Source organism: Pseudomonas sp. FW305-20 (assembly GCF_058788075.1).
Window position 1 is genome coordinate 113,293 of sequence record NZ_JBYTAJ010000002.1, and the last position, 115,343, is coordinate 228,635.

The window sequence follows — 115,343 nt, forward strand, 5'->3', positions numbered from 1 at the left end:
CCCGGGACACGCCGCAACATGACAGCCGCTTGCGCCTGCTGTCGCATCTGTTCGAGCACCAGATTCATCATCGCGGGCAGGTTCACGCCATGCTCAGCGGCACCTCGGTCAAACCACCGCAACTGGACGAGTTTTTCTGTGCCGGTGAGTCAGACTTGAGGGCTGAGGATTTTGCTGAACTGGGGTGGACCGAAGCGTTGATCTGGGGCGCTTGAGTGAAAAATTAGCGCAGGGTCGGGTTGTCGACACGGCGGTGCCCGCGATATTGTCGGTCGGCCTTTCAGTTCGAAATGCGCTGGGGCAACTTAATGTGTGAACGAGGGTGGAAATGGAATCCGCAGAAATTCTTGTGCTTCAGGCCAGTTACACCAATTCGGTGCATGCCGAGGCAATTGGGCTGGTGCTGAATGCTTACGCCGAAGACCCGATGGGGGGCGGCCACTCATTGCCCGCCGACTTGTTGAAGCAAATCCCGGCGGAACTGGCCAAACGTCCCCATGCGTTCAGTGTTCTGGCGTTTGTCGGTGGCGAGCCGGCCGGGTTGGTCAATTGCTTTGAAGGTTTCTCGACCTTCGCCTGTCGACCGCTGGTCAACGTGCACGATGTGGCGGTGGTGAAGAAGTTTCGCGGCTTGGGGTTAAGCCAGAAAATGCTGCAAAAGGTCGAAGACATCGCCCGCCAGCGCGGCTGCTGCAAAATCACGCTGGAAGTGCTGGAAGGTAATGCAGTCGCCCAGGCGTCCTATGGCAAGTTCGGTTTTGCCGCAGGCATGTTCGACCCAGCGCACGGCCGGATGCTGTTCTGGACCAAGGCGCTTTAAGGTAATACGAGCAATGAAAAAGGGCGTCCATCAGGACGCCCTTTGTCGTTACGGTTTGTAGTGCTCTGTCACTTGCGCGGTTTGATCATTCGGAACCCTGATTTCAGCGGTGCTGGCGTGACTTTGATTCGCCGTTTGGCTCAGACGCAGACTCTCAAAGTAATACCGCATGCGTTCAGCGCCACCTTCAGCGAATACAGCGGTTGAACTGATCAGCATCAGGCCGGCGAGGATCATGGTTGTACGTTTCATGGTATGCCCCACTACGAGTTGTCGGGTCCTTTCGTCCATGAAGCAATGTCGAAGGGACATTATCCGCCGATTCCGTCAAATGGGAATTGCCTGCGCTAGAGCTTCCAGTCCAGGCTCAGGGTCACCGTACGCGGGTCACCCCAAAACACACCGTTATAGAACCCGACGTTGTCGTAATACTTCTTGTCGAACAGGTTATCGACGTTCAGCGAGGCGGACAGGTGCTTGTCGAACTCATACCGCGACATCAGTTTGACCACGGTATAAGCCTCTTGGCGGATGTTGGTTTTTTCGGTGATCACCGCACCGTTGGCATCACGTCCCACTGGGCGACTGGCGGCGCGGAACACATCGCTTTGCCAATTCACCGCGCCACCGACGGTCAGTGCCTGCCAGTCGCCGGGCAAACGATAGGCCGTGGAGAGCCGGAACATGTTCAGCGGCTGGTTGGTATTGGCGCGTTTCTTTTCGCCATTGGCCGCGTGGGTGTAGGTGTAGCCGGCCGTCATGTTCCAACCGGCCATGACTTCGCCCGAGGCCTCGGCTTCGAAGCCCTGAACCTTGTTGCCTTTACCACCTGACTTGTAGAACTCGTCACCGGTCACCGGGTCCGGTGGCACCGAATCGTCGAGTTCGGCAACGTTGTCCTGTTTGCTCCAGAACAGCGCGGTCGCCAGGTTGAGGCGTTCTTCCAGCAGGCTGCCCTTGAGCCCCAGTTCATAGTTGCTGCCCACCACCGGCTCGAGGTATTTGCGGTTGCTGTCGCGGTTGTCTTGCGGCTTGAAAATGTCGGTGTAGCTGACGTACGCGGTGTATTCGGGGGTGAGGTCGTAGAGGAGCCCGGCGTAGGGCGTCCACATGTCGTTGTGTTCCTGGCTGCTGGCATCGACGCTGCTCAGTTGCAGGTTGTTGTCGTACTTGTTGGTCCTGGTCGACACCTTCCAGCTGCCATAACGACTGCCGAGTACGGCGTGCAGCTCATCCGTCAGACTCAGGCGAGTGGCCAGGTAACCGGCCTTCTGGCGGGTACTGTCTTTTGAACCTGAAAGGCTGGTGACCGTGTCGGGAAACTTGGCGATATCACCCATGTACTTCCAGTCGCGGATGCTTTCGTAATCCGCCGCCCTGGGGCCGTCCATCATGTAGGGCGAATCTTCCCGGCGCTCGGCCTCGCCGTAGCCGATCATCATTTCGTGTTCCCTTCCGTATAGCGAGTAAGGGCCGGCTATGTTGAAGTCATACGCCTTCATTTTTTGCGTACTGAGCATGTGGCTGACGTTAGCGCTCATGCCACTGCGATCAGCCTCAGGGAAACCCCCGCCGCCGTAGTAGATCTTGCCGTCGGTATCGCTCTCGCGATGGGTGTAGGCGGCCTTGGCGCGCCACCCGGCACCCAATTGGTGTTCCAGCGTGGCGAACGCGGTTTTGTCCTTGAGCGGCCAGGAACTCCACGAGGTGGCCATGTTGGTGGAGCGTCCGAGGTTGGCCTTGCCACCGTCAGCGTTCCAGTACGGCACCGTGCCCCAGGATGTGCCCTGGACGTGTTTGTTCTGATAGTCGTAACCCACGGCCAACACAGTGTCATCGGTCAAATCGGCTTCAAGAATCCCGTAGCCGACTTCACGTTGTTGCTGGTACTTGTCGCGGAACGAATCGCTGTCGCGATATGCCAGCACGCTGCGTCCGCGCAAGCGGCCGTCGAACGCCAGCGGGCCGCCGACATCCAGATAACTGTAGTAGTCGTCATAACTGCCACCGCTGACCCCGGTCTGGACTTGCCACTGCGACGTCGGCCGTTTACGCACCATGTTGATGGTGGCGGAAGGGTCGCCCGCGCCAGTGGTCAGGCCGGTGGCACCACGAACCACTTCGATGCGGTCGTAGATGATGGTGTCGGAATCGGACTTCATGAAGGTGAAGGTGTTCAGCATGCCGTCGATCTGGAAATTGCTGATCGAGTAACCCCGGGACGAATAGCTGACCCGGTCCGAATCGTTGTGCTGAACCACCACGCCGGTGGTCTGGCTCATGGCTTCGGACAGCGTGCCGAGTTTGAAGTCGTCCATTTGTTGGCGCGTGACCACGGACACCGATTGCGGCGTTTCCTTGATCGACAGGTTCAGGCGAGTGGCCGTGCTCATGGCGCCCGTGGTGTACGACTCGGTGTTTTCGGTGGTGCTGCCCAAGCCCTGGGCGGTGACATTGGTGGCGCCCAGTTCGAGGGTGCGGGCGGGTTCTTTATCTGGGCTGGTGTCAGCCAGCAAGTCGGGGCACAGGGCGACACTGCACAGGCCCAGGGTAAAGGTCATGGAACGGGTGATAGGCGCGAACATCGCGACCGACTCCTTGTCTTCGAGGGAAAATTTCCGTTTGTTCAAAGACGAAGGGGAGAGGCGGGATTTAGCTATAAACGAGAATAATTATTATCTTTGCAGCGTTTCGGGCAGCGCCGCCGCGCAAAGGCACAGGAAAAAGGGGCCGGAACCGGCCCCTGAAAGGATTACTTCTGAACGGCTGCCGTAGCGCCTGGCAGGGCCTTGGGTTTCATCAGGCTAAAGTCGATCAATGCCTTTTGCTCGCGCTCATAAGGATTGCCGATCATCAATGGCCGTGGCTTGAAACTGTCGCTGACCAGGCTTTTGCTGCGATCCAGTTCATCGAAGCTCAGACCCGCCAGATCAGCCCAAGTATGGATCAGGTGCGAGCTGCTGTAAGGCCGCCCCAGATCACCGGCAAAGCTCCAGTCGTGGTTTTCGCGCCATTTCGGCGAGGCCCAGGCCATGAACGGAATGGTGTACATCGGCGCCGTCGGTTTGCTTTCGTTGCGGCCAAGGGTGCTGTGACCAGGAGAATCGAAAACGTCTTCACCGTGGTCGGAAAGGTACAGCAGGAAGCCGTTCGGATCAGACTTGGCGTAGTCCTTGATCAGGCTCGAAACCACGAAGTCGTTGTACAGCACCGCGTTGTCATAGCTGTTGTACGTCGGCACCTGGTCGTCACGTACACCGTCGGGAACGCCTTTGCGGTCCTTGAACTTGTCGAAGGACGACGGATAGCGGTATTGATAGCTCATGTGCGTGCCGAGCAAATGCACGACGATCAGCTTGCGCGGCGCAGCGTCGGCCAAGGCCTTGTTGAACGGCTCGATCACATCGCCATCGTACTGGGCGGCATTCTGGTTACGGTTGTTGTTCAGGTACACCTGCTCGTCGGCCTGCTCGGAGAAGGTCGTGAGCATGGTGTTGCGCTTGGTCATGGTCTGCTGGTTGGTGATCCAGAAGGTCTTGTAGCCTGCCTGTTTCATCATGCTGACTAGCGACGGGGTCGACAGGTACAGGTCCGGGTTTTCTTCATCGGCGAAGGTCAGAACCTGCTGCAACGCCTCGATGGTGTAAGGGCGTGGGGTGATGACATTATCGAAGACCGCCAGTTGATCCTTGAGCTTGTCCAGCTCCGGGGTGGTTTCCCGAGGGTAGCCGTACAGGCTCATGCGCTGACGGTTGGTGGACTCACCGATCACCAGCACCAGGGTCGCCGGCTGACTGGCCGCCGAATCCTTGAGATTGTGCAGGGGAGGGATCTTGCTCGCGCTATGGAGCATGTCTTGCATACCCGCCAGGGTATCGAGGTAACGGTGATAAGCCACGGCCATCTGCCAAGGCACGGCGGGCTCGATACGGGTTTCAAACTTCTCGAAACCGCTGGCAAGGCTGCCGGTACGCGCGGTTTGCTTTATCAGCGGATAACCGACCACGGCCACCACAATCGCCGTTGCAGCCACCAGTGCCCGACCGCGGGGCATGTACACCGGGCGCAAGCGAGTCCAGAGGAAGTAAGCGAAAGCGGTGTGGGCGAGGAATGCCGCCACCATCCACCAGGCAAAATACTGAGTCATGTACTCGCCGGCTTCAGAGATGTTCGACTCGAACATGATGAAGATGACGCTTTGGGAAAACTCCTGCTGATAGATGAAGAAGTAACCCAGGCTGGCCATTGAACAGGCCCACAGCACCACACCGATGACTGCCGCCATGACACGTGTCTGTTTGGGGAACAGCAACATCGGCGCAAGCCAGAGGGCGCTCATCACAAAGGCCTGGCGGAACCCGCTGAAACCAGAGGTGCCTGTCAGTTGGATCAGCAGTTGGGTAATGCCGGAAAAATACCAGAAGAACAGGAACAGCCAGAGAAATCCTGTCCAGTCGAAACCATTCGCAGACGTATTGCTGCGTTTAAACAAAGCCATTCAGCGCTCCAGCCAGTCATCACTTTCATCGTCGGGACATCGACGTCACCGACGAACAGGCACCGCGCGGATACCGAGCGGCCATAATGAGCCGGAGTATCAACAAACGGATGTGAAAACTTCGTGATGTTGCCGGGTTTGGCAAAGAGGGAATGGCAGGTCGGAAACAGCAATGGGCTGCTTCCGAATCAAGCGAGGGGATCAGGCGTGAGGCACACGGTGAGTGACGGGCAAAGGCTGGGCCTGATTGCTTTGTGTCAACAAGCGCAATTGCGCGAGCTCCTGCTTCAATTGGTCGCGCTCGTCTTTCAACTGGCGCAATTCATCGCGACGAATCGTGACGTAAAGGGTTTGTGCTGGCCGTGCTGCTTGTACTGTGCCCATTGCTCACCTCGCAAATGGCTGTCTCAACTGTAAACCTGCCCCCGACATCGGGTGCTTATTTACTATCGGCGCCGATTTTGATTTCTTTTGCCCTTGAAGGGAACTTTTTTATTTTTCATGGTCGTTGTGTCTTCGGCTCGATTACCGACGTTATCAATCTGAATCGGGCACAATGCCCGGAAACTATGTGCCAGCGCTCTGGACTAACCCTCATTAGTCACGTTGGGCTATAACCTTTGACACACTTTATTTGTAGTAAGGAGCATCAGCACATGCAACTCGGGATTATTGGACTGGGCCGCATGGGCGGTAATATTGCGCGGCGCCTGATGCTCAACGGGCATACCACCGTTGTTTACGACCGCAATACCGCCTTTGTCGACACCCTGGCCGCAGAAGGCGCCGCTGGCGTCATCGACCTGCCAGCGTTGGTCGCTGGCCTGGCCAAGCCACGTGCGGTGTGGGTGATGCTGCCGGCCGGCGCACCGACCGAAGACACCATCGACACCCTGAGCACCCTGCTCGAAGCTGGCGATACCATCATCGACGGCGGCAACACCTTCTATAAGGACGACATCCGCCGGGCGAAAACCCTCTCGCAGAAAGGCCTGCACTACGTCGACGTCGGCACCTCCGGCGGCGTCTGGGGCCTTGAGCGTGGTTACTGCATGATGATCGGTGGCGAAGCCGAGGTGGTTAAGCGCCTTGATCCGCTGTTCGACAGCCTTGCACCGGGCCTGGGTGACATCCCTCGGACCAAGGACCGCAAGTCCGAAGACGACCGTGCCGAGCGCGGTTACATCCACGCAGGCCCGGCCGGATCTGGCCATTTCGTGAAAATGATCCACAACGGCATCGAATACGGAATGATGCAGGCCTTCGCCGAAGGCTTCGACATCCTCAAGACCAAAGCCAGCACCAACCTGCCGGAAGACCAGCGTTTCGACCTGAACGTAGGCGACATCGCCGAAGTCTGGCGTCGTGGCAGCGTTGTGTCGTCCTGGTTGCTCGACCTGACCGCCGACGCGCTGGCCAGCGACCCGAAACTCGACGGGTACTCAGGCTCGGTAGCTGACAGCGGTGAAGGTCGCTGGACCATCGAAGCCGCCATGGAGCAATCGGTGCCCGTACCGGTGCTGTCGAACTCGCTGTTCTCCCGCTATCGGTCGCGCGGGCAAGGCACCTTTGGCGACAAGATTCTCTCGGCCCAACGTTTCGGCTTCGGTGGCCACGTGGAGACTTCGAAAAAATGACCCGCTTGATCCGCAATAAATCCAAGGCAGAAGTCGCACCACCGACCACGCTGTTTCTGTTCGGTGCCCACGGTGACCTGGTCAAGCGTCTGCTGATGCCGGCGCTGTACAACCTGAGTCGTGACGGTCTGCTTGGGGATGGACTGCGGATCATCGGCGTCGACCACAACGCCATCACCGATGAAGCCTTTGCGAAAAAACTCGAAGACTTCATTCGGGCCGAAGTGGCTGCCAAGGTCGGCAAGGGCGAGCATGCCCTTGACCCGGCCTTGTGGGCCAAGTTGGCCAAAGGCATCAGCTACGTCCAGGGCGACTTCCTGGACGAGAGCACCTATCAAGCCCTGGCGGCGAAAATCGCCGACAGCGGCACCGGCAATGCCGTCTTCTACCTGGCCACTGCGCCACGTTTCTTCAGTGAGGTGGTGCGTCGTCTCGGCGCCTCCGGCTTGCTGCAAGAGTCGCCGGAAGCGTTCAGACGGGTCGTGATCGAAAAACCCTTCGGTTCCGATCTGCCAACGGCGGAAGCCTTGAACGCTTGTTTGCTCAAGGTAATGACGGAAAACCAGATCTACCGGATCGATCACTATCTGGGCAAGGAAACCGTGCAGAACATTCTGATCAGCCGGTTTTCCAACAGTCTGTTCGAAGCGTTCTGGAACAACCACTACATCGACCACGTACAAATCACCGCCGCCGAAACCGTCGGCGTGGAAACCCGTGGCAGTTTTTATGAGCACACCGGCGCCTTGCGGGACATGGTGCCCAATCACCTGTTCCAATTGCTGGCGATGGTCGCGATGGAGCCGCCGGCTGCCTTTGGCGCCGACGCAGTACGCGGCGAGAAGGCCAAGGTGGTCGGTGCGATTCGTCCTTGGTCGGTCGAGGAAGCGCTGGCCAATTCGGTACGCGGCCAATACACGCCCGGCGAAATCGACGGCAAGCCGTTGCCGGGGTATCGCCAGGAAAACAACGTGGCGCCCGACAGCAATACCGAAACTTACGTCGCGCTGAAAGTCATGATCGACAACTGGCGCTGGGTCGGCGTGCCGTTTTACCTGCGCACCGGCAAACGCATGAGCGTGCGCGATACCGAGATTGTCATCTGCTTCAAACCGGCGCCGTATGCGCAGTTCCGTGATACCGAGGTCGATGAACTGCAACCGACCTATCTGCGAATCCAGATTCAACCCAACGAAGGCATGTGGTTCGATCTGCTGGCCAAACGGCCCGGCCCGGCCTTGAAAATGGCCAATATCGAACTGGGCTTTGCCTACAAGGATTTCTTTGAAATGCAGCCGTCCACCGGCTATGAAACCCTGATCTACGATTGCCTGACCGGCGATCAGACGCTGTTCCAGCGCGCCGACAACATCGAGAATGGCTGGCGCGCCGTGCAGCCGTTCCTCGACGCCTGGCAGCAGGACGCGAGCGTGCAGAGCTATGCCGCTGGCGAAGACGGCCCGCAGGCTGCAGAAGATCTGCTGACTCGCGATGGTCGCGTCTGGCACGGCCTCGGATGAGTGATACAGCGCAACCCATTCGTTTTCTGCTCAGTGACATGGACGGCACCTTGTTGCTGCCCGATCACAGCCTCAGCCAACGCACGATTGAAGCCGTCCGTTCATTGCGCGAGGCGGGCGTGTTGTTCAGCCTCGCCACCGGCCGCCCACCCAAAGCCATGTTGCAGCAGATCGAAGCCCTGGGCGTCGACTTGCCAACGGCAGCCTTCAATGGCGGCACCATCGTCAATCCGGACGGCAGTTTGCTGGTCGCACATTTCTTGCCGGCGACGGTTGCGCTGACGGCATTAGCGCTGTTTGCCGACCGGCCGGACATCGAAATCTGGGTGTTCAGTGGTGGCGACTGGTTGCTCAAAGATCCGAACGGCCCAATGGTGCCTCGTGAACAGCACGGCCTGGGTTATCCGCCAGTGGTGGTCGAGAGTTTTGAACCGTACCTGGAACGTATCGACAAGATCGTCGCCACCAGCAACAACACGCAGTTGTTGATTGAACTGGAAGCGCTGCTGCTGCCCAAAGTGGAAGGCCAGGCACAGGTTTCCCGTTCACAGCCGATTTATCTGGACGTGACCGCCATGCAAGCCAACAAGGGTGCAGCGCTGGTGACACTGGCTGAATTTCTCGGTGTACCGCTGGAGCAGACCGCGGCGCTGGGCGATGGCGGCAATGACCCGGCGATGTTTCACCGCGCAGGCTTGTCGATCGCCATGGGGCAGTCGGAAGAGGCGGTGAAGCGCCAGGCCGACGTGGTGACGGGCGCCAATACCGAAGAGGGTGCGGCCCAGGCAATCGAGCGCTACATCCTCCCTCGATAACTCATGCAAAAAACCTGTGGGAGCGGGCTTGTGTGGCGAGGGGGCTTGCCCCGTTGGGCCGCGGAGCGGCCCCAAAAAATGGGACTGCTGCGCAGTCCAACGGGGGCAAGCCCCCTCGCCACATAAGCCCGCTCCCATATTTTTTGGTCGGTGTTACAACCAATAACTCACGGCATACCAGCCGAGAACACCCATCACCACGGTGTACGGCAACGCCATCCACACCATCCGTCCGTACGACAGGCGAATCAGCGGTGCGATCGCTGAAGTCAGCAGGAACAAAAACGCAGCCTGACCATTGGGTGTCGCCACGCTCGGCAGGTTGGTGCCGGTGTTGATCGCAATCGCCAGCGTCTCGAAATGCTCTCGGCTCATGTGGCCGGAGATGAAGGCCTGTTTGACTTCGGTGATGTAAATGGTCGCGACGAACACGTTATCGCTGATGGCCGACAGCAAGCCGTTGGCGATAAACAGCATGCCCGGTTGTTGATCCGCTGGCAGCGCCAGCACCCAATGGATCAACGGGGTGAACAGCTGCTGATCGTGAATCACCGCCACCACCGCGAAAAACACCACCAACAGCGCTGTAAACGGCATGGCGTCCTTGAACGCGTTGCCGATTCGGTGCTCGTCGGTGATGCCAGTGAATGCGGTGATCAGCACGATCACCATCAAGCCGATCAGGCCGACCTCGGCAATGTGGAGCGCCAGCCCGACAATCAGAATCAGCGCTGCCAATCCCTGCACGATGAGCGCTGCACGTTGGCGCGAGGTGCGTTCGGCATCGTCTTCTGCCGCGTAGTTGGCCAGAATCGCGCGCACGTTGTCCGGCAACAGCGTGCCGTAACCGAACCAGCGAAGTTTCTCCAGCAGGACGCAGGTCACCAGGCCCGCCACCAGGACCGGCAATGAAACCGGGGCGACTTTCAGAAAGAACTCAGAAAAGTGCCAGCCCATCTCGTGGCCGATCAGCAGGTTCTGCGGCTCACCTACCAATGTGCAAACACCGCCCAGTGCGGTACCCACGGCTCCATGCATCAGCAGGCTGCGCAGAAAGGCGCGGAATTGTTCGAGGTCGGCGTGATGGAGGGTGGGCAGGTGCTGGTCATCGCCAAACTCACTGTCCTGACGCGGATCGTTGCCTGAGGCGACGCGGTGATACACCGAGTAAAACCCGACGGCTGCACTGATGATCACGGCGGTCACGGTCAAGGCGTCAAGAAACGCCGACAGGAACGCCGAGAGGAAGCAGAACATCAATGCCAGCAGCGCCTTGGAGCGAACCCCGAGCAGCAGCCGTGAGAACAGAAACAGCAGCAGGTCTTTCATGAAGTAGATGCCGGCCACCATGAACATCAGCAGCAGGATCACCGGGAAGTTGTGCACCAGCTCGTCGTAGAGTGCCTGGGGCGTGGTCATCTTCAGCAGCAGTGCTTCGATCACCAGCAGGCCGCCGGGCATTAACGGATAACACTTGAGCGCCATCGCCAGGGTAAAGATGAACTCCAGCACCAGCAGCCAACCGGCCACTACCGGGCTGACGGTCCAAAACACCAATGCGTTGAGAATCAGGAAGCCGACAATGCTTGCCTTGTACCAACGGGGTGAATGCCCGAGAAAATTGTGCGCGAACGCCTGAGCCATTGAACCGGGCATCGGCTACTCCTTGTATTAAGAAGCGCGCAACTTGCCGTAAGAGCAAGGGAAGATCAAGTGCAAGAATATTGTGCGGGCCTATCCCAGATAGCGCGCGACAACCGCCCGATAATTGCCATCGAGTGAATAACCGCCTACGACAATGTTTCCATCGGCCTGCATGACCACTGAAGTCGCGGTATCCAGGCTGCGGCCAAGGCGGGTGCGAACCCAACCGGTGCCATTGCCGAAGCTGCGATCGAGATGCCCGTCGGGTAGATGTCGCGCCAGAATGAAATCCGCCTCGACGCCGCCGATCGTGGCTCCGACCGTCACCACGCTGCCGTCCGGCAGTGCCGTTGCGTCGGTCCACTGGCAGCCACTGTGGCCGATTTCCAGCAATTGGGCCTGGCCTCCATTGCAATGAATGTCCGGGCGCCCGTTGCTGTGTATTTTCAGTGCCAGGCAGTGCATCGGGTCGCGGCTGCTGCCAAAGCACTGCACATCACCGTTTTCGTGTTGGACGATCTGGCTGACCTGAGCGCTATAGCCACGTGCCTTGAAGGTCATGAAACCATCCACGGCGAAACAATCGTCGAGCCTGCCGTCGATGTGATAGCGGGCCAACAGACCTTCTTCAGGAAAGTTGATCGAGCCGCCCACCAGGATCCGGCCGTCTCGTTGCACTATCAGGCTGCTGAGCCAGGTGTTCATCAACAAGTGCCTGGCAATCACGAAGCCACGACCGTTGAAGGTGTTGTCCAGCGAGCCGTCGGTGTTGAGCCGTATCAGCATGCCGACATGATCGGACAGTTCGAAGTGATGATTGGCCAGCAGCAGGATCCGGCCATCCTTCTGCACGCAGACATCACAGGCTTCTGCGCCCGGTACGCCGGGGGGGAGCCAGGTGTCACGCACGCCTTGGGAAAGATCGCCCGGCAGACGCACGACGCAGCGGCCATTGTCGCCAAAACATTGTGCCGGCCGCCCATGCTGATCAAACAGGGCGAGGGCGGGCACTGTCCGGTGAGCATTTTCGTAATGCAGGCCGGCTACCAGTATGTGCCCATCGGCCAGTACCTGGACTTTGCCGGCCATGGCTTCAAAGCCGTGTTGAAATTGCCCGATGACGCTGCCTTGGTTGCCGAACGCCAGATCCGCCGAGCCGTCCTCGAGTAAGCGAGCCAGGCCGAAGCGGCTGCCGCCTGGCGTTCCGACCTTCGCTGCGACTAACAATCTGCCGCTTGAATCAATCGCAACTCCGTTGGCCATGCTTGAAAGGCTGCCAGCGAAATACACTTGGGTTTTGCCGGACGAGGCGAAGGCTGTATCAAGTTTGCCGGCGTCACTCAGGGTTGCCGGTAATGCAAACGCGGTCTGGATTGACATGCACGCAGCTCCTTGCGAGTCGTCCTGAACCGGGAGTTTGGGTGGCGACTGTATAAGGAAACATTCAATCCCTGAACGGCTGAATGCACAACTGTCATAACTAACAGGCGGAGGGTCGCTGTGTGCCAGAACAGTGTCTTTTCGACCCACTGAGAAGCCTGCCAAGTAGTTAGGCGTGTGCAGTTTCGAAAAGTAATCGGGGGAGGGCGCGGGCTACCCTTTGGTAACCCGCAAAAACGCTTAGTGTGGCATTGACCACGATTGGAGTTTGTAACCCTCCTCGCTCAATTCCGCACGTGCCGCTTCAAGCAGGCATTCAAGTTGCGCAGGATCGGTATAGGCGCTGCTTGGGATCTGCTTGCGGCCGATGCTGCGGGTATTGGTGCGGTCGATAACGGTCAGGCAGAGTTCGCCATTACCATCTTGTGGGGCCCAGGCCACGCACTGGAACGGTTGGAATGCGCGGTCGGCAATCAAAAGAGCTTCGTTGATGCGGAGCGGGGCGTTCATGGGGTTTTCTCTCTGTATGCCCAATCAAGTGATGTGCCGTCGGTTGGGCTTACCGTTCGGCTGGTTACTTGTACTGATGCCCGCAACCGGGGGGCGGGTCACATACAATTAAAAGAAATATCAACTTTCTTTGATGGGTTCAAGATTTGGACAGGCGTTGAAAGCTGAATGAAAGGAATGACTCGTTAGGTAACTAACCAAGTCGCTTCTTATAACTAATAACGCAACCGCTCTATAGTCAAACGATACAAGGTCACGTCAAATTATTGCTAACGTTACAGCCAGATCCGCCAAACGACTGTTTTTAATAATATTTCATAAATTTGGCGCCAAGGAACAGTCATGATCGAAGTGCCTGCCTTACGACGTCTGTTAGTAGTGGACCCTTGCGACGATTGTTATCGTCTGCTGCCGGGTTTGCGCTCTGTGGGTTGGGATGTTGACAGCTGTACCCTGGAAAATGTTGCCGATAAAACCTGTGATGTCGGCCTGTTGCGTTTGCAACCTTTTCACCTCGAACACCCGGAAGCCGTCAAAGAGCTGATCAGCCGTAGCGGTACCGAATGGATCGCCGTCCTCAACCAGGAAGTCCTGCGCTTGCAGAATGTCGGAGACTTTGTCTGCGAATGGTTCTTCGATTTCCATACCTTGCCATTCGATGTATCCCGGGTTCAGGTGACGCTGGGCCGGGCATTCGGGATGGCACGCCTGCGTGGGCAAGGCACGGTTCACATTGATTCGCCTGAACACGAACTGCTTGGCGACAGCAAACCCATTCGCGAACTGCGCAAGTTGCTGAGCAAGCTGGCGCCCACCGAGTCTCCGGTATTGATCCGAGGTGAAAGCGGTACCGGTAAAGAACTGGTCGCACGCACGCTCCATCGACAATCCCAACGTCACAGCAAACCCTTTGTCGCGATCAATTGCGGCGCAATTCCCGAACACTTGATCCAGTCCGAATTGTTTGGCCATGAGAAGGGGGCCTTTACGGGCGCCCATCAACGCAAGATCGGGCGGATCGAAGCGGCTAACGGCGGCACGCTGTTTCTCGACGAAATCGGTGATCTGCCCCTGGAACTGCAGGCGAACCTGTTGCGTTTCCTCCAGGAAAAGCACATCGAGCGGGTAGGCGGCAGTCAGCCGATACCCGTGGATGTACGGGTGTTGGCCGCGACCCATGTCGATCTTGAGGCTGCGATCGAGAAGAAGCTCTTTCGCGAAGATCTGTATTACCGCCTCAACGTGTTGCAGGTCGCGACCGCGCCCTTGCGTGAGCGCAATGGCGATCTGTCGATGCTGGCCAACCACTTTTCCCATTTCTACAGCCATGAAACCGGCCGCCGTCCGCGCAGCTTCAGTGAAGACGCGTTGATTGCCATGGGCAAGCATGACTGGCCGGGCAATGTGCGCGAGCTGGCCAACCGGGTACGTCGCGGGTTGGTACTGGCCGAAGGCCGGCAGATCGAAGCGCGAGACCTGGGCCTGATCAGCCAGCATGTCATTGCCGCGCCGATGGGCACGCTGGAAAATTACAAGCACCGGGCAGAGCGCCAGGCCCTGTGCGATGTGCTTAACCGCCATAGCGATAATCTGAGCATCGCCGCCAAGGTGCTGGGGATCTCCAGGCCTACCTTCTACCGGTTGTTGCACAAGCATCAGATACGTTGAGCGATTGCAGGATCAACAAAAAACCCGCTGAAAATGCGGGTTTTTTGTGGGTGCCGAATCAGAAGTAATACGGGAATTTCAGGCTGAAGGAAAAGTCTGGCGAGTCGTCGGTCAGGCCGATGGCCAGGTTGGGAACGATCGTGAGGTTATCGGTTGCTGCCAGCGTCATGCCGATGTTGAAGTTGGCCGAGTTGTAATCACTGTTGGTAATCGATTGCCAATCGCCACCGTCCGGCTTGATCTTGCTCTTGCGGGCGAACTGGTCGGTGAACGAGAACGACATGCTCATCTTCTCGTTCAAGGCGAAAGCGATGCCGGCGCCGACCTGCCAGGAATTGCCCAGTTTCACGTCACCGGGCACCTTGGCGTTGACCTGAGGGCTGATGTCGCTGAAAGAGTCTTCAATGTTGTAGGTGTAGGACAGGCTGCCGAACAGCACGGCTGGGTCGAAGGTCTTGACCAGCGAGATACCCGGGGTGATCGCCCAGACACCATTGCCGGTAGGCAGGTCTTCGGGTACTGCGAGGTTATCGTTGCCCGGGACCTCAACCAGTTTGATGCCGTAAGGGTCATCCCCGGTCGGCGCCTTGACGCGCAGTGTCATCACCGCGTCGGGCAGGTTGGCCGATTCATCCAGGAACTTGTAGGCAACGCCAACGTTCACATCGCCGATCGCCGGGTCGCGGGTAACCGTCGCGTCTGAAACCCCGTTGGCGGCGCCACCAGCGCCGCCGGAGGAATACGTGGTTTCGCGATAGACCACGGGGACGTTAATGTCGAACTGCCAGCGTTGTCCCGTGTTGTAGCGGGCGGTCAGGTCCAGGGTCCAGTTATCCGCCTTGATACGGTCGAGGTTGATGTTGCCGAGGAAGATCGAGTCCAGTGCCAGGAAGCCGTTGAGTACCAATGCACGGGTATCGTAGTGCGTGTAGGTCACGCCGGTTTCGAAACTGAATTTGCCGCCACCGAAGAAGCCGCTGGCTTCGTCGTACAGGTTGGAAACGCTTTGCGCAGGCTCCGAATCATCCTTGAGCGACTGGCCATATGAACTGCCTGTGGTTCCCGGCGCACCAGCGGCCAGCGTCTGGCCACCCTTTGGCGTTTCGGCGGGGGATTTGGTCAGGCGTTTGGGAGCAGGTGTTGCAGGTGTTTCTTCGACTTGGCGAACGCGTTGCTCGAGTACCATCAATGCGTTCTGCTGTGCTTCGTAACGCTGTTTCAACTCCATGAGTTCTTGTTTTAATAATTCGACCTGGGGGTCCGGTGCTGCGTATAGCAGTGTCGCCGGGGCCAGGCTACTCAAACAAACGATAGCTCTGAACGTAAACGATCGGTGCATGGGTTAGCCGTCCCTTCTGACTTCATCTGATGAGACTGAGCGTAGATCAGAATCCCTGGGTGCGAAGACCTTTGAGCTGGTCCAGATTGCCGTTCAGCGAGCCGGCTGTCGCCACGTTGTCACGCAGCACGACATTGAGGGACGTGAGGTTTCGGACCTGGTTATCAGCGCCGAGCAAAGTCGTGTTCTGCATCAGCCCACCCTGGCCCAGGCGTTGTACCGTATTGCCCTGGTTGTTGTTGGCCACGATGTTGAGTTGCATACCCGTACCGGTCGAAGAAACGCTCAGCGAGCCCGCGCCATTGGCGTCGGCCAGCGTCGAGCCTGCGGCCAATGCCTGTCCTTGCTGTTGCGTTGTGGGCGCCTGATTAGACCTTGTGACGTTGATATCAACGTTGTTGTAGGCAGTGTTGTGGTCGCCGGCAGCACGCACGACTTGAGTGACACCTTCAGTGGTATTGAGGCCGTCGCCGCCAGTGACGGTGCCGGTGCCTTGCGAGCTCGCTGAGCCATAACCTTTTTCATTGATTATCGACACATAGAACTGTGGCTTGATGGTCGATTGTTGAATTTGCATCGAGGACGTTGCCCCGATCACTTCACCGTTGGCATTTTGCCAAGTGCTGGTCATGACGATGCCGAAACTGATGATCCGCCCCGGCATGACATAGCGGCCGCGCAGGGATGCCAATTCGTGATCCTTGAGTTCAATGGGTTTGAACGTTTGTGCCTGGGTCGGCAGGCTGGCGGCCAGGCAAACCACGGCCAGCCAGATCGGAGTCTTCATTGGAATGCTCCCGGAAGCGTCGTGCTCCCTTGTTATTAGAAGAAGTCGCTTTGGATGAATCCGAAATCCATCAACTCTGCGTCTTGCACCGGGCTGAAGGTGTTGATGCGGTTCTTGGCGGTCAGTGGCAGGGGTGGGTCGAGCAACGCATTGGTTTTGTCGTAGCCCTGGCCGATGACGGCAAAGATGATGCCGTTCCAGCCTTTTACAAAGTCTTCGACTTTGTAACGTTTATGACCGAGTACCGGATCTCCGATGTATACCCAGCCGTTATGAACCCGTTGCATGACTACAAAATGTTTGTAGCCACGGATATCCATGAGTACCACGACCGGAATTTTGATTTCGCTCAACGTTTCCGTCGCTACCCGGTAACCACGGGCCCGCATGCCGAGACTTTCCACGTAACGCTTCATGTCGAGCATGGAGAAGCCCTGGACGCGGACAAGGTCTTGATCCGAGTGGGCCAGCATGCCTTCGATGATTTGTTCTTCGTCTACATCCAGCCAATAGGCCTGGCGCAATATCGTCGCCAGCGCCGCTGCGCCGCAACTGAAGTCGGTTTTCTGCTGTACCAGGTCGGAAAACTTGCGCTCACGAATGCTTTGGATCGGCTTATATACCAACCCGCCACCCGGCAGGACGGAAAGCGGCAGTTGTGCAGCCTCGATAACACTGGCCACGCAAAGCAGGAACGCCAAGGCGATAATGCGCATAGCGGGATGCCTTCTGGTGGTGTTGAAAAAGGCCCCCGTAAGGGGGCCTCCAGAGACAGCAATCAGAACGACTGGTTGGAAATGGCCAGCGAGTTGCTTTGTTGGTTGCCCACACCGGCAGCTACGTTGACGCCCAGGTTGCCACTGCCCCCATTCACCGAACCGCTCAGGGTTGCAGTGTTGGTCACAGGGTTGGCCCAGCCAGTTGGAGTCAGCACTTGATAGGAGTAGGTGTTGCTCAAATCATATGAGCTGCTTTCACTCCAGCTTCCCGCTTTGGCGTACTCAGATTCGGACGACTTGCTGCCCGATTTATCGTACGAGGACGCGGTCGATTTCTCGAACGAAGCATCGAACGCTTTCTCGAACGACGATTCGCGCGATTTGTCGTACGAGGATTCATGCGATTTGTCGTACGAGGAGTCACGGGAATGGTCGTACGAGGAGTCGCGTGAACGGTCGAACGAGGAATCGCGCGAACGGTCGTACGATCTGTCTACCGCTACATCAAGTGTTGCGTCAACCGATGCGCTAAGCGATGCCTCGGAACTGCTGCTGCGGGTGCGATCGCCAAAGCCATTATTGTAGGTAGTGGACCTGGAAGCCGCCGCCTCTGCGTCCAAAGTAGCGCCCAAGGAAGCGCTCAAGGATGCACTCGAAGAACCGCTAGCACTGCTGCTGTTGGAACCGCTAGCACTGCTGCTGCTGGATCCGCTCGCAGAACTGCTGTTGGAACCGCTTGCAGCGCTGCTGTTGGAACCACTTGCAGCGCTGGCGGATGAACCGCTTACATCAATGCTAAGCGAACCGCTGGCTTCGGAGCTTTTGGAACCGGCCGCAGCCCAGCTCGAAGAAGCGCTTTGACTGCCACTAGCCTCGAAGGACTTCTCGCGAGAGGCACTACCACTAGCGGTTTTGGTAACCGTAATGGTATCCACGCGGTAGGTCCGGTCAGCGGTGTTGTTCACTATCAGGCCAGGACCGTCTTGATTGGCGGAGGCGGTGGCTCTTGCGCTACCGAGTGGAGCATTGGTATTGGCAATTGCCATGGTGTTTTTCTGTTGGTTCAGATCGCCGCCAGCAATGTTGACACCCACGTTGCCGCTGCTGCCGTCGGCGGATCCACTCATCACGGCAGAGTTGGTTACGCCGAAGTTGTCGACGCGGTTACGGTTGCTGGTTTGCCTGACGTCAGCGGTGGCATTGGCAGTGCCGAACACGAAGCTGTTATCGATCGCGGCGTTGTCGGAGGCTGCGTTAGCGATCGCGGCGGCGTTGTCTTGCTGGTTGCCGGAACCTGCCGCCACGTTGACGCCGACGTTGCCGCTCGCGCCTGCGGCCGAACTACTCATCTCGGCTGAGTTTTCTACCCCTTCATTCCAGATGCGGTTGCCGGTACTGCTCTGTCTGTCATTAGCATTGGCAGTCGCGCTGATTGGGATCATTTTTGCAGGAGGGGTGTGATGGCCACCGTTGTGATGGTGACCACGCCGATCGTTTTGCCCAGCTTGTGCAGCAACAGCCAAGACCGCAGCGATTGCAAAAACCAGAGGTTTTATTGCCATCGAAGGTTTCATGGTGGTTCTCCGTACTTATTTTAGGTTAAGTGTTGTACCTACCTGTTTGGGTCAATCCATGACCCGTACGCTCAGGGTGTTGGCCGTTCGGTTTCCCACCCCTGCGCTCTGATTCAACTGGATCACCCCACGGCTACCGGTGAAGGCCTGATCGCTGGTAGCGACCTGGCGATAGCCTGGTGCAGAGTCAGTTGGATCGGAGTTGATGATCAGCGCCACGTTCTGTTGCCTGAGGACGCTGTCGTCGATGCTTTGCGGCTGTGTGCCGATGCTTATACGCAGGGCATTGGCCTGCTGGTTGCTGGCGCCCGCGCTCTGGTTGACGCCCAGAACGCCGTTGCCCTGGCTGAAGGAGTCGCCTTGAATGCTGGATCGCGCATCGATCCTGGGGTCGACCACCGTACGCAGCCGTTGGCGAATCTGCGTGGTCGCATTGGCTCCATGGCCAGCGGCGATGGCCCGGGCGTTAGCCTGTTGCTGTAGATCGCCGGCAGCCTGGTTGACCGCGAGGTTGCCCTGGTACTGCGTGCCCGAGCCGTCGATGTTGGCGTTATTGATGACGGGAGATTGGGCGAAGGTCGATGCACTGCAAAACATGGCGATAATCAGCAGCGTACGATTCATCTTAACGGTCTCCCGTTATGACTTTCAGAGCACCCAGGCCTTGCTGGACGCTTGAATTGACCATGTTGGCGATACCGTTTCCGGCATTTCCAGAGCGCCCGGCGGGGAGGTTGGAAAGCTGGGTCTGGTTGCTGATATTGCCGCCCAGGTTGTTGGTGTTTTGAGTGACCAGGCGGGAGATGCCTGCACCACTGGCAACACCGGCAAAGTCGCCATCGCTCAACTCGTTCGTTTGACTGATGATTTGTTTGGACGGGTTGGCGTTGGCGGTCGTGGGGCTAGGATCGGGAATTATCGGAGCACGCGTTGCCATGCGCGGTTGGACATCACGTTTGATAATAATGATGCCGTTGTCAGCTTGTACGGGCATGCAGACACTTGAGCCCAGTGCGCATCCGATCAGCAGGAGGCCATAAATGCTGTTATCAAATTTCCCCACGACGGCAATTCCTTCTGTAAGTGGAACGCTGGCCCTTATCAGCGTTGCGAGGGAGAGAGCAGAAGGTGTGCCGGTTTTGGTTTTTCTTTTGAAAACAGTTAGTTGGCTTTATTTGTTGATAGAGTCAAAAAAGTTTGTAACGCCGCCGAGACATCGCTACGTGAAAATGCCGTCCAGGCTGGCGGCATTTGCTCGCTAACGGCGCAGAAGGCAGGTTGTATCGGTGGCTTAACATGTTCTTGCGGGAATGCTTGAACCGCTTTAGTACGCGGGTTTGCTCGGGGGAGGGTGTTTCAGTAATGGACATTTGCGGCAGAGCGGTGGGGGGCGCTCAGGTGTTGAGCAAGTGCGTCACAGCCTCGAATGCTGCGTCCTTGCGTTGTTGCCAGTCACCTTGCAGCACCTGGAAAGGTTGATGGTGCAGGTCAAGCCATTGGCGGCTGGCCTGGAAAAATGCCAGACGTTCTGCCAGTTGCGGCTGGCAACGTTGTCCGTCGTCATGCCAGGCCACGGTTTCGGGACTCAACAGCAAATGCAGGTCATAGTGCCGTGCCAGCAAGGCTTGCTCGATCCACGTCGGGCAATCGCCAAACAAGGTCTGGCTCCAGAGGATGTTGCTCAGCAAGTGAGTGTCGAGAATCAGCAAATGCGGCAGCCCGGTGCGTGCCTCGTCTTCCCATTTCAGCTGTCCGCGAGCGATTTGCGCAATGTCGGCGAGGCAGGTGTCTCGTGGGTTTTGTTCGATGAACCAGCGTACATATTCGTCTACCAGAATCCCGCCGAAATGCTGTTGCAACTCGGCTGCCAGCCAACTCTTGCCGCTGGACTCGGGGCCTGTGAGTACCAGGACTTTCATGTGCGCAGCGCCAGATCGGCCCGCCATTCCCGCCAGCCTTGCACGGCAATCACGGCGAACAGCGCGTAGAGCCCGGCAGTCAGGTACAGGCCTTTGTAGATAAACAGCCCGACGAAAATTATGTCCAGGGTGAACCACAACGGCCAGCATTGAACGCGTTTTTGCGCCATCCATAACTGCGCCACCAGGCTGAAGCCAGTGAGTGCCGCATCGAGCCAGGGTTGTGCAGCATCGGTCCAGTTCGCCATTGCAGCGCCGAGCAACAGACTGCCGACCGCGCCAATGGCCAGACTGATAGCAACTGATTTACCGTCGAGCAGGCTGACCTGCCGACCATGTCGCGCGCCACCCGCATGTGTCCACTGCCACCAGCCATAGAGCTGCAATGCGGCATAGATCACTTGCAGGAGCATGTCCGAGTAGAGCTTTACCTCAAAAAAGATCCAGCTATAAAGCAGCACCATGACCAGACCGATCGGCCAGCACCAAGGGTTCTGTTTGACCGTTAACCAGACGGCAATGACACCGAGGGCAGCGGCAAACAGTTCAAGCCCGGACATGGAGGTTCCTTGGGGAAAGTCGAAGAGGGGGCGATTGTAACGGCAGGCGCGGCCAAGTAGAACCGGCATCCTCTGTAGCAGCTGACGAGCAGCGCGAGGCTGCGTTCGGCTGCGAAGCACTCGTGAAATCAGACACCGCGGTGCATCAGAAAAAACTCGCAGGCAGGATTGACGACTGCTCTGCAGCCGAACGCAGCCTCGCGCTGCTCGTCAGCTGCTACACCGCCGAACGCAGCCTCGCGCTGCTCGACAGCTGCTACACCGCCGAACGCAGGCTCGGCGTCGTTACACCCGGAACTGCTTGAGCAGCCCGTTCAATTGCTCACTCAATTCCTTCAGGTGGACGCTGGCCACGCTCGACTGTTCGGCGGCCAGCGCAGTGCTGTGGGACAAACCGGCGGCCTGGGTGACGTTCTGATTGATGTCCTCGACCACATGCGCCTGTTGCAAGGTCGCGCTGGCGATGGAGGCGTTCAACCCGTTGAGGTTGCGCAGCGCCTGGGCAATGGCATTCAGGCTGGCGCCGGCCAGGCCGGCCTGCTCGATGGTCAACTGCGATGCACGGCTGCTGTCGCCGATCACTTTGACCGCCGCTTCGGAGTGACTTTGCAGGCGTTCGATCATCGACTGGATCTCGGCCGTGGACTTTTGGGTACGCTGGGCCAGCAGTCGCACTTCATCGGCCACCACCGCAAAACCGCGACCTTGCTCGCCGGCGCGAGCAGCTTCGATGGCTGCGTTGAGGGCCAGCAGGTTGGTTTGCTCGGCGATGGAACGGATCACTTCGAGAACGCTGCCGATCTGCGTGCTTTCGGCGGCCAGGGTACGAATCACGTCCACTGCCTGATCGATGGTCGACGACAGCTTGTCGATCTGTTGCAGGCTGCCATCGATATTGACCTGGCCTTGCTGCGCCTGAGACTCGGCATCGCGCATTTCACTGGCGGCGTGCTCGGCGTTTTTCGCAACGTCGTGGACGCCATACGTCACTTCATTAATGGCTGTGGCCACCAGTTCCATTTGCTGGGATTGTTGTTGACTGCGTTGCTGGGCCTGGGCGGCGTCGTTGCCCAGTTCGCTGGAAGACTGGCCCAAGGCACTGGCGGACACTTGCAGTTCTTTGATCACCAGCCGCAGCTTGGCGGTGAAGGCGTTGAAGTGGCGTGCCAGTTGCGTGACTTCATCCTGGCCATGGGTGTCGAGGCTGCGGGTCAGGTCGCTTTCGCCGCTGGCGATGTTGGCCATGGCGTTCACGGTTTCCTGCAAGGGACGCACGATGCTGCGGGCGATCAGGATGACCAGCAGCGCCATGATCAGCGCAATCACCAGTCCCACGAATGTGGCTTTCCAGACCTGGCCATAGAACTCGGCCTGCATGTCATCGATATACACGCCGGAACCGATTATCCAACCCCAGGGCTCGAAGAGTTTGATGTAGGACGTTTTTTCTACCGGAGCGCTGGCGCCCGGTTTCGGCCAGCGATAGTCAACGGTACCGGCCCCCTTGGACTTGGCGACGGCGACCATTTCATTAAACAGGGCAAAACCGTCCGGGTCGCGGATCGCCGAGAGGTTCTGGCCGTCGAGTTTCGGGTTGGCCGGGTGCATGATCATCACCGGCGTCAGGTCATTGATCCAGAAGTAGTCATTCTGGTCATAACGCAGACCGCGAACGGCGCTCAGTGCCTGCTTCTGCGCAGCATCGCGAGTGAGGGTGCCGGCAGTTTCGAGGCCATGGTAATAAGTCAGAATGCCGCTGGCGGTTTGCACCACATGCTGGGTTTTCTGGGCCTTGGCCTGGTAAAGGTCATCGTGAATCTGCTTGAGCATCAAGACGCCCAACGTCATTAGCATCAGGACGGCCACGATCAAGATGAGCCACAAGCGTCGGCTGATCGACATACTGCGCAAGCTGTTCATAACGCTGTCACTCCGGTTTCTTTTTCTTGTAAAAAATGATCGCCAGCATCCAACCACACTTTGCCAATCGGTCATATCCGACCCAAGTCCAACAACGCGGCAGCGTTAATCAGACTTGTCTGATAGGATTTCGGCCCCGCGCGGAAAAACCTGAATCCAAGTCGATTTTTCACGGAATTTTTATGGTTTCGTCCGGATTCTATGCGTGCGGCGCAGCAGCGACGCTGACCGCAGTCAACGTTGTGAAAAAATATTAATGGGGCATGCCGTAGCGCATTGCTTCTTGGGGGATTGATGGATCTTTGGACTGCCTTTTCGGCGTTGATACTTGGGGTGGTAGAAGGGCTGACGGAGTTTTTACCGATTTCCAGTACCGGTCACCAAATCATCGTGGCGGACTTGCTCAATTTCGGTGGCGAACGGGCCATCGCTTTCAACATCATCATTCAGCTGGGGGCGATTCTGGCGGTGGTGTGGGAGTTCCGCCGCAAGATCTTCGATGTGGTCATCGGTTTGCCGACCCAGCCGAGCGCTCGACGCTTTACCGCGAACCTGTTGATTGCGTTCATGCCGGCCGTGGTACTTGGGGTGATTTTTTCCGATTTGATCCACGAGTACCTGTTCAACCCGATCACTGTCGCGACGGCGTTGGTTGTGGGCGGGATCGTCATGTTGTGGGCCGAAAAGCGTCAGCATGAAGTGCATGCCGAAACTGTTGACGACATCACTTGGAAAGATGCCCTGAAAGTCGGCTTCGCCCAGTGCCTGGCGATGATTCCCGGGACGTCACGCTCCGGCTCCACGATCATTGGTGGCTTGTTGTTCGGGCTGTCGCGCAAGACCGCTACCGAGTTCTCGTTCTTTCTGGCGATGCCGACCATGGTCGCTGCGGCGGTTTACTCGGGCTACAAGTATCGCGACCTGTTCGTTCCGTCTGATTTTCCGGTGTTCGCGATCGGTTTTGTCACGGCGTTCATCTTCGCGATGATTGCCGTCAGAGCCTTGCTGGTGTTCATCGGCAGTCACAGTTATGCGGCGTTCGCCTGGTATCGCATCGCGTTCGGCCTGGTCATCCTGGCCACCTGGCAGTTCGGCTGGGTCGACTGGACCGCGGTCAAGCCATGAATGATGGCAGCACGCGCAACAACCCCGGACGCAAGCCCTCAGGAGTGATTCGCAATCTCCAGCTGAAACTGTTGGTGTTTGCGGTCCTGTGCGCGTTGCCGCTGTTTGGCTCGATCTCGTTGTGGCTGCGTGGGGTTTCGGTGATTCCCCTGGTGGCTTACGGGGTCGTCAGCCTGCTGGCGTTCTTGCTGTACTGGAGCGACAAACGCAAGGCGCGCGCTGACCATTGGCGCACGCCGGAAAACGTGTTGCATGCGGTGGAATTTGCCGGAGGCTGGCCGGGCGCCTTACTGGCGCAGCAGCTGTTCCGTCACAAGACGCGCAAGCTCTCGTATCAGTTGGTGTTCTGGAGCATCGTGCTGATGCATCAGGTGTTCTGGATCGATCAATTGTTTCTGGGTGCAAATCTGCTGGCGCTGTTTTAAAGCAGCAGCCCGACCTGGGTGCGCTTGGGCAACTTGCTCACCACCAATTGATGGGAACGCTGCAACAAACCTTGCAGCTCTTCACGGCCCAGCGGGTAGGGCGTTTCCATGATGATCCACTGAGCCCGCGCCAGATACGGCGCCGGGCGAATTCCCGGGCGGTCGCAATGACCGAGAAACAAGTCCTTGTCGACCTTGAAGGCCAGGGATTCGCCCCGCAGATTCTGCAAGGCAAACATCTTGTTCCCAGCAATCGAAAACACCCTTACGCCACCCCACTTGTAGTCTTCCCGCGCACCCGGCAGCGCGAGACAGAATTGCGCGACATCTTCTTCGCTCATACGTCCAGCTTTCATATCAGTCGGTCCCCGCAGGCATTGAATGATTCGATCAAATGGTCGAGCCAGGCGCGTACGGCCGGCATCACTCCGCGCCGATGAGGGTAGACCGCTTGCAGCCAGCCGCCAGGCAACGACCAGTCGGGCAGCAACTGTACCAGCGAGCCGTCTTGCAGTTCCTGCTCGCAATACATCATCGGCAGCATGGTAAAGCCCTGGCCGGCGAGGGTGCAGGCCTTGCGCACGATAAAGTCATCGATGCCCAATCGCGCTTCGAGGGTGAGGTCGCAGCTTTTGCCCTGTTGGTCGAGCAGGCGGATATGCACCAGGCGATCAGCTTCCAGGGCACCGAGCACGGGCAGGTTTCTCAAGTCTTCGGGGTGATTGATTTCACGTCCTTGCAAAAAACCGGGGCTGGCAACCATCGCCATCTGCGCCTGACGCAAACGTCGGGTGACCAACAGCGGATCCTCATCGCCCAAATCACGCACCCGCAACGCCACATCGACGCCCTCGGTCACCAGGTCGACGCGGCGGTTGAGCAACATGACTTCAAGCTGAACCTGAGGATACTTCTCAAGGAAATCGCTGATCACTGTCGGCAGAATTTCGTGGGCCAACCCGACGGGGCAGGACACCCGCAACCGCCCGCGAGGTTCGCTGGACATACTGGCCACGGCTTCGTCGGCCATTTCGGCTTCCAGCAGCATTGCCTGACAGTGCCGCAAGTAACGTTCACCGACGGCGGTCAGCTTCAGTTGTCGGGTGGTGCGTTGCAGCAGGCGCGCGCCGAGGCGCTCTTCCAGCTCGGCGATGCGCCGCGACAATCGCGACTTGGGAATGCCGAGCAAACGCCCGGCCGCGGCGAAGCCTCCGGCTTCAACCACCTTGGCGAAGTAGTACAGATCATTGAGGTCTTGCATGGAGGGTGCTCGATTGTTCTATCAGTGGGACGAACTATCGCATTGTTGCAGTCTAATCAGCTATTGGTTTCGCCTGTAGGATTCTCCCCATCAGATCGCCACGTAGCGATCCTCACCTGGAGATCCCCCCATGAAACTGCTGCATATCGATTCGAGCATTCTTGGTGACAACTCGGCTTCCCGTCAGCTGAGTAGCGAAGTCGTTAAAGCCTGGCAAACCACCGAGCCGACGGCCGTGGTGACCTACCGCGACCTGGCCGCCGATGCCATCAGCCATTTCTCCGCCACGACCCTGGTCGCCGCCGGCACCACCGCTGAACTGCGCAATGCCGCCCAGCAGCACGAAGCCGAGTTGAGTGCCACCACCCTGGCCGAGTTCCTCGCCGCCGATGCCGTGGTGATTGCAGCTCCGATGTACAACTTCACCATCCCGACCCAACTCAAGGCCTGGATCGACCGCATCGCCGTCGCCGGTCAGACTTTCCGTTACACCGAAGCCGGTCCTGAGGGCCTGTGCGGTGGCAAGAAAGTCGTCATCGTATCGACTTCCGGCGGTCTGCATGCCGGTCAGGCGACTGGCGTGGCTCACGAAGAGTACTTGAAGGTGCTGTTCGGCTTCATCGGCATCACCGACCTCGAGTTCGTCCGTGCCCATGGCCTTGCCTACGGTGACGAAGTCCGCACCAAAGCCATGAGCGACGCGCACACGCAAATCAGCGAGCAGTTGTTCGCCGCCGCGTAAGGCCTTTGTAAAGAAAATCAAACAGCTCGAGCAGCACTCAAAAAACTCTGTATTCTGATCACGCAAGTGCCAGATACGGAGTTTTTTGTTTCTGGCTGTTTCTTGCTGTTGGAATTTCATTAAATAGTGGCCCGAGTCATGCAGTCGAGGGTTAACGTCCCCGGTCAGTAGCCAGGTGGAACCTTCCATGGTGCGTCTTTGTGCAACCTTGCTGATTTGCCTGCTCAGCAGCCTGAACTCGGTGCACGCCGCGCCTGCGCCGCATCCTCACTGGAGCGTCGGCTTCCATGAGATGAGTTTTCTTGACCCTCTGGATTTGCAGCCGATGCGCGCCATCGCCTTCTATCCTTCCAGCGACAAGGAGCACTCCAGCCTCCTCGAGGGCTACACGGTCGAAGCGGGCGAAGACACGCGAGTCGCTATCGGTCGTTTCCCGATGCTGATGCTGTCCCACGGCAACACCGGAACCCCGCTGGCCTTGCACGACCTCGCCACGTCGCTGGCACGCAAAGGGTTTGTGGTGGTGGCGGTGATCCATCCCGGTGACAACTCCAAGGACCACAGCCGCCTCGGTACGTTGAGTAACCTTTACGGTCGACCCATCCAGATTTCCGAAGCCATCACCGCGACGCTGGGCGACCGAATGCTTGCGCCCTTCGTCAATGCCGATCAGATCGGTGTAATCGGTTATTCGGCGGGCGGGGAGACGGCGCTGATTCTGTCCGGCGCGACACCCGACCTGGACCGTCTGCGCCGCTATTGTCAGGAGCGCCCGGACGACCGCGATGCCTGCAACACCCAAGGCGAATTGATTGCGGATCGTGATGACTTGCAACCGGTGGCAGACCCGCGGGTTCGCGCCTTGCTGCTCATGGCGCCGTTGAGCCTGAAGTTTGGCCGCCATACCCTGGCCGACGTACATGTGCCGGTGCTGCTCTACAGCGGCGACGGCGACAAACTGGTGGCGTTCGACAAGAATGCCGCCGCCCTGGCGCGCAAACTGCCGATTGCACCGGACTTCAAGTTGCTGGCGGGGGCAGGGCACTTTGTGTTCCTGGCGCCGTGCAACGAAGAGCAGATCATCGCCATGCCGGCGCTGTGTACCGATGCCGATGGCGTCGATCGCAAAGACATCCATCGCAACATGATTTCCGAAGCCGGGCGTTTTTTCTCACACGCACTGGCCAAGCCGACCCGCGCCGGAATGCAGACTGCCGATCAATAAGAAATCCTTGTAGGAGTGTCAGGCCATTGCGCGGCGTTTCAGTAACAACGTCAGTCCGAGACCAGTTACAGACAACAACGCCGCACTGAAGAAAATCCACGAATACCCCAGGTTCAACGCCACGGCGCCCATCAACGGCCCTGCAATCGCCAGCGCCAGGTCGAAAAACACCGCGTAAGCACTCAACCCCGCCCCGCGGCTGGAATTGGGCACTTGCTTGATCGCTTCGACCCCCAGCGCCGGATACACGAGCGACAGACCGAACCCGGTCAGGCCTGCGCCGATCAGCGCATAACCGGTCGAAGGCGCGAGCCACAGCAACACCAGGCCCACCGTTTCAATGCTCATGCAGGCAATGGCCGAGGTGAATCCACCAAAACGGCTGATGCTGGAGATGAACAACAGTCGCGCCAATATGAAACACACGCCGAACACCGTCAGGCAGTAAGCCGCGCCGGCCCAGCCACGGCTGACGTAATACAGGGTAATAAAAGTGGTTAACGTGCCGTAACCGATGGAGGCGAGGCTCAGGCTCGCGCCGAACGGCGCAATGCGCCCGAACACCGCCCAGAACGGCAGGCGCTCGCCGCGAATCACCGGCACCGAGGGTTTGTTTCGGATCAGCACCAACGCCGCGAGCGCCAGCACCGACAGCGCGATCCCAAGACTGGCGAATCCCAGTTCACCGACCATCACCACGCCCAGTGGCGCACCGATGGCAATGGCGCCGTAGGAGGCGATGCCGTTCCAGGAGATCGATCGCGCGGTATGTTCCGTGCCCACCTGACCCATGCACCAACTGATGGTGCCGACCCCGATCAGGCCCTGGGCAATCCCCAGCAACAAGCGGCCGGCGATCAGGATCAACAGGCTCAGTAACGGAAGACTTTGCAGCAGCGTTGAAATCAACGTCAGCACGCCGCTCAACACAATCCCCGATAACCCGTAAACAATCGCCCGCTTGGTGCCGATGCTGTCCGACAGACGCCCGGCCATCGGGCGGCTGAGCAGGGTGGCCAGGTATTGAGAGCCGATGGTCAGCCCCGCGATGATCGCGCTGAAACCCAACTGCTCGTGGACATACCCCGGCAACACCGCAATTGGCAGACCGATGCAGAGGAAGGCAATAAAGGTATAAAAGACGATGGAGACGATCTGCAGGGTGATCGCCAGGGAGCTTTGCGGTGGCAGCTGCTGCACAGACATGAGGGCTCGTTCGCGGGCGGCGGTAGGAGAACCGCATCATGGCGTGGGCGCAAAATAAAAGAAAGCAGGCTAACTACTTTCTCCTGAACTGATCGTTCCCACGCTCTGCGTGGGAATACAGCCCGGGACGCTCCGCGTCCTTTCTGGAGCCGAACGCGGAGCGTCCGTTGAGGCATTCCCACGCAGAGCGTGGGAACGATCAGACCCTGAAATGCAAAAAGCCCCGTCACCAGGACAGGGCTTTTCAGTTTCGGCAGCTTTTTAGAACACAACGCCCTGGCTACGCAGGTAGTCGTCATAGGTACCGCTGAAGTCGATCACGCCGCTAGGGCTGAGCTCGATAATGCGGGTGGCCAACGACGATACGAACTCACGGTCGTGGCTGACGAAGATCAGCGTGCCCGGGTAGTTCTCCAGCGCCAGGTTCAGCGCCTCGATGGATTCCATGTCCAAGTGGTTGGTCGGTTCGTCCATGATCAGCACGTTCGGCTTTTGCAGGATCAGCTTGCCGAACAGCATGCGACCTTGCTCACCACCGGAGATGACCTTGACCGACTTGAGGATCTCGTCGTTGGAGAACAGCATACGGCCGAGGGTACCGCGAACGATTTGCTCGCCGCCCTGGGTCCATTGGCCCATCCAGTCGAACAGGTTGCAGTCGTCTTCGAAGTCGTGCGCGTGGTCCTGGGCGTAGTAGCCCAGTTCCGCGGCGTCAGTCCATTTCACGGTGCCGGCATCCGGGGTCAGTTCGTTGACCAGGGTGCGCAGCAAGGTGGTTTTGCCGATGCCGTTCGGGCCGATGATCGCCACGCGCTCGCCGGCTTCAACCTGGAAGCTGAAGTCCTTGAACAGGGTCTTGCCGTCGAAGCCTTTGGCCATGCGCTCGACGATGACCGCCTGACGGTGCAGCTTCTTGGTTTGTTCGAAACGGATGAACGGGCTCACGCGGCTCGAAGGCTTGACCTCGGCCAGCTGGATCTTGTCGATCGCCTTGGCGCGGGACGTGGCCTGCTTGGCTTTCGAGGCGTTGGCCGAGAAGCGGCTGACGAACGATTGCAGTTCGGAGATCTGCGCTTTCTTCTTGGCGTTGTCCGACAGTAGTTGCTCGCGGGACTGGGTCGCCACGGTCATGTACTCGTCGTAGTTGCCCGGGAACAGGCGCAACTCGCCGTAATCCAGGTCAGCCATGTGCGTGCACACGCTGTTCAGGAAGTGACGGTCGTGAGAGATGATGATCATCAGGCTGGAGCGCTGGGTCAGGATGTTTTCCAGCCAGCGGATGGTGTTGATGTCCAGGTGGTTGGTCGGTTCGTCGAGCAACAACACTTCAGGATCGGAGAACAGCGCCTGGGCCAGCAATACGCGCAGTTTCCAGCCTGGGGAGACTTCGCTCATCGGGCCGAAGTGTTGCTCGATGCCGATACCCAGGCCCAGCAACAGTTCGCCAGCACGGGATTCGGCAGTGTAGCCGTCCATTTCGGCGAATTCGGTTTCCAGCTCGGCAACGGCCATGCCATCTTCTTCGGTCATTTCCGGCAGCGAGTAGATACGGTCGCGCTCGGCCTTGACCTTCCACAGCTCTTCGTGACCCATGATCACGGTATCGATCACGGTGAATTCTTCGTAGGCGAACTGGTCCTGGCGCAATTTACCCAGACGCACGTTCGGCTCGAGCATGACCTGGCCGCCGGACGGCTCAAGATCGTTGCCGAGGATTTTCATGAAAGTCGACTTGCCGCAACCGTTAGCGCCGATCAGGCCGTAGCGGTTGCCCGCGGCGAATTTGACCGAAACGTTTTCGAATAGCGGCTTGGCGCCGAACTGCATCGTGATGTTAGCTGTAGAGATCAAAGGTTTTTCCTGCGAAGCATTCAGAGTAGCTAGGGGTGCGGCAGTACCGATTCAGTACCCGTTTCCGGTTTTCGAACCACAGGAAATGCATCCCGGTCAGAAGCGGAAGGTCCATCTGGCAATAAGTGGACAGCAGCATATGGAGCGCTTGGCCCGAGTCGAAGTGCGCTGAGACGGGGTTCATTCCCGTCATCAACCAAGGGGGGCGCGTAATGTTTGGCGGCGATTGTACTGGTCTGGCTCTTTAAACGATAGGGCGTTAAGGCCGCACGGCCACTTTGGCAGCATCAGTGGACAGTTTTTCACATCTGAAGGTTAACTATTGGTTACAAACTGTGGCTAAAATGCCATCTATCACCTGCTGCCGACAGACGGTACAGGCTCAAGAACGGGCCATTCAGGACCGCTGTTGTTAATTCAGACGCTGCACAAGACCCTCGGGCCGATCGATCGGCAAGGGACGCAGTTTGTTCACTTCTGACGTGTGACGATTTTTGTGAAATTGATCATTGCCGCTATATATGTTGTATCCATCGCGTACGTCCACTTGCGCGGACGTGTGCGCCACAAGCTGGGGCGCCAACTGAGCGACCACTCGACGTTTCTGGCGCCGATCAACTGCTTCCTTTATATGTTCTCGAAAATCCCCAACAAGCCTTTTCTCAACCCGGCCGACTTTCCCGATCTCAGTCCGTTGCAGGACCATTGGGAAGAAATTCGCGCCGAGGGCCAGAACCTGCTCAGGGCCGGGGAGATCAAGCGCTCGAATCAATACGACGATGTCGGCTTCAACTCGTTCTTCAAGACGGGCTGGAAGCGTTTCTACCTGAAGTGGTACGGCGACAGCCATCCATCGGCGATGAAACTTTGCCCGCGCACAACCGAATTGGTGCAAAGCATCGGCTCGATCAAGGCTGCGATGTTCGCCGAGCTGCCGCCGGGCTCGAAGCTGGTGCGTCACCGCGATCCGTACGCCGGTTCCTACCGCTATCACCTGGGCCTGGAAACCCCGAACGATGCCGGTTGCTACATCAACGTCGATGGCGAGAACTACCACTGGCGCGACGGTGAGGCGGTCATGTTCGACGAGACCTTCATTCATTACGCCGAAAACACCACCGGGCAGAACCGCATCATTCTGTTCTGCGATGTTGAGCGGCCGTTGAAGTATCGCTGGGCGGCGGCGTTCAATGGCTGGTTCAGCCGTCATGTGATGTCGGCGGCGGGCGCGCCGAACGATGCGGGTGACAAGACCGGCGGTCTCAATCGCTTGTTCGCCAAGGTCTACAAGATTCGCCTGCGTGGCAAAGCGTTGAAGAAGCGTAACCGCAAGCTCTACTACCTCGAAAAGTGGGCGATTTTTGGCGGATTGCTGGCGATTTTTGTACTGATCTGAATGATCTGTTGCGGCGTATAACGCCATCGCGAGCAGGCTCGCTCCCACAGTTAATCGCGATCACCTGTGGGAGCGAGGCTGCTCGCGATGGGGCAGTAATATTCACCGCAAACTTTCAATCAGCCACGAGAAGTCTTCGTGGCTTTTTTGTTTACGGCGGGTTTCGCAGCGGGCTTCGTTTTGCCCGTGCTCTTACCGCCGAGGCTGCGTTTAAGCAATTCGGTCAGATCGATAACATCCGCCGTCTTACGCTCCTCTTCACCAGTTGCCGTTTCGACAGCTTCGATTTTTCCTTCGTTGGCCTTTTTCTCCACCAGCGCCATGATCTTGTCTTCAAAACTGTCGCGATAATCCTCGGGGCTCCAGTCTGCGCTCATGTCCTCAACCAGTCGTTTGGCCATCTCTAGCTCACCCTTGGCCAGTTGGGGCTTGGTGACTTCACTGCCCAACTCAAGCGTATCCAGGCTTCGCACTTCGGCAGGCCAGCGCAGCATCACCAATACCATCGCCGACTCCAGCGGCATCAAAGCCGCAAGGTGCTGGCGCGTGTGCAGCACAACATGAGCCAGGGCGACTTTATTGGTTTGGCTTAACGTTTCGCGCAACAGCGCATAGACCTTGCCACCGCGTTTGTCCGGCGCGAGGTAGTAGGGCGTATCAATGTTTTGCAGGGGGATCTGCTCGCTGTCGACAAAAGAAAAGATGTCGATGGTCTGCGTGGACAGCGGGTGCGCCGACTTGATTTCCTCTTCGCTGAGGACCACATACTGGCCCTTTTCATACTGCACACCTTTAACGATATGTTCCTTGGTCACTTCCTTGCCGGTGACCTTGTTGATGCGCTTGTAGCCCACCGGGTCCATGCTGCGGCTGTCGAGCCAGTCGAAATCGATCCCTTGCGAGGACGTCGCCGAGACCAGTGCCACAGGGATATGCACCAGACCGAAACTGATCGCGCCTTTCCAGATTGCCCGTGCCATGGTCGTCTTCTCGCGAGTGATGTTCAGGTGACCTGTGTCCTGGCGTAAAAGTTTCAGTGGCTTGCGGCCCGGTCCAGCGGGGGATGAACGGCGTCCTCAACTTCGTGTTACATCTTGCCCAGGAGGTTTTAGTTAACAAAACCGAACCCCGGGCGTAGCGTGATATCGAAGTTCCAATCCCCCTGATGTCGAGAGGCTCCCCCATGAACAGATTTGTGCTCGGCTGCACCGCGTTGGCCTTGAGTGGCGTGCTGAGCAATCTGGTCCAGGCTGACACCACATCGCCACCTTTTTCATTGCTGTTGGCCCAGAGCCCGACGGGCAACTCCAGCAATCCTTACAACAGCCCGATTCGCCGGGCCAATCCCAACAGCATGCAAGGCACGCAACCCGGCGCGCCGGTCATTCGTGGGCCAAACACAGTGCCCGTGCCGCGCCCTCCGACGCTGGACAATGGTGGCATCGGCAACCGCTATCCCCAGGATCGCTCGCCTCCCGCCACTCCACCGAAATTCATTCCCAATCCACCTCATCGAGACGCAAACACCAGCAACCGTTGAACGGCACGACAGCGTTCTTGCCAGCCATTCGAACGACAAAAGGAATCGTGCATGTTGCGTACAACCCTTCTGGCCACTCTGTGTGCCAGCGCACTGATCACCGTCACGGCGCCGGTTTTCGCGGCGCCGACCCAGAATTTCAAAAGCGAACAGGGCACCCTTGAGGTGACGACCATGACCAAGGGGCTTGAACATCCCTGGGCCTTGGCGTTTCTTCCGGATCGCCAAGGAATGCTGGTGACCGAACGGCCCGGTAATCTGCGGGTGGTCAGCGCCGATGGCAAACTGTCCGCTCCGCTCAGTGGCGTGCCAAAGGTTTGGGCCAAGGGGCAGGGCGGCTTGCTGGATGTAGCGTTGTCGCCCGACTTCAAGCAAGACCGCACGGTCTACTTGTCTTATGCAGAAGGTGGCGGTGAGGGCGACAGGGCCGGGACGGCGGTCGGGCGTGGGCGTCTCTCTGACGACCTCACCGCCATCAAGGATTTCAACGTGATCTTCCGCCAGGAACCCAAGCTTTCGGTCGGCAACCACTTTGGTTCGCGCCTGGTGTTTGACCGCGACGGCTATCTGTTCATCACCCTTGGCGAGAACAATGACCGTCCGACTGCTCAGGACCTCGACAAGCTGCAAGGCAAGGTCGTGCGGATCTACCCGGACGGCAAGGTGCCGGATGACAACCCTTTTGTCGGTCAGGCTGGCGTACGCCCGGAGATCTGGTCCTACGGCCAGCGCAATCCGCAAGGCGCGGCGCTCAACCCTTGGACCGGCACCCTCTGGGAAAACGAACACGGTCCCCAGGGAGGCGATGAAATCAACATCATCGAGCGTGGCAAGAATTACGGCTGGCCGATGGCAACCCATGGCATCAACTACTCCGGCCAACCGATTCCGGAAGCCACGGGCAAGACCGCCGAAGGCACCGTCGGCCCGCGCCACGTCTGGGAAAAGTCCCCCGGCCTCAGCGGTATGGCGTTCTATGACGCTGACCGTTTCAAAGCCTGGCAGCACAACGTGTTTATCGGCGCGCTGGTGAGCCAGGAGTTGATTCGCTTGCAGTTCGATGGCGACAAGGTCGTTCACGAAGAGCGATTGCTGGGCGAACTCAACAAGCGCATTCGCGATGTGCGGCAAGGCCCGGACGGGTATTTGTATGTGCTGACCGATGAGGACGACGGCGGCCTGTACAGGATCGGCCTGAAGTAACGCATCCCTGTAGCCGCTCATGATCGGGTGTACAGAACCACTGCCGCGCGCAACTTGCCTCGTCCGAAGCTGCTCATCTTGTCGAATTCGCCATGGCTGACCGGCAGATGCTGGCAGTCCATGGGTTGGCGATGCTGGCTGTGATCGACATCCGGGTCATGCAGGTAGACGAACTCTTCATCGCAATCGGTGACGATCACCCAATGCGGCGATTTGGAACGGGTCAGTCGATAGCTGCTGATCAGCACCAGCGGTTGTCCGCCACCGTCCAGTAACCGTGCAAGGTTCAGTGGTCCGCCGATCACTCGCTCCACATCAGTTTCCTGTAGCTGCGTGGTGAATTCCTCGTGTACCAACCGCATTACCTCTTTTTTATGCGCATCGCGTACGCCATCAAGAAACAGGGCCCCGGCCATGCTCAATTGCAAACGCACCCCAAAACCCCGTCGCCATGCCGCCAGCGCCAAGCCTTGAGGGCTGCAGCCACCATGGCCGGAAGTCATGAACACGGTGGTCGCTTCGCGCCAGATCTGCAGTTCTTCGCGCCGCTCCAGCACGCGATCCGCTTGCAGTGCGCCCATGCCCATCAGCAGACAGGCCGGGCCGCAGGTGAAATCGGTGGTCTGCTGATACCAGGGCACCTTGATGTTGCGCGAGTCGCGGTGCTGGAGGATGCGCTTCTCCAGCCTCAGCGCGTCGGTATGGTCCTGGTAGTAGTCGTGAATCAGTGCGAAGCGTCGGTAACCATTGCGCTCGTACAAAGCGATGGCTGCCGGGTTGTCGATGCGCACTTCCAGTCGCAGGTAGGCGCAGTCGTGCTCAAGGGCGCAGGCCTCGATGCGTTGGAGCAATTGTTTGCCCAGGCCGCTGCCGCGCGCGTCGGTGGCGATCGCAATCGAGTAAAGGCGCGCCAGCGAAGTGCCCCGGTGAAACAGCACCACGGCGTAACCGACCAAGTGCTCGCCACGCTGGGCCACCAGCAGTTGCCCGTGGGCCCGGGTGATCATCCATTGAAAACTGCGACGATTAAGCCGATCCGTGGTGAAACAGTGTTGTTCGAGTTCCAGCAGTGCTGGCAAGTCTTCAACCATCGCCAAGCGAAAAACCAGATTCATATGACCACCGTAAAAGTTGCGTAACGAAACGGGACTTTCTAAAAAGTTCGTGCTTAATAGGAAAGGTCTTGTTCTCCAACGGATCAATCACTATGTCAGCGGTACAGGGTCATTGGCGCGAAGTATCCGAGCAAACTTTGCCGGCGGCAACTTATTTAAATGACGGTGTTAGAACTTCCAGCCAGTTGATTATCATCGTCGAACGCAAGGAAGACTGGGCCTCCTACTTCCCCAGTGAAGACATCGTGACGGCACAGGAATACCTCGAAAAAACCCGTGATGACGAGCGGGGCAAGCGGGTCCAGGTGATCAACCTATGCCGCAGCTACAAATACCTGGGGCACGGCTACTACTGCTCGTTGCTGGCCGAAGCCCGCGGACACAAGGTAATTCCGTCGGTGCGGACCATCAGCGAACTGACTCGAAAGTCCTTGTATGGCCTGGCCCTGGATGATCTGGATAAAACCCTGGAAAAAGCCCTCAGTCATCATCTTTACAGTGACACCGAAGGTTTTACCCTGACGCTGTACTTTGGCAAGACTCATATCGAGCCGTTACAGGATCTGGCGCGACAGTTGTTTGAAGTCTTCCCGTGTCCGATATTGTTAGTTGAGTTTCGTCGAACTAACGGCTGGCACATTGACGGGATAAAGTCCGGTGCCTTGCATAAGTTACGCGAAGATCAGGAAGATCAGTTCGCCCACTCACTCGACAGTTTCAGTCGCAAGATCTGGCGAGTACCGCGCTCCCGCCGTGTGGCCCGTTATGACCTGGCCATCCTGCACGATCCCCAGGAAGCGTTGCCGCCGTCGAATGCCAAGGCGCTGGACAACTTCGTCAGGGTTGGCAAAACGTTGGGCATCGACGTCGAGCTGATCGAACGCAAGGACTACGCACGTATTGCCGAATACGACGGTCTGTTGATCCGCGAGACGACCAGCGTCGACAACCACACCTACCGGTTCGCCAAGAAAGCCGAGAGCGAAGGGCTGGTCGTGATGGACGATCCGGCGTCGATTCTGCGTTGCACCAACAAGGTGTACCTGACCGATCTGCTCAAGAGTCATCAGTTAGGCATGCCCGCCACCGAGATTCTCTACAAAGAGCGACCGGAAGACTTTGAGCGGGTCGGCGAGCGCCTCGGTTTCCCGTTGGTGTTGAAGATCCCCGACGGCTGTTTCTCTCGGGGCGTGATCAAGGTCGAAAGCCAGCAGGCCTTGCTCGAAGCCACGGCCGAACTGTTCGAGCATTCGGTGCTGTTGCTGGCCCAGGAATTCTTCTACACCGAATACGACTGGCGCATCGGCGTGCTCAACCGCAAACCCATCTTTGCCTGCCAGTACTTCATGTCCAAGGGCCATTGGCAGATCTACAACCATAAGGCCAAGGGCCAGGACATCAACGGTGAATGCCGAACCCTGGCGGTTCACGAAGCGCCGCGGGCGGTGGTGGAATTGGCGGTGAAGACCGCGAACCTGATCGGCGATGGCCTCTACGGTGTCGACCTCAAGCAATCCGGCGACAAAGTGGTGGTGATCGAGGTCAACGACAATCCGAACATGGACGCTGGCATCGAAGACGCTTACTTGCAGGACGATCTGTATTCACTGGTGCTGGAAGAGTTCGTCCGTCGCCTTGAACTCAAGCGCCGTGGCCAGGCCTGGTGAGCGGCCGATGATCAAGAGCTTTCAACTGATCCACGGCGCCCTGCACAAAGTCGAACGGCTGGACGCCGAAGTGATGCTCTTCAGCAACCCCGACGCCGCCGAGCGGGACTTGCTGCACAGCCATTTCAAGCTCGATGAACACGCCCTGGCCTCGGCCCTGGACCCCGACGAGGTGTCACGCATCGAGTTTCACCCCGACAACCTGTTCCTGATCTGGAAACGCCCGGAAAACTATTCCGGTGCCGGCAGCCTGGCTTTTGAAGTGTCGTCCTGCGGTTTGCTGTTTTCCGAGCACCGTTTGCTGGTGATCGCCACCGACGACTCGCCGCTCAGCGGCCTCGGCCTGCGCCAACCTCTGAACACGCCGCTGGATGTGTTGCTCGACCTGTTGTTCAACAACATCCATCACTACTTGGGCCACCTGAAGGTGATCAAACTGGTTGCCCGGGAGTTGCAGCAGAAGTTCAACGCGTCGATGCAGAACCAGCACCTGATCCAGATGTTCAACCTCAGCGAAAGCCTGATCTATTACATCAACGCGATTCACAGCAACGGCGCCGTCCTGACCCGGTTGCGCAATCACGCCGCCAAGGAACATTTCAGCGCCGAAGCCATTGGCCTGATCGACGACCTGATCATCGAAAACAACCAGTGCTACAAGCAGGCGGAAATCTACTCCACAGTGTTCTCCGGGCTGATCGACGCCCGGGGCAACCTGATGAACAACAGCATGAACAACCTGCTGCGCAAACTGACGTTGATCAATGTGGTGTTTCTGCCGCTGAACCTGATTGCAAGTATCGGCGGCATGTCCGAGTTCAGCATGATGACGGCGGGCGTGCCATGGTGGGTTTCGTATCCGCTGTTTCTGAGCGCGATGATAGTGGGGGCTGGAATGATGGTGCTGGGGCTCAGACGGTTGGCGAAGTGACGGCCGTTCTCCGATCCTGCAGGCCACGGACCACGAGGTATACCAGCGGCCCGATGGAGACGAAAACAGCGGTGATCAAAAGGTAGGGAACCACCGACCACCCCGACCATCCGCGCTTGCGCGCATCCGAGTACATCCAGATGCCCGCGAGCGTCGCCAGCAGGTACAAATCAATCACCACCTGCGCCGTGTCGGGGCGCGACATCAGGCCGATGCCGAAATCGATCAATGACTGTTCGGCTTGCAGCATCACCGAAACGGTGTAGCCGGCGAACGCGATCAAGGCAATGAGGGGCAGGGCGACAGACTTCATGTTTCCTTCCTTGGGATGATGAGTAGAGTCGCCAGCCTACAGAGGCCGAGTAAAATTGGCCATTGACTTGCCATCAACGCCCGGCTAATTTCCGGGCATGACTTCCACTGTATTGCGCTGCCAGCCAAGCATTATTACCGCCATTCCTTATTTGGCGGGCTAGCTCACGACTGCAGCACCCAACCCGCCCTAGAGGCGGGTTTTTACTTTCTGCCTCCTGGGTTTTCGATCAACGTCAGGAGACGACCATGAGCAGCAGCACAGCCCAGCAAACCTTGCTTGAGCATTACGTGAAAAAGATCCTCGCCGCGCCCGTGTATGAGCTCGCGGTGCGTACGCCGCTGCAACCGGCGCCAGCGTTGTCCGAGGCGCTCGGCAATCAGATCCTGCTCAAGCGCGAAGACCTGCAACCGACCTTTTCCTTCAAGATCCGCGGTGCCTACAACAAACTGGTGCAGTTGAGCGATGAGCAAAAGGCATGCGGCGTGATCACCGCTTCGGCGGGCAATCATGCCCAGGGCGTAGCGCTGGCAGCACGTGAATTGGGGATCGCCGCGACCATTGTGATGCCGCGCACGACACCGGAATTGAAGGTGCTCGGTGTTCGCAGTCGGGGGGCTGACGCCGTGCTGCACGGCGAGAGTTTTCCGTTTGCCCTGGACTATGCGCTGAACCTGGCACGACAAACCGGTCGCACCTTTGTCTCGCCTTTCGACGACCCGGATGTGATCGCCGGTCAGGGCACCGTCGCCATGGAAATCCTGCGTCAGCATCAAAGTCCGCTGGATGCAATCTTTGTCCCGGTGGGCGGAGGTGGCTTGATCGCGGGCATTGCAGCGTATGTCAAATACTTGCGACCTGAAGTCCGCATCATCGGTGTCGAGTCGGAGCATTCCGCGTGTTTGTCCGCGGCATTACAGGCTGGCGAGCGAGTTGTCCTGCCGAGCGTAGGCACTTTCGCCGACGGTGTCGCCGTCGCCCAGATCGGTGCTTATGGTTTCGAGGTCTGCCAGTTTTGCGTCGATGAAGTGTTGACGGTCAGCAACGACGAACTCTGCGCCGCCATCAAGAATATCTACGACGATACCCGCTCGATCACCGAACCTTCCGGCGCCTTGGCCGTGGCCGGCATCAAGAAATACGTAGCGCAGACCGGCGCCCGTGGTCAGACGCTGGTCGCGATCGACTCGGGCGCCAATATCAATTTCGACAGTTTGCGTCATGTGGCCGAGCGCGCCGCATTGAGCGACGTCCCGGCGTGAGCAGTGTCAGGCCAGCAGCGGGCGCAGGAAGGTCCGCTCATAGCTGACGATAAACTTCTTTTCGACCAGCGAAGCTACGAGCGCGGCGCTTTCGGCGTCGGTCATCGCGATATGCCGGTAGCTTTCGTAATCTGCCAGCGAAGGAAAGCTGAACAGGCAGTAGGCGATATTGCTCGCGCCCTCGGAAGGCAGGAAGTACCCGTGGTGCGTACCACCCAAACGTTCGACGATGCCGAGCCAGGCTTTGGCGTAGGCTTCGAACTCGCTGAGTTGATACGGATCGATCACATATTTGACGTGGCAGGTAATCAAATTGGCGCTCCTGTAACGGGATAGAACGGTTATTCCTGGACGGCTTTCTCGACCTTGCTCGACGCCGACCAGATCCGGTAGCGGACTTCGACGTCTTTAGGCACGTAGAGCACGATCGGCAGTTTGCTGTTGTAGCGCAGCAGGAAACCGTCACCGACCACCGGTACAAAGTCCTTTTTGCTCTTGCCGTCCGGGCAGGCCATCTGCGTACTCATCGGGCCGATGACTTTTTCCAGTCGGTAGAACGGGTAGCCCCAGCCTTCGAGGTTTTTCTCCTCGAGAATGCCACCCAGGCGTTGGCGATTGCAGTCGACGGCCAGGGTTTTGCCGGCGAGGATTTCGACCTGGTAGTCGTCTTCCTGAGTCTGTGGGGCAAGGTGAATGACCTGGCGGGTGAAACCGCTGTCAGCTTTGGGGAATGGGGCGACCTCTTCGAGTTTCGCGGCGTGCGCAGCGAACGACAGGCCAGCAACTATTAGCCCAACGGTATTGATGTGGATCAACGAACCCATGATTGCCTCCTTGCTTGTGAGTGGTGTCAGCAGATACTGATTGCCAGGCCGCATTCTTACTGCCGTCAGCTGTGAATGCAAACTCAAGGAGGTGTGCCAATTCCAGCGGCACAATGGGCCGGCCTTGCAGGTCGCATGAGGCCGTTTGGCACTAGTTTCGCTAAATCGTTGATTTACCGATGAGCTGCAGTGCGAAATCCAAGGCGTATTTTATGCTGTAGCTGGTCTTAAGCTGATCGGGGGATTTCCTTGCGTCAGTTTCGATAGTGTCGTTTGGCAGTCTCACTTTAAGGAGAGGGGTCACCATGTTTCTTTCTGCCTTGGAACTTCGCAATATCATTGAAAGCAGTTTTTTGCCGAAACGTTGTCAATGCACGCTGTCGCCGGACCTGTCGATGACCGTGAAGGTGTATTCCGATCGGGAAACCGACCATCTCGATCTCATGGTGACCGGAATAAATGCCAAGAGGCTAAATGGTTGCCGCGAAATCAATGACCTGATCGCCGGGCTGCGCTCTGACATGCAGCACCAAACCATTGCCCAGGCTCTGCATCCAGACAGAAAAGCGCTTTAACCCGCGGCTTCGAATTCCACCGACGCACGCCAGGTCTGGAAAATCACCAGACCCAGCGCCAGTTCGATCAGACCGTTCAATCAGTTCTGATAACTGCAGGCGTCAGAAAGTTTACGGTATGAGATTTGAGCAGGTTTGCCCGAGGTGCTATCGATGTACTTCATGTCGGCTGTGACCACTTGGCAGTCCTGTGTCGACGGTTCGGTCAAGGCAATGACCTTGCCCACGTGCAGCGGCATACCATAGTGGTATGGCACCGCCTGGGAGCTCGAAGTGTCATTGGCCTGGGCCAGACCGGCAAACGCGGTGCAGGCGAGAGCGCTGGTAACCAGCAAGGTGCGCATGTTCATGAACGATCTCCGATGCAGGCTTGAAGTAAGCTCGACGTTCAAGCGTCGAACCTGCCGCACTGGGCGTCAGAGAACTCTGAGGGCGTGCGGTCCAGTAAAGTTTTGGACCGCGGGGTTAAGCGATGGTTAACCCGACTGAATGCCGCCTGTCGTGAGGAGGCCATCAGCCTCAGCGAAGATCCAACTGATGGCGATACGGCAAATCCGGCCCGGTCTTACTGCAGGTCAGCGCTGCCGCCTGCACTGCAAATTTGAGCATGCCGTCGATCTGCTCACGGCTCAGTTGCTGCACGCCCTCAACCGAATCCAGCTGCTGCTCCGTCAGCCAGGTAATCAATGCCGCCTGAAACGTATCGCCCGCGCCCACGGTGTCGGCGATTTTCACTGAACTCGCCGGTACCGACCATGAACCATGGGCGCGACTGAACACCGTCGCCCCCTCGCCACCACGGGTCAGAAATACCAACTGACAGCGATGCTGCAGCCAGCCTTGAATGACCCGTTGCGGATCCTGCTCGGGGTACAACAGGCTCAAATCCTCATCGCTGACTTTGATCAGGTCGGCCAACTCAACCAAGGTGGCAACCCGAGAGCGCCACAGATCGATACTTGGCTCAGGATTGAGCCGCACGTTGGGGTCCAGGCTGATCAAGCGTTTACCGCTTTCCCGTTGCACCAAGGCCAACAGCGTGTCGGCAATCGGTTGTACCACCAGCGAAAACGAACCGATGTGCAGGCCGCGCACTTCAGATCCCAGTTCTGGCAGATGCTCGGTTTTCAGCTGACGATCCGCGCAGCCTTCACCCCGGAAGCTGTAATGCGGCGAACCATTGGCCCCGACCGCCACCATCGCCAGAGTCGTAGGCGCTGCGAAATCCACCAGGTAATCCGGGCGCACACCTTCATCCTGCAGCACCTGCTGCAAGCGCCGACCGAGGTAGTCGGTGGACAGGCCGGCAAACAGCGCCGCATCCACCCCCAAACGACGTAAACCCACCGCCACGTTGAACGGCGAGCCGCCGGCAATCGCCTTGAAATTCACTTTTGACGCCAGGCCGCTGGCGTCCTCTTCACTGAAGAAATCGAACAGCGCTTCGCCACACACCAGGTACATAGTTATTTACTCTTTAAAGGGTTGCGACATGCTGTTGATAGCGTTCGTAGGCCTGCTGACAGGCCGCCACATTGTCGGCGATCGGCAAGGTTTCGCTGGCTGGATCGAGCTTCACGCAGCGTTTGCATAGATCCTCCAGGCTGTCTTCATGCCCGCTTTCCCAGGACTTGCACCACGCTGCCTGAATCGCGGCGCCAAGGGCCGCGGCTTCGCTTTGTTCGGTGCAGATGACTGGGGTGTTCATGATGTCGGCGACGATCTGCCGCCACACCGGGCTTTTCGAGCCGCCGCCGATCAGGCAAATGCTGCGGCTTTGTAAGCCATTCTGCCGCAGCAGGTCCAGCCCATAACGCAAACCGAAGGTCGTGCCTTCGACCACCGCGCGGCACAGGTTGGCCTGGGTCAGGTTGGTCATGGACAAGCCCAGCAGGCTGCCGGTGGCATGGGGCAGGGCGGGGACGCGCTCGCCGTTGAGGAATGGCAGCATGCACACGCCTTCGGCACCGATGGGGGCTTGCGCGACGAGGTCGTTGAACTGTTCGATATCCAGCTCGAACAGTTCGCGAATCACCCCGGTCGCGTTGGTCAGGTTCATCGTGCAGATCAGCGGCAGCCAGCCACCGCTGGAGGAACAGAACGTTGCGACGCAAGCGTCCGGACTGACTTTCGGCTGGTCGGCATAGGCGTACACCGTCCCCGAAGAACCGAGACTCATGGTGATAGCGCCTGGCTTGATGTTGCCGGTGCCGATGGCGCCCATCATGTTGTCGCCACCGCCGCTGGAGACCAGCGCCTGCGGGTTGATACCCAGGTGTTCAGCGATGCTCGGCAGGATCGTGCCGACGGCTTGATGAGCGTCTATCAACTCCGGCAGCGCAGCTTGCAGTCGTCCGGTGGCATCGATATCCCGCAGCAGCTGCAAGTCCCATTGGCGGGTACGCACGTTGAAATACCCGGTGCCCGAGGCGTCGCCGTATTCACTGCAACTGCGCCCGGTGAGCCAATAGTTGAGGTAATCATGGGGCAGCAGGATGCGGGCGATCCGGGAAAAAACCAGCGGATGTTGTTCTTTGGTCCAGAGCAGTTTGGAGACGGTGTAGCCCGGCGCGATCACTACGCCGAGGCGTTCCAGCGAGCCTTTTTCGCCACCCAGATGGACCAGCAGACGGTCGTTTTCCGGGGTGGATTCGGTGTCACACCAGAGTTTGGCCGGGCGCAGCACCTGGCCCTGATCGTCGAGCAGCACCAGCCCGTGTTGCTGGCCGGAAACGCCGATGCCAAGGATGTCCTGGCCGTCGACCTTCGCCGCGAGCAATGCGCGGCGGGTGGCAAGCGCGAAGGCTTCCAGCCATTGGGCGGTGTCTTGCTCGCGGCGGCCGTTGGCGCCACTGATCAGAGTGTGGGCGGCAGCACCCTGGCCCAGCACCTGACCGCTGACGGCGTCGAGGATGATGGCTTTGGTGCCTTGGGTGCCGCAGTCGATGCCGAGGAATAAATGTTGGTTTGTCATGAATACACCCTGCCGAAGATCGTTCCCACGCTCTGCGTGGGAATGCAGCCCGGGACGCTCCGCGTCCCTTTCGCGAATTGGAACGCGGAGCGTCCCTTGAGGCATTCCCACGCAGAGCGTGGGAATGATCAGTTGGCGAGTACTCGTTCGAGGGTTGTTGTCACGCCGACATCGCGCAAGCTGTTACAGCACCACTCAAACGCTGCCACAAACTCGGGCGAATGCGGGATCGCCGTTCCAAAAATCTCCTCAACCGCCAGCAACCGCTGCGTGATCAACGCATCATCCGCCACCAACGCCTGACAGAATTCCGCCCGTGGGTCAGGAACGCTGTAGGTCTGGCCATTCTCGTCCACGCCCTTCAAATACAATGCCCAAGCCGCTACTACCAACGCCGCCCGTTTGGTCTCCTGCCCATCCGCAATCAATCGATTGATCGTCGGCACCGTGAACTTGGGAAACTTCGACGAACCGTCCGAACACACGCGCTCCAGCTGATCGGCAATCGCCTGGTTGGAGAAGCGCGCCTCCAGGGTGTTCTTGTACTCGGTCAGGTCAATCCCCGGCACGGGTGACAGTTGCGGGGTCACGTCCAGGTCCATGTAGGCACGCATGTAGCGCACGAACAGCGGGTCGTTCATGGTTTCGTGAACGAAACGGTAACCCTTCAAGAACCCCAGGTAAGTGAGGGCGAGGTGACTGCCGTTGAGCAGTTTGATCTTCATCTCTTCATAAGGCGTGACGTCGTCAGTGAACTGCACGCCGACCTTTTCCCAGGCCGGCCGACCATTGACGAACTTGTCTTCCAGCACCCATTGCACAAACGGTTCGCAAACCACCGGCCAGGCATCGTCGATAGCGTGTTTATCGTGCAGTTGCAGCTTGTGTTCGGTGCTGGTCATCGGCGTGATGCGGTCGACCATCGCGTTCGGAAAACTGACATTGCTAGCGATCCAGTCCCGCAGATCGGCATCACGTAGGGCGGCGAACGCCAGTAACGCTTTGCGCGTGACTGCGCCGTTGTGCGGCAGGTTATCGCAGGACATCAAGGTGAACGCGGGCGTGCCGGCTGCACGACGTTTGGCCAGCGCGGCACAGAGGAAACCGAACACGGTTTTCGGTGTGTTTGGGTGTGCCAGGTCGTGCTGGATTTGCGGCAACTGGGCCATGAACTCGCCGGTGCTGTCGTCGATGCAGTAGCCGCCTTCGGTAATGGTCAGCGAAACGATACGGATCTCGGGGCTGGCGAGTTTGTCGATCAGTGCTTGTGCGCCGTCTTCAGCCAACAGCATGTCGCGAATCGCACCGATCACTCGAACTTCGGTGTCGTCGCTATCGCCCAACTCGAACAGGGTAAAGAGGTAATCCTGCTCTTTGAGATCGTCCCGGGCGCGGCGGTCTTCGGCGCGCAGGCCGACACCGCAACTCGCCCAGTCCAGACCTTCGCCGGTATTCATCAACGCATCGGTGTAATACGCCTGATGCGCCCGGTGGAAACCGCCGACGCCGATGTGCGCGATGCCTTGGCGAGTGTCGCTCAGGGTATAGGCCGGCAGGATCACCCCAGGGGCGAGGCGGTTGAGGTTGTGTTTATTGAGTTTCATCACAAGGTCTCGAAATCAGGCTGCAGCGCGCAACGGGCGGGTCAACGCCACGCCGTCGGCATCGAATAAATGGCAGTGTTCGGCGTCCAGATGCAGGCTCAGCGACTCGCCATAACGGCTGGCCAGGTCGCCGCGAACGCGCATGGTCAGGGCTTCGCCGGACGAGGTCACCACGTGGCAAAAGGTGTCGCTGCCCAGGCGTTCACTGACGTCGGCGGTGACCTGCAAGGTGCAGTCGCCGGTCTGCGCGAGATTCAGATGCTCCGGGCGAATGCCCAGGGTCACCGCACCGCCGACGCTCAGGTTGGCACCGCTCAGTGGCAAGGTGATGCGGGTGCCGGCGTCCAGCAGCACTTCGCAGCGCTGGCTTTCGACGCGGGTGACTTTACCCTTGAGGAAGCCCATTTTCGGCGTGCCGAGGAACCCGGCGACAAACAGGTTGGCCGGTTGGTGATACAGGTCCAGCGGCGAGCCGACTTGTTCGACTTTGCCGCCATTGAGTACCACGACTTTGTCGGCCATGGTCATGGCTTCGACCTGGTCGTGGGTCACGTAGATCATCGTGGCTTTGAGTTCTTTGTGCAGGCGCAGCAGTTCCAGGCGCATCTGCACCCGCAGGGCGGCGTCGAGGTTGGACAGTGGCTCATCGAACAGGAAGATCTTCGGATTGCGCACGATGGCTCGGCCGATGGCCACGCGCTGACGCTGACCGCCGGACAACTGTTTCGGTTTACGTTCGAGCATTGGCCCCAGTTCGAGGATGCGCGCCGCTTCGCCGACTTTCTTCTCGACCTCGGCTTTCGGTACGCCCGCCAGGTCGAGGGCAAACGACATGTTTTTGCGCACGCTCATGTGTGGGTACAGGGCGTAGGTCTGGAACACCATCGCCAGGTCGCGCTTGGCCGGGCTGACTTCGGTGATGTCGCGGCCATCGAGTTCGATGGTGCCGCCGCTGACTTCTTCCAGGCCGGCGATCAGGCGCAGCAGGGTGGATTTGCCGCAGCCCGACGGACCGACGAACACCACGAACTCGCGGTCGTTCACTTCCAGGTCGATGCCTTTGATGATGGAAAAGCCTTCGAAGCCTTTTTGCAGATTCTTGATTTTCAGGTTGGCCATGATGATGGGCCTCCACTTGTTGTTATTCAGTTGAGCCGTGTGGGCTTTTCTGTAGGAGTGAGTCTGTTCGCGATGAGGCCGTGTCAGTCGACATCACTGTTGAATGACATTCCGCCATCGCGAGCAGGCTCGCTCCTACAGTGGTCGCATTGAGTCGGCGATCTTCATTTCACGGCGCCGAACGACAGGCCGCGGACCAATTGTTTCTGGCTGATCCAGCCGAAGATCAGGATCGGTGCGCAAGCCAGGGTCGACACTGCCGACAACTTGGCCCAGAACAGACCTTCGGGACTTGAGTAGGAGGCGATCAACGCAGTGAGCGGCGCGGCTTTCGACGAGGTCAGGTTCAGCGACCAGAACGCCTCGTTCCAGCACAGGATCAGCGACAGCAACACTGTGGACGCCAACCCGCCCTTGGCGATCGGCAGCAGCACCCGGACCATCTCCTGCCACAACGTGGCACCGTCGAGGCGCGCGGCTTCGAGGATGTCCTTGGGGATGTCCTTGAAGTAGGTGTAAATCATCCAGACCACGATCGGCAGGTTGATCAGCGTGTAGATCACGATCAGCGCGATGCGCGTGTCGAGCAGGCCGAAACTCTTGGCCAGCAGGTAGATCGGCATCAGCACGCCCACCGGTGGCAGCATCTTGGTGGAGAGCATCCACAGCAGCGTACCCTTGGTGCGCTGGGTTTCGTAGAACGCCATCGAGTACGCCGCCGGCACCGCGATCAGCAGGCTCAGGGCCGTAGCGCTGAACGAAATCACCACCGAGTTCCAGGCGAAGCTGAAGTAATCGCTGCGCTCGTTGATGTGCAGGTAGTTTTCCAGCGTCGGCGTGAAGAGGAACTGCGGCGGCGTGGCGAACGCATCGATTTCGGTTTTGAAACTGGTCATCACCATCCAGAAGATCGGGAAGAAGATCAGGATCGCGATGGCCCAGGCCAGGGTGCCGAGCAGCAGGCTTTGCAGACGGCGGGATTGTTGAAGGGTCATGGCGCAGGCCTCAGGCTTTGTCTGTCAGGTTTTTGCCGATCATGCGCACCAGCACGATGGCTGCGATGTTGGCAATCACCACCGCGATCAAGCCACCGGCGGACGCCATGCCGACGTCGAACTGCACCAGCGCCTGGTTGTAGATCAGGTACGCGAGGTTGGTCGAGGCGTAGCCGGGGCCGCCGTTGGTGGTGGTGAAGATTTCGGCGAACACCGAGAGCAGGAAGATGGTTTCGATCATCACCACCACCGCAATCGGCCGGGCCAGGTGCGGCAAAGTCAGGTGCCAAAAAATCGCGATTGGCCCGGCGCCGTCGAGGCGCGCGGCTTCCTTCTGTTCCTGGTCGAGGGACTGCATGGCAGTCATCAGGATCAGGATGGCGAAGGGCAGCCATTGCCAGGACACAATGATGATGATCGACAGCAGCGGGTAGTGCGCCAGCCAGTCCACCGGTTGCGCGCCGAACAGCTTCCAGACGTAGGCGAGGATCCCCGACACCGGGTGAAAGATCAGGTTCTTCCAGATCAGCGCACCGACGGTGGGCATGATGAAAAACGGCGAAATCAGCATCACCCGCACGATGCCGCGACCGAGGAATTCACTGGCCTCCAGCAGCGCACTGATCAACACGCCGAACACCACGCTGATCAGCAGCACGCTGCCGACCAGCAACAAGGTGTTGGTGGCGCCGGGCATGAAGCCCGAGTCGCTGAGGAAGTAGCTGAAGTTCTCAAGCCCGACGAACGCGTTTTCGCCAGGGTAGAGCAGGTTGTAGCGGATCAGCGAAAAGTAAACGGTCATGCCCAGCGGCACGATCATCCACAGCAGCAACAACGCCACCGAGGGACTGACCAGGAACCAGCCGGGATTGGCCAACCGGCTTTTACGCACCGGTTGGGAAATGTCCATGTGAGCTTTGGCAGTTGAAATATTCATGGCGATAGAACCGATTAAGAACAGACAAATGAAGATCAACTATGGGAGCGGGCTTGTGGGCGAGGGAGCTTGCTCCCGCTAGGGCGCGAAGCGGCCCCAAAAGCTTTGCGACTGCTGCGCAGTCGAGCGGGAGCAAGCTCCCACGCCACACAAGCAGTTCCCACATTGGTAGCGGGGGTTACTTGGGATAACCGGCGCGCTTCATTTCACGTTCGGTGGTTGACTGGGCAGCGGTCAGCGCCTGGTCGACCGTGGTCTGGCCGATCAGCGCTGCCGAGAACAATTTGCCGACCTGGGTGCCCACGGCCTGGAATTCAGGAATGGTCACCAACTGAATGCCGATATAGGGCACGGGCTTGAGGGTCGGCTTGCTCGGATCCGCGGCTTTCAGCGATTCAAGAGTCACCTTGGCGAACGGCGCAGCCTTCATGTAGGCATCGCTGTACGTCGATGCGCGGGTACCTGGCGGCACGTTGGCAATGCCGTCTTTCTCGGCAACCAACGCTCCGTATTCCTTGGAAGTGGCCCAGGCGCTGAAGGTTTTCGCCGCGTCCTTGGCCTTGGAACTGGTCGGAATTGCCAGCGCCCAGGAATACAACCAGGCTGAACCCTTATCGGTAGTCTCGTGCGGTGCGTAGGTGAAACCGACGTGGTCACTCACCTTGCTTTGGGTCTTGTCAGTAACGAAGGAGCCGGCGACGCTGGCATCCACCCAGATCGCGCATTTGCCGCTGTTGAACAGCGCGAGGTTTTCATTGAAACCGTTGCTCGATGCGCCCGGCGGACCGGATTTCTTCATAGTGTCGACGTAGAAGTTCAGCGCGTTTTTCCAATCGGGGCCGGTAAATTCCGGCTTCCATTGCTCATCGAACCAGCGCGCACCATAGGCATTGGCGACGGTGCTGATCAGCGCCATGTTCTCGCCCCAACCGGCCTTGCCGCGCAGGCATATGCCGTACTGTTCTTTATCCTTATGGGTGAGTTTGCCGGCGAATTCGCTGATTTGGGTCCAGGTCGGGTGCTCGGGCATGGTCAGCCCGGCTTCCTTGAACAGGTCGGTGCGGTAATAGGTGATGGAGCTTTCGGCGTAGAAGGGCAAAGCGTACAGCGAGCCTTTGACCGACAAGCCTTCACGCACCGATGGGAACACGTCGTCGAGGGCATAACTGGCCGGCAAGTCCTTCATTGGCTCCAGCCAGCCTTTGCCGCCCCAGAGTGCGGCTTCGTACATGCCAATGGTCAGAACATCGAACTGTCCGCCCTGGGTTGCGATGTCGGTGGTCAGGCGTTGGCGCAGGACGTTTTCTTCCAGCACCACCCAATTGAGCTTGATGTCCGGATGCTCGGCCTCGAAGGTTTTCGAGAGTTTTTGCATGCGGATCATGTCGCTGTTGTTGACGGTGGCGATGGTCAGGGTCTGGGCGCCGAGGCTGACGCTGCTGAGGGTCATGCAGGTAAGGGCAAGCAGAGCTTTTACAGAAGGTTGCATCGTGCACTCCTTTTCTGCACCCGGCGGGTTACAGAAGGACAGTTATTGTTTTTGTGTCTTCCTGCGGGGGGAAGAATGTGCACTGATTACAGCCTTCAATTGATGACGTGACAAATCATCCATCGCACTTGAATCGATACTATTTTGCACTGGACTTTGAGGGGGGAGGTGCAGGGAACGGGTTTTCAGCAGTTAACGCCTATTGAATCCGTACAGGTTTCAGTGTGAAAACAGGTCTTAACCTGTGGGAGCGAGCTTGCTCGCGATGACTTCGTGTCAGTCAACATCACTGTTGAATGATCCACCCTTTCGCGAGCAGGCTCGCTCCCTCAGGGATTTGTATTTACCCAAGGTTTTGTTCGGTCAACCGCTGCACCGCCAACCGCCGATAATGCGAGGGCGTCATGCCCTTGAGTTGCTGAAAGCGCCGATTGAAGTTGGAAATATTGTTGAAGCCCGACTCGAAGCACACATCGGTCACCGGTTTGTTGCCATCGGCCAGCAACTCGCAGGATTTGCTGATCCGCAGGCGATTGACGAATTCGATGAAGCAGCGGCCGGTGGCTTGTTTAAACACTCGACTGAAATAAGTCGGCTTCATGCCCAAGTGCTCGGCGACTTCTTCCAGCGGCAGTTCCCGAGCGTAATGCGCGAAGATGTAATCCACCGCCCGGTTGGTGCGATCGATATTGTGCTCGTCGGCCAATTGCGGTGTCGTGGCTCCGGACAGCAACTGAAAATCGTCAGAGGCGGCCAGCAACTCCAGCAGAATGAAAAAGTGCCCGAGACGCGTCACGCCTTGGGTATCGGCGATACGCTGCATCAAGGTCATGGCCTGGCGGATGGTGCGCTTGCAGCGAAACTCGATGCCGTACTGGGCGCGCTCCAACAGTGGCGCCAGTGCCTTGAGCTCGGCAAACACCAAGTGGCCGCTGTCGAACAACTCGTCCGTGAAATTGACCAGCATGTCGCGCTTGGGCACCACTTCGTCTTCGGCCACCTGGCTGATCCAGTTGTGGGGCAGGTTGGGGCCGGTGAGGAACAGCGATTCCGGATAGAAATTACCGATGTAGTCACCGATGAACACTTTGCCGGAACTGGCGACGATCAGGTGCAGTTCGTATTCCTTGTGAAAATGCCAACGCACCAGCGGGCAAGGGAATCCGTGCTGACGGTAGATGATGGACAACCCGTTGTGGTCGTCCATCAATTCGTAGGAGGGGTCTGTCACGCGGGCTGTTCGAGTCATGTCAGGATGCTTTTCTTGTTATCGCTGCTCGATCATGCCTCTTTTGGCGCCTTCTGTGCCAGCCTGCCACGACTTTGCCTAACGGGGGACCCGATCGCGCGCTTTCATCAGGTTTACCGTTCGGCAATAAGAGACGATGTTGGACTCTTCAATAAAATCGACGTTGATGATGTTGCATTTTGACGCCCAGTCGCTGTTATTCGGATCGAACCAGGAATTAAGCTCGTCATGAATATCCACGGGGCCACCGAGCGCGCTGTAACTGGTGGCGGAAAGTGACCACGGTGCCCCTGTGCCCGGCGGGTATTTCAGTACATTAATAATGTGCTGCTTCAAATCAGCGACATTGGTGATACCGCTGCCAGACCATTTGTGCCTGATCTGTTCGTGAAATACAGTTCGATCAAGAGCACTGTGCCATGGGGTCGCGATCAGTATTCTTTGCAGTGGGCTGATTTGCTTGAGTCTCTCAAGGCTCAGGCTCTGGTTTTGGACAGGAATCATCCGATGGTCGATAAATCTCAACATCATGTCGTTGAAGTATTTGAAGTCAAATGGATGCTCGCCATTCTTGAGTTGGTGAAAGTCCACAATGACAAACTCATCCGGATTTTCCGTAAGAAATCTATTTAGGTCGGTTATCAGTTCGCCCAGCGTGCGGTTAGAGCGATGACTGTCATGTGTAAATATGAATTTTCCTAACCCTGGGGCAGCGGCGTCATAAATCAGACGGGCGTCAAGTGCTCGGGACCCATGACACAGTTGGCTATAGAACGACTTATGCTGACAAGCCACCCAGTGCGGGGGAGGGCCGAACAAAGGCCAGGGCGCTTTCCAGTCGCAGCCAGCGTTATGAGTGCCAGGCAGAGTCAGTTCGCTGAGCGATAAAGTGTTAATGGCTGGCGTGGCGGACATCCAGTTGTTATTGGCGTAGTTGCTCATTTAATGCATCCTTGCATTAATTTATAAGAAGAGTTGAGGGTGCCGAACTTAAACAAGTCTGGCTGAATATTTATAAGGTTGAGTGCTGGATTTGGTCAATAACAGTGATAATGCAAAATATTTGTTGTTGGTATAAGTTCTATAATGGGTTCCGATTCTTTGCTTCAATCCATTGCGCCATGTATTGCGTACTTCTGTGGTGATGATGGCGCAACATACTTCCCGTAAAGTTGTCATTTCTAAGTTGTGCCAGATGTTGTTGGCAATACAACAACTTTTCAATCAGCGCCGGACCATGCTCCGATTGTCGATAACGCGCGACGAGCAACGATTGCCCAAGGGATTGAGCGTCCGTCCACAGAGCTTCATCCTTGTACAGCTGAACCGCGCACTCGGCGAACGCCTGTGCTGTTCGGGTCACAGCCCCCGGCCAGCGTTGTTCGCCATGCATTGCTTCTGCGCCGATTGGCGTGGTGATCGTGGGCGTGCCGCATAACATGGCGTCGACAATTTTGCCTTTGATGCCGGCACCAAAGCGTAGGGGCGCAAGACAAATCCGTGCGCCAGACATGACTTTTAACGCATCTTGCGCCCAGTTCATCACATGAAAGCCCTGGCCGGGGTTGTGCAATGCAGTCGCTTTGGGCGGCGTGTAAGCACCGTAAATGTGCAATTGAGCCTTGGGCAGTTGTTCGCGAATCAGCGGCCAGATAGTGGTTTTCATCCAGAGCACCGCATCCCAGTTCGGCGCATGACGGAAGTTGCCGATGCTGAGAAAGTGCGCGCGGTCGCCAAAAGAAACCGGCGGCACGCTCGGTAGATCGACCATCAGCGGACACCAGTGCAGCAAGTGGCGCGGCAGTTTGAATTGCTCGACCAGCAATTCGATCTCCACTTCGGAAACCATCAGGTTCAAGTCGCAACGATAAATCGCTGCGATTTCCCGTTTGGCCAGATCGGTCTCGGCCATGAGCTCAAACTCTTCCCGTAACGCTGGCGCGAACAGTTCACTGAAGTCATTGGTGTCGTCATTCGCCTTCAAACGCTCCTTGAGGCGTTGATGGCGGGCATCTCGCAGGCTTTGCAGGTCGGAGGTCTCAAGCACGCGCAAGGCATGGGGGCAGTGCTTTTCAACTCGCCAGCCGAACTGTTCTTCCATCATGAACCGATCGAACAAAACGATATCCGGAGCCAGTTCGCTGATGAACCTGTCGAAACTGCTGTTGTTCAATTCGATCGGGACTTCGCGAATGCCCAACACCGTCAGGTCTGCCCGATGCTCACCGGAGCTGGCCGGACTACTGAAAGTAATGTCCCAGCCTTGCTGCAAGAAGGTCTCGAGAATTTGCATCATGTGTCCACCCGCCGCTGAAGAGCGGGGCTCGGGCCAGACGTAACCGATGACCAGGACTTTGGTTGCGTGGGGCTGGGTCATGAACAGTGATCCTTTGCAGCAAGCGAGGGGGCAAAAAAGGGCGCAATTAAACCACAGTACAGTAGTGGTCGCATGCGCCCGGTATCGTTAACTCGGTCTGTCTGAAACTCAGAGAATGTTGATTTTTACCAGTGTCTGCCCATTGATGTATCCATGGTTGGCATTTTTGAGTGCCGCTTTCATGGTCGCTATATTCTGCTGATAGGCTTGCTTGTTGGTCTTTAATTGGCTTAGCAGCGATGTCGTCAATGCAAATGAGTCGGCATTTTTAAACGCCATCCCGCTGTTGTAGTTGGTATTTGGAAAACTCGGCAGGCCCATGGACATCTTGCCGTTGGCGAGATTCAGGAGTGGACTCACGTCCAATTGTTGAGAGCCACGCTGAAATATTCCGGTGTCTTCAGCGTAGGCGAAATCTTTGGTTTTCGGCGCGCCGTGGAACATTTCATGAACGAAAGTATCGGCAGTAATGCCCGGGTTGAAATGATCCCTGCGATAAGCCTCGTTGAAGTTGTCACTGTAGACCCGGATAAATTCGTTGTTGGCATTTTGCGCCTTGTCGCCAGTTTTCCAGTCGTTGTACAGCCCCCAATGCAGCTCGGCTACTGAGTCGCTTTCTTGACTGCAGTCGAGGATAAAGTTGCCGGGTTTGATATTTGTAAGGTCCTCTTTTACTGCAATCAGGTAGTCACGGTAAGCACTTCGGGCTGCGGAAGAGTCATTCGCAAGCAGAAGGACGAGCGCCGCATTCGATTCCTGGATCAGCGTTGGGTCATTCAATACGTTGATGGCATCGTCTACTTTTCTGCTGGCGAGTGGTAAGCCTTCTTTGATCACTGTACGAGCGTAGCTTTTAGGCATGATTTTATGCCAGCGTGGGATGGGCAATTTAAGTTTGAGATCAAAACCCTTCAGTTTGGCTCCCCAGGGCTCACCAAATCGGTTCAGTGCGTACCATTCGTCATGGTGGCGTATACCCCATACCTGGAAGGCATCCTGGGAAGTTTGCGCAGGGCGCCAGGTTCCGAGACGAATGATGTCTGGATCGCCGGCTCTGGCCAATTGCTCGAATTGAGTCTGACCCGTCAACTGTCGAAGATCGGATACGGCGTTTTCCAAGGCCGCAACACTCCCGTTAATACCTTTGCGCAACAGTTTCGCGCCACCTATAAGCAAATCCGGAACGCCATCCAGCGGATTTAGCAAGCTGCTCACCAGGCCCAGGCCAGTTTTGGCCAGGGCGCTGGCTTTCGTTGCAAGGGTCATGCTTCGGGCGGCAATACTGGCTATCTTGCCAATGGCCCCGACCACCAACAGAAGCGTCATCGCAGCTTCCAGGGTGCAGGCACCTACGCCTTGGAACTGTCGATCCAGATCGTCTGAACTGATGTCTTCGATGCATGATTTGAACGGTACGACAATATTGAGAAACGTGTTCAATGCCTCTTCACGTTCTGCACGCAATGCCTCCAGCCGGGTTTGCCCCCAACATTCTTTCACCAACTCATCGTAGGTTGCGATTGGCCGGTGCTTGAGCACGAAGTTTACGAGTGACTCGAATTCACTTGAATAGAAACTTTGGTAATAGCCTTTGCTTTCAATGTCCGAAGCCAGTGGGGGTGCGGATAGTTCACCGATCTTTTCAATGACGCCACGACTGGTATTGACGAGGCCAGGTGTGACCCCATGGGTGTAGCACTCGATGTCCGTGGGCAGTTGATGCACCGGTGCCGGATGGGTGTGGTTCTTTTCACTGCCGCGGGGGCTTGTACGTAACAGGTTCTCCCTTTCGATCAGCTCGGCCAGTTCCGTGTTTTCACGGCAGACTCCGTGCAAGGTGAACAGCTCATAACAGCTCAATCGTCCTTCGAAGTAGGTACACATCACCACGCCGTAACGACCGGTGGCCTGCTCTTTGTCTTTATGACTCTCCATGGGAACCCGATTCGGCACTTTAAGTATGACGTCAAGGGTTGACGCTAATGGATTCATGGGGAAGCGGGTGATTGGGTGAATAGTGGCGACTGAAGGCCGTACAGAGAATATCGTCAATTGTCCGCGCAGCAGCCGCACTCGATCAACAAGCGGCAAGGATGAAAGGGCTAGTTTCAAATGCGTATACATAGCCTGCGCATGTGACAGGTAGTTCCGATTGAATTGGCGGTAAAACTCTCCCTGCGCAGAGATCAGATTGGGGAGCATCTTTGGAAACGCAGTATAAATACTTGCTCCATGCTTCAAGTCCCAATCGCCTGTCTGCAGGTCGTTGGACATGTGCAGGTCTACAGGGGACATGAGAAACGGGTCGGCATAGGCGTCTTCCAGTGATCGATTGCTCTTTTGGTGAAGGACGTCATCTTCAAGATAGGTGCATCCTTTGGCGACTTGCTTGAGGATGTCCAGGGCGACGCTCTTGCGGGTCGGCAAGGGGCGAGACAACGTTTCAGCCGTTTCAGCAAGGGTTTTCGCATGGCGGGCGTAAGCGGCCACGGCCACTTCAAGCGAATCCTTGGCCGACAGGTTTACTTCATCATGGGTGACGATACTGTTGAGCAACGCCCAGTTGATCACTGGATCTACAGCAGCCAAGGCATTGAGTGCCTGTTGCGACTCTGTGACTGACTCGGACTTCATCAGGTGTTGTATTTGCGCATGGGTCATTACGCGCGACGATCCCGGTGAGATAGCTTCCTGCACCGCGATGGTCCGGCAGTAATCAACCCATTGCGGGGTGCCTAATAGCAAAGTAGGTGGCAAGTCCTGGACCAGGAACTCCGGCGCGGTGCCGGCCAGCAATAAATGCGAGGCCAGTGCCACGTTCTGTTCAGTGACCCGGTGGTGATTGATCAAATGTCTTTCGAATTCCGTTTGAACACTGGTGAAAGACTTCTCTATATGTTGGGCTGCATAGAGATCGAACCCGGCCACTTGATTGCGCGGCTCTTGCTCCCCGACCTTCGGATGAAGATCCAACAGTAGCGCAGTGAAAAGTATTTGCTGGAGAGATTCGTCCGATAAGGGCTGATCATCTTGCGCACCATACCAATCCAGGTCTCGTACAAAGCTTTTTGCCCAGATTAGAGCAATGGAACTGGAAACAAGCATGTTCAGAAAATACTCCGCTTCCGATCGTTTGATGGGAGTGGATCGTCCACCCAGAATAGTGTCTGAAAGCAGTTCCAATAATGACTCGCCCTTGGTGTACTCCTTGATCAGTGTTCGAAGCCGGTCCCGCTGTGCTGATGACATAGTGAGCGGATTATTTTCGCCGGCGATTACCATTTCCCAATAGTTGCCGAATGGCGGATTTTCCGGGTGTGACTGCTCCAGGAAGGCAATCAGGTTCTGAGCATCGACTACCGTTCGAGGGAGGAGGTAACGATGGAATCTCAACCATTGAATCATGCCGACCTGGTCGTCAAGGGTGACGACGCCACCGGTCGATTGCGCCATTTCAACCAATACAACAAGATCATCGTTCAGATCCGGAGCCAGTTTGACTGCACTCTCGAAACTCAGGGTTCTACCAGCGTAGTGTGCCTTGACCTGACCTGTGGCGGTTACTTCAAACAGTGAGTCTTCGGGCAGCCGGAGTTTCAATAAAAGATTTTTGAAAGAGGCTCTTTCGACCATGTTTCGCAACATGGCTCTTGCGGGCTGGAGAGTTTCTTCTAGCGATGAGCCAGGTTCCAGGGAGATAGAAGAACCTTCCAGGCTGACTTCCCTGGAGTGACTGCTGTCTCGCACTCGACGCTTTAATTTGTCGAGAAATTCCCGGCGCTCGATATTGTCTTTATGGCTGTTGTGATCTTGCGGCGGGCTATAAGTCAAAGGTCTTGATAAGTGTCTTTGAAATGTATTGGTTGCATTAGTAAGGCTCATGGTAAATCCAGTTGTTTCAGGGCTGTATGTTTGAGGTATCCTCTTTTAATATTTAATTGATGGCAAGTCGACGTATGTAAGTGTGTATTGCATTTGTTTGCGTAGTTGGTGGGTTGTCATGTTGTTCGGCGGCAAATGACTCTTTTCTATAACAGGCAAGAAGGTCAGGTGATTTGTTGTAGTTTTAAATAGAGCATTTGACTGCATTCCGCTACTGATTAATGGGAAACGGTTTGCCAGTCACGTGTAGTCAAGGAAATACGACAACTGCAAAACGCATCATCGGCGGGTAATGCCTGATTCGGATACGTATCCCGGAAGAATCTTGACCATCGTCGTTTCGACAACGCCGTCTGCGTACTCAGCCTCGAAGAACTCAGCGCTCGCGTTTCGACGCGCCGGTGGCAAGAAAACTCACCACCCGGCCTGGCTGCGTTTCTTTTTGGGTCAGGTCCATGGCCTTGACCAGCGCTTCCATCATCGGTACATGCAGCGACATAAAGGGCTGTTGTTCCGGGGCCTGCATGAATAGTTTCCAGCTGCGGGCAACGCTGTCATCTTCTGTGCGTGGCAAAAATACAGCCTTGCGTCGGTTTATGCAGAAGTGGAGGGGCCACAGCCCCAAACAACTCTCAGGCCAGCATGCCTTTGACCTTGTCGCGCAACTGATCAATGGAAAACGGTTTGCCGATCACGTGCATGCCTTCGGGCACATCCATGCTTTCGGCATAACCGCTGGCAAACAGGATGGGCAGCTCGGGGCGCAGCATCCGGGCCTGGGTGGCCAGTTCACGGCCGTCCATCACTGGCAATCCAACGTCGGTCATCATCAAATCGATGTGCTGGTCTTCATCGTTGAGAAACTCCAGCGCCTGTTCGCTGCCATCGGCTTCGAGCACCTTGAACTCGAGTTCCTCCAGCACATCGACAATCAGCATGCGCACGATGGCGTCGTCTTCGACTACAAGGATGATGGACGCGGTGGCGGACATAGTGGGTTCTCAGAGGTTGAATTCGCGGGTGGTCGGTCGATCGAAATCGCCGGGCTCTTGCTTCAGTAAGTGACGGAACCCGACAAGTTCCCACGCGGTAGAAAAAAGATTAGTCACACAAGCGTTGGCAAGGATAACCGCTCCTTGGCAGTGGAGCAGTTGAATGTGGGATTTTGCGCGAAAAGGTGTCAGAAAATTGGATCAAGCCGGCGCTTTTGGGGCAAACTCCTTGGTTTTCAACAGTTCGACAAGGTTTCCCCCATGACATCCGCGTCTTCGGTTGATGAGCAACGATTCCGTAAACTCCTGAGCCGTAACGTCAGCCTGCCATTAGGGGTCGGCGCGCTCAGTGCAGTGTTCTTTGTTTCGCTGATCACTTACCTGCTGTCGGTGACCCAGTGGGTCGAGCACACCGACCGGGTGATCAATAACGCCAATGAATCGATCAAGCTGACCGTCGATCTGGAAACCGGAATGCGCGGCTTCCTGCTGACTGGCGACGAGCACTTCCTTGAACCCTACGAAACGGCCAAGCCGCGAATAGCAGTGGCCCTCAAAACCTTGCTCGATCTGACCGCAGACAATCCGGTGCAGACCGACCGTCTGCACCGGCTCCAGGCCTTGCAGAATGAGTGGGCCGCTTACGCGCAGACCCTAATTGAATTGCAACGATCCAGCGGTGATTACCGCAGCGCGGTCAAGACCGGGCGCGGCAAGCGGCTGACCGATGAGATCCGCAGGCAATTCGAAGACGTGATCGACATGGAGCAACAGTTGCGCACCACGCGTAACGAGGATGTGCGCAGTACCACGATCTGGAGCATCAGCCTTTACCTGTTGTTCATCGCCGGGATCAGCGCCTTGCTGGCCTACATTGGTCGTCGGGATCTGCTCAACCTTTCGCAAAGTTACAGCGCCAACCTCGCCGGGCAACAGGCCAGTGCCCAGCGTCTGGAACAGCAGGCCTGGCTGCGCAATGGCCAGACTGAACTGGCCGAACAAGTGCTGGGGCAACTGTCGCTGAATCTGCTGGGCCGCAACATTCTGCAGTTCTGCGCGCAATACCTGGGCACCGCCGTAGCCGCCATTTATGTCCGCGAAGAACATGGCGGGCTCAAGCGCATTGCTTCTTACGGTTTCTCCCGCGAGCAGGAAGCGCGCGAACAGCAGATTTACAGCGATGAAGGCATTGTCGGCCAGGTCGCGCACCAGGCTCGCTTGATCCGTCTCGATAACGTACCGGACTGTTACTTCAAGGTTAGCTCCGGCCTGGGCGAAGGTTTGCCGCACAGTGTGCTGGTGGTGCCGACCAGTGACGATGATCGGGTCAACGGTGTGATCGAACTGGGTTTCCTGCGCCCGCTGATGGATCGCGATGTCGAATTGCTTGAACTGATTGCCGGCAACATAGGCACCTCCATCGAGGCCGCTCGCTATCGCCAGCGCCTGCAAGAAGTGCTGGCTGAAACCCAGCAGCTCAATGAGGAGCTGCAAGTCCAGCAGGAAGAACTCAAGACCGCCAACGAAGAGCTGGAAGAGCAGTCGCGGATTCTCAAGGAATCCCAGGCGCATCTGGAGACCCAGCAGGTCGAGCTTGAACAAACCAATGAGCAGCTCGCCGAACAGGCGTTGATCCTGGCGGACCAGCGCGACGCCATGGACAAGAAAAATACCGAGCTCAATCAGGCCCAGCACCTGCTCGAAGAGCGCGCCGAAGAGTTGCAGCGTTCGAGCAAGTACAAGTCTGAATTCCTCGCCAACATGTCCCACGAGTTGCGCACGCCGCTGAACAGCTCGTTGATCCTGGCCAAGTTGCTGGCGGAAAACCCCCAGGAAAACCTCAGCGCCGAACAGGTCAAGTTTGCCGAGTCGATCTATTCTGCCGGCAATGATTTGCTCAACTTGATCAACGACATTCTCGATATTTCCAAGGTCGAGGCCGGCAAGCTTGAAATGCGGCCGGAGAACACCAGCGTGGCGCGATTGGTGGATGGGTTACGCGAGATGTTCCAGCCCTTGGCCACCGATAAGAAGCTGCATTTCCAGGTGGAAGTGCAGGCCGGTGCGCCGATGATGATCTTCACCGACCGCCAGCGTCTGGAGCAGGTGATCAAGAACCTGTTGTCCAACGCGGTGAAATTCACTGAAAAAGGCGAGGTCAGCCTGACAGTTGCCAGTCAGCCCGCCGACGGTATTGCCTTTATCGTTCGCGATTCGGGGATTGGCATTGCCGCGGATCAGCAGGACAGTATTTTCGAAGCCTTCCGCCAGGCCGATGGCACCACCAATCGCCGTTATGGCGGCACCGGCCTTGGCTTGTCGATTTCCCGTGACCTGGCCGCCTTGCTCGGCGGCTCCATCAGTGTCACCAGCGAGCCGGGGCAGGGCAGTGTGTTCACCCTGGTGTTGCCGCAGCAATACGTTGAACCGGGCGAAGAACCTGTCGAACCGATGAGAGCCACCCCGGTTGCCATGACCCCGAGAGTAATGCCCGCTGCACGGGTACCGCTGATCGCCGAAGTCGATATCCCGCGCTTCGACGACGATCGCACCAAGGCGCCATTCACCACGCGTTGCATTCTGGTGGTGGAAGACGAGGCGAACTTCGCCAATATCCTGTACGACCTGGCCCATGAGCTGGGTTATCAGTGCCTGGTGGCGCACGGGGCGGACGAAGGCTACGACCTGGCCAGGGAATTCATCCCGGACGCCATTCTGCTGGACATGCGTCTGCCGGATCATTCCGGGTTGACTGTGTTGCAGCGTCTGAAGGAACACGCTGAAACCCGGCATATCCCGGTGCACGTGATTTCCGTGGAAGACCGGGTCGAAGCCGCAATGCATATGGGCGCTATCGGTTACGCGGTCAAGCCGACTACCCGAGAAGAACTCAAGGACGTGTTTGCCCGTCTTGAGGCCAAGCTGACCCAGAAAGTCAAACGCGTCCTGCTGGTCGAAGACGATGACCTGCAGCGCGACAGCATTGCCCGGCTGATCGGCGACGAGGACATCGAGATCACTGCTGTTGGCCTGGCACAAGATGCGCTGGACCTGCTGCGTACGACGATTTTCGATTGCATGATCATCGACCTGAAACTGCCGGACATGCTCGGCAACGACTTGCTCAAGCGCATGTCCACGGAAGATATCTGCTCGTTCCCCCCAGTGATTGTCTACACCGGACGCAACCTGACCCGGGACGAAGAGGCCGAGCTGCGCAAGTATTCGCGCTCGATCATCATCAAGGGTGCGCGCTCGCCAGAGCGTTTGCTGGATGAGGTCACACTCTTTCTGCACAAGGTCGAATCCAGGTTGTCCCATGAACGCCAGAGGATGCTCAAGACCGCGCGCAGTCGCGACAAGGTTTTCGAGGGTCGCAAGGTGCTGCTGGTGGACGACGATGTGCGCAACATCTTCGCCCTCACCAGTGCCCTGGAGCAAAAGGGTGCAGTCGTGGTCATCGGTCGCAACGGTCGCGAAGCGATTGAAAGACTGAATGAAGTCGAGGACATCGATCTGGTGTTGATGGACGTGATGATGCCGGAAATGGATGGTTTCGAAGCCACCATCGAGATCCGCAAGGACCCGCGCTGGCGCAAGCTGCCGATCATTGCGGTGACGGCCAAGGCCATGAAGGACGATCAAGAGCGGTGCTTGCAAGCGGGCTCCAACGATTACCTGGCCAAGCCCATCGACCTGGATCGCCTGTTCTCGCTGATTCGCGTGTGGTTGCCGAAGATGGAACGCATTTAGTGGAAAAGAACACCGAAATCGAATTGCGCTTGTTGATCGAGGCGATCTACCTCAAATACAGCTATGACTTTCGCGATTACTCCGGCGCTTCGATCAAGCGCCGGGTCAATCACGCGTTGAGCCAGTTCGAGTGCACGACCATTTCAGCGTTGCAGGATAAGGTCCTGCACGACCCAACGGCATTCATGCAGTTGTTGCAACTGCTGACGATCCCGGTCAGCGAAATGTTCCGCGACCCTTCGCATTTCCTGGCGATCCGCAGGGAAGTGGTGCCGCTGCTCAAGACTTACCCCTCGATCAAGATCTGGATCGCCGGTTGCAGCACCGGTGAAGAGGTCTATTCGATGGCCATTCTGCTGCGCGAAGAAGGCTTGCTCGATCGCACCATCATTTACGCCACCGACATCAATCCGCGCTCGCTGGATAAAGCCAAGCAAGGGATATTCTCGATGGAGAATGTCCGCGCCTACACTCATAACTACCAGCAGGCAGGTGGCCAGCGTTCGTTCGCCGACTACTACACAGCGGCTTACGGTTACGCCATTTTCGACAAGACCCTGTGTGAGAACGTGACCTTCGCCGATCACAGCCTGGCGACTGACAGTGTCTTTTCAGAAACTCAATTGATTTCGTGCCGTAATGTTTTGATTTATTTCAATAAAAAGCTTCAGGATCGTGCTTTCGGTTTGTTCCATGATTCCCTTTGCCATCGAGGATTTCTGGTGCTGGGCAGCAAGGAAACCCCGGATTTCTCGTCTTACGGCAATCAGTTCGAACCGTTGGTCAAACAAGAACGGGTCTACCGAAAATCATGAACAGTGCAGCGGATCTGCCTTCCATAGAGGCTATTGTGATCGGCGCCTCGGCCGGCGGAGTGGAGGCGTTGCTGAGTATCCTCGGCCCACTGCGAGAAGGCTTCCAACTGCCGATCATTGTGGTTTTGCACTTGCCGGACGGACGCTGCAGTCATCTGGTCGAGGTGTTCGCACGGCGCGTGGCCATGCCAGTACGGGAAGCCTGCGACAAGACGCTGGTCGAAGCGGGAACGCTGTATTTCGCGGCTCCGGGTTATCACTTGTCGGTGGAGCAGGACCGCAGTTTTTCCTTGAGCCTGGAAGCCCGCGTGCATTATTCGCGACCTGCCATCGATTACCTGTTCGAGTCGGCCGCCGATGCCTACGGTTCAGCTCTGGCTGCGGTGTTGTTGACCGGCGCCAACCGTGATGGCGCTCGCGGCCTGGCCCAGGTCAAGCGCCATGGCGGCATGACCATCGTTCAGGACCCGGACGAAGCCCAGGTCGCGACCATGCCCCAGGCGGCGCTTGATATACACCAACCGGACCATATCCTCCCTATTCGCGGCATCGGCCGTCTGCTTGTCGAGCTGGAACGAATCGCATGCTAAGTACTATCCAGGCCAAATTACTGATCGTTGACGATCTACCGGAGAACTTGTTGGCGCTCGAAGCGCTGATCAAGCGCGAAGACCGTATCGTCTACAAAGCCTTGTCCGCCGACGAGGCCTTGTCGCTATTGCTGCAACACGAGTTCGCCATGGCCATTCTCGATGTGCAGATGCCTGGCATGAACGGCTTCGAACTGGCCGAGCTGATGCGCGGCACGGAAAAGACCAAGAACATTCCGATCGTGTTCGTCAGTGCGGGCGGTCGCGAGCTGAACTACGCGTTCAAGGGCTATGAAAGCGGCGCCGTGGATTTCCTCTACAAGCCGCTGGACATCCATGCGGTCAAGAGCAAGGTCAACGTGTTCGTCGAACTGTTTCGCCAAAGCAAGGCGATGAAACAGCAGGTCGAAGAGCTGGAGCAAAGCCGTCGCGAGCAGGAAGCATTGCTCAAGCAGTTACAGAGTACCCAGCTGGAACTGGAGCAAGCGGTGCGCATGCGTGATGACTTCATGTCCATCGTCGCCCACGAAGTCCGCACGCCGCTCAATGGCCTGATCCTCGAAACCCAATTGCGCAAGATGCACCTGGCCCGGGACAACGCGGCGGCGTTCACCCTGGACAAAATGCACGCGATGGTCGATCGCGACGAGCGGCAGATCAAAAGCCTGATCCGCTTGATCGAGGACATGCTCGATGTGTCGCGCATTCGCACCGGCAAGTTGTCGATCCGACCAACGCGCTTCGATTTATCGGCGCTGGTCCGCGACTTGTTGCAGAACTTTGCCCCGCAGATCGATGCTGCCGAGTCCTCGGTCACCCTGGAAGCCGAGCAACCCGTGGTGGGCAGTTGGGACGAATTTCGCATTGAACAGGTCATTTCCAACCTGCTGACCAATGCGTTGCGCTACGGCGCCAAGAGCCCGATCACCGTTAGGGTGTACAGTGAGAGCGATCAGGCTTGGGTGGAAGTGCGCGATTCAGGGATCGGCATCGACGAAGAGAACCAGATGCGTATTTTCCAGCAGTTCGAACGCGTCACGGCCAAACACGCAGTCGCGGGGTTGGGCCTGGGGTTGTTTATTTCCGAGCAGATTGTGGCCGCCCATGGCGGTTCCATTACCGTCGAAAGCCAAATTGGCGAAGGCGCCTTGTTTCGCGTTTGTCTGCCGCTTTAGGAAACTGGCCAGATAAACGCAACCTCTGATCGGCCCCATGGTCGTATCAGCAGCTATTGACCGAACAAAGGCTTCCCATGAGTGAAGATGCACAAGACGTCGTATTGATCGTCGAAGATGACCCCTCGATTCTGATGGTGCTTTCGGCCTATCTGTCGGGTGAGGGCTACCGGGTATTGCAGGCCGAAAACGGCGAGCAGGCCTTCGAAATCCTGTCGAGCAAACCGCACCTGGACATGATGATCACCGATTTCCGCCTGCCGGGCGGCATCTCTGGCGTGCAGATTGCTGAACCTGCCGTGAAGCTGCGACCGGAGCTCAAGGTGATCTTTATCAGCGGTTATCCGCAGGAGATCCGCGAGACGGACAGCCCGATCACCCGTAAGGCGCCGATCCTGGCCAAGCCGTTCGATCTGGATGTGCTGCAAGAGCTCATGCGGGAAATGCTTTCCTGAGCGCCGCACGCTCTATGTAGCAGCTGCCGAAGGCTGCGTTCGGGCGCGTAGCGGCCGCTTATCGGGGCTATACAATCCCTTGGTGAGGACTTCGTCCTCGAACGCAGCCTTCGGCAGCTGCTACAAGGGGGGCGTCAGATCCTGATCATCTCCCGCACCTTCGCCGTCAACAGGTCGAAGGTGAACGGCTTGGTAATCATCTGCATGCCAGGATCCAGAAAACCACCGCGCACCGCCGCGTGTTCGGCATATCCGGTAATGAACAACACCTTCAGGTCCGGCCGGTATTGCCGGCCGATTTCCGCCAGTTGCCGGCCATTCATGCCGGGCAATCCAACGTCGCTGATCAATAGATCGATACGCTGCCCGGAATCGAGAATCGGCACCGCGCTGTCGGCATCGCCAGCCTCGACGAAGGCATAACCCAGGTCACTCAACACCGTACTGACCAACACCCGCACCGCTGGATCGTCCTCGACGATCAGCACCGTTTCGCCATTGCGCGCGTATGGCGCGTGCTGGACGTTCACCGGGTTGTCCTGAGGCAGGTCACTGCCGCATCGCGGCAGAAACAGGCTCACCGTGGTGCCTTCGCCCACTTCACTTTGAATGGCGACGTGGCCGCGTGATTGTTTGCTGAAGCCATAGATCATCGACAATCCAAGGCCGGTGCCCTGACCGATGGGCTTGGTGGTAAAGAACGGGTCAAAGGCTCGGCTGATGGTGCTGGGTGGCATGCCACAGCCGGTGTCCGTGACGCTAAGCACCACATAATCACCGGGTTGAAGGTTGCTTTGCGTCTTGGTGAACTCAAGGTCCAAATGCTGATTGCTGGTTTTTACCACCAGTTTGCCGCCATCGGGCATCGCATCCCGAGCATTGATCACCAGATTGAGCAGGGCGCTTTCCAGTTGATTGGGATCGGCTTCGGCCACCCAGAGTTGCTCGTTGAGCTGCATGTCCAGTTGAATGGTTTCGTTGATGCTGCGCTGAAGCAATTCGCCCATGGACACCACCAGGGTGTTCATCGCCACGGGTTTGGAGTCCAGCGACTGACGCCGGGAGAACGCCAGCAAACGGTGGGTCAGGCCTGCCGCGCGGTTGGCTGAGGTCACGCCCAGGTCGATCAGGCTGTCCAGATCTTCAGTGCGCCCACGGGCCAGGCGTCGACGCAGCAGCTCCAGGCTGCCGATGATGCCGGTCAGCATGTTGTTGAAGTCGTGGGCAATGCCGCCGGTGAGCTGGCCAACCGCTTCCATTTTCTGCGATTGACGCAGGGCTTCTTCATTGTGTCGTAGCTGGGCGGTGCGTTCCTCGACCTGCTGTTCGAGGGTTTCGAGGGTGTTCTGCAACCGCAGTTCGCTTTGACTCAAATCGATCAGCCGATCCCTGGCTTCGTACTGTCGTCGACGGCCGCGCAACGCGGTGGTCACCAGGCTGATCAACGTGACCGGGTGAAAAGGACGCTCAAGAAAGGTCACGTTCCCCAGCTGCGGGCCGTAGCGCGACGCCGGGTTTTGTTCGGGGCCGCCATGGTAGGTCATCAAGACAATCGGAAGATCGGACCAGGCCGGTTGTTGCTCGATCAGCAAGAGCAGTGGCTCAAGGTCACCGCCCAGCAAGGCTTCGGAGGAGATCAGCAGCAAGCCTGCCCCTTGCTCCAGTTCACTGCATAACGCCACCAGGTCCCGAGTGATGACCCCGTCGTAACCCGCTTCGTTGAGCATCATCAACGCAATCTGGCTGTCGCGACCCAGCGGCGCGAGAATGATCGCGCGCTCGGACATCGCTTCCTGGGCGATCACGGGCTTTGTTCCTCAAGCAAGGGGTTGCTGGCACCCAGATAAGTCGGGACGCCGCGCAATACCCCTTGGAAGGCATCCAGTGGTTCACCAATGGTCATGCCCTGAGCGCTGATGCGGTATTCGCGAATGGTCGATTCATGGCTGCCTGTACGTTTCTTGATGATTGAAATCGCCCGGCGCACCTTGCCCAGTGCCTCGAAGTAGCGCAGCAGGATGACCGTGTCGGCCAGATAGGTGATGTCCACGGGGGCCTGCATGTCGCCGACCAGTCCATGCTGGGCGACGGTCATGAAGGTCGCGGCACCCTGGCGATTGAGGTACAGCAGCAACTCGTGCATGTGCAGTACCAACGCGTTTTCCTCGGGCATCGCTGCCTGATAGCCGTTGATGCTGTCGATCACGACCGTCTTGATATCGCCGTCATCGACGCAGCGACGAACCCGGTAGGAAAACTCTCCGGGGGACAACTCGGCCGCGTCCACCTGCTCGATCAGCAGGTTGCCGGTGTCTTGCAGCGCCTTGAGGTCGATGCCGATGTTCTTCATGCGCTCGAACAGCAACCCGAGCTCTTCATCGAAAATGAACAGCGCAGCTTTTTCGCCACGGGCCACGGCGGCAGCGGCGAAGATCATCGAGATCAGCGATTTGCCGGTACCGGCAGGGCCGAGGATCAACGTGCTGGAACCGGTCTCGATCCCGCCACCGAGCAAGGCATCCATTTCCTTGATGCCGCTGGTTAACTGCTGGCGAATGTAGCGACCGCGATGCTCGGCGGCCACCAGGCGCGGAAACACATGAACGCCATCGCCCATGATGGTGAAGTCATGAAACCCGCCACGGTACTTCTGGCCACGGTACTTCACCACGCGGATTCGCCGACGCTCGGCGCCATAGTTGGGGGTCAGTTCCTCAAGGCGAATCACCCCGTGGGCCACACTGTGCACGGTTTTGTCGAGGGATTCGGTGGTCAGGTCGTCCAGCAACACCACTGTGGCGTCATAGCGCACGAAGTAGTGTTTGATCGCGAGGATCTGGCGACGGTAGCGCAAAGAACTCTGGGCCAGCAAACGGATCTCGGAAAGGCTGTCGAGCACTACACGAGTCGGCTTGACCCGTTCGACCACTTCAAAAATCTGCTTGGTGGCTTCGCCCAGTTCAAGGTCCGAGGAATACAGCAGGCTTTGCTGATGTTCGGCATTGAGCAGGCTTTCCGGGGGCGTCAGCTCGAAGATGTGGATGTTCTCATCCAGCTCCCAACCATGGGACAAGGCCCCTTGGCGCAATTCGCGTTCGGTCTCGGACAGGGTGATGTACAACGAGCGTTCACCAGCACGAGCGCCGGCCAACAGGAAATGCAAAGCGACGGTGGTTTTGCCGGTTCCGGGTTCACCCTCCAGTAAAAACACATGGCCGCGGGACAAACCACCGGCCAGGATGTCATCCAGACCTTCGATGCCGGTGGCGGCTTTTGCACTGATCAACTCGTTTGATGTAGACAAAAAATGCCCTCTCATGACTAGGGGAAACGAGGCAGCAGGCGGTAGTGCCTGAATGGACTGCCTGATCTCTTGACCCTTGGTCGAGACGACGAGTTCAACGAAATTTTTGTTGTTGTTAAAGCCCTTGCTGCAGGGCAGGGTCGTCGGGATTGAGTTGTTCAAGTTGCGCCAACAGAATCTGCACGTTCTGTAGCTGGCCGCTTTCTTTCCAGTAGTTGATCAGCAATACCCGGGCTCTGCGGTCGGCCGGGTGGCGCTGGACGATCTCTTGCAACTGTTTCTGCGCCGCTTCCAGCTCCTGTTGATCGTGAAGCGTGGTGGCCAGGTCGTAGCGGTAATCCTTGTTATCCGGCTCCAGTTCCACGGCTTTGGAAAGGCCGAGCAGGGCGAACTCGCTTTGCCCGTGATGCAACAGCCAGAGTCCCAGGGCATGTTGCAGGTAGGCCGAGTCGGGCTGAGCCTTCAGTTGCTTGGCCAATAGCTGTCGGGCCGCATCGTTTTGGCCCAGGCGATCCAGCACGTCGATTTGCATCACCAGCGCGGGCAGGTTGCCGGGCGCAAGTCGCAAGGTGTTCTCCAGCGCCTGTTGCGCCTTTTTCAGTTCGGCATTGTGCAGATGCAACCGAGCCAGTTGATATTGGCTGTCGGCGCTTTGCGGCTGGCTCTTAAGGTCCTGTTCCCAGGCATCGATGGCTTGTTCCAGCGGCCCGAAGTACAAACCGAGGTCGTCCGGCGATAGCCCGAGCAGGGCGTTCACCGCGGCATAGCGCACGCGCTGTTCGCTGTCATCGAGTAACGGGCCCAACAGCAGGCTGCGCTGGCCGCTGGGCACCAGACCGCTGATGCTTTTGATCGCGGCGATGCGCACGTCCGGCGATTCATGCAGCAAGTCCGCATCCGCCAGTTTCAGGGCCACGGAGCTGGGGTAGTTGGGCAGTTCGGCATGCAACCAGACGCGGCGCTTGGGCGATATATCGGGGCGGCCCAGTTGCTGGTAGAGAACCCGCGCTGCGCCTGGTTGACCCGCGCGCGCCTGGTTCAGCGCCTCGCTGTAGCCACGTTTGATCGCCTCCGGCACGGCGGGGGTTGTGCTGCGCAGGAAAAACCAGGCAAGGCCGATGGCAAACAGGACGCAGAGGCTGATGAGCAGGTAGCGGCGGGACTGGGGCATGCAGGAATCCGGGAGCTGGCAAGCTGTTGCAAAGTTGCCAGCTTCGGTCAGCCAAGGCTGTGAGTCAAACCCAGACGCCGTTCAATTCGCCAGTCAGGCAATTCGAGGCAGGCTGGCTTTGCAATGATTTTGCCTACAGGTTGCGTCCCATCCCTTAATTCAGGCAAAAAAAAGCCCCGCGACCGAATGAGGCGCAGGGCAAAGGAATTGGTTGGTTGCGGCCAACCAAAGGAGCTCGTTAAAACTTTACTTGCTGGCGACCGTCTCCGGTTGCCAGCCACCGCCCAGGGCTTTGTAGATCGCGACAATGCCGCGATACAGATCGACTTCGGCCTGGGCCTGAGTGTCTTCTGCCGCCAGACGCTCACGCTGGGCATCGAGCAGGACGAGGAAGTCCGCCGTACCTTCGCGGTAGCGAATTTCCGCCAGGTCGGCAGCGGCGCGGCTCGACTCACTCTGACGAATCAGTGAGATCAAGCGTTGTTGCCGTTTGCCGTAGTCGCTGAAGGCGTTTTCCGATTCTTCCAACGCCAACAGGACTTGCTGTTCGTAGGTTGCCAGGGCGCCTTCAGCATCCGCATCGGCGCCACGCAAACGTGCTCGCACGCTGCCCAGATCGAACGCGGCCCAGGTAATGCTTGGACCCAGAGCCCAGGCGTTGGCCGCCGAGGACCCGATCTGCGAACCGCGCCCGGCGGTGAAGCCAAGGAAACCGCTAAGGCTGACCCGTGGGAACAAATCAGCCTTGGCCACGCCGATACGGGCGGTGGCGGAGGCCAGTTTGCGCTCGGCGCTGAGAATGTCCGGGCGGCGCTGCAGCAGTTCACCCGGATCACCGATCGGCAGGGCCTTGGCGATCGCCGGCAAGTCTTTTGGACTCAGGTCGACGGTCAGCTTGTCTGGCCGCTCTCCCAGCAGAGTGGCGATGCGGTTTTTCTGCCGAACCTGTTCGGCCTGCAATTGCGGCAGGCTGGCTTCGACGGACGCCAGGCGTGCATCGGCGCGGACCACATCGAGCTGATCGCCGACGCCGGCATCACGCAGGCTGACGGTGATCTTGCTCGATTCCTGCTGGTTGTTCAGGTTGGCCAGGGCGATCTTTTCCCGCAGTTGCGCACCGCGCAGTTGACCGTAGGCATCCACCAGTTCAGCAATCATCGAGACTTGCAGTTGGTACAGATCGGCTTCGAGCGCTTGCTGTTCGGCGTCGGCGGATTCCAGGTTGCGCTGGATACGCCCAAACAGGTCGATCTCCCACGCCATGTCGAGGCCCAGGTCGTAGCGTTCGCTACTGACACGTTTGGTGGTCTGGCCCGGAATCTGACCCTTGGCCAGGTCACTGCTGGCCCGGCTGGTAATGGTGGGCATGGCGTCATTGCTGACGTCATCGCGAATCGCCCGGGCCGCTTTCCAGCGAGCGAAGGCCACGCGCAAATCACGGTTGCCTTGCAGCGATTGAGTCACCAACTGGTTGAGGGTCGGGTCTTCGAACTGCTGCCACCAGATGCCTTCGAAACGCGAGCGGTCGAAGTTTTTCTGACCGGCGCTGCCATCGGTAGCGGTGGTGATGTTGGCCGGCTCAGTGGCTGGAGTCTTGTAGTCCGGGCCGACGGCACAGGCACTCAGGGCCAGTACCAGAAGGCTCGGCAGGAAGGCTTTCAGACTCATTGTTGCGCCTCCAGTTTCAGGACCTTGGCCGCTTTGCGCTTTTCACCGCGCTCCACAAAATTACGAATCAATACGTAGAACACGGGCGTCAGCAACAGACCGAAGAAGGTCACCCCGAGCATCCCGGAGAACACCGCCACACCCATGGCATGACGCATTTCGGCACCGGCACCGCTGGAGAACACCAGAGGCACAACACCCATGATGAACGCGAAGGAAGTCATCAGGATCGGCCGCAAACGCAGGCGGCAAGCTTCGAGCACCGCCGCGAGCGGGTTCATGCCTTCGTCCTCCTGTTTATCCTTGGCAAACTCGACGATCAGAATCGCGTTCTTACAGGCAAGCCCCACCAGTACGATCAAACCGATCTGGGTGAAGATGTTGTTGTCGCCTCCCGAAGCAATCACACCGGTAATAGCCGACAGCAGAGTCATCGGTACGATCAGGATCACCGCCAATGGCAGGCTCCAGCTTTCGTATTGAGCCGCGAGTACCAGGAACGCCAGCAGCACGCAGAGCGGGAACACGAACAGTGCGGTGTTACCGGACAGAATCTGCTGGTAGGTCAGGTCGGTCCATTCGTAGGTCATGCCGTTCGGAAGTTCTTCCTTGAGCAGTTTCTCGATGGCTTTTTCGGCCTGGCCGGAGCTGTAGCCGGGAGCGGCTGCACCGTTGATTTCAGCGGTGATGAAGCCGTTGTAGTGCATCACGCGGTCCGGGCCCGAGGTGTCGCTGACCTTGATAAAGGTCGCCAGCGGGATCATCTCGCCTCTGTTGTTACGCACTTTCAACTGACCGATCTGGTCCGGTTCGAGACGGAACTGTTGTTCAGCCTGAACGTTGACCTGGTAGGTGCGACCGAAGCGGTTGAAGTCGTTGGCATACAGCGAACCCAGGTAGATCTGCAGGGTGTCGAAGATGTCGCTGACGGCCACGCCGTGAGTCTTGGCTTTTTCGCGGTCGATAGCGGCATCGACTTGCGGCACGTTCACGGTGTAGCTGGTGAACAGGGCGGCCAGTTCCGGCACGTTGTGGCTCTTGGTGATGATGTTCATAGTTTCTTTGTACAGCTCGTCATAACCCAGGTTGCCCCGGTCTTCGATCTGCAGGCGGAAACCACCAATGGTGCCCAGGCCTTGTACCGGCGGCGGCGGGAAGATCGCCATGTAGGCTTCCTGGATCCCGGCGAACTGGCCGTTCAATGCACCGGCAATCGCACCAGCGGACATGCTCGGGTCTTTTCGCTCGTCGAACGGTTTCAGGGTGACGAACACGATGCCGGCGTTAGGGCTGTTGGTGAAACCGTTAATCGACAGGCCAGGGAAGGCCACCGCACTTTCCACGCCAGGCTGTTTCAGGGCCAGGTCGGACATGCGTTTGATCACGTCTTCGGTACGGTCCAGGCTCGAGGCGTCCGGCAGTTGCGCGAAGGCCACCAGGTATTGCTTGTCCTGGCCGGGTACGAAACCGGTCGGGGTGTTGGAGAAACCGAAGAACGTCAGCACCATCAGCCCGGCGTACACCAGCAAGGCGATACCGCTGCTGCGGATAACCCGGCCTACAGTGCCGACATAACCATGGCTGGCCTTGTCGAAGAAGCGGTTGAACGGACGGAACAGCCAGCCACCGAAGATCTTGTCGAGAACCTTGGAGAAACGGTCCTTCGGTGCGTCATGACTTTTGAGCAACACCGCAGCCAGGGCGGGCGACAGGGTCAGCGAGTTGAACGCCGAGATCACAGTCGAGATCGCAATGGTCAGGGCGAACTGCTTGTAGAACTGCCCGGTCAACCCGGAGATGAACGCGGCCGGGATAAACACCGCACACAGCACCAGCGCCGTTGCGATGATCGGGCCGGTCACTTCACGCATCGCACGCTTGGTGGCTTCTACAGGGGTTAATCCGAGCCCGATGTTTCGCTCGACGTTCTCCACCACCACGATCGCATCGTCGACCACGATACCGATGGCCAATACCAGGCCGAACAGTGACAGGGCGTTCAGCGAGAAGCCGAACAGGTGCATCACGGCAAACGTACCGATCAGCGAAACCGGCACCGCCACCAACGGAATGATCGAGGCGCGCCAGGTTTGCAGGAACAGGATCACCACCAGCACAACGAGGATCAGCGCTTCGAAGAGGGTGTGAACCACCGCCTCGATGGAGCCGCGCACGAAGATCGTCGGGTCATAGACGATGCTGAAGTCCATGCCTTCCGGGAAGTTTTTCTTCAGCTCGGCCATTTTCTCCCGGACATCGTTGGAGATCTGGATCGCGTTGGAGCCGGGGCGCTGGAAGATCGGGATTGCCACCGCCGGCTGGTTGTTCAGCAAGGAGCGCAGGGCGTATTGGCTGGAGCCGAGTTCGACACGAGCGATGTCTTTCAGGCGAGTGATTTCACCATTGTCGCCGGAGCGAATGATGATGTTCTCGAACTCTTCTTCGGAAACCAGACGACCTTGGGTGTTGACCGACAGCTGGAACGCAGTGGCATTCGGCGCAGGCGGAGCGCCCAGGGCACCGGCCGCTACTTGACGGTTTTGTTCACGAATGGCGGTCACGACGTCGGTGGCGGTCAGGTTGCGCGAAGCGGTCTTGTTCGGATCGAGCCAGACCCGCAGCGAGTAATCGCCCATGCCGAACAGCTGCACATCACCGACACCGCCCAGACGCGCCAGCTCATCCTTGATGTTGAGCAAGGCGTAGTTGGACAGGTAGAGCATGTCGTAGCGTTTGTCCGGCGAGGTCAAGTGCACAACCATGGTCAGGTCGGGCGACGCCTTGTCTACGGTGATACCGATACGCGTCACTTCTTCTGGAAGTTTGGGTTCGGTCCGGGTCACCCGGTTCTGCACCTGGACCTGAGCGTTGTCCAGGTCCGTGCCCAGCGCAAAGGTGATGGTCAGGGTGATCTTGCCGTCGGCGGTGGACTGCGAGGACATGTACAGCATGTTCTCGACGCCGGTGATGGCTTGCTCCAGTGGCGCGGCCACGGTTTCACCGATGACTTTAGGGTTGGCACCCGGGAAGTTCGCCCGAACCACAACGGTCGGCGGAACCACTTCCGGGTATTCGCTGATCGGCAACTGGAACAGCGAGATGGCACCGGCGATCAGGATCAGCAGCGAAAGTACCGCGGCAAAGATCGGCCGTGAAATGAAGAATTGGGAAAAATTCATCGGAGTTGTCGTCCCTTAACCGCGTGGAGTCGCGGCAGCCAATTTCACAACCGAACCCGGCGCGACCTTGGCAGGTGCGACTTGGGGCAGGTTGCTGGCTTCCAGCGCTTGTCGTTGTTGTGCAAGTGCCGCGAGGGTTTGTTCACTGGCCATCGGGATCACTTCTGGCGTGACCGGCGAACCAGGGCGAACCCGTTGCAGACCCTTGACGATGATCGTGTCGTCCTTGTTCAGGCCGCTGCGCACGATGCGCAAACCTTCGATCTTCGGACCCAGCTCGACCGAGCGATACGCCGTCTTGTTGTCGGCATCCATCACCAGCACGAATTTTTTACCCAGATCGGTACCGACCGCTTCGTCGTTGATCAGCACGGCGGAATAGGTGCCGCTGCCGACCAGTTTCAGGCGGGCATACAGGCCTGGGGTGTAGGCGCCGTCGCTGTTGTCGAACACGGCACGACCGCGGATGGTGCCGGTTTTCGGGTTGACCTGGTTATCGACGAAGTTCATCACGCCCTGGTGGGGATTGCCGTCTTCGTTGGATAGGCCGAGGTACACCGGCGTGGTAGCACCGCGTTTGCCCTGGCGAGCGAGCTGGGTGTATTTGAGGAACACACGCTCGTCGGCGTCGAAGTAGGCGTAGACCTTGTCGGTGGACACCACGCTGGTCAGCGCGGTGGTATCGGCGGTCACCAGGTTGCCGGCAGTGATTTCTGCGCGGCTGACGCGGCCGCTGATCGGCGCGGTGACACGGGTGAAGCTCAGGTTCAGTTTGGCCAGGTCCAGTTGCGCCTGGAGGGCACCGACGGCGGCGCGGGCTTCTTGAGCAGCGCTGGTGCGCGAATCGGCCAGCTCGGCGGAGATCGCGTTGCTGGTGCGCAGACGTTCGCCACGCCGGGATTCGTTTTCGCTGCGGGTGGCGGTGGCGCGGGATTGGGCAACCAGGGCTTCGAGGCGGCGGACCTCGGCCTGGAATGGACGCGGGTCGATCTGGAACAGCAGGTCGCCTTTCTTGACCAAAGCACCTTCAGTGAAGGCCACTTCATCGATCTGGCCGGAGACCCGTGGACGAATCTCCACGGTTTCCGGGGCTTCGAGGCGCCCGGTGAATTCGTCCCACTCGTTCACCGGTTGTTCCAGCACCTTGGCCACGCTGACCTTGGCTGCGGGCATAGTGGCGGCCGTGTCCGGAGTCTTGCCGCAAGCGCTCATCACCAGCACGGCCAACAGGGCCAACGGGAAGCGTAAATGTTTGAGTGATTGTTCCATGGATGCATCCGCCAATGTATTGAGAATGGGCGGATGATGCTCGGGGAGGATGTATCGCACGAATCGAATGAGGCAAAGATAACTATCATTCGGAATGATATAAGCGCCAGCCAAGCTCTCTAGCGTGTACCTTTCGTTAGGCGGCTATCAATCAGGTTGATGACAATTCAGTGTTGCGGGGAGTGCAAAAGTTGGACGTAGAACCGAGTCGCGGCCATCGCGGGCAAGCCCGCTCCCACATTGAATCTATGGTGTTCACAAATCCCTGTGGGAGCGGGCTTGCCCGCGAAGAGGCCATCAGCCCTCATAACAATCAGGATCAGGCCAGACTATCCGGATCACCAAAAAACATCTGAATTCGCGAGCGTAACCAACGCTCACCCGGATCATTATCCTGCGACCCACGCCAGGCCATGTGCAATTCAAAACTGCGCACCGGCAACGGCGGGTCTTCAGCCCGCACACCGCCGGCCGCCGTTAATGCTTCAGCCGTATAATCCGGCACGGTCGCGACAATATCGGTGCCGCTGATGAGTGTGCTGAGTCCGTTGAACTGCGGCACGGCCAGCACCACATGACGTTTGCGCCCGAGCTTTTCCAGCTCTTCGTCTATAAAACCGCTCAGGTCACCAGCGAACGACACCAGGGCATGAGGCCGCGCGCAAAAATCATCCAGGCTCAACGGCCCCGGCACGGTGTCGGCCCGCAACAGCTTCGGCATGCTGCGGCGCAGTACTTTGCGCTTGGCGTTGGCCGGCAGGTCGGCGGTGTAGCTGACGCCGATGGAAATCTCGCCCGAAGCCAGCAGGCTCGGCATCAGGATGTAGTTGGCCCGACGCACCACCAGCACGATCCCCGGGGATTCGGCACGCAGGCGCTTGAGCAGCATCGGCAGCAGGGCGAATTCGACATCGTCCGACAGACCGATGCGAAACACCGCGGTGCTGGTCGCCGGATCGAATTCCGCCGCACGACTGACCGCGGTGGAAATCGAATCCAGTGCAGGCGAGAGCAGGGCGAAGATTTCCACCGCCCGGGCGGACGGTTCCATGCTGCGACCGGTGCGCACGAACAACGGATCATCGAACAGCCCGCGCAAGCGCGAGAGCGCCGCACTGATGGCCGGCTGACCGAGGAACAGTTTCTCCGCAGCGCGGGTCACACTGCGTTCGTGCATCAATGTTTCGAAAACGATCAACAGGTTCAGGTCGACACGACGCAGGTCATTACGATTCATCTGGAGTCCTGGCAGAGTCATCAAGCTTGACGAGAGCGGCCATATGAGAACAATGGCCGGCATGAATATTAAGGGGAAAGGCTGCTACTCTGCACCGAGTAATTCAGTTTTCCTGAAATGGATGCTTCGGTTTTCACGGCATTTGATGATGTCACCGGCGCTGCGGAATCAATGACAGGCATGTCGACTATTAATAGCCACTGATAGTCTTGGGTAGAAAGCCCGGATAGAGTTCAGGGCATTAGAGGTTTCTTTGACGAGGTTTGCGATGTCCCGCACGATCCGTTTTCACAAGTTTGGTCCAGCCGAGGTGCTCAAATGCGAAGAGCATGCGGCCGCTCTCCCTGCACCGGGCGAAGTGCAGGTGCGCGTCGAGGCGATTGGCATCAGCTGGTACGACATTCTCTGGCGCCAGAACCTGGCCTCGTCTCACGCTCGTCTGCCTTCAGGCCTTGGCCATGAAATGTCCGGCGTCGTGACGGCGGTCGGCGAGGGCGTCGATGATCTGGCAATCGGCGACAAAGTCGCCAGCTTCCCGGCTGCAAGCCCCAACGATTATCCGGTCTATGGCGAACAGATCGTTCTGCCGCGTACGGCACTGACTCGTTACCCGGACGTACTCAGCCCGATCGAAGCCAGTGTGCATTACACGCCGCTGCTGATCGCTTACTTTGCTTATGTCGATCTGGCACGGGTCAAGCCCGGGCAATTCGCCCTGGTGACCGACGCCAGTCATTGTGCCGGTCCGTCCTTCGTACAATTGGGCAAGGCTCTGGGCATCCGGGTCATTGCCGCAACCAAGACCGCGGAAGAACGTGAGAATCTGCTGTCCCTGGGCGCCGAGAAAGTCATCGTCACCGAGGAACAGGATCTGCTGATGCAGATCAACAAGATCACCGACAACCGTGGCGTGGACGTGGTGTTCGACGGTCTCGGCGGGCCACAGATGTCGTTGCTTGGCGATGTGCTTGCACCTCGCGGCAGCCTGGTACTGTACGGCCTGCAAGGTGGCAACCAGACGCCGTTCCCGGCCTGTGCGGCGTTCCAGAAGAACATCCAGTTCTTTGTGCACTGCATCGGCAACTTCACCGGCAAGCCGGAACTGGGCATCATCCAGGACCAGGTCGCACTGCAACGCGCCTTGCGCGACATCAACCAGATGACCGCCGACCGCGTGCTGCTACCGCTCAAGACTCGGGTCTTCCCGTTTGCCGAGTTTGTAGAAGCACACCGCTACATGGACGAATGCCCATGCCGCGAACGGGTCGCCCTCCAGGTCGAACCTGCCTAAGTCCTTCATGTAAGCCCCTCTGCAAAGTCCGCGTCCGCCGCGGACTTTTCTGTTTCAACCCCGCTGAAATGAGATGTCGCCTCGCCCCCTCAATAGGTCAGTTCAGCAACTGAACTGGTTTTTGCTCTCAATCTGTATCTTCTAATCATCATATAAGCCTTGATAATTGAATGATTACTTTCATCTCAAGGAATGAGTCATGGCTGGGTATCAGCTTGATACTTTTCAATACACACTGTTAATACATATCCGACCAATAGTTCGTCGTTGCGCTGTTACCAAAAAAACATGGGTGACTTCTTTCTCTATTTCTTGTGCTAATTGTCTGTGGGACGTTGTCGGATATTTCCTAGGATCTCGCGGTCGGCTGCAAGGGCCCGGCTCTACAGGGGTTCACGGTCACCTGCCTCTGGCGGGAGCAAGGGGGACTTCCAGTTATTTCAAATAATTACTAAAAGCTTAAGTGCTAGCATTTGGCAATAGCGTCCAGTACTTCAGTCGGGGCAAGCAACCCATTGCGCAATGCGTGTGGTGGTTGGCACGACATCGAACTTACAAGTATCAGGTAAATAAAGATGACCAATATCCATGACCAAGCGATGAACTATGTCTATCAGCAAGTGCTGCAGCGATTGTTGAGTTTCTTCTCGCGTGCCGAACGCACGGCATTGCAACTGATGATTCAGCGATTGGTGGTGGCCGCCGGAGGCATGGAGCATATTGGCGAATTCAAGGTCCTGGCCATTCAGTCGGGGTCCCGTGACAGTTGTTACACCCTGGCGCTGCTGCGCGCTGCGCAGCTGAGTATCGCCGGCCGGGCGCCAGCGACGTTCCAGTTGCGTGTGGCCTCCTTGCGCTTGAACGACGCAAGCCCGACGGCCCTGGAAAACATCCATCGCAGCTGCAGCGCCTTGTTCCTCTACGACGATCCTCGGGTCGAAGTGTTGATGGTTGATAACCGGGAGGTCCTGCCGTTCAACCACTTGACGCCGATTTCCGAAGGTGGCCGAGAGTCCAATCGGCTCAATCTTTTGATGGTGGGCCATTGTCGCGCCTGGAACGGGCCGCTTGAACTGTGGGACGACGGGTATTTGGCCACCGGAGAGTTCTATGGGCAAATAGCTCGCTGGGACCGCGGTGTCGATGCGTTGATCAGCAGCGACTCACCCCGTCAGCAGAAACAGTTTCTCGACGGCTTGAAGCGTGCGGCCGCCAAGGCCGGGCTCAAGACCTCGGATCATCACGAAACCGGCTACGAGGCGCTTTTCGCATTGCTCGATGAACTGGGCAGCGATTGCTACCGCGTTTTTTATGCCGACCATGGCCAGGTTGCGTGGCGCCCGGCCGAACGATTCGAGGCCTGTCGTCGCGCCACGTACATCGACATTCACGACTTGCTGGTCAGCAACCTGGAAGAGCGTTGGCCGCTGCTCACAGAGTTTCTCGGTTTTCAAGCCGACGAACTGGCGGCTCAGCTCAGCGACAACGAGTACGTCAGCCTTTCTATCTGCGCCCACATGCGGGGTTTGCAGTCGTGCTTCGTCCACGACCGCGGCTACGAAACAGGTGTCACCGAATACCTGCAGCGTGCATTGATCATGATGCGGCGCAAGCAACTGGCGGAACGGTTGTGCGAACAAGCGGTAGAGGCGTTCGGCAATCCGGCGATGTTGGCCGAACTGCGCGTGCTGGCGGCGGCCGAGGCGCAAAAAAGCCTTGGCCTGAACGAGGCTCAACTGGTGTGCCTGCTTTTTTCACCTTTCGTCGACAATGGCGCGGCGCTTGAGCGTTTTCTGCGCCAGTGCCACCCCGGCATGCTCGTGGCGATGCCTGATTTGCACCGGGCAATGCAGGGCCAGCCGGTGCCGGAGCAGGTTCTGCACTGGATGACCGATGTCAGCGGTTTGCCTGTCAACTTGATTGGCAAGATTTATCGCATGGCCCCGTTGTCTGCAGGTGAAAGCAGGGCAGGCGCGCTGGAAATCGACAGCGCGGGTGTGCAAGTGGCAACCGCTTGCGACGATGACACGGCGGTGGCGGATGAATGGTCAGCGGGGCGCTGAAAGTGCGTGGCTTGACAGATTTTCTGACGATGCATGAGGACGTTCACACGGCATTCGGCTCTTGCCCATGAAAGGGCCACGAGAAACAGACTTCGCGTATCAGGCGGTGTACCGATATCTGACTAACCTGATCAACGAACCGGTCAGTGACACGCGGGTCCGCCTGCCTTCGTTGCGTCAGTTGGCGGAGCGTCTGAGCGTGTCGATCTCGACCATTCAGTACGCATATTCGCTGCTGGAGAAGGAAGGTCGCGTCTATTCGGTGGCCAAGTCCGGGTATTACGCATTGCCGGTGTCCTCCATCAACACGCTGAGCAGTGGCAACGACCTGCTCGAAACCGTTTATGTCAATGCCAGACGTCCCGGCATGCTGGTGTTGAGCGCCGATGAACCGGCGCTGCTGCAACCCCTCGACAGTCCGTTGCTGCTACTTGAAAGAGAACTGCTGCGCCAGTATCCGCGTCAGCCGCAACCGACATCCCAACCTTGCGGCGAGCTGGAGTTGCGCATCGCCCTGGCCGCGCGCTACACCACTTCGCCGCTGCGCTGCTGGCATGCCGACGATGTCTATATTGGTGCCGACCTGCGTGGCGTACTGGAAATACTAATCGCGGTGTTGAATCTCAAGGACGCCACGGTGTTGGTCGAGTCGCCGTGCGACTGGGCGATTCTGCGGTTGCTCCAGGCTGCGCAGGTGCGAGTGATCGAGCTGGCGGTGCAATCCTGCGGTGGCCTGGACGTCGAATGGCTCAAAGAGCTGCTGGAGACCGAGCCGGTGCGGCTGGTGATGGTTTCATCCGGTCTGAACATGCCGCGAGGCAGCCTGGCACCCGACGACAACCGACAAATCGTCGCGCAGTTGCTGGAGCGACATGGCAGTTGGGTGCTGGAAAACGACTGCTACGGCGAACTAGGATTCGAACCGGACGGCCCGCGCTTTCGCGACCTGCTGGACCCCGATCGGCTGATCGTGTTTTCCACTTTCGAGAAAATCATCGGGCCGGAGGCGCCCTACGGCTACCTGCTGTCGCGGCACTTCAGTGCTGAATTGCAGCGGTACTTTCTGCTGCGTTCGTTCCGCTTGTCACCGATTCGCCAGAAAGCCATCGCGCGCTTGTACGGCAATGGACGTGTCGACCAGCATCTTCAGGTGTTACGGCGGATGCTCAAGGACCGCAAAGTGCAGATGACACAACTGTTGCAGGAGCGTCTGGGGGATGCCTTGCACTTTGTCGACCCTCAGGGCGGGGCGACCGTGTGGGTTCGTTCGCTGCGCCAGGTCGATGTACGTCGGGTGTTCCAGCGTCTGCTCAAGCATCAGGTGGTGTTCGCACCGGGAGAGCTGTTCAGCCTCCAGGGTTTGCATGCGCAACACTTGCGCCTGAGTCATACCTTCGGCGGTGATCACGACCTTGCCGCGGCGATGGGCTTGTTAGGAGACGCCTTGCGTCTGGAGTCGATCGATTGAACGGGGTCCCAGCCCCTGCGTGATACTGATGGATCGATCCCATCGCGCTGCGGTCAAACTGCCAGTAAACTGCGTTCCTATTCCTGAACCACTCTACTTCAGAGGTTTTGCATGACACTCAGTCCTTTTGCGGGCAAACCGGCACCGGTAGAACTGTTGGTCGACATCCCGCGACTGGTAACGGCCTATTACACCGGTCAGCCCGATGCCGCCATTTCGACCCAGCGCGTAGCGTTTGGCACGTCCGGGCACCGAGGCAGCTCGTTCGACTTGAGTTTCAATGAATGGCACGTTCTGGCAATCAGCCAGGCAATCTGCCTGTACCGCGAAGCCCAAGGCATTGACGGCCCGCTGTTCGTCGGCATCGACACCCACGCGTTGTCCACCCCGGCCGGCACCAGCGCCCTTGAAGTACTGGCCGCCAACGGCGTGACGGTAATGATTGCCGAAGGTGACGAATACACCCCGACACCGGCCATTTCCCACGCGATTCTCTGCTACAACCGCGGACGCACGTCGGGGCTGGCGGACGGCATCGTTATCACTCCGTCGCACAACCCGCCGCAAAGCGGTGGTTATAAATACAACCCTACCAACGGTGGCCCGGCCGATACCCACATCACCAAGTGGATCGAAGCCAAGGCCAACGAACTGCTGAGCAACAAGCTCGCCGGCGTCAAACGCATCAGCTACGAGCAGGCGCTGAAGGCCAGCACGACCCATCGTCACGATTACCTCAACACTTACGTCGCCGACCTGATCAACGTGATCGACTTCGACGCCATCCGTGATGCCAAGCTGCGTCTGGGTGTCGATCCGCTGGGTGGAGCAGGGGTGCGCTACTGGTCGGCGATTGCCGAGCATTACCGTCTGGATATGGAAGTGGTCAACCAACAGGTCGATCCGACCTTCCGCTTCATGACGGTCGACTGGGATGGTCAGATCCGCATGGACCCATCGTCCACTCACGCCATGCAGGGCCTTATCGGTCTCAAAGAGCGCTTCGACGTAGCTTTCGCGTGCGACCCGGACCACGATCGCCATGGCATCGTAACCCCGTCCGGCGGCTTGCTCGCGCCGAACAACTACCTCGCCGTATCGATCGACTATCTGTTCCAGAACCGTCCGCAGTGGCGCGCCGATGCGGCCGTGGGTAAAACCGTGGTCAGCAGCGGCTTGATCGATCGCGTGGCAAAACGTTTGGGGCGTCGTCTGTACGAAGTGCCAGTCGGCTTCAAATGGTTTGCTGACGGTCTGTTCGACGGTTCCCTGGGCTTTGGCGGCGAAGAAAGTGCCGGCGCTTCGTTCCTGCGCAAGGATGGCAGCGTCTGGTGCACCGACAAGGATGGCTTGATCCCGGCCCTGCTGGCCGCAGAAATGACCGCCCGCACCGGCCGCGACCCAAGTCAGGCCTATCGCGCCTTGACCGAAGAACTGGGCGAACCGTTCTCGGTGCGCGTCGATGCCAAGGCCAACCCTGAGCAGAAGGCACTGCTGAGCAAATTGTCGCCGGACCAGGTCACCTCGACCCAATTGGCGGGCGAAGCAATCCAGAGCATCCTCAGCCACGCACCGGGTAACGATCAGGCGATCGGTGGTCTGAAAGTCATGACCGAGAACGGCTGGTTCGCGGCGCGTCCGTCGGGCACCGAAGACATCTACAAGATCTACGCAGAAAGCTTCGTCAGTGACGAACACCTCAAGCAATTGGTGGCAGAAGCGCAAACACTGGTGGACGGCGCGATCTCTGCGAAGTAATCCAGAATGTAAAAAAGGGGCGGCCATGATGGCCGCCCCATTTTTTTGTCCCGCGTTTACCCAATCAAGCCAGGTCCACCAGGACGATTTCACTGTCTTCGATGGCGGTCACCCGCAACACGTGCTCATCGGCAACCGCAATACCGTCTCGAGCTTGTGCACGCAAGCCATTGACTTCAATGACGCCGGTGGCTGGTACCAGATAGGCGCGACGGCCATTGTCCAGGCGATACTCGGCGGATTCACCGGCCTTCAAGTTTGCGGCCACCAATCGCGCATCGGCTCGAATCCGCAGGCTTTGATCGTCGCCGGCTTTACCGCTCGCCAGCGTCACGAAACCTTCGCGTTGGCCTTTTGGAAACGGCTTGGCGCCCCAGGACGGTGCCAAACCGGTTTCGTTCGGGATGATCCAGATCTGGAAGATCCTGGTCTCGGTGGCTTCCAGGTTGTATTCACTGTGGGCGATCCCCGTGCCGGCGCTCATGACCTGAACGTCGCCGGCCTCGGTGCGACCCTTGTTACCCAGATTGTCTTCGTGAGTGATTGCGCCTTCACGGACGTAAGTGATGATTTCCATGTCCCGGTGCGGGTGTTTCGGGAACCCGGTGCCAGACGCAATCACGTCGTCGTTCCACACCCGCAGGTTGCCCCAGTTCATGCGTTTCGGGTCATGGTATTCGGCGAACGAAAAGTGGTGATGGGCATCCAACCAGCCATGGTGGGCGCCGCCCAGGGAGCTGAAAGGTCTGAGTTCAAGCATGATCGTCTCCTGAATAGGTTCGTCATGGGGCGCAGCGCCTGAGCCACGAAACGCGAACCGGTGGTTGATGGCGAGCATCATCTATCAGGAACTAATCGATAAAAAGCGTAAAAAATGCCTAAATACAATCGAATAACTTGATATCTAATCACCTCGAAAGATTCTCACCCAACCTTCACTTCATCGCATAAGCCAATGAGCTGTAAGCATTTCACTAGAACTGAATGGCAAATGCAGACACCATAGCCCGCAACAGCCTCACACCCTGGAGTCAGCCCGCGTGCCGCAACACACCCCCGATCTTCCTCCTGAGCTTCGTCCCCTGGCCGAGATGCCGCTGCTCAAGCGTCTGGCCGCCCGGTTCTTTGGTCACGGCCTCACGCGTCTGCGCGCACAACACCGGGCATCCTGGCTGCACGGTCAGGCCGACGGCTTTCGCAGCGGACACAGCGCCGGGGTGGACTACGGCTATAAGGAAGGCAAACTTGAAGGGTTGGAGGAAGGCCGACAGGTCTTATTGATCCGCGACTCGCGCTCGACCGAACACCGACCGCCCAATGTTGACGAGAATCTGTTCGACGATTGGCGTCTGCCGTTAAGCGCCGAGTTGAAGAAGCGCATGAAGACGGATGTCGCCCGACTGCTGCCACCGTACGCCCAGCCCAGCACCGCGCAATGGAAAATGATCTTCAGCGACACGCCCTCGACCTCAGTGATTGCCGGCGCGGGTGCGGGCAAATCGACCACGTTGGTGTTGCGTATTTTGCTGCTCACCCATTATCTGGGGTTCGAGCTGAGTTCGATGACGGTGGTGACCTTTACCCGTGAATCGCGCAAAGACTTCATCAACAAACTGATCGAGCTGTTTGCGCTCTGGGGCCGGTCGCTCAGCCTCAAGGAGGCGCGCGATCTGGTGCGCACCTTCCATTCGCGAATCCTGCCGATGGTTCGCAGCCTGCCCGGTTTCGAGCGGCTGCAAGCCTTCGAAAACCTCAGTCACCGTGCGCAAAGCGGCGATGAAGAGGTCGACAGCAATCCTTTCGACCTGCGCATCAATGACGCCCAGCGCCAGCAACTCAACGCTTGCTATCACAGCCTGCACACGCGCAATGAGCGCTTTCGCGAACTGATCAAGCCGTTGTCCCGTCATGCACTGCAACTCAAGGAGCTGGAGCGCGATCACCCGGATGTGCAGAAACGCATGGCCGTGACCGAACTGGCCGCCAAGCGTGATGAAGAGCTCTGCGACGCTATCGAAGATTTGTGGTTTCGCGCGGGTGCCTGGCCAATCAAAGGCATTGAACCGAAGCGCCAGACATTCGATATCAACGGCTCGACATTTCATTGTCATGGCTATATTCCCAGCCTGGACGCTTGGGTGGTGCTGGGATTCGATCCACGGGAAAACCCGCAGGCCAGCCGCCCGAATGCCAAATTGAGCGTTCGAGCGGAATGGGCGGTCAAGCGCACCCTGTTTCAAGCTTTCTGTCGTAAGCCTTTGATATGGCTTGATAGTTACGAATCGTCAAAGCGTGTATTGGCGTCCCTTGCAGGCGATGCCAGCGCCGGGCCGGGCTTCGATTACAAGGTCAAGGGCGAGCTCAGTTCTGCGCCGTTGCTGGACTGTTTTGTCGCTGCCGCCGGATTTATCGAGAATCTTGGCCTGGATGTACCCAATGCCGTGGGCCAGATGAGTTTTGCCAAGGACGACCCCGACCGGTTTTTCTTCGAGGCCTTGAGCTTGTACTGGCGAGCGCTGGAAGATCATCTGCTCGATCAGAAGCCACCGGTGATGACCTACAACCGGATGTTCGCCTTGTTCAGCGAACATTCGCCGGAAAACCTGAGGTTGCTGAGCGATGAGCTGCTCAGGCCGATGTCGCACCTGATGATCGACGAATTTCAGGACGTATCGCCGCAGATCGTTTCCTGGATTCGCGCGAGCCTCACGGAAATCCGCAGTCGCGGCCCGGCCATGCATGTGGGGCGCGGCGCACAACGTTCGTCGTTGCTGTGTGTCGGCGATGACTGGCAGTCCATCTACGGCTGGCGGGGCAGTTCGCCGACGTACTTCATGGAATTCAACAAGGAATTCCCTTCACCCAGCACGACCAAAGTCATGCTGAGCGACAACTACCGCAGTCACCAGCACATCATCGATGCCGCCGAACATATCGTTCGTGCGGCGCCGGCGATCGCAGGCAAGAAGGCCAAGGCCAGTGGCGAGCCGAAGGCATTGCTGCCGGTTAACGTTCTCGATCGTGACGATCAAGGCATGGCCAAACGCCTGATGGAGCACTACCAAAAGGGCGATTCAATCTTGATGCTTTATCGAAAAAGCAGCGATAAGTCATTGATAGAAGAACATATTCAGTCTGTAGTTAATGTGGATTCTAGCTTGCCGTACGAAGCGCGGAGGCTCAAGCAGCTGACTTATCACAGCGCCAAGGGACTTCAGGCTGACGCCGTGTTCCTGCTGGGTGACTGCCAACACCTCACCAGTTCGCCGTACAAGAATCAGGTCTACCGCATGGCGGGTCTCGGCAAACCAGGCGACAGCGAAGCGTATGACAGCGCACAGAAAGACGAGATCCTGCGACTGGCTTACGTCGGCATCACTCGGGCGGTGAGTCATTGCTATTGGTATGTCGATGGGCAAGATACCCAGGCGGCCAACGTACCTAAGGCGTCCGATCGGATCGGCAAGGGCAAGGCGTTCTTTGCCGATCACCGGCAGGGCAAGGCATCGGCGTGAACCGTAAAAAATCGTCGCGCACAAAAAAGCCCACTAAATGTGGGCTTGTTGTTGAAGGTTCAGCCTTCAGGCATAGCTCCTGAGGGCGGCTGGCGGAATGAAGGCCTCAAGCTCGTCTTCCACCGCTTCGATTATTCGTTCTACATCCGCAGCATTCATTACCGTCGCGCAAGGAATGCCGGCGATGGCGATCATGGTCTCGCCACTGGCACGGTCAAAAAGACGGGCAATCATGCTGCCCGGCGCATCCATGCTCGCCTCGAAACCCATGGGATGAAAATGCCAGCGCATCAGCTGGCAGGCATTGGGAAAGGTGACTTTACTGAAGCCTTTATTCATATGTAGCCCGCCTTATTCATCGAGCGCTTCCTTTAGCTCATGTTAGGAGGGAAGAGCCTTCAATGGCTCAACCGGTGACTGCCTTTAAAAGTAGCATCCGAATGTGAAAAGAATGTGGATTTTTCAGGCCGTTTAGCGATTGGTTCAGTTTTTTTGATGCAGGTCATAGAAATAGCCCGGGTTCGGCAATGGGCCGTCACGGTTGGTCATTGAAGCCGAGACGGAATTTCGGCAAGCTCGGCCTTTTCTTGCCGAGTCCTCTATGCACGCCGATGATGATGGTCCGCTGCAAGCCCAGGCCACGGGCGACACGGTGATGCGCTATCACTTGCGTTGGAAACACCGGGATCTGGACGGGGTGATGGCGCTCTATCATCCAGAGATTCAGTACAGCGATTTCTTCCAGAACCGTGTGATGGGGCTGTCCGAGTTGCGTGAATACGTGCGCAGTAGCATGCCCCGCGATGCCGATGAAGCCCTGGAGCACTCGGACCGTATTCGTCTGGACGGCAACACGGCGTTCATTCAGTACCGTATTACCCTGCGCGGTGGTGGAGGCCTGGTGTCGTTCCGGGCCAGCGAGGCGATTACCGTCCGTGACGGACTGATCTGGCGGGTCAACGAATATGCCTCGCTGGTGCATGAACAGCCCGTCAGCAAGGCCACCAGCAGCAAACGTCCGGCGGTCAGTCGACTCGGGCTGTCTGCACGCCAGCTGAGTTTCATGGCTGAAGACTTGCAGCAGTATTTTCAGGGCCAGCAACCTTATCTCGATCCCGAACTCGACCTGCAACGGGTGGCGAAGGAGTGTGGGTACAGCCGCAATCAAATTTCCTACTTGCTGAATCAGGTGCTTGGCCAGAGCTTCTATCGATACGTCAACCACGCGCGCCTGCAGCATTTGCTCGCGGCACTGGATAGCGCCACGCCGCCACTGCGTATCGACGAACTGGCGTTTGCCGCCGGGTTCAATTCGCTGTCGGCGTTTTACAGTTGCTTCCGCCAGCACACCGGCCAGTCGCCCAAGGCCTACGTCAAACAAATTTCTTTGCGTGCACGCGCGCAAGACAGCCTCTGAGTCCAAGCACTAGGATCGACGCCATCGAAGTTTGAGTGGCGGAGTCTTGCATGTCGGCGTGGCGCACTATCAGTTTGTGGATGGATCAACTCGACGAGCCATTATTGGCGCGTGCAGCGCTGGATCAGGATCTGGACGTTGACGTCGCCATCATTGGCGCGGGGTACACCGGCCTCTGGACCGCGTACTACCTCAAACGCCAGGCGCCCGACCTGAGCATTGCCATCGTTGAAGCACAAACCGCCGGTTTTGGCGCCTCGGGGCGTAACGGCGGCTGGCTGATGGGCAATGTGCTGGGCGAAGACCGCTTGCTCGCCGATTTGCCGCCCGAACAGCGCCGGGCGTCTTTCGATTTGCTACACGGCATTCCTGACGAAGTCGGGGTTGTCCTCGAACGTGAAGGCATCGACTGCGATTACCGCAAAGGCGGGGCGCTGTATTGCGCGGCCCGCTATCCGGAACAGGAAGCCAGCCTTCGGCACTATCTCGACACGCTCTATAGCCAGGGATTGACCGAAAGCGATTACCGCTGGCTCGGCCCCGAGCAGTTGGCGCAACAGATCAGAATCGCCAAACCATATGGCGGCATCTATGCACCGCACGTCGCAACCATTCACCCGGCAAAGTTGGTGCGAGGCCTGGCCCGGACGGTGGAGAAAATGGGCGTCAGAATTTACGAAAACAGCCCGGTCACCCAATGGCAGTCGGGGGGGCTGCGCACGGCGAAAGCCTCGGTTCGCAGCCGCTGGATCGTGCCGGCGGTCGAAGGTTACTCGGTCACCTTGCCACCGTTGGGGCGTTATCAGTTGCCGGTGCAAAGCTTGATAGTGGCCACCGAGCCGTTATCCGCCGCCACGTGGGATGAAATCGGCCTGAGTCGCGGCCAGGCTTTCAGCGAAAGCAGTCGCCAGGTCACTTACGGCCAGCGCACGGCTGACAACCGGTTAGTGTTCGGCGCGCGGGGCGGTTATCAGTTCGCTGCCAGGTTACGCCACAACTTCGACTTGACCACCAGCGAAGTGGAGCTGCGGCGTTATCTGTTTGGCGAACTCTTCCCGCAACTCAAGAACGTGCGGATTACCCATGCCTGGGGCGGCAATCTGGGAATGTCCCGGCGTTTCAAGCCGCACATGTTGTGTGATCAGGCCAGTGGCATCGCATTGTCGGGTGGCTATGGCGGGGAGGGCGTCGGCGCCAGCAACCTGGGCGGCCGGACGCTGGCCGACCTGATTCTGCAGCGCGACACCGAACTGGTTCGGCAGCCGTGGGTCATCCACGGAGGGCTCGACGCGCTCCGGGCCTGGGAACCGGAGCCCTGCCGCTGGCTTGGCTACAACGCGATCATCCGCAGCTTTGTCCACGAAGACCAAACCCTGGCCAACCCGGCTACCGGACCCTGGCGCCGAAAACTGGCCACCGGTATTGCCGGCTTCATGGAAGGTTTCATGCGGTAAACGGCGCGTTATTCATCTATCGGCTCAATCGACAGGTACTCCCATGAGCATCACCCAATTCAAGAACACCGCAACCCTGAAGCTGGAACAGTCGAATCCGGTCGCCGTACCGCTGGGCTTGCCCGTGGCAGTGGCCTCGACCACCAGCGTTGAACGCGACGACGGCGTCGAAACCGGCGTCTGGGAATGCACGCCCGGCCGCTGGCGGCGGCAGATCGTCGCCCAGGAGTTCTGTCACTTTCTCCAGGGGCGCTGCACGTTTACCCCGGATGACGGTGAAACCCTGCACATAGAAGCCGGCGATGCACTGATGTTGCCAGCCAACAGCCTCGGTATCTGGGATATCCAGGAAACCGTGCGCAAGACCTACGTTTTGATTTTTTGATCCACTGATTGCCTGCCAGCTCCCCCAATAAAAAAAGACAAATCAAACAGGAATCGACTCATGATCCGAAAGACATTGACTCTGGCTCCCCTTGCGCTCTTCGCGACCCTCGGCCACGCGGCCGAGACCGTCAAGATTTACAACTGGTCGGAGTACATCGCCCCGGACACCACGAAAAACTTCCAGAAAGAAACCGGCATCGCATTCAGCTACGACGTCTTCGACAGCAATGAAACCCTCGACGGCAAATTGATGACCGGCAAATCCGGCTACGATGTGGTCTTCCCGTCCAACCACTTCATGGCGCGGCAGATTCAAGGCGTGGCGTTGAAGAAACTCGACAAGAGCCAACTGCCGAACTGGAAAAACCTCAACCCGACGCTGCTCAAAGCCCTGCAAACCAACGATCCGGGCAACGAACACGGCTTCCCGTATCTCTGGGGCAGCACCGGCATCGGCTACAACATCGCCAAGGTCAAGGCTGTGTTGGGTGATAACGCACCAGTGGATTCGTGGGACCTGATTTTCAAACCCGAAAACATGCAAAAGCTGCAAAAGTGCGGCGTGGCCATCCTCGACAACGGCCCCGAGCTGTTGCCGGCGGCCCTGAACTACCTGGGCCTGCCGCATCACAGCAAGAACCCGGAAGACTACAAAAAGGCTGAAGCGCTGCTGATGAAAGTCCGTCCGTATGTCAGCTATTTCCACTCGTCCAAGTACACCAGCGACCTGGCCAACGGCGACATCTGCGTGGCCGTCGGCTTCTCCGGTGACATTCTGCAAGCCGAAAACCGCGCGAAAGAAGCGAAGAATGGCATCGACATCGGCTACGAGATTCCCAAGGAAGGCGCCGCCATCTGGTTCGACATGGTCGCCATGCCGGTGGACGCCCCGGACGAAAAGGCCGGCTACGCCTTCATGAACTACCTGCTGCGCCCGGACGTCATGGCCAGCATCAGCAACTATGTGCACTACGCAAACGGTAACGAACAGGCCGACAGCCTGATCGACCCGGCGATCAAGAACGACACGAAGGTCTACCCGAGCCCGGACATGATGGGGAAACTGTTTGCGCTGGAGGCGATGCCGTTGAACATCGACCGGATTCGGACACGGGTCTGGAACAAGATTCGGACCGGGAGTTGAGGGTTCATACCTTGTAGTCATTGGGTGCTCATCGGGCTGACTGACACGCTGTAGATTCCAGGCCTCCTTTCGATGGATCAGGAGGCAATGGAATGCCTGTTTGTATAAATGCGGGACAGCTACGCGTTGGTCGCTTTTCTGAGTCAGGGCGCATTTATTTGCTAACGGTTGTCGTTGATCAGCGGCAGCCGTTTTTTGTTGATTGGCAATTGGGTAGGTTGGTCGTACGAGAGTTGCGTCAAGCACAGGAGGAGGGTTGGGCGATTTTCTGACGTGGGTTGTGATGCCGGATCACATGCACTGTTTGGTACAGCTGCGAGACAAAACGCTGGCGGAGCTGATGTGCCGAATCAAATCCCGCAGTAGCTTGGCGGTCAATCAGGCTCTAGGGCGGCGAGGGCGGATGTGGCAGAAGGGTTACCACGATCGTGCGGTTCGGAGGGAGGACGATGTGAAAGCGCTTGCGCGGTATGTCGTAGCTAATCCGATCCGGACGGGACTGGTGACGCGGGTTCATGATTACCCGCTGTGGGATGCGTGTTGGTTGTGAGTATCTGACGACTGCTGCGCAGCCGAACGCAGCCTTCGGCAGCTGCTACAGGTTTTGTGTACACCGCAATCCTCGTAGCAGCTGGCGCAGCCTGCGTTCGGCTGCGAAGCAGTCGCCAAAATCTTTAATCCAATGAAGATCCAACTGATATCAATGCGCTGGCACTTATATTAATAAGTTCAGCAAAGTGAGACCCCGTCGACAAAAAAGTAACTTACCTCTATTTAATAATTAAATAACAAATCGTCAGACGATTTGCGCAAACCGCCATCTAACAAACAATATTTCGACAGCGCAGGCATTGTTTCCGGGTACTTGCAGGAACAACTCAATTTGACGTCAAAAAAAATGTAGACGTTTGATTTCGAATTGTGTCAGTTTTCTTTCGCCTTCATTGGGCGAGTGATAGGACGATCTCGCCAGAGATTGTCGCTGTCTGACAAAAAACTGTTCCATAGCTAAACAAGGAAGTGTGTTTATGTCGAAAGTAAAAGACAACGCTATTGATACCGCCGAACAGGCATTCCAGCCACTGCAAGCATTGGCTGCATCCAGTTCTGCGTTCAACCAGATCAATAGCTTCAGCCATCAGTATGATCGGGGCGGTAACCTCATGGTCAATGGCAAACCCTCATTCTCCGTCGACCAGGCAGCCACCCAGTTGCTGCGCGATGGCGCTGCCTACCAGGACAAGGACGGCAGCGGCAAAATCGAACTCACCTACACGTTCCTGACCTCGGCGTCGTCGAGCACCATGAACAAGCACGGGATTACCGGGTTCAGCCAGTTCAGCGCTCAGCAGAAAGCCCAGGCCGTGCTGGCCATGCAATCCTGGGCCGATGTGGCCAATGTCACGTTCACCGACAAGGCCACGGGCGGCGACGCTCATATGACCTTCGGCAACTACAGCGGTGGCCAGGATGGCGCAGCGGCATTCGCTTATCTGCCGGGCACCGGTGCTGGTTATGACGGTACTTCGTGGTATCTGACGGGCAGTGGCTATAACGTCAACAAGACGCCGGACCTGAACAACTACGGGCGTCAGACCCTGACCCACGAAATCGGTCATTCCCTGGGCCTGGCCCACCCTGGCGACTACAACGCCGGCGAAGGTGCTCCGACCTACAACGACGCTTCCTACGGGCAAGACACCCGCGGTTACAGCGTCATGAGCTACTGGAGTGAAAGCAATACCAGCCAGAACTTCAGCAAGGGCGGCGTCGAAGCCTATTCGTCCGGCCCGCTGATGGACGATATCGCCGCCATCCAGAAGCTCTACGGCGCCAACACCACCACCCGTACCGGTGACACCACTTACGGCTTCAACTCCAACGCCGGACGGGACTTCCTGAGCGCGGCTTCGTCGTCGGACAAGGTTGTGTTTTCGGTATGGGATGCGGGCGGCAAGGACACCCTGGACTTCTCCGGTTTTACCCAAAACCAGAAGATCAACCTGAATGAGGCCTCGTTCTCCGACGTTGGCGGCATGGTGGGTAACGTGTCCATCGCCAAGGGCGTCACCGTCGAAAACGCTATCGGCGGTTCGGGCAGCGACCTGCTGATCGGCAACAGTGTGTCCAACGAACTGAAGGGCGGTGCCGGCAACGACATCCTCTTCGGCGCGGGCGGCGCGGACAAACTGTGGGGTGGCGCCGGTTCGGACACCTTCGTGTTCGCCGCCAGCAGCGATTCCAAACCCGGTGCTATCGACCAGATCCTCGATTTTGTCAGCGGCCTGGACAAGATCGACCTGACCGGCATCACCAACGGCGCGGGCCTGCATTTCGTGAACTCGTTCACCGGTGCGGCAGGCGATGCAGTGTTGACCTCTTCGGGCGGCAACAGCCTGTTGTCGGTGGACTTCTCCGGGCACGGCGTGGCTGATTTCATGGTCAGCACCGTGGGCCAGGCGGCTTACTCCGACATCGCTGCGTAATGTGAGGTGAAAAGGAGGGCGGCGCAGACGCGCTGCTCTCTGGGCCTTGATCGGAGTAAAGCGCCTTATGATCCATGACGGCTTCACCGACAGAAAAACCGCGTGGCTATTGGCGACGTTCATGATGATTTTTGGAGATGTAGCCATGGCGAGCAGCCTGAAATTAGCAGACCCCTCGGAACTGGCCGGCAAATGGCAGGCGACCCTGAGCGCCAAAGATGACTCGCCAGAGTCCCTGGCGTTGCAGGACAAACCGTCCAATGTCTGCGTCATCGTCTTTCAACCGCAACAGACGCTGGGTGCGGGCGCCGATTGTCTCAGCGCCTGGCTGGACGGCGAAACTGCGATTGGCTGGTTCCCTGAGCCGGATGGCCTGGCAATCACCGGCAAAGAAGGTTCGAAGGTTCTATTTCTCAGCCGCCAACGTGATGGATCGTATAAAGCCACATTGAAATCCGATCTGGTCATAACACTTGTGCGTCAGGTGCAATAACACGATTCAAACATAACGCTTGTCATGGTTGGCATAAGCACCACCCAACTAGTGGCAGCGTTCTGTCGCCCACGAAAAGTTGTTATTAGTTTGTAAGCGCTACCGCAAGGCCTATATCCGCCCCAGTGCGGACAGTTAATGGAAACTTCGCCAGAAGAAGGCGAGGAAGAACACCTCAGGAATAACCCATGAAGATGGCAAAGAGTCCGGCCAGCGCTCCCTTGTTCAAAGCATTGGGCGACTACAAGAGCATCCTGATCAGCATCGGTTGTTTTACCGCGTTAATAAACGTGCTGATGCTGGTTCCGTCGATTTACATGCTGCAGGTCTACGACCGCGTGCTGTCTTCGCAAAATGAAACCACCCTGGCGATGTTGTCGTTAATGGTGGTCGGGTTCTTTGCCTTCATCGGTCTGCTTGAGATCGTGCGCAGCTTCATCGTTATCCGCATCGGCAGCCAACTGGAGCGCCGCTTCAATCTGCGGGTTTACCAGGCCGCCTTCGAGCGCAACCTGTTTCGGGGCGAGGGCAACGCCGGGCAAGCGTTGGGGGACTTGACGCAAATTCGCCAATTCGTCACCGGTCCCGCGCTGTTTGCCTTCTTCGATGCGCCGTGGTTTCCGGTCTATCTGTTTGTGATCTACCTGTTCAATGTCTGGCTCGGCGTGTTTGCGACGGTGGGCACGGTGCTGTTGATCGGCCTGGCTTGCCTCAACGAGACAATGACCAAAAAGCCCTTGGGCGACGCCGCCGGTTTTTCCCAGAAGTCCAGCCTACTGGCCACCAGCCACCTGCACAACGCCGAAACCATTCAGGCCATGGGCATGCTCGGGGTATTGCGTAAACGCTGGTTCCAGGTCCACTCACGTTTCCTCGGCTTGCAGAACCAGGCCAGCGACACCGGTGCCGTCATCAGTTCCTTAAGCAAAACCCTGCGCCTGTGCCTGCAATCGCTGGTGCTGGGCCTTGGCGCCTTGCTGGTGATCAAGGGTGATATGACGGCCGGGATGATGATCGCTGGTTCCATTCTGATGGGCCGCGTCCTGAGCCCCATCGATCAGTTGATCGCCGTGTGGAAACAGTGGAGCGGCGCCAAGCTCGCTTACCGTCGTCTTGATTCATTGCTGCAAGCCTTTCCACCGAGTGACGAAGCCATGGCGCTGCCCGCGCCGAAAGGCCAGATTGCGTTCGAGCAGGTCAGCGCCGCGCCGCCGGGGCAACGGGCCGCCACGCTGCATTTGGTCAATTTCAGCCTCGGTGCCGGGGAAGTGCTCGGCGTGCTCGGCGCCTCCGGTTCCGGCAAATCGACATTGGCCCGGGTTCTCGTTGGCGTCTGGCCGACCCTGGGCGGTACGGTGCGGCTCGACGGCGCGGACATTCATCGCTGGAACCGCGACGATCTTGGCCCCTACATCGGTTACCTACCTCAGGACATCGAACTGTTCAGCGGCAGCATCGCCGAAAACATCGCCCGCTTCAGAGAGACAGAGCCGAAAAAAGTCGTTGAAGCCGCGCAGCAGGCCGGCGTTCACGAACTGATTCTGCGCATGCCGCAAGGCTACGACACCGTGCTCGGCGAGGACGGCAGCGGCTTGTCCGGGGGGCAGAAGCAGCGCGTGGCACTGGCTCGCGCGTTGTACGGCAACCCGCGCCTGGTGGTGCTGGATGAACCCAATTCCAACCTCGACACCGTGGGCGAAGCGGCATTGGCCAGCGCCATTGCGCAAATGAAAGCCCAAGGCACCAGCGTGATTCTGGTGACCCATCGCTCCTCGGCACTGGCCCAGGCCGACAAGCTGCTGGTGCTCAACGAAGGGCGCTTGCAAGCCTTCGGCGCCAGCCAGGACGTGCTCAAGGCACTCGCCGCCAATCAGGAGCAGCCGCGGGAGAAGACCGCTCCAGCACCGGGCGGGCTCAGCATGAGCCGGCAGTATCAGCCCTCGACAAGGAATTCGGGCGTATGAGCAACATCAGCGAAGCCACTATGGAACACGACTACATCGCCGAACGCCCTGAGCGCGACGCGCGTTTCTTTGTCCGCATGGGCTGGATTCTGGCGATCGTCGGCGCCGGCAGTTTCTTCACTTGGGCCAGTCTCGCGCCGCTTGACCAAGGCATTCCTGTGCAAGGCACGGTCGTGGTGTCGGGCAAGCGCAAAGCCGTGCAATCGATGAGCAGTGGCGTGGTCAGCCAGATTCAGGTGCGCGAGGGGCAAGTGGTGAAGCAGGGGCAGTTACTGTTCCAGCTCGACCAGACCCAAGTCGCGGCTGACGTGCAATCGCTGCAAGCGCAATACCGCATGGCCTGGGCCAGTCTGGCGCGGTGGCAGAGTGAACGGGACAACCTTAAGCAAGTGAGTTTCCCTGCTGAACTAAGCAACAATCCCGACCCGCGCCTGGCCTTGGTGCTGGAAGGTCAACGGCAGTTGTTCAGCAGCCGCCGTGAAGCGTTTTCCCGCGAGCAGGCGGCCTTGCGCGCCAGCATCGAAGGCGCCAGCGCGCAACTGGCCGGCATGCGCCGCGCCCGCATGGACCTGACGGCCCAGGCCAGCTCTCTGCAACAACAGCTGAGCAATCTTCAGCCCCTGGCGGACAACGGCTACATCCCACGCAATCGGTTGATGGAGTACCAGCGTCAGCTGTCGCAGGTTCAGCAACAACTGGCGGAAAACAGCGGCGACAGCGGCCGTGTGGAGCAGGGCATCCTCGAATCGCGGCTGAAACTGCAACAGCACATCGAGGAATACCAGAAAGAAGTCCGCACCCAACTGGCCGATGCGCAATTGAAAAGCGTGACGCTGGAAGAGCAGCTGACCTCCGCCGGGTTCGATCTGCAGCACAGCGAGATCATCGCCACCGCCGATGGCATTGCAGTCAACCTCGGGGTTCACACCGTGGGCGCGGTGGTGCGTCAGGGCGATACCCTGCTGGAGATCGTGCCTCAGGGGACGAGCCTGGAGGTGGAAGGGCACCTGCCGGTCAACCTGGTCGACAAGGTCGGCACGCACTTGCCGGTGGACATCTTGTTCACCGCGTTCAACCAGAGCCGCACGCCGCGGGTGCCCGGCGAGGTCAGCCTGATCTCCGCCGACCAGATGATCGACGAGAAAACCGGTGCGCCGTATTACGTACTGCGCAGCAGCGTCAGTGACCGGGCCATGGAAAAACTCAACGGCCTGGTGATCAAGCCTGGCATGCCGGCGGAAATGTTCGTGCGCACCGGTGAGCGTTCACTCCTCAACTATTTGTTCAAACCGCTGCTCGACCGGGCAGGTTCCGCGTTGACTGAGGAATAAGGATGTTCCGCTGTATGAATAAGCTTTCCATGCTCGCAGCGACCCTGGCGTTGCTGACCTGCAACAGTGTGTTGGCGATGGGACCGTTCGACATTTACGAACGAGCATTGCGCAACGATCCGGTGTTTCTCGGCGCCATCAAGGAACGCGATGCCGGCCTTGAAAACCGCGCCATCGGCCGTGCCGGGCTGTTGCCCAGGATCGGTTACAACTACAACAAGGGGCGCAACTCCTCCAAGGCCACCGCCCTCAACGAGCGCGGGCAAAACCGCACCGATGACCGCAACTACAGCAGTTACGGTTCAACCCTGACCCTGCAACAACCGTTGCTCGACTACGAGGCCTACGCGTCGTACCGCAAAGGCGTGGCGCAATCGCTGTTTGCCGACGAAGCCTTTCGCGGCAAGAGTCAGGAATTGCTGGTTCGGGTGCTGGAGCATTACACCCAGGCGCTGTTCGCTCAGGATCAGATTGACATCGCGCAAGCCAAGAAAAAGGCTTTCGAGCAACAGTTCCAGCAGAACGAACACATGTTCCGCCAGGGCGAGGGCACGCGCACCGACATCCTTGAGGCCGAGTCCCGCTATGAACTGGCCACGGCCGAGGAAATAGAAGCCCGTGATGAGCAGGACTCGTCGTTACGAGAGCTGGGCGCGTTGATTGGCGTGCCGGCGATCAACATTGGGGATTTGGCGCCGCTGGATCAGAGTTTCCAGACGTTCACCCTGCAGCCGGCCAATTACGACACCTGGCACGAGATGGCCGTGGCCAACAACCCGAACCTGGCGTCGCAGCGCCATGCCGTGGAAGTCGCGCGTTATGAAGTCGAACGCAACCGCGCCGGGCACCTGCCCAAAGTCAGCGCCTACGCCTCGGTGCGCCAGAACGAGTCGGAAAGCGGCAACACCTACAACCAGCGTTACGACACCAACACCATCGGCATCGAAGTCAACGTGCCGCTGTATGCCGGAGGCGGGGTATCCGCCTCGACTCGCCAGGCCAGCCGCACCATGGAGCAGGCCGAGTACGAACTGGACGGCAAGACCCGGGAAACGTTGATTGAACTGCGCCGCCAGTTCAGCGCCTGCCTGTCGGGTGTGAACAAGTTGCGGGCTTATCAGAAAGCCCTGAAGTCTGCCGAAGCGCTGGTGATTTCAACCAGGCAAAGCATTTTGGGCGGCGAGCGCGTCAACCTCGACGCATTAAATGCAGAACAACAACTATTTACCACCCGCCGCGATCTGGCACAGGCACGCTACGACTACTTGATGGCCTGGACCAAGTTGCATTACTACGCCGGGACGTTGAATGAGCAGGATTTGGCCAAGGTTGACGAGGCGTTCGGCCAAGGCCCGAGGAGTTAATAAGTTGAACCTGTAGCAGCTGGCGAAGCCTGCGTTCGGCTGCGGAGCAGTCGTAAAACCTGAGTTCGCGGTCTTCCTGAAACACCGCGCCGTCTGAATTAACGACTGCTCCGCAGCCGAACGCAGGCTTCGCCAGCTGCTACAGGGAGATGCGTTGCTGCCCGTTATGGGTAACCAGAATTCTAAAAACGCCAAAAAAGCGAGAAGTAAACATGGATGTACAGATCAAGCCGATGTCGGTCGGCACGCTATTACTCCTGGTGTCAGCAATACCGGTCTCGGTGCAAGCCGCTTATCTGGAAACCGGCAAACCCGGCGATGCCGCCAGTTGGCGCTCGGCGGAGTTCCAGCGCGACTGGGGACTCGCCCGCATGCAAGCCGATCAAGCCTACGCCGCCGGCATCACCGGCAAAGGCGTAAAAATCGGCGAGCTCGATTCTGGCTTCGATGCTGCCCACCCCGAATTCGCTACCGACCGTTATCACGCGCTGACCGCCAGCGGCAGTTACGTTGACGGCATCCCGTTCAATGTCGACGGCACACTCAACGCCAACAACGACTCCCATGGCACACACGTCGCCGGCACTATCGGTGCCTCGCGCGACGGCACCGGCATGCATGGCGTGGCCTACAACGCGCAGGTCTACGTCGGCAACACCAACAAGAACGACAGTTTCCTGTTCGGCCCCAATCCTGATCCTCGCTACTTCAAAGCGGTCTATAATGCGTTGGCGGATGCCGGTGTGCGAGCGATCAACAACAGCTGGGGCAGCCAACCGCCGGATGTCAGCTATCGGACCCTCGCCGATCTGCAGGCGGCCTACGCCCAGCACTGGAACAAAGGCACCTGGCTCGATGAGGCCGCAGACGTTTCCCGACGCGGTGTGATCAACGTGTTCAGTGCCGGTAACAGCGGTTACCCCAACGCCAGCGTGCGCTCGGCCTTGCCCTATTTCGAGCCGGACCTGGAAGGCCACTGGCTGGCGGTGTCGGGGCTGGATCAAGGCAACCAACAGAAATACAACCAGTGCGGGATCGCCAAGTATTGGTGCATCACCACGCCCGGGGCGAAGATCGACAGCACCATTCCCGGTGCTGGCTATGCGATCAAGTCCGGCACTTCCATGTCCGCGCCGCATGCCACCGGTGCCCTGGCGCTGGTGATGGAACGCTATCCATATATGACCAACCAGCAGGCGCTGGAAACCCTGCTGACCACCGCCACCCAACTCGACGGCTCGATCACCGAGGCGCCGAGTACCCGCATCGGCTGGGGCGTCGCCAACCTCGAACGGGCGATGCACGGGCCGGGGCAATTGCTCGGACGTTTCGACGCCAATCTGGGGGCAGGGCAGAGCGATGTCTGGAGCAACGACATCACCGACAAGGCGCTGATTCAGCGTCAAAGCGAAGACGCGGCGGAACACAGTGCCTGGCTACAGACACTGAAGACCAAAGGTTGGGAGAACGGTGTACCGGTCGGTGCCAGCCAGCAGGATCAGACCGACTATGTGGTGGGCATGGCCCGCGATCTCGCCGCTTCCACTCGGGCCTACGAAGGCAGCCTGATCAAGTCCGGTGCCGGACGCCTGATGCTGACCGGCGACAGCACTTATCGCGGGCCGACCACGGTGAATGGCGGTCTGCTGTCGGTCAACGGTTCGCTGGCATCGCAAGTGACCGTCAATGACAGCGGCACGCTGGGTGGGGCTGGACGCGTCGGCGCACTGACCGCCAATCGCGGCGCTACGGTTGCGCCGGGCAATTCCATTGGCACCTTGCAGGTCAGCGGCGACGTCACGTTTGCGCCGGGTTCAACCTACGCCGTGGAGCTGTCGCCGACCGCGAGTGACCGGATCGTCGCGGGCGGCACGGCCACGGTCAGCGGCGCGACCGTCAGCCTGTCACTGGAAAACAGCCCGACCTTGCTCAGCACTCAACAAGTGCAAAGCCTGCTCGGTCATCAGTACAACATCCTGCAAGCGGCCGGCGGCATTCAAGGTCAGTTCGGCGCGGTGCTGCCCAACTACCTGTTCATCGGCGGTAGCCTCGATTACGCGGCCACCGGTATTCAATTGAGTGTCGAGCGCAACGACACGACCTTCGCCAGCGTCGGCCAAACGCCGAACCAGCGCGCCGTAGCCTCCGCCGCTGAAGGGCTTGGGGCGGGCAATCCGGTTTACGAAAGCCTGCTGCTGTCGCCCACCGCGACGTCCGCCCAACAGGCGTTTCAGCAGTTGTCGGGGGAAATCTATCCGGCACTGGGTTCGGTACTGATCAACGACAGCCGCTACCTGCGCGATGCTGTCGGTGAGCGGTTGATTGACGCCCAAGGCACTCAAAGCAATGGCTGGATCAAGGCGCTGGGCGCCTGGGGCAAAACCGATGAGCGCCATGACACCGCCGGTTACACCACTTCGATTGGCGGCTTGCTGGCCGGTGTCGACGGGGCGCTGGATGAGCAAACCCGGATCGGCCTGGTCACCGGTTATAGCGACAGCTCGGTGAGCATGGGCTCCGGCACTCACTCATCGGCCAAGGTCGACAGCTATCACCTGGGTGCTTATGCCGGCCGCGAGTCGGGTGCCTGGCGCCTGAGTGCCGGCGGTGCCTACAGCTGGCATCGCGCCGACGTCAAACGTGACCTGCACTACGGCGACGTCAGCGCCAAACAGAAAGCCAAGGTCGATGCCGGGACCACCCAAGTGTTCGGTGAAGCGGCGTATCGCCTGAACCTGCAACCGCTGGCGCTCGAATCCTTCGGGAACCTGGCCTACGTGCACCTCGACACTGAAGGTTTCACCGAGAAAGGTGACGCTGCGGCACTGAAAAGCAGTGGCGACACGCGTGACGCGGTACTCAGCACGTTGGGCGTGCGTGCATTGAAAACCGTGAACCTGTCCGGCCAGCAGAAGCTGGACCTGAGCGGCAGCCTCGGCTGGCAGCACAACCTGAGCCATACCGATTCCGAAGAACACCTGGCATTTGCCGGCGGCAGCACAGCGTTTTCCGTGGAGAGTTCGCCAATGGTGCGTGATGCGGCGCTGGTGGGCGCCCATGCCAGCCTGGCCCTGAGCCGGGACATCCGCTTGAACCTCGATTACACCGGCCAACTGGCCAGTCGCGAGAAAAGCCATGGCGTAGGGCTGAGCCTCAATTGGCAGTTTTAAAGCCGAACCCTTGTAGCAGCTGGCGCAGCCTGCGTTCGGCTGCGAAGCAGTCGTAAACCCTGCATCCGCGGTGTGTCTGACGGACCGCGGTGCCTGATATTGCGACTGCTTCGCAGCCGAACGCAGGCTGCGCCAGCTGCTACAGGGGGCGTGTTTCACAAATAAAAATGAGTGCTTTCAAGGCACAGGATTTGGCAACACAACTAAGGACGGTAACTGGATGAACAACAAGCACAACAACCTTGCCTTGCTCTGCGCATTGGCCACCCTCGGTACCGCGCAAGCGGCGCCTTACGTGGAAAACGGTCGAGCAGGCGATCCCAACAGTTGGCGCAGCACTGAATTCAACGCCGATTGGGGGCTGGGAGCGGTCAACGCACAAACGGCCTATGCCGCCGGTTACACCGGCAAAGGCGTGAAGCTGGGGATCTTTGACCAACCGGTCTACGCCGCGCATCCGGAATTCTCCGGCCCGAACAAAGTGATCAACCTGGTCACCAGCGGTATCCGCGAATACACCGACCCGTACATCCCGGTCAAAGCCGGCGATGCGTTTCGTTATGACGGTTCGCCCACGATCGATTCCGACGGCGAGTATGGTGCCCACGGTACCCACGTTGCCGGTATCGCTGCGGGCAGTCGCGATGGCGGCCCGATGCATGGCGTGGCGTTTGGTGCGCAGATCATCAGTGCGGACAACGGCGATCCGGGCCCGGAGGACGGCATCATTCGCGGCAACGACGGCGCGGTCTACAAGGCCGGTTGGGATGCCTTGATCGCCAGCGGCGCGCGGATCATCAATAACAGTTGGGGCATCGGCATCACCGATCGCTTCGACCTCGGCGGACGCAACCCCGCCTACCCGCATTTCACCGTGCAAGATGCGCAATTGCAGTTCAACGAGATCAGTCCGTTACTCGGGACCAAACCGGGCGGAGCCTATGACGGCGCCATCGCGGCGGCCCGCAGCGGTATCGTGACGATCTTCGCCGCCGGCAACGATTACAACCTCAACAACCCGGACGCCATTGCAGGCCTGGGCTACTTCGTGCCGGACATCGCGCCGAACTGGGTGACCGTGGCGGCGTTGCAGAAAAACCCGGACCTCAACAGCCCGAACCCCTACACCATCAGCACCTTCTCATCACGTTGCGGCTACACCGCCAGCTTTTGCGTGTCCGCACCGGGCAGCAAGATCTACAGCTCGATCATCAGCGGTACCAACGCCGACAACCTGACCACCGGCTACACCAATTACAACGGCACCTCGATGGCGGCGCCGCACGTTGCCGGTTCCATGGCCGTGCTGATGGAACGCTTCCCGTACATGACCGGCGCCCAGGTCGCCAGCGTGTTGCGCACCACGGCCACCGACCTCGGTGCACCCGGCGTCGATTCGCTGTACGGCTGGGGCATGATCAACCTGCGCAAAGGCATCGATGGCCCGGCGATGTTGGTCACCGAGCAGGACATTCCCGAGGAGTTCCGCATCCAGGGTGCCTACGGTTCAAGCCAGTTTGTGGCGGACTTGCCGGGGATCGGCGCGATTATCGACAAGGGCAAACCGACCGAGCGCGTGTGCAATGACGTGCACTGCGGCCTCGACACGTGGCGCAACGACATTTCCGGCCATGGTGGCCTGACCAAGCAGGGCATCGGCACGCTGGTGCTGACCGGCGCCAACACCTACGCCGGTCCGACGCTGGTCAATCAGGGCCGCTTGGCCATCAACGGTTCGCTGCTCTCGGCGGTCACCGTCAACGACAGCGGGATCCTCGGCGGTAATGGCCGCATCGGCGCATTGACCGCGAAACGCGGCGGCACGGTAGCGCCAGGCAACTCCATCGGCACCTTGCAAGTAGCAGGGGACGTGACCTTCGAACCTGGCTCGACCTACGCCGTGGAGTTATCGCCGACCCGCAGCGATCAGATCGTGGCGGGCGGTAAAGCCGTGATCGACGGCGCGACCGTCAGCCTGTCCCTGGAAAACAGTCCGACCTTGCTGACCCCTAGCGAAGTGAAATCATTGCTCGGCAACCAATACAACATTCTGCAAGCGGCCGGCGGGATCGAAGGGCGTTTCGGTGCCGTGCTCCCGGATTATCTGTTCATCGGTGGCACACTCGACTACTCGGCCAATGGCATCCAACTGGCGGTTGAGCGCAACGCAGCGTCCTTCGCCAGCGTCGGCCAAACCCCGAATCAACGCGCCGTTGCCGCGGCCGCCGAGCAACTGGGCGCGGGCAATTCGCTCTATGAAACCTTGCTGCTTTCGCCGAACGCCGCCGTCGCGCAACAAGCTTTCCAGCAACTGTCGGGTGAGATTCATCCGGCGATTGGCACGCTACTGATCAACGACAGCCGTTACCTTCGCGATGCCGTCGGCGAACGCCTGCGCGAGCGTGATCTGTTCAACGCGGCGGCACCCACCGATGACCGCAGCAACGCCTGGGTCAAAGTCCTTGGCGCCTGGGGCAAGAGCGATGGCGGGCATGACAACGCCAGTTCCAACAGCTCCATTGGCGGCTTGCTGGCCGGTGTCGACGGGCTGATCACTGAAGATACGCGCCTGGGTTTCGTCACCGGTTACAGCGACAGTTCGTTAAGCATGGGCGATGGCACGCATTCGTCAGCCTCCGTCGACAGCTACCACTTGGGCGCCTATCTGGGCCACGAAATCGACGCCCTGCGTTTGAGCGTCGGCGGCGCTTACAGCTGGCATCGCATTGACGTGAAGCGTGACCTGCAATTGGGCGACGTCAGCGGCAAACAGAAATCCAAACGCGATGCGACCACCGCCCAACTGTTTACCGAAGCGGCGTATCGCCTGGACCTGCAACCGCTGGCACTGGAGCCGTTCGCCAACCTGGCTTACGTGCACCTCAACAGCGACAGCTTCACCGAGAAAGGTGATGCCGCGGCGCTCAAGGGTGGCGAAGACAACCGCGACGCCGTGCTCTCAACCCTCGGTGTGCGGGCAAGCAAAGCGATTGTCCTGTCGGACCAACAGCAACTGGAACTGTCCGCCACGCTGGGCTGGCAGCACAACCTGAGCAACACACGTTCCGAAAGTCATCTGGCCTTCGCCAACGGCAACACCGGGTTCAGCGTGCAGAGCGTTTCCCTGGATCGTAACGCCGCCGTTGTGGGTGCGCGGGCCGGTCTGGCGGTGGCGCAGGACGTTCGTTTGAGCCTGGATTACAACGGACTGCTTGGTTCCAACGAGAAAGACCACGGTGTGGGTCTGACGCTCGACTGGCAGTTCTGATTTAACGCAAAGGAAGCCAACCTATGGGACTGTTTGATTACAAAAATGCGGACGGCAAGGCGTTGTACTCCGACGCCATCGCGCTGACGCTGTATGCGTACACGCCAACCGGTCAACCGCTGCCGGCGACCGGTTGGGCGCCGATTGGCGCTACGCAGCTGGGTTATCAAGGCAAGGTCGGCGCTCAAGGCACCTTTTATGGCGAGAAGGACGGTTTCACCAGCGCCGAAGCCGAAGTGCTCGGCAAGTACGACGGGGCGGGCAAGCTGATCGGTATCGGCATTGCTTTTCGTGGCACCGGCGGCCTGGGTTACAGCGACACCTTCGGCGACATGAAAAACAACCTGCTGGCTGCCGTCGGCCCGGTGGATTACGCGACGAACTACGCGAAGAATGCCTTCGATAACTTGCTCAAGGATGTTGCCGCGTTTGCGATTGCCCATGGCCTGGGCGCCAGGGATGTTTTGGTCAGCGGTCATAGCCTGGGCGGGCTGGGCGTCAACAGCCTCGCCGAACTGAGTGGCAACAACTGGGGCGGTTTCTTCAAGGAGGCCAACTACGTTGCCTTCGCCTCACCGACCCAGAGCGCTACCGGCAACAATGTGCTGAACATCGGTTACGAGAACGATCCGGTGTTTCGGGTGCTGGACGGCACCACGTTCAGCAGCGGCTCCCTGGGCAAGCACGACGGACATCAGGGCTCGGCGACCAACAACATCGTCAACTTCAATGACCAGTACGCGTCCACCGCGCAGAACCTGGTGCCGTTCAGCATCCTGAATCCGCTGAACTGGTCGGCTCACGGTTCGCTGGGTTATGCCGACGGGTTGAACCGGGTGATCGACTCGCGCTTCTACGACCTCACCGACAAGGACTCGACGCTGATCGTGTCCAACCTGACGGAAGAATCCCGGGGCAAGATCTGGGTCGAGGACCTCGGTCGCAGCGGCGAACCTCACGTTGGCAGCACCTTCATCATTGGCACCGACAGCAACGACCTGCTCAAGGGCGGTGCCGGCAATGACTTCATCGAAGGTCGCGACGGCGATGATCGGTTCCGCGATGACGGTGGCTACAACCTCCTGCTGGGCGGCAAGGGCAGCAACACCTTCGAATTGCAGAAGCCGTTGCAGAACTTCAGCGTTGCCAATGACGGCGACGGCACGCTGTACGTGCGTGATGCCTATGGCGGCCTCAGCATGACCCGCGACATCGGGGCGCTGGTCAGTAAAGAGCCGGGCTCATGGTGGGGGAGCAAGGAGGTGAGTTACAGCGTTACCGCCAACGGTTTGCTCAACGGCAGCGAGCTTACCCAGTACAACCACTCGCTTAACGGTGATGCCTACGGCAACACACTGGCAGCCAGCATCGACGGCGACTGGTTGTTCGGCAATGCCGGCGACGACCTGCTGCGCAGCGACAAAAGCCAGGTGACCTTCGTCGGTGGCGCGGGCAATGACGTGATGCAGGCCTCGGGTGGCAACAACACGTTCCTGTTCAGCGGCGCCTTCGGTTTCGACGCGATCAATGGCTACCTGGGCAGCGACAAACTGCTGTTCATGGGCGTTGAGGGCGCGGGGCAGGGGTATGACTACAAACAACACGCTTCGCAGTCGGGCCAGGACACGGTGCTGAAAATTGGCGATTTTGCCGTGACCCTGGTGGGGGTGGGACTGGATAACCTTTCGGCTTCAGGCATTACGTTTGCCTGAGGCTGCATGCACTAAATGCTCCGGGACGCCTCGTAGTGAGGCGTCCTGGTTGTGAGCTATCTCTGACAATTCCAACAAAAAGAGAGGCAATACCAATGGGTGTGTACGACTACAAAAACTTCGATACAGCTGATTCCAAAGCGTTATTTACCGACGCGATGGCGATCACGCTGTATTCCTACCACAACCTCGATAACGGCTTTGCCACCGGCTATCAGCACAACGGCTTCGGCCTTGGCTTGCCGGCGACACTGGTGAGCGCACTGATCGGTGGTACCGACTCCCAGGGCGTCATTCCCGGAATCCCCTGGAACCCCGATTCGGAAAAAGCTGCGCTGGATGCGGTGCAGAAAGCCGGCTGGACGCCGATCACCGCCACGCAACTGGGCTATGACGGCAAGGTTGATGCACGCGGAACGTTCTTCGGCGAAAAGGCCGGGTACACCAGCGCTCAGGTGGAAATCCTCGGCAAGTACGACGCGCAGGGGCGTCTCAGCGAAATCGGTATTGCCTTTCGCGGCACCAGCGGCCCACGAGAAAGCCAGATCAGCGACTCCATCGGCGATGTGATCAATGATCTGCTGGCGGCGTTGGGGCCAAAGGATTATGCGAAAAACTACGTCGGCGAAGCCTTCGGTAATCTGCTCAGCGACGTGGCGGCGTTTGCCCGGGCCAATGGTCTGTCGGGCAAGGACGTGCTGGTCAGCGGCCACAGCCTCGGCGGGCTGGCGGTCAACAGCCTGGCGGATCTGAGTAGCGACAAGTGGGGCGGGTTCTACCAGGATTCCAACTACATCGCCTACGCCTCGCCGACCCAAAGCAGCACCGATAAAGTGCTGAATGTCGGTTACGAGAACGACCCGGTGTACCGCGCCCTCGACGGTTCATCGTTCAACCTGGCATCGGTGGGCGTGCACGACGCCGCCAAGGTCTCGGCGACCGATAACATCGTCAGCTTCAACGACCACTACGCTTCGACAGCGTGGAATGTGCTGCCGTTTTCCATCCTCAACATCCCGACTTGGATCTCGCACTTGCCCACCGCCTATGGCGACGGCATGAACCGGGTGATCGAGTCGAAGTTCTACGACCTCACCAGCAAAGATTCGACGATTATCGTTGCCAACCTGTCGGACCCGGCGCGTGCCAACACCTGGGTTCAGGACCTCAATCGCAACGCTGAAACCCACAAGGGCAGCACTTTCATCATCGGCAGCGACGGCAACGATCTGATCCAGGGTGGCCGGGGCAACGACTATCTGGAAGGCCGCGATGGCAACGACACCTTCCGTGAGGGTGGTGGCTACAACATCCTGTTGGGGGGCAAGGGCGACAACGTGCTGGACATGCAGCAGTCGGTGCAAAACTTCGACTTCGCCAATGACGGCGCCGGCAACCTGTACATCCGCGACGCCAATGGCGGCATCAGCATCACCCGCGACATCGGCAGCATTGTGAGCAAGGAACCGGGGTTTCTGTGGGGGCTGTTCAAGGATGACGTGACCCACAGCGTCACCGCCGACGGCCTTAAGGCGGGCAACAACCTGACGCAGTACGCGTCAACAGTGAAGGGCGGGGCTGGGGCCGATACGCTCTCGGCTCACGCTGGTGGCGATTGGCTGTTTGGACTGGACGGCAACGATCATTTGCTCGGCAGCAACGGTAACGACGTGTTTGTCGGCGGGGCGGGCAATGATGTGTTGGAGTCGGGCGGCGGGGTCGATACGTTCCTGTTTAGCGGCGCGTTCGGTCAGGACCGGGTGGTTGGCTACCAGGCTAGCGACAAACTGGTGTTTCTCGGGGTTCAGGGGGTGACGCCGGATAACGATTATCGGGCCCATGCCACGGCGGTGGGGCACGACACGGTGCTGACGTTTGGGGGGGATTCGGTGACGTTGGTCGGGGTTGGGCTGGATAGTTTGTCCAGTTCAGGGGTGGTTATCGCCTGAGGGTGATGGGCTGACTGGAAGGGCCCCATCGCGAGCAGGCTCGCTCCCACATTGGATCTGTGGCGTTCACAAATCCCCCTGTGGAAGCCTGCTCGCGATGAACGATAACCCGGTATTTAATCTTCCTTCCGGATCGTGCTTACTTCATCGGCCCGGACCTTCACTTTCGCCCCGGAAATATCTTCGAATTCGAAGAAGCCGTCCTTGGTCTTGGTTTTCGGCATGTCCTTGGTCAAATACTGGGTGCCGTTCTGCAGTGTCACAACCGTTGGCGTCGAGCAACCGGCCAGGGCCAGAAAGGCCGCTACCGCCAAGGGCAAACCCAGAGTCTTGATATTCATAACCACCTCTCATCCTTTAAAAAAAACAGCGCGACTGCCACGAACGAAATCAACCGTCACTGTACCTCTATCGCGGTTGGTGCGATGGATCGGCAGAAAGTTCAGAGGCACAGGAAAAATTAGCGGATCAGGCCGCCGCTTATCCTTTTCCGTTTGCCCGGGCGGGGCGTAGCTGGTATCTGTACGCATAACCAGTACTCGCTCACCATGGCTTTTTTCCTGTGACTGCAAATCCTCTCGACGATCCGTTCTATTACTTGAACAACTTCATGCAAATGCTTGATTGGCTTGAGCATCGCTATGCCGATGTGTTGAGTGTCGAAGAGCAACACTTCATTTGCGAGTTCAAACGGTTGCCCCGTGAATCCAGGGCGTTGCTGGTCAGGATGGTGATGCGTAAGGGGCATCACTTCCGGGCGAGCAAGCTGCGTTACCTGGAGATCGGCGACATCGGCATCGCCGCCGAGCCACTGCTGGCGCTGGGCTGGATCGATGAGCAATTGCCGCTGTCGATCGAAGTGCTGTTCGAGATGCTGCTCAAGGCGGAAATTCTCCAGCATTTTGGCCCCGTCATCGATCAACCCAAGGGCAAAAAGACCGATTGGCTGCCCGCACTGAGCGAACAGTTTCCTCAGGCTCTCAGCTTCGGACAGTGGTGCCCGTCGCTGGATGATCGATTGTTCAGCCTGACCATCATGGGCCTGTGCGACCGGCTGCGCTTGATGTTTTTCGGCAATCTTTACCAGGACTGGTCCGAGTTCGTATTGGCCGACCTTGGCATCTTCACCTATGAAAAAGTCGAGTTCTGCGCCGATTCCCGAGGGCTGCGCAGCCGCGACGACGTGGACGCCTGCCTCTTCCTGCATGAATGCCAGCAACATTTCGAAGCCGGCGAAGCCGTGGAAGGCATTGTTGAGCAGATCAAAGGGCTGGCGCTGAGCAATCCCTGGCTGCAACGACGTCGCGGCAAACTGTTGTTCCAGATCGGTCAGCACTGCGAGCGTGTGGCAGATTTCTCTACCGCACTGGCGATCTACCGCGAGTGCGCCTATCCCGGCGCGCGCCTGCGCTTGATTCGCGTGTTGGAGCGCTGCGGGGAATACCAGCTGGCCATGGACCTGGCCACCGCAGCGGAGCAAGCGCCGGAAAGTGCCGCCGAGCAGCAACAATTGCTGCGTGTGCTGCCCCGGCTGCGGCGCAAGCTGGGCGGACCGGTGATAAAGCGCTCGTCGCCACGGGAAATGCTGCGCCTGGACTTGCAACTGCCCAGAACCGACCCGGCATTGTCGGTGGAATCCTACGTACAGGCGCATTTGACGGAAGATTCGGCGCCGGTGCATTACGTCGAAAACAGCCTGATCAACTCGCTGTTCGGCCTGCTGTGCTGGCCGGCGATTTTCGCGCCGCTGCCGGGGGCGTTTTTCCACCCGTTCCAGCGTGGGCCGGTGGATCTGCTCAATGAGGACTTCCACGCACGCCGCGCGGAGCTGTTCCAGGGCTGCCTGGCTGAACTGGATGACGGGCGTTACCGCCAGACGATTCGCCAACGCTATGCCAGCAAGTGGGGCGTGCAGTCGCCCTTCGTGTTCTGGGGTGTGCTGAGCGAAGAATTGCTCGATCAGGCACTCGATTGCCTGCCGGCCGAACACCTCAGGCACTGGTTCAATCGACTGCTGTTGGACATCAAGGCCAATCGTGCCGGCATGCCGGACCTGATCCAGTTCTGGCCGCAGGACAAAACCTACCGGATGATCGAAGTCAAAGGCCCCGGTGATCGCCTGCAAGACAATCAATTGCGCTGGCTCGAGTTCTGTCATGAGCACCAGATGCCGATTGCCGTCTGCTACGTGCAGTGGGCGGAGCAAAGCGCTTGAGTTACAGCATCGCGGTGCGGGCGCTGTGTGAATTCACCGCCAAGGTCGGTGACCTCGACCTGCGTTTTACGCCTTCGCCGACGGCGCTGGAAGGAATGGTCGGGCACCGCACGGTGGCGTCCCGGCGTAGCGAGGGCTACCAGAGTGAAGTCGCGCTTGAAGGCCTGTACCAAACGTTGAAGGTAAAGGGCCGGGCCGACGGCTATGACCCCGCGCAAAATTGCCTGGAAGAAGTCAAAACCTATCGCGGCGACTTGAGCAAGCAACCGGCCAACCACCGTCAGTTGCACTGGGCGCAGGCGAAGATTTACGGCTGGTTGATGTGCCAGAAACTGCAGCTGACGCAGATCAATCTGGCCCTGGTGTACTTCAACATCGTCAATGAACAGGAAACCTGCCTGGTCGAGGCTTTCAGCGCCGCGCAACTGCGGCTGTTCTTCGAACAACATTGCGCCTTGTTCCTGCACTGGGCAGAGCAGGAAATGGCTCATCGCGAAGGGCGTAATCGGGCGGCGCAACAACTGGCGTTTCCCCATGCCGACTTTCGACCGGGTCAGCGTCATCTGGCGGAATCGGTGTTCAAGGCGGTCAGCACCGGTCGTTGCTTGATGGCCCAGGCGCCCACGGGGATCGGCAAGACGGTCGGTACGCTGTTCCCGATGCTCAAGGCCCTGGCGCCGCAGCAACTGGACAAGGTGTTCTTCCTCACGGCGAAAACCCCGGGGCGCAAACTGGCGCTCGACGCCGCGCAAGTGATCCTCGACAGCGCCGGCGCGCCACCCTTGCGGGTGCTCGAAATGATCGCCCGGGACAAGGCCTGCGAACATCCGGACAAAGCCTGTCACGGCGAATCCTGCCCGCTGGCCCAGGGGTTTTATGATCGTTTGCCCGCCGCTCGCCAGGCGGCCAGCAAATTGTCCCTGCTGAACCAGAACGCTTTGCGCGAGGTCGCCCTGCAACACGACATCTGTCCCTATTACCTGAGCCAGGAAATGGCCCGCTGGGCAGACGTGGTAGTCGCCGATTACAACTACTATTTCGACTTCAGCGCGCTGCTGTTCGGGCTGGCCCAGGCCAATAACTGGAAAGTCGCGGTGTTGGTGGACGAAGCACACAACCTGGTGGAGCGCGGCCGGCAGATGTATAGCGCCAGCCTCGACCAATCGACCCTCAACGCTGTACGAAAAACCGCGCCCGAGGCGTTGAAAAAATCCTTGCAGCGGGTCAATCGTGAGTGGAATGCCCTGCATAACCAGCAACTCGGTGCCTATCAAGCCTATGACAAGGCGCCGGAAAAACTGCTCCAGGCGTTGTCATCGTGCAGCGCGAGCATCGGCGATTACCTGAACGATCACCCGCAAGGCCTGGACGGGGCGTTACAGAACTTCTATTTCGACATGCTGCAGTTTTGCCGAGTGGCCGAGCTGTTTGATGAACAGTTCCTGTTCGACATCAGCAAGCGCGACCTCGACCGCCAACGCAACCTGTCGCAGCTGTGCCTGCGCAACGTGGTGCCCGCTGGTTTCATCCGCCCACGCCTGACGGCCGCACGCAGCACCGTGCTGTTTTCTGCGACCCTGAGCCCTCGCCACTACTATGCCGACCTGCTTGGTACGCCAACGAACACGGTGTGGATAGACGTTGAATCGCCATTTCACGCCGATCAGCTGCAAGTGCACATCGTCAGCCAGATCTCCACGCGGTTTGTCCATCGCCAGTCATCCCTCGCACCGATCGTCGAGCTGATCGCCCGGCAGTTCAGCCAACGCCCCGGCAACTACCTGGCGTTTTTCAGCAGCTTCGATTATTTGCAGCAAGTGGCGCAGTTGCTGGCCCAACGGCATCCCGACATCACTCTGTGGTCGCAGTCCCGGGGCATGGGGGAAGGGCAGCGACAGGACTTCCTCGATCAGTTCACCGCCGAGAGTCAGGGCGTCGGTTTCGCGGTATTGGGCGGGGCTTTTGGCGAAGGCATCGACTTGCCGGGCGCGCGCCTGATCGGAGCGTTTATCGCCACCCTCGGGCTGGCGCAACTCAACCCGGTCAACGAGCAGTTGAAACAGCGCATGGCAGCCATTTTCGGCGCCGGTTATGACTACACCTACCTGTTTCCCGGCGTGCAGAAAGTGGTGCAGGCGGCGGGGAGGGTGATCCGCACCCAGCAGGATCAAGGGGTGGTGATGCTGATCGATGACCGGTTTGGCGACAGCAAGGTCAAACAGCTACTGCCGCGCTGGTGGTCGATTGCTCCGAGGATTTTGCACACTATCGAGTAGGATTTTTTACTTTAAAAACATCGACATATCTTGAAAGACACGCCCATTTGAACAAGCAGCGAATACTGTCTTTATTCAAAGAGCCCGTCATCACTTTCAAGCTGAATCTTTGATAAGGAAATCAAGATATGTCAGTAGCACCGCAATACACGTACACCCCTGAGCAGGTCACCGTAGCATTCAATGAAATAAAAGCGACGCTGTTCAGCGGCATCACGGCCGAGGCAACCCCCAAAATCCTGGTCGTTGCCGGGCTGCAAGGGTCAGGTAAAACCTACCTGCTGGAAAAGACCCTGCTGCCTTCAAATCGCTACAACAATTATGTTCGTCTTTACCTGCCCGACTACCGCAAGAAACACCCCCAATACACAGAGATGATCAAACACGGGGTCTTGCATGCGTATGAGCATACC

Annotated in this window: 94 protein-coding genes and 1 pseudogene (2 of these 95 only partly in view); 46 read left to right on the plus strand and 49 right to left on the minus strand. The window is 58.4% G+C overall.

Annotated elements, in window-relative coordinates:
- Both AC3WP4_RS02500 and AC3WP4_RS02505 read left to right on the plus strand, forming a co-directional pair.
- Positions 1–215, plus strand: the final stretch of a protein-coding gene (locus AC3WP4_RS02500) for a DinB family protein (protein ID WP_102614753.1). 367 nt of this gene lie to the left of the window's left edge; only the last 215 of its 582 coding nucleotides appear in the window; the start codon falls outside the window, past its left edge; its stop codon occupies positions 213–215.
- A gap of 113 nt (positions 216–328) precedes the next feature.
- On the plus strand, positions 329–820 hold the full coding sequence (locus AC3WP4_RS02505; protein ID WP_074876381.1) for a GNAT family N-acetyltransferase: 492 nt from the start codon (positions 329–331) through the stop codon (positions 818–820).
- A gap of 48 nt (positions 821–868) precedes the next feature.
- Here AC3WP4_RS02505 and AC3WP4_RS02510 read toward each other — a convergent pair whose 3' ends face one another.
- The 4 genes from AC3WP4_RS02510 to AC3WP4_RS02525 form a co-directional block, all read right to left on the minus strand.
- Positions 869–1,072: a hypothetical protein gene (locus tag AC3WP4_RS02510; protein WP_074876383.1), complete on the minus strand. Its 204-nt coding sequence runs from the start codon at positions 1,070–1,072 to the stop codon at positions 869–871.
- A gap of 95 nt (positions 1,073–1,167) precedes the next feature.
- On the minus strand, positions 1,168–3,405 hold the full coding sequence (locus AC3WP4_RS02515) for a TonB-dependent siderophore receptor (protein WP_102614752.1): 2,238 nt from the start codon (positions 3,403–3,405) through the stop codon (positions 1,168–1,170).
- Between the two features lie 167 nt (positions 3,406–3,572).
- Positions 3,573–5,318 carry a phosphoethanolamine transferase CptA gene (locus tag AC3WP4_RS02520; RefSeq protein ID WP_102614751.1) on the minus strand — a complete coding sequence of 582 codons (1,746 nt, stop codon included), beginning with the start codon at positions 5,316–5,318 and terminating at the stop codon, positions 3,573–3,575.
- A 201-nt stretch (positions 5,319–5,519) separates the two neighbouring features.
- Entirely contained in the window at positions 5,520–5,702 is a 183-nt protein-coding gene (locus tag AC3WP4_RS02525) for a DUF6026 family protein (RefSeq protein ID WP_008149922.1), read from the minus strand.
- Between the two features lie 272 nt (positions 5,703–5,974).
- On the opposite strand from AC3WP4_RS02525, the gene gnd reads away from it, so the two are divergent.
- Genes gnd through AC3WP4_RS02540 form a run of 3 tightly spaced genes read left to right on the plus strand, consistent with a single transcriptional unit; the run spans position 5,975 to position 9,290 of the window.
- Positions 5,975–6,955: a phosphogluconate dehydrogenase (NAD(+)-dependent, decarboxylating) gene (gene gnd / locus AC3WP4_RS02530; RefSeq protein ID WP_074876389.1), complete on the plus strand. Its 981-nt coding sequence runs from the start codon at positions 5,975–5,977 to the stop codon at positions 6,953–6,955.
- Positions 6,952–8,475, plus strand: coding sequence for a glucose-6-phosphate dehydrogenase (zwf, locus tag AC3WP4_RS02535; RefSeq protein WP_102614750.1), 1,524 nt, complete (start codon positions 6,952–6,954; stop codon positions 8,473–8,475). Before gnd ends, zwf begins: the two co-directional genes overlap by 4 nt.
- Positions 8,472–9,290, plus strand: a complete 819-nt coding sequence (locus AC3WP4_RS02540) for an HAD family hydrolase (RefSeq protein WP_102614749.1) — start codon at positions 8,472–8,474, stop codon at positions 9,288–9,290. Before zwf ends, AC3WP4_RS02540 begins: the two co-directional genes overlap by 4 nt.
- A gap of 153 nt (positions 9,291–9,443) precedes the next feature.
- Here AC3WP4_RS02540 and nhaB read toward each other — a convergent pair whose 3' ends face one another.
- The 3 genes from nhaB to AC3WP4_RS02555 form a co-directional block, all read right to left on the minus strand.
- Positions 9,444–10,946, minus strand: coding sequence for a sodium/proton antiporter NhaB (gene nhaB / locus AC3WP4_RS02545; RefSeq protein WP_074876395.1), 1,503 nt, complete (start codon positions 10,944–10,946; stop codon positions 9,444–9,446).
- Between the two features lie 78 nt (positions 10,947–11,024).
- The gene (locus AC3WP4_RS02550) at positions 11,025–12,314 is read right to left on the minus strand and encodes an NHL repeat-containing protein (RefSeq protein ID WP_102614748.1); all 1,290 of its coding nucleotides are present in this window, start codon (positions 12,312–12,314) and stop codon (positions 11,025–11,027) included.
- Between the two features lie 240 nt (positions 12,315–12,554).
- Positions 12,555–12,824, minus strand: coding sequence for a hypothetical protein (locus tag AC3WP4_RS02555; RefSeq protein WP_074876399.1), 270 nt, complete (start codon positions 12,822–12,824; stop codon positions 12,555–12,557).
- A gap of 342 nt (positions 12,825–13,166) precedes the next feature.
- On the opposite strand from AC3WP4_RS02555, the gene AC3WP4_RS02560 reads away from it, so the two are divergent.
- A complete protein-coding gene (locus AC3WP4_RS02560) occupies positions 13,167–14,492 on the plus strand; it encodes a sigma-54 dependent transcriptional regulator (protein ID WP_102614747.1) in 1,326 nt (441 codons plus the stop codon).
- A 58-nt stretch (positions 14,493–14,550) separates the two neighbouring features.
- Here AC3WP4_RS02560 and fapF read toward each other — a convergent pair whose 3' ends face one another.
- The 6 genes from fapF to fapA all read right to left on the minus strand — a co-directional run bounded on the left by fapF (position 14,551) and on the right by fapA (position 19,974).
- Complete coding sequence (fapF, locus tag AC3WP4_RS02565) at positions 14,551–15,831, minus strand: fibril amyloid transporter FapF (RefSeq protein WP_102614746.1); 1,281 nt, start codon at positions 15,829–15,831, stop codon at positions 14,551–14,553.
- A 46-nt stretch (positions 15,832–15,877) separates the two neighbouring features.
- A complete protein-coding gene (fapE, locus tag AC3WP4_RS02570; protein ID WP_102614745.1) occupies positions 15,878–16,618 on the minus strand; it encodes a fibril amyloid subunit FapE in 741 nt (246 codons plus the stop codon).
- Between the two features lie 35 nt (positions 16,619–16,653).
- Positions 16,654–17,334, minus strand: a complete 681-nt coding sequence (fapD, locus tag AC3WP4_RS02575; RefSeq protein ID WP_074876407.1) for a fibril amyloid maturation endopeptidase FapD — start codon at positions 17,332–17,334, stop codon at positions 16,654–16,656.
- A gap of 62 nt (positions 17,335–17,396) precedes the next feature.
- Positions 17,397–18,911 (minus strand): amyloid-like fimbrin subunit FapC, encoded by a 1,515-nt coding sequence (fapC, locus tag AC3WP4_RS02580; RefSeq protein ID WP_102614744.1) that lies wholly within the window; start codon positions 18,909–18,911, stop codon positions 17,397–17,399.
- A 51-nt stretch (positions 18,912–18,962) separates the two neighbouring features.
- Positions 18,963–19,535 carry a fibril amyloid subunit FapB gene (fapB, locus tag AC3WP4_RS02585; RefSeq protein ID WP_076031202.1) on the minus strand — a complete coding sequence of 191 codons (573 nt, stop codon included), beginning with the start codon at positions 19,533–19,535 and terminating at the stop codon, positions 18,963–18,965.
- Position 19,536: 1 nt separating this feature from the next.
- Positions 19,537–19,974 carry a functional amyloid chaperone FapA gene (gene fapA, locus AC3WP4_RS02590; RefSeq protein WP_102614743.1) on the minus strand — a complete coding sequence of 146 codons (438 nt, stop codon included), beginning with the start codon at positions 19,972–19,974 and terminating at the stop codon, positions 19,537–19,539.
- On the opposite strand from fapA, the gene AC3WP4_RS02595 reads away from it, so the two are divergent.
- Entirely contained in the window at positions 19,952–20,173 is a 222-nt protein-coding gene (locus tag AC3WP4_RS02595; RefSeq protein ID WP_146011582.1) for a hypothetical protein, read from the plus strand. The two genes, fapA and AC3WP4_RS02595, sit on opposite strands and share 23 nt — an antisense overlap.
- Positions 20,174–20,305: 132 nt before the next feature.
- Here AC3WP4_RS02595 and AC3WP4_RS02600 read toward each other — a convergent pair whose 3' ends face one another.
- Together AC3WP4_RS02600 and pnuC are read right to left on the minus strand one after the other, a co-directional pair.
- Positions 20,306–20,830, minus strand: coding sequence for an AAA family ATPase (locus AC3WP4_RS02600; RefSeq protein ID WP_102614742.1), 525 nt, complete (start codon positions 20,828–20,830; stop codon positions 20,306–20,308).
- Positions 20,827–21,390: a nicotinamide riboside transporter PnuC gene (pnuC, locus tag AC3WP4_RS02605; RefSeq protein WP_074876417.1), complete on the minus strand. Its 564-nt coding sequence runs from the start codon at positions 21,388–21,390 to the stop codon at positions 20,827–20,829. Before pnuC ends, AC3WP4_RS02600 begins: the two co-directional genes overlap by 4 nt.
- A 122-nt stretch (positions 21,391–21,512) precedes the next feature.
- Between pnuC and AC3WP4_RS02610 the strand changes: the two genes are divergently transcribed.
- Positions 21,513–21,695 carry a hypothetical protein gene (locus tag AC3WP4_RS02610; protein WP_146011583.1) on the plus strand — a complete coding sequence of 61 codons (183 nt, stop codon included), beginning with the start codon at positions 21,513–21,515 and terminating at the stop codon, positions 21,693–21,695.
- Here the strand turns inward: AC3WP4_RS02610 and AC3WP4_RS02615 are convergent.
- Positions 21,676–23,310, minus strand: coding sequence for a methyl-accepting chemotaxis protein (locus AC3WP4_RS02615; protein WP_102614741.1), 1,635 nt, complete (start codon positions 23,308–23,310; stop codon positions 21,676–21,678). The two genes, AC3WP4_RS02610 and AC3WP4_RS02615, sit on opposite strands and share 20 nt — an antisense overlap.
- A 294-nt stretch (positions 23,311–23,604) precedes the next feature.
- On the opposite strand from AC3WP4_RS02615, the gene AC3WP4_RS02620 reads away from it, so the two are divergent.
- Positions 23,605–24,435 (plus strand): undecaprenyl-diphosphate phosphatase, encoded by an 831-nt coding sequence (locus tag AC3WP4_RS02620; RefSeq protein ID WP_074876421.1) that lies wholly within the window; start codon positions 23,605–23,607, stop codon positions 24,433–24,435.
- On the plus strand, positions 24,432–24,860 hold the full coding sequence (locus tag AC3WP4_RS02625) for a DUF1294 domain-containing protein (RefSeq protein WP_102614740.1): 429 nt from the start codon (positions 24,432–24,434) through the stop codon (positions 24,858–24,860). The genes AC3WP4_RS02620 and AC3WP4_RS02625 overlap by 4 nt, the downstream gene beginning before the upstream one ends.
- On the opposite strand, the gene AC3WP4_RS02630 is transcribed toward AC3WP4_RS02625, so the two are convergent.
- Together AC3WP4_RS02630 and AC3WP4_RS02635 are read right to left on the minus strand one after the other, a co-directional pair.
- Positions 24,857–25,216 (minus strand): MmcQ/YjbR family DNA-binding protein, encoded by a 360-nt coding sequence (locus tag AC3WP4_RS02630; RefSeq protein WP_076031196.1) that lies wholly within the window; start codon positions 25,214–25,216, stop codon positions 24,857–24,859. The genes AC3WP4_RS02625 and AC3WP4_RS02630 overlap by 4 nt on opposite strands.
- Positions 25,213–26,121, minus strand: a complete 909-nt coding sequence (locus AC3WP4_RS02635) for a LysR substrate-binding domain-containing protein (RefSeq protein ID WP_074876427.1) — start codon at positions 26,119–26,121, stop codon at positions 25,213–25,215. The genes AC3WP4_RS02630 and AC3WP4_RS02635 overlap by 4 nt, the downstream gene beginning before the upstream one ends.
- A gap of 130 nt (positions 26,122–26,251) precedes the next feature.
- On the opposite strand from AC3WP4_RS02635, the gene AC3WP4_RS02640 reads away from it, so the two are divergent.
- Positions 26,252–26,863, plus strand: coding sequence for an FMN-dependent NADH-azoreductase (locus AC3WP4_RS02640; protein WP_102614739.1), 612 nt, complete (start codon positions 26,252–26,254; stop codon positions 26,861–26,863).
- A 187-nt stretch (positions 26,864–27,050) separates the two neighbouring features.
- Positions 27,051–28,088: an alpha/beta hydrolase family protein gene (locus AC3WP4_RS02645; protein ID WP_074876429.1), complete on the plus strand. Its 1,038-nt coding sequence runs from the start codon at positions 27,051–27,053 to the stop codon at positions 28,086–28,088.
- A gap of 18 nt (positions 28,089–28,106) precedes the next feature.
- On the opposite strand, the gene AC3WP4_RS02650 is transcribed toward AC3WP4_RS02645, so the two are convergent.
- Positions 28,107–29,294, minus strand: coding sequence for an MFS transporter (locus tag AC3WP4_RS02650; RefSeq protein WP_074876431.1), 1,188 nt, complete (start codon positions 29,292–29,294; stop codon positions 28,107–28,109).
- Positions 29,295–29,555: 261 nt separating this feature from the next.
- Positions 29,556–31,145, minus strand: coding sequence for an ABC-F family ATPase (locus AC3WP4_RS02655; protein WP_074876433.1), 1,590 nt, complete (start codon positions 31,143–31,145; stop codon positions 29,556–29,558).
- Between the two features lie 496 nt (positions 31,146–31,641).
- Between AC3WP4_RS02655 and lpxO the strand changes: the two genes are divergently transcribed.
- A complete protein-coding gene (gene lpxO / locus AC3WP4_RS02660; protein WP_102614778.1) occupies positions 31,642–32,541 on the plus strand; it encodes a lipid A hydroxylase LpxO in 900 nt (299 codons plus the stop codon).
- Positions 32,542–32,660: 119 nt separating this feature from the next.
- On the opposite strand, the gene ku is transcribed toward lpxO, so the two are convergent.
- On the minus strand, positions 32,661–33,521 hold the full coding sequence (gene ku / locus AC3WP4_RS02665; protein ID WP_102614738.1) for a non-homologous end joining protein Ku: 861 nt from the start codon (positions 33,519–33,521) through the stop codon (positions 32,661–32,663).
- A gap of 203 nt (positions 33,522–33,724) precedes the next feature.
- Between ku and AC3WP4_RS02670 the strand changes: the two genes are divergently transcribed.
- Entirely contained in the window at positions 33,725–34,081 is a 357-nt protein-coding gene (locus tag AC3WP4_RS02670) for a hypothetical protein (protein ID WP_102614737.1), read from the plus strand.
- Between the two features lie 51 nt (positions 34,082–34,132).
- Complete coding sequence (locus tag AC3WP4_RS02675) at positions 34,133–35,284, plus strand: PQQ-dependent sugar dehydrogenase (protein ID WP_102614736.1); 1,152 nt, start codon at positions 34,133–34,135, stop codon at positions 35,282–35,284.
- A 17-nt stretch (positions 35,285–35,301) separates the two neighbouring features.
- Here the strand turns inward: AC3WP4_RS02675 and rimI are convergent, their stop codons facing one another.
- The gene (gene rimI, locus AC3WP4_RS02680) at positions 35,302–36,399 is read right to left on the minus strand and encodes a ribosomal protein S18-alanine N-acetyltransferase (protein ID WP_102614735.1); all 1,098 of its coding nucleotides are present in this window, start codon (positions 36,397–36,399) and stop codon (positions 35,302–35,304) included.
- 92 nt (positions 36,400–36,491) lie between these two features.
- Here rimI and AC3WP4_RS02685 point away from each other — a divergent pair, with 92 nt between their 5' ends.
- Positions 36,492–38,066: a RimK family ATP-grasp domain-containing protein gene (locus AC3WP4_RS02685; RefSeq protein WP_076031189.1), complete on the plus strand. Its 1,575-nt coding sequence runs from the start codon at positions 36,492–36,494 to the stop codon at positions 38,064–38,066.
- A gap of 7 nt (positions 38,067–38,073) precedes the next feature.
- The gene (locus AC3WP4_RS02690; RefSeq protein WP_074876445.1) at positions 38,074–38,997 is read left to right on the plus strand and encodes a magnesium transporter CorA family protein; all 924 of its coding nucleotides are present in this window, start codon (positions 38,074–38,076) and stop codon (positions 38,995–38,997) included.
- Here AC3WP4_RS02690 and AC3WP4_RS02695 read toward each other — a convergent pair.
- Positions 38,978–39,310 carry a DUF2834 domain-containing protein gene (locus AC3WP4_RS02695; RefSeq protein WP_074876447.1) on the minus strand — a complete coding sequence of 111 codons (333 nt, stop codon included), beginning with the start codon at positions 39,308–39,310 and terminating at the stop codon, positions 38,978–38,980. The genes AC3WP4_RS02690 and AC3WP4_RS02695 overlap by 20 nt on opposite strands.
- A 248-nt stretch (positions 39,311–39,558) precedes the next feature.
- Between AC3WP4_RS02695 and ilvA the strand changes: the two genes are divergently transcribed.
- On the plus strand, positions 39,559–40,572 hold the full coding sequence (ilvA, locus tag AC3WP4_RS02700; protein WP_102614734.1) for a threonine ammonia-lyase, biosynthetic: 1,014 nt from the start codon (positions 39,559–39,561) through the stop codon (positions 40,570–40,572).
- Positions 40,573–40,578: 6 nt separating this feature from the next.
- Here the strand turns inward: ilvA and AC3WP4_RS02705 are convergent, their stop codons facing one another.
- Both AC3WP4_RS02705 and eco read right to left on the minus strand, forming a co-directional pair.
- Entirely contained in the window at positions 40,579–40,884 is a 306-nt protein-coding gene (locus AC3WP4_RS02705; protein ID WP_074876451.1) for an NIPSNAP family protein, read from the minus strand.
- A 29-nt stretch (positions 40,885–40,913) separates the two neighbouring features.
- The gene (eco, locus tag AC3WP4_RS02710; protein WP_102614733.1) at positions 40,914–41,396 is read right to left on the minus strand and encodes a serine protease inhibitor ecotin; all 483 of its coding nucleotides are present in this window, start codon (positions 41,394–41,396) and stop codon (positions 40,914–40,916) included.
- Between the two features lie 305 nt (positions 41,397–41,701).
- Between eco and AC3WP4_RS02715 the strand changes: the two genes are divergently transcribed.
- Positions 41,702–41,971, plus strand: coding sequence for a DUF1652 domain-containing protein (locus tag AC3WP4_RS02715; RefSeq protein ID WP_076031185.1), 270 nt, complete (start codon positions 41,702–41,704; stop codon positions 41,969–41,971).
- Between the two features lie 80 nt (positions 41,972–42,051).
- Here AC3WP4_RS02715 and AC3WP4_RS02720 read toward each other — a convergent pair whose 3' ends face one another.
- From AC3WP4_RS02720 to AC3WP4_RS02785, 14 genes are all read right to left on the minus strand, one after another.
- A complete protein-coding gene (locus AC3WP4_RS02720; protein ID WP_074876457.1) occupies positions 42,052–42,321 on the minus strand; it encodes a DUF2790 domain-containing protein in 270 nt (89 codons plus the stop codon).
- A 169-nt stretch (positions 42,322–42,490) separates the two neighbouring features.
- Entirely contained in the window at positions 42,491–43,435 is a 945-nt protein-coding gene (locus tag AC3WP4_RS02725; protein ID WP_074876458.1) for a carbohydrate kinase family protein, read from the minus strand.
- Positions 43,436–43,448: 13 nt separating this feature from the next.
- Positions 43,449–44,945 carry a xylulokinase gene (gene xylB, locus AC3WP4_RS02730; protein WP_102614732.1) on the minus strand — a complete coding sequence of 499 codons (1,497 nt, stop codon included), beginning with the start codon at positions 44,943–44,945 and terminating at the stop codon, positions 43,449–43,451.
- Positions 44,946–45,073: 128 nt separating this feature from the next.
- The gene (locus AC3WP4_RS02735) at positions 45,074–46,549 is read right to left on the minus strand and encodes a mannitol dehydrogenase family protein (protein ID WP_102614731.1); all 1,476 of its coding nucleotides are present in this window, start codon (positions 46,547–46,549) and stop codon (positions 45,074–45,076) included.
- Between the two features lie 15 nt (positions 46,550–46,564).
- Positions 46,565–47,668 (minus strand): ABC transporter ATP-binding protein, encoded by a 1,104-nt coding sequence (locus AC3WP4_RS02740; RefSeq protein WP_074876463.1) that lies wholly within the window; start codon positions 47,666–47,668, stop codon positions 46,565–46,567.
- Positions 47,669–47,832: 164 nt separating this feature from the next.
- On the minus strand, positions 47,833–48,663 hold the full coding sequence (locus AC3WP4_RS02745; protein WP_074876465.1) for a carbohydrate ABC transporter permease: 831 nt from the start codon (positions 48,661–48,663) through the stop codon (positions 47,833–47,835).
- 10 nt (positions 48,664–48,673) lie between these two features.
- Positions 48,674–49,573, minus strand: coding sequence for a carbohydrate ABC transporter permease (locus tag AC3WP4_RS02750; RefSeq protein ID WP_256581112.1), 900 nt, complete (start codon positions 49,571–49,573; stop codon positions 48,674–48,676).
- A gap of 205 nt (positions 49,574–49,778) precedes the next feature.
- On the minus strand, positions 49,779–51,089 hold the full coding sequence (locus tag AC3WP4_RS02755; protein WP_102614729.1) for an ABC transporter substrate-binding protein: 1,311 nt from the start codon (positions 51,087–51,089) through the stop codon (positions 49,779–49,781).
- A 343-nt stretch (positions 51,090–51,432) separates the two neighbouring features.
- Complete coding sequence (locus AC3WP4_RS02760) at positions 51,433–52,338, minus strand: AraC family transcriptional regulator (protein ID WP_074876469.1); 906 nt, start codon at positions 52,336–52,338, stop codon at positions 51,433–51,435.
- Positions 52,339–52,416: 78 nt separating this feature from the next.
- Positions 52,417–53,280, minus strand: a complete 864-nt coding sequence (locus tag AC3WP4_RS02765; RefSeq protein WP_102614728.1) for a phosphatidylinositol-specific phospholipase C domain-containing protein — start codon at positions 53,278–53,280, stop codon at positions 52,417–52,419.
- A gap of 139 nt (positions 53,281–53,419) precedes the next feature.
- Complete coding sequence (locus AC3WP4_RS02770; protein WP_102614727.1) at positions 53,420–54,715, minus strand: glycosyltransferase; 1,296 nt, start codon at positions 54,713–54,715, stop codon at positions 53,420–53,422.
- A 108-nt stretch (positions 54,716–54,823) separates the two neighbouring features.
- Positions 54,824–58,597 (minus strand): hypothetical protein, encoded by a 3,774-nt coding sequence (locus AC3WP4_RS02775; RefSeq protein WP_102614726.1) that lies wholly within the window; start codon positions 58,595–58,597, stop codon positions 54,824–54,826.
- 376 nt (positions 58,598–58,973) lie between these two features.
- Entirely contained in the window at positions 58,974–59,270 is a 297-nt protein-coding gene (locus AC3WP4_RS02780; protein ID WP_310650411.1) for a PhoPQ-activated protein PqaA family protein, read from the minus strand.
- Positions 59,230–59,589, minus strand: coding sequence for a response regulator (locus AC3WP4_RS02785; RefSeq protein WP_074876479.1), 360 nt, complete (start codon positions 59,587–59,589; stop codon positions 59,230–59,232). The genes AC3WP4_RS02780 and AC3WP4_RS02785 overlap by 41 nt, the downstream gene beginning before the upstream one ends.
- Positions 59,590–59,850: 261 nt before the next feature.
- Here AC3WP4_RS02785 and AC3WP4_RS02790 point away from each other — a divergent pair, with 261 nt between their 5' ends.
- From AC3WP4_RS02790 to AC3WP4_RS02810, 5 genes are all read left to right on the plus strand, one after another.
- Entirely contained in the window at positions 59,851–63,342 is a 3,492-nt protein-coding gene (locus AC3WP4_RS02790) for a response regulator (protein ID WP_102614725.1), read from the plus strand.
- On the plus strand, positions 63,342–64,157 hold the full coding sequence (locus AC3WP4_RS02795) for a CheR family methyltransferase (protein WP_102614724.1): 816 nt from the start codon (positions 63,342–63,344) through the stop codon (positions 64,155–64,157). The genes AC3WP4_RS02790 and AC3WP4_RS02795 overlap by 1 nt, the downstream gene beginning before the upstream one ends.
- Positions 64,154–64,747 carry a chemotaxis protein CheB gene (locus AC3WP4_RS02800; RefSeq protein WP_102614723.1) on the plus strand — a complete coding sequence of 198 codons (594 nt, stop codon included), beginning with the start codon at positions 64,154–64,156 and terminating at the stop codon, positions 64,745–64,747. The genes AC3WP4_RS02795 and AC3WP4_RS02800 overlap by 4 nt, the downstream gene beginning before the upstream one ends.
- Positions 64,741–65,922: a hybrid sensor histidine kinase/response regulator gene (locus tag AC3WP4_RS02805; RefSeq protein WP_076031168.1), complete on the plus strand. Its 1,182-nt coding sequence runs from the start codon at positions 64,741–64,743 to the stop codon at positions 65,920–65,922. The genes AC3WP4_RS02800 and AC3WP4_RS02805 overlap by 7 nt, the downstream gene beginning before the upstream one ends.
- A 77-nt stretch (positions 65,923–65,999) precedes the next feature.
- Positions 66,000–66,377 carry a response regulator gene (locus tag AC3WP4_RS02810; protein ID WP_074876490.1) on the plus strand — a complete coding sequence of 126 codons (378 nt, stop codon included), beginning with the start codon at positions 66,000–66,002 and terminating at the stop codon, positions 66,375–66,377.
- Positions 66,378–66,511: 134 nt separating this feature from the next.
- Here AC3WP4_RS02810 and AC3WP4_RS02815 read toward each other — a convergent pair whose 3' ends face one another.
- The 7 genes from AC3WP4_RS02815 to AC3WP4_RS02845 form a co-directional block, all read right to left on the minus strand.
- Entirely contained in the window at positions 66,512–68,164 is a 1,653-nt protein-coding gene (locus AC3WP4_RS02815) for an ATP-binding protein (protein WP_074880677.1), read from the minus strand.
- A gap of 14 nt (positions 68,165–68,178) precedes the next feature.
- Positions 68,179–69,681 carry an ATPase domain-containing protein gene (locus AC3WP4_RS02820; protein WP_074876491.1) on the minus strand — a complete coding sequence of 501 codons (1,503 nt, stop codon included), beginning with the start codon at positions 69,679–69,681 and terminating at the stop codon, positions 68,179–68,181.
- Between the two features lie 115 nt (positions 69,682–69,796).
- On the minus strand, positions 69,797–70,852 hold the full coding sequence (locus AC3WP4_RS02825) for a tetratricopeptide repeat protein (protein WP_102614721.1): 1,056 nt from the start codon (positions 70,850–70,852) through the stop codon (positions 69,797–69,799).
- A gap of 246 nt (positions 70,853–71,098) precedes the next feature.
- A complete protein-coding gene (locus AC3WP4_RS02830) occupies positions 71,099–72,520 on the minus strand; it encodes an efflux transporter outer membrane subunit (RefSeq protein ID WP_102614720.1) in 1,422 nt (473 codons plus the stop codon).
- On the minus strand, positions 72,517–75,699 hold the full coding sequence (locus AC3WP4_RS02835) for an efflux RND transporter permease subunit (protein WP_074876497.1): 3,183 nt from the start codon (positions 75,697–75,699) through the stop codon (positions 72,517–72,519). The genes AC3WP4_RS02830 and AC3WP4_RS02835 overlap by 4 nt, the downstream gene beginning before the upstream one ends.
- Before the next feature lie 15 nt (positions 75,700–75,714).
- Complete coding sequence (gene mexE, locus AC3WP4_RS02840) at positions 75,715–76,968, minus strand: multidrug efflux RND transporter periplasmic adaptor subunit MexE (protein WP_102614719.1); 1,254 nt, start codon at positions 76,966–76,968, stop codon at positions 75,715–75,717.
- Positions 76,969–77,287: 319 nt separating this feature from the next.
- Positions 77,288–78,205 (minus strand): LysR family transcriptional regulator, encoded by a 918-nt coding sequence (locus tag AC3WP4_RS02845; protein ID WP_008156370.1) that lies wholly within the window; start codon positions 78,203–78,205, stop codon positions 77,288–77,290.
- A gap of 268 nt (positions 78,206–78,473) precedes the next feature.
- Between AC3WP4_RS02845 and AC3WP4_RS02850 the strand changes: the two genes are divergently transcribed.
- The 4 genes from AC3WP4_RS02850 (at position 78,474) to pgm (ending at position 84,785) form a co-directional block, all read left to right on the plus strand.
- Positions 78,474–79,496: a zinc-dependent alcohol dehydrogenase family protein gene (locus AC3WP4_RS02850; RefSeq protein WP_074876501.1), complete on the plus strand. Its 1,023-nt coding sequence runs from the start codon at positions 78,474–78,476 to the stop codon at positions 79,494–79,496.
- Positions 79,497–80,071: 575 nt separating this feature from the next.
- A complete protein-coding gene (locus AC3WP4_RS02855; RefSeq protein WP_102614718.1) occupies positions 80,072–81,559 on the plus strand; it encodes a hypothetical protein in 1,488 nt (495 codons plus the stop codon).
- A 67-nt stretch (positions 81,560–81,626) separates the two neighbouring features.
- Complete coding sequence (locus tag AC3WP4_RS02860; protein WP_074876505.1) at positions 81,627–83,027, plus strand: aminotransferase-like domain-containing protein; 1,401 nt, start codon at positions 81,627–81,629, stop codon at positions 83,025–83,027.
- Between the two features lie 111 nt (positions 83,028–83,138).
- The gene (gene pgm, locus AC3WP4_RS02865) at positions 83,139–84,785 is read left to right on the plus strand and encodes a phosphoglucomutase (alpha-D-glucose-1,6-bisphosphate-dependent) (RefSeq protein ID WP_074876507.1); all 1,647 of its coding nucleotides are present in this window, start codon (positions 83,139–83,141) and stop codon (positions 84,783–84,785) included.
- A 64-nt stretch (positions 84,786–84,849) separates the two neighbouring features.
- Here the strand turns inward: pgm and AC3WP4_RS02870 are convergent, their stop codons facing one another.
- Positions 84,850–85,545 (minus strand): pirin family protein, encoded by a 696-nt coding sequence (locus AC3WP4_RS02870; RefSeq protein ID WP_102614717.1) that lies wholly within the window; start codon positions 85,543–85,545, stop codon positions 84,850–84,852.
- A gap of 280 nt (positions 85,546–85,825) precedes the next feature.
- On the opposite strand from AC3WP4_RS02870, the gene AC3WP4_RS02875 reads away from it, so the two are divergent.
- Positions 85,826–88,300, plus strand: a complete 2,475-nt coding sequence (locus AC3WP4_RS02875; protein ID WP_102614716.1) for a UvrD-helicase domain-containing protein — start codon at positions 85,826–85,828, stop codon at positions 88,298–88,300.
- 66 nt (positions 88,301–88,366) lie between these two features.
- Here the strand turns inward: AC3WP4_RS02875 and AC3WP4_RS02880 are convergent, their stop codons facing one another.
- Entirely contained in the window at positions 88,367–88,639 is a 273-nt protein-coding gene (locus AC3WP4_RS02880) for a DUF1652 domain-containing protein (RefSeq protein WP_008156356.1), read from the minus strand.
- 262 nt (positions 88,640–88,901) lie between these two features.
- Here AC3WP4_RS02880 and AC3WP4_RS02885 point away from each other — a divergent pair, with 262 nt between their 5' ends.
- The 14 genes and pseudogenes from AC3WP4_RS02885 to AC3WP4_RS02950 all read left to right on the plus strand — a co-directional run bounded on the left by AC3WP4_RS02885 (position 88,902) and on the right by AC3WP4_RS02950 (position 110,439).
- Entirely contained in the window at positions 88,902–89,717 is an 816-nt protein-coding gene (locus tag AC3WP4_RS02885; RefSeq protein WP_102614715.1) for a helix-turn-helix transcriptional regulator, read from the plus strand.
- Between the two features lie 50 nt (positions 89,718–89,767).
- Positions 89,768–91,171: an NAD(P)/FAD-dependent oxidoreductase gene (locus AC3WP4_RS02890; protein ID WP_102614714.1), complete on the plus strand. Its 1,404-nt coding sequence runs from the start codon at positions 89,768–89,770 to the stop codon at positions 91,169–91,171.
- Positions 91,172–91,214: 43 nt separating this feature from the next.
- Positions 91,215–91,556: a cupin domain-containing protein gene (locus AC3WP4_RS02895; protein ID WP_074876523.1), complete on the plus strand. Its 342-nt coding sequence runs from the start codon at positions 91,215–91,217 to the stop codon at positions 91,554–91,556.
- A 60-nt stretch (positions 91,557–91,616) separates the two neighbouring features.
- Entirely contained in the window at positions 91,617–92,702 is a 1,086-nt protein-coding gene (locus AC3WP4_RS02900; protein ID WP_102614713.1) for a polyamine ABC transporter substrate-binding protein, read from the plus strand.
- 92 nt (positions 92,703–92,794) lie between these two features.
- Positions 92,795–93,252 (plus strand): annotated as a pseudogene (locus AC3WP4_RS02905) (REP-associated tyrosine transposase).
- A gap of 478 nt (positions 93,253–93,730) precedes the next feature.
- Positions 93,731–95,188, plus strand: coding sequence for a serralysin family metalloprotease (locus AC3WP4_RS02910; protein WP_102614712.1), 1,458 nt, complete (start codon positions 93,731–93,733; stop codon positions 95,186–95,188).
- 67 nt (positions 95,189–95,255) lie between these two features.
- Positions 95,256–95,681 carry an AprI/Inh family metalloprotease inhibitor gene (locus tag AC3WP4_RS02915; RefSeq protein ID WP_102614711.1) on the plus strand — a complete coding sequence of 142 codons (426 nt, stop codon included), beginning with the start codon at positions 95,256–95,258 and terminating at the stop codon, positions 95,679–95,681.
- Positions 95,682–95,869: 188 nt separating this feature from the next.
- Complete coding sequence (locus AC3WP4_RS02920) at positions 95,870–97,645, plus strand: type I secretion system permease/ATPase (protein ID WP_102614710.1); 1,776 nt, start codon at positions 95,870–95,872, stop codon at positions 97,643–97,645.
- A complete protein-coding gene (locus AC3WP4_RS02925; protein WP_102614709.1) occupies positions 97,642–98,976 on the plus strand; it encodes an HlyD family type I secretion periplasmic adaptor subunit in 1,335 nt (444 codons plus the stop codon). Before AC3WP4_RS02920 ends, AC3WP4_RS02925 begins: the two co-directional genes overlap by 4 nt.
- Before the next feature lie 2 nt (positions 98,977–98,978).
- Positions 98,979–100,340, plus strand: coding sequence for a TolC family outer membrane protein (locus AC3WP4_RS02930; protein WP_102614708.1), 1,362 nt, complete (start codon positions 98,979–98,981; stop codon positions 100,338–100,340).
- A gap of 212 nt (positions 100,341–100,552) precedes the next feature.
- A complete protein-coding gene (eprS, locus tag AC3WP4_RS02935) occupies positions 100,553–103,510 on the plus strand; it encodes an autotransporter serine peptidase EprS (RefSeq protein WP_102614707.1) in 2,958 nt (985 codons plus the stop codon).
- Positions 103,511–103,730: 220 nt separating this feature from the next.
- Positions 103,731–106,778 (plus strand): autotransporter serine protease, encoded by a 3,048-nt coding sequence (locus AC3WP4_RS02940; RefSeq protein WP_102614706.1) that lies wholly within the window; start codon positions 103,731–103,733, stop codon positions 106,776–106,778.
- 23 nt (positions 106,779–106,801) lie between these two features.
- Entirely contained in the window at positions 106,802–108,490 is a 1,689-nt protein-coding gene (locus AC3WP4_RS02945) for a polyurethane esterase (protein WP_102614705.1), read from the plus strand.
- Positions 108,491–108,585: 95 nt separating this feature from the next.
- A complete protein-coding gene (locus AC3WP4_RS02950) occupies positions 108,586–110,439 on the plus strand; it encodes a polyurethane esterase (protein ID WP_102614704.1) in 1,854 nt (617 codons plus the stop codon).
- Between the two features lie 116 nt (positions 110,440–110,555).
- Here the strand turns inward: AC3WP4_RS02950 and AC3WP4_RS02955 are convergent, their stop codons facing one another.
- Positions 110,556–110,780 (minus strand): YgdI/YgdR family lipoprotein, encoded by a 225-nt coding sequence (locus AC3WP4_RS02955; protein ID WP_074876548.1) that lies wholly within the window; start codon positions 110,778–110,780, stop codon positions 110,556–110,558.
- A gap of 221 nt (positions 110,781–111,001) precedes the next feature.
- Between AC3WP4_RS02955 and AC3WP4_RS02960 the strand changes: the two genes are divergently transcribed.
- The 3 genes from AC3WP4_RS02960 to AC3WP4_RS02970 form a co-directional block, all read left to right on the plus strand.
- Positions 111,002–112,654 carry a VRR-NUC domain-containing protein gene (locus AC3WP4_RS02960; RefSeq protein ID WP_102614703.1) on the plus strand — a complete coding sequence of 551 codons (1,653 nt, stop codon included), beginning with the start codon at positions 111,002–111,004 and terminating at the stop codon, positions 112,652–112,654.
- Positions 112,651–114,930, plus strand: coding sequence for an ATP-dependent DNA helicase (locus AC3WP4_RS02965; RefSeq protein ID WP_102614702.1), 2,280 nt, complete (start codon positions 112,651–112,653; stop codon positions 114,928–114,930). The genes AC3WP4_RS02960 and AC3WP4_RS02965 overlap by 4 nt, the downstream gene beginning before the upstream one ends.
- A 128-nt stretch (positions 114,931–115,058) precedes the next feature.
- Positions 115,059–115,343 carry the start of a zeta toxin family protein gene (locus AC3WP4_RS02970; protein WP_102614701.1) on the plus strand. The gene runs 624 nt beyond the window's last position, so only the first 285 of its 909 coding nucleotides appear in the window; it begins with the start codon at positions 115,059–115,061; the stop codon falls past the right edge of the window.

Excerpts from the sequence above, each read along its gene's own strand:
- AC3WP4_RS02940 (WP_102614706.1), top strand. The coding sequence starts at position 103,731 with ATGAACAACAAGCACAACAACCTTGCCTTGCTCTGCGCATTGGCCACC.
- mexE (WP_102614719.1), bottom strand. The coding sequence starts at position 76,968 with ATGGAACAATCACTCAAACATTTACGCTTCCCGTTGGCCCTGTTGGCC.
- fapC (WP_102614744.1), bottom strand. The coding sequence starts at position 18,911 with ATGAAACCTTCGATGGCAATAAAACCTCTGGTTTTTGCAATCGCTGCG.
- nhaB (WP_074876395.1), bottom strand. The coding sequence starts at position 10,946 with ATGCCCGGTTCAATGGCTCAGGCGTTCGCGCACAATTTTCTCGGGCAT.
- AC3WP4_RS02790 (WP_102614725.1), top strand. The coding sequence starts at position 59,851 with ATGACATCCGCGTCTTCGGTTGATGAGCAACGATTCCGTAAACTCCTG.
- AC3WP4_RS02550 (WP_102614748.1), bottom strand. The coding sequence starts at position 12,314 with ATGTCAATCCAGACCGCGTTTGCATTACCGGCAACCCTGAGTGACGCC.
- AC3WP4_RS02540 (WP_102614749.1), top strand. The coding sequence starts at position 8,472 with ATGAGTGATACAGCGCAACCCATTCGTTTTCTGCTCAGTGACATGGAC.
- AC3WP4_RS02855 (WP_102614718.1), top strand. The coding sequence starts at position 80,072 with ATGACCAATATCCATGACCAAGCGATGAACTATGTCTATCAGCAAGTG.
- AC3WP4_RS02690 (WP_074876445.1), top strand. The coding sequence starts at position 38,074 with ATGATCAAGAGCTTTCAACTGATCCACGGCGCCCTGCACAAAGTCGAA.
- AC3WP4_RS02760 (WP_074876469.1), bottom strand. The coding sequence starts at position 52,338 with ATGACTCGAACAGCCCGCGTGACAGACCCCTCCTACGAATTGATGGAC.
- AC3WP4_RS02825 (WP_102614721.1), bottom strand. The coding sequence starts at position 70,852 with ATGCCCCAGTCCCGCCGCTACCTGCTCATCAGCCTCTGCGTCCTGTTT.
- AC3WP4_RS02525 (WP_008149922.1), bottom strand. The coding sequence starts at position 5,702 with ATGGGCACAGTACAAGCAGCACGGCCAGCACAAACCCTTTACGTCACG.
- AC3WP4_RS02755 (WP_102614729.1), bottom strand. The coding sequence starts at position 51,089 with ATGCAACCTTCTGTAAAAGCTCTGCTTGCCCTTACCTGCATGACCCTC.
- AC3WP4_RS02915 (WP_102614711.1), top strand. The coding sequence starts at position 95,256 with ATGATCCATGACGGCTTCACCGACAGAAAAACCGCGTGGCTATTGGCG.
- AC3WP4_RS02860 (WP_074876505.1), top strand. The coding sequence starts at position 81,627 with ATGAAAGGGCCACGAGAAACAGACTTCGCGTATCAGGCGGTGTACCGA.
- AC3WP4_RS02900 (WP_102614713.1), top strand. The coding sequence starts at position 91,617 with ATGATCCGAAAGACATTGACTCTGGCTCCCCTTGCGCTCTTCGCGACC.
- eprS (WP_102614707.1), top strand. The coding sequence starts at position 100,553 with ATGGATGTACAGATCAAGCCGATGTCGGTCGGCACGCTATTACTCCTG.
- fapF (WP_102614746.1), bottom strand. The coding sequence starts at position 15,831 with ATGCACCGATCGTTTACGTTCAGAGCTATCGTTTGTTTGAGTAGCCTG.
- AC3WP4_RS02670 (WP_102614737.1), top strand. The coding sequence starts at position 33,725 with ATGAACAGATTTGTGCTCGGCTGCACCGCGTTGGCCTTGAGTGGCGTG.
- AC3WP4_RS02890 (WP_102614714.1), top strand. The coding sequence starts at position 89,768 with ATGTCGGCGTGGCGCACTATCAGTTTGTGGATGGATCAACTCGACGAG.
- AC3WP4_RS02645 (WP_074876429.1), top strand. The coding sequence starts at position 27,051 with ATGGTGCGTCTTTGTGCAACCTTGCTGATTTGCCTGCTCAGCAGCCTG.
- AC3WP4_RS02630 (WP_076031196.1), bottom strand. The coding sequence starts at position 25,216 with ATGAAAGCTGGACGTATGAGCGAAGAAGATGTCGCGCAATTCTGTCTC.
- fapD (WP_074876407.1), bottom strand. The coding sequence starts at position 17,334 with ATGCGCATTATCGCCTTGGCGTTCCTGCTTTGCGTGGCCAGTGTTATC.
- AC3WP4_RS02805 (WP_076031168.1), top strand. The coding sequence starts at position 64,741 with ATGCTAAGTACTATCCAGGCCAAATTACTGATCGTTGACGATCTACCG.
- AC3WP4_RS02640 (WP_102614739.1), top strand. The coding sequence starts at position 26,252 with ATGAAACTGCTGCATATCGATTCGAGCATTCTTGGTGACAACTCGGCT.
- AC3WP4_RS02870 (WP_102614717.1), bottom strand. The coding sequence starts at position 85,545 with ATGCTTGAACTCAGACCTTTCAGCTCCCTGGGCGGCGCCCACCATGGC.
- AC3WP4_RS02765 (WP_102614728.1), bottom strand. The coding sequence starts at position 53,280 with ATGAGCAACTACGCCAATAACAACTGGATGTCCGCCACGCCAGCCATT.
- AC3WP4_RS02800 (WP_102614723.1), top strand. The coding sequence starts at position 64,154 with ATGAACAGTGCAGCGGATCTGCCTTCCATAGAGGCTATTGTGATCGGC.
- fapE (WP_102614745.1), bottom strand. The coding sequence starts at position 16,618 with ATGAAGACTCCGATCTGGCTGGCCGTGGTTTGCCTGGCCGCCAGCCTG.
- rimI (WP_102614735.1), bottom strand. The coding sequence starts at position 36,399 with ATGAATCTGGTTTTTCGCTTGGCGATGGTTGAAGACTTGCCAGCACTG.
- ilvA (WP_102614734.1), top strand. The coding sequence starts at position 39,559 with ATGAGCAGCAGCACAGCCCAGCAAACCTTGCTTGAGCATTACGTGAAA.
- AC3WP4_RS02695 (WP_074876447.1), bottom strand. The coding sequence starts at position 39,310 with ATGAAGTCTGTCGCCCTGCCCCTCATTGCCTTGATCGCGTTCGCCGGC.
- AC3WP4_RS02595 (WP_146011582.1), top strand. The coding sequence starts at position 19,952 with ATGCTGTTATCAAATTTCCCCACGACGGCAATTCCTTCTGTAAGTGGA.
- AC3WP4_RS02620 (WP_074876421.1), top strand. The coding sequence starts at position 23,605 with ATGGATCTTTGGACTGCCTTTTCGGCGTTGATACTTGGGGTGGTAGAA.
- AC3WP4_RS02675 (WP_102614736.1), top strand. The coding sequence starts at position 34,133 with ATGTTGCGTACAACCCTTCTGGCCACTCTGTGTGCCAGCGCACTGATC.
- AC3WP4_RS02715 (WP_076031185.1), top strand. The coding sequence starts at position 41,702 with ATGTTTCTTTCTGCCTTGGAACTTCGCAATATCATTGAAAGCAGTTTT.
- xylB (WP_102614732.1), bottom strand. The coding sequence starts at position 44,945 with ATGACAAACCAACATTTATTCCTCGGCATCGACTGCGGCACCCAAGGC.
- AC3WP4_RS02910 (WP_102614712.1), top strand. The coding sequence starts at position 93,731 with ATGTCGAAAGTAAAAGACAACGCTATTGATACCGCCGAACAGGCATTC.
- AC3WP4_RS02920 (WP_102614710.1), top strand. The coding sequence starts at position 95,870 with ATGAAGATGGCAAAGAGTCCGGCCAGCGCTCCCTTGTTCAAAGCATTG.
- AC3WP4_RS02925 (WP_102614709.1), top strand. The coding sequence starts at position 97,642 with ATGAGCAACATCAGCGAAGCCACTATGGAACACGACTACATCGCCGAA.
- AC3WP4_RS02930 (WP_102614708.1), top strand. The coding sequence starts at position 98,979 with ATGTTCCGCTGTATGAATAAGCTTTCCATGCTCGCAGCGACCCTGGCG.
- eco (WP_102614733.1), bottom strand. The coding sequence starts at position 41,396 with ATGGGTTCGTTGATCCACATCAATACCGTTGGGCTAATAGTTGCTGGC.
- AC3WP4_RS02520 (WP_102614751.1), bottom strand. The coding sequence starts at position 5,318 with ATGGCTTTGTTTAAACGCAGCAATACGTCTGCGAATGGTTTCGACTGG.
- AC3WP4_RS02615 (WP_102614741.1), bottom strand. The coding sequence starts at position 23,310 with ATGAACAGCTTGCGCAGTATGTCGATCAGCCGACGCTTGTGGCTCATC.
- AC3WP4_RS02510 (WP_074876383.1), bottom strand. The coding sequence starts at position 1,072 with ATGAAACGTACAACCATGATCCTCGCCGGCCTGATGCTGATCAGTTCA.
- AC3WP4_RS02600 (WP_102614742.1), bottom strand. The coding sequence starts at position 20,830 with ATGAAAGTCCTGGTACTCACAGGCCCCGAGTCCAGCGGCAAGAGTTGG.
- pgm (WP_074876507.1), top strand. The coding sequence starts at position 83,139 with ATGACACTCAGTCCTTTTGCGGGCAAACCGGCACCGGTAGAACTGTTG.
- AC3WP4_RS02740 (WP_074876463.1), bottom strand. The coding sequence starts at position 47,668 with ATGGCCAACCTGAAAATCAAGAATCTGCAAAAAGGCTTCGAAGGCTTT.
- AC3WP4_RS02720 (WP_074876457.1), bottom strand. The coding sequence starts at position 42,321 with ATGAACATGCGCACCTTGCTGGTTACCAGCGCTCTCGCCTGCACCGCG.
- AC3WP4_RS02945 (WP_102614705.1), top strand. The coding sequence starts at position 106,802 with ATGGGACTGTTTGATTACAAAAATGCGGACGGCAAGGCGTTGTACTCC.
- fapB (WP_076031202.1), bottom strand. The coding sequence starts at position 19,535 with ATGAATCGTACGCTGCTGATTATCGCCATGTTTTGCAGTGCATCGACC.
- AC3WP4_RS02735 (WP_102614731.1), bottom strand. The coding sequence starts at position 46,549 with ATGAAACTCAATAAACACAACCTCAACCGCCTCGCCCCTGGGGTGATC.
- AC3WP4_RS02505 (WP_074876381.1), top strand. The coding sequence starts at position 329 with ATGGAATCCGCAGAAATTCTTGTGCTTCAGGCCAGTTACACCAATTCG.
- AC3WP4_RS02625 (WP_102614740.1), top strand. The coding sequence starts at position 24,432 with ATGAATGATGGCAGCACGCGCAACAACCCCGGACGCAAGCCCTCAGGA.
- AC3WP4_RS02950 (WP_102614704.1), top strand. The coding sequence starts at position 108,586 with ATGGGTGTGTACGACTACAAAAACTTCGATACAGCTGATTCCAAAGCG.
- AC3WP4_RS02845 (WP_008156370.1), bottom strand. The coding sequence starts at position 78,205 with ATGAATCGTAATGACCTGCGTCGTGTCGACCTGAACCTGTTGATCGTT.
- AC3WP4_RS02750 (WP_256581112.1), bottom strand. The coding sequence starts at position 49,573 with ATGGACATTTCCCAACCGGTGCGTAAAAGCCGGTTGGCCAATCCCGGC.
- AC3WP4_RS02745 (WP_074876465.1), bottom strand. The coding sequence starts at position 48,663 with ATGACCCTTCAACAATCCCGCCGTCTGCAAAGCCTGCTGCTCGGCACC.
- ku (WP_102614738.1), bottom strand. The coding sequence starts at position 33,521 with ATGGCACGGGCAATCTGGAAAGGCGCGATCAGTTTCGGTCTGGTGCAT.
- AC3WP4_RS02560 (WP_102614747.1), top strand. The coding sequence starts at position 13,167 with ATGATCGAAGTGCCTGCCTTACGACGTCTGTTAGTAGTGGACCCTTGC.
- gnd (WP_074876389.1), top strand. The coding sequence starts at position 5,975 with ATGCAACTCGGGATTATTGGACTGGGCCGCATGGGCGGTAATATTGCG.
- AC3WP4_RS02880 (WP_008156356.1), bottom strand. The coding sequence starts at position 88,639 with ATGAATAAAGGCTTCAGTAAAGTCACCTTTCCCAATGCCTGCCAGCTG.
- zwf (WP_102614750.1), top strand. The coding sequence starts at position 6,952 with ATGACCCGCTTGATCCGCAATAAATCCAAGGCAGAAGTCGCACCACCG.
- AC3WP4_RS02810 (WP_074876490.1), top strand. The coding sequence starts at position 66,000 with ATGAGTGAAGATGCACAAGACGTCGTATTGATCGTCGAAGATGACCCC.
- AC3WP4_RS02650 (WP_074876431.1), bottom strand. The coding sequence starts at position 29,294 with ATGTCTGTGCAGCAGCTGCCACCGCAAAGCTCCCTGGCGATCACCCTG.
- AC3WP4_RS02775 (WP_102614726.1), bottom strand. The coding sequence starts at position 58,597 with ATGAGCCTTACTAATGCAACCAATACATTTCAAAGACACTTATCAAGA.
- AC3WP4_RS02635 (WP_074876427.1), bottom strand. The coding sequence starts at position 26,121 with ATGCAAGACCTCAATGATCTGTACTACTTCGCCAAGGTGGTTGAAGCC.
- AC3WP4_RS02895 (WP_074876523.1), top strand. The coding sequence starts at position 91,215 with ATGAGCATCACCCAATTCAAGAACACCGCAACCCTGAAGCTGGAACAG.
- AC3WP4_RS02555 (WP_074876399.1), bottom strand. The coding sequence starts at position 12,824 with ATGAACGCCCCGCTCCGCATCAACGAAGCTCTTTTGATTGCCGACCGC.
- AC3WP4_RS02830 (WP_102614720.1), bottom strand. The coding sequence starts at position 72,520 with ATGAGTCTGAAAGCCTTCCTGCCGAGCCTTCTGGTACTGGCCCTGAGT.
- AC3WP4_RS02815 (WP_074880677.1), bottom strand. The coding sequence starts at position 68,164 with ATGTCCGAGCGCGCGATCATTCTCGCGCCGCTGGGTCGCGACAGCCAG.
- AC3WP4_RS02955 (WP_074876548.1), bottom strand. The coding sequence starts at position 110,780 with ATGAATATCAAGACTCTGGGTTTGCCCTTGGCGGTAGCGGCCTTTCTG.
- AC3WP4_RS02885 (WP_102614715.1), top strand. The coding sequence starts at position 88,902 with ATGCACGCCGATGATGATGGTCCGCTGCAAGCCCAGGCCACGGGCGAC.
- AC3WP4_RS02685 (WP_076031189.1), top strand. The coding sequence starts at position 36,492 with ATGTCAGCGGTACAGGGTCATTGGCGCGAAGTATCCGAGCAAACTTTG.
- AC3WP4_RS02785 (WP_074876479.1), bottom strand. The coding sequence starts at position 59,589 with ATGTCCGCCACCGCGTCCATCATCCTTGTAGTCGAAGACGACGCCATC.
- AC3WP4_RS02770 (WP_102614727.1), bottom strand. The coding sequence starts at position 54,715 with ATGACCCAGCCCCACGCAACCAAAGTCCTGGTCATCGGTTACGTCTGG.
- AC3WP4_RS02850 (WP_074876501.1), top strand. The coding sequence starts at position 78,474 with ATGTCCCGCACGATCCGTTTTCACAAGTTTGGTCCAGCCGAGGTGCTC.
- AC3WP4_RS02515 (WP_102614752.1), bottom strand. The coding sequence starts at position 3,405 with ATGTTCGCGCCTATCACCCGTTCCATGACCTTTACCCTGGGCCTGTGC.
- AC3WP4_RS02835 (WP_074876497.1), bottom strand. The coding sequence starts at position 75,699 with ATGAATTTTTCCCAATTCTTCATTTCACGGCCGATCTTTGCCGCGGTA.
- pnuC (WP_074876417.1), bottom strand. The coding sequence starts at position 21,390 with ATGTCCGGGCTTGAACTGTTTGCCGCTGCCCTCGGTGTCATTGCCGTC.
- AC3WP4_RS02725 (WP_074876458.1), bottom strand. The coding sequence starts at position 43,435 with ATGTACCTGGTGTGTGGCGAAGCGCTGTTCGATTTCTTCAGTGAAGAG.